The organism is Bacillus sp. GW821-FHT11D08 (genome assembly GCF_058808515.1).
Map to the genome: position 1 here is coordinate 288,357 of NZ_JBXARS010000004.1, position 102,525 is coordinate 390,881.

A 102,525-nucleotide genomic window follows, 5' to 3' on the forward strand; every position below is an offset into this window, starting at 1 on the left:
AGCGCTGACCGGATATAAGTGGAGCTGATCTTTCTGTCCTGCTCGGTCTGTTTCTCGACAGTCGTGCATCCGGCCTTGCCGTTTAAATCGTCCGGCAGCGTCTCCATCGTGCCTTTTCCGTATTTTCCGTACGTAAAATCGAAGCCTCCCACAGCGTGACGCGCGTTTAACCCTAAAATATACTCCTCGGCAAACTGTTTTGGAGAAAGAGACGCAAACGCTTCATCAAACTTTACGACATACAGCACATCAGCGCCTAAACGCCCGATCTGGCTGATTTTATCTTCAAGCGGCGTAATCAGATCCTTTGGCTCTTTGTCCCTGCCCAACACATGGGAAGGGTGGGGATGAAACGTCATAACGGCCAGCGACAGGCCTTTTTCTTCGGCTATTTGTCTGGCTGTTCCGATTACTTTCCGGTGTCCCAAATGAACGCCGTCAAAGTAGCCGAGCGCCATGACAGACGCCGGCTGCTCTTCTTTTTGTAAATGATGCGGATGAGAAATATGTATCGTCTTCACAGAACGGTCACCTTTTTTCTTATTGTTCGCTTTTTTGCATGAGCACTTTAGCCGGTTTCAGCAGTCCTTTTTTTGAAGGATGCGGCATATAAATGGCCACACATTCTCCGTCTTCAGTACAGACCGCTATACGGGCGTCAGCTGTCATTGCAGAAAATTCCGCCGGGATGTCAAACACTGACCCGTTTTCAGCTTTCTTAGCTAATGTATCACTTATGACCCATTTCGGCAAATGATTGAGCGCTCTTTCAATCGGCACGGCATGCTCTGCAACCGTTCCGTCTGAAACCTGCTGTTCAAGTTCCTCAAACGTGAAACACTCATCAAGGCTGAAATCGCCGGAAGCGGTGCGGATGAGATGCGACATATGCGCGGGATAGCCGAGTTTTTCACCGATTGTCACCGCCAATGTTCTCACGTAAGTGCCCTTTGAGCACGTGACTGTAAAGCGGAATGATGCTGTGTCTTCTTTATAAGTGACAGGGGAAGTGAGCGCGATATCTTCAATCGTGATATTCCGCTTCGGCCGCTCCACTTCAATACCGGCTCTGACGTATTCATAGAGCTTTTTCCCGTTAACCTTTACAGCGGAATACATCGGCGGCACTTGCTCCTGCGGTCCCTTCAGTTCGTCTAAAACGGCTTTGATATCCACTTCTTTCAGCGGCTCCTTGAAAGGTTTTACGCTGACCGTTTCTCCCGTCTGGTCTTCGGTCGATGTGGAGAAACCGAGAGTGATCTCAGCATCGTACGTTTTTGACTTGTCGGTGACGTACTCAACAATCTTTGTGGCCCGTCCGACACAGATCGGCAGTACGCCTGACACTTCCGGATCAAGCGTTCCCGTATGTCCGACTTTCTTTGTTTTTAACAGTTTTCTTATTTTCATTACACAGTCGTGAGAAGTCATGCCGACCGGTTTATGTAAAAGGAGAACTCCGTTAACCATATGTCTTTCGCTCCTTTGTTATCAATTGTATCCCGTAAAACGCAGAAAAGAGGACAGACGACACTCGCCCATCCTCTTTCCTTGTTATTCAGACGGTTTATCTGAATGCAGTTCGTGAATCAATGTTTCAATACGGTTGCCGTACTCAATTGATTCATCAAATTCAAATTCAAGCTCAGGCGTTTTGCGGAGTCTGATTCGGCTGCCGATTTCGGAACGGATAAATCCTTTCGCTTTCTCAAGCCCTTTCAGCGCCTCTTCTTTCTTTTTCTCTCCGCCGAGAACGGAGATATACACCTTCGCTATTTGTAAATCACCTGAAACACGTACGTCTGTTACAGTGAGAAATCCGATTCTCGGGTCTTTCAGCTTTCGGCTGATAATATCCCCGAGCTCTTTTTTCATCTGCTCGCCGACACGGTTTGCTCTCATACTCAATTCAATCACCTCTAAGTTAAAACCACTCTGTTCTAGTGATCGTCCGTTCTATTTCGGGAAAGGAGTCAATAAACGCGAGTACGCGCTGGATCTCCTTTTCCGCCTGAACGTGAGAGGAGGAGACGACAGCGATTCCGAAGCTGGTCCGCTGCCAAGTGTCCTGATAGCCGATTTCTGCGGCCGACACGTTGAACTTATTCTGAACCCTCGTTATAATCCGCTTCAGAACGGCTCGTTTCTCCTTTAATGATCCCGCATCATAAATGATGCATTCACATTCCGCAAATCCGATCACTTTCTTTCGATTTCCTGCATGACATACGCTTCAATGATGTCGCCTTCGCGAATGTCATTGTATTTCTTAATTGTAATACCACATTCATATCCTTGTGAAACTTCTTTCACATCATCTTTGAAGCGTTTCAGAACGTCTACTTCCCCTTCGAAGATGACCACGCCGTCACGGATCAGGCGGAGTCCGCTGTCACGTGTAATGTGGCCGTCTGTTACATATCCGCCGGCAATCGTGCCGATTTTCGACACTTTGAATGTTTGGCGCACTTCAACCTGGCCGATGACTTTTTCTTCGTATTCAGGATCAAGCATTCCTTTCATCGCCGCTTCAATTTCTTCGATGACTTTGTAAATGATACGGTGAAGACGGATATCTACATTTTCAGCTTCAGCCGTGCTCTTAGCATTTCCGTCTGGGCGCACATTAAACCCGATAACGATTGCATTTGAAGCAGATGCGAGAATGATGTCTGATTCCGTAATCGCACCGACGCCTGTGTGAATGATTTTCACTTTTACGCCTTCTACTTCAATTTTTTGAAGAGCGGCTGTTAACGCTTCGGCTGAGCCTTGAACGTCAGCTTTTACGATTAAATTGATGTCTTTGACATCGCCTTGTTTAATTTGTTCAAACAGATCATCGAGGCTCAGCTTCGCTTTGTCGCTGCGCTGTTCTTCCAGTTGCTTGGAAGCGCGTGCTTCACCGACAGAACGGGCTGTTTTTTCGTCTTTAAAGACGAGGAATTGATCGCCAGCCTGCGGTACGTCGTTTAAGCCCGTGATTTCTACAGGTGTGGACGGTCCGGCTGTTTTCACGCGGCGGCCGAGATCATTGACCATGGCCCGCACGCGGCCGAATGTATTTCCGACAACGATCGGATCTCCGACATTCAATGTTCCCGTTTGAACGAGAAGTGTCGCGACAGATCCTCTACCTTTATCGAGCTCAGCTTCAATAACCGTTCCTTTTGCCTGACGGTTCGGATTGGCTTTCAGCTCTTCCACTTCACTGACAAGCAGAATCATTTCGACAAGCTCGTCAATTCCCTTGCCTGTAAGAGCGGACAGAGGAACGAAAATTGTTTCTCCTCCCCATGCTTCAGGAACGAGTCCGTATTCAGTCAGCTCCTGCATGACACGGTCAGGGTTCGCGCTTTCTTTATCCACTTTATTCACGGCAACGATAATCGGAACCTCAGCCGCTTTCGCATGGTTGATGGCTTCGACTGTCTGCGGCATAACGCCGTCATCAGCCGCTACGACTAAAATGGTAATATCAGTTACTTCCGCACCGCGCGCACGCATTGTTGTGAACGCCGCGTGTCCCGGAGTATCTAAGAACGTGATTTTTTTGCCGTTTTCTTCGATCTGGTAAGCCCCGATATGCTGGGTGATTCCGCCGGCTTCACCTTCAACAACTTTTGTTTTTCTGATGCTGTCAAGGAGGGTCGTTTTCCCGTGGTCAACGTGGCCCATGATCGTCACGACAGGCGGACGGATTTGAAGATCTTCTTCTTTGTCAGCCTCTTCATATTTTTCAAGCTCAGTTTCTTCAAGCACAATCACTTCTTCTGTTTCTACACCGTATTCAGATGCGATCAGTTCGATTGTGTCTTTGTCAAGCTCCTGATTAATGGTAGCCATTACGCCCAGAAGCATCAGTTTTTTAATGAGTTCAGACGGCTCTTTGCCCAGTTCCTCGGCTAAAGCTCCGACTGTTAAAGAGCCGGAAAACGTAATTTTCTCAGGAAGCTCTTTTTTCGGCTTCAGCGGTTTTTGCTGATACTGATTTTTGTTGTTATGATTGCGTTTGTTTTTGTTTTTGTTGTTGTTATTCTTCTTGTTTTTGTTAAATTGATTATTCTGCACGTCATTCTTCTTTCCGTCTCGAATTTTGTTTGGTTGATTCCCAGCAGGCTGCTGATTAATCCCTTGCGGCTTGTTTTTGTTCGTTTCCGCAGGCTTCTGAGATGTAACGCCGGCGCCGCCTTTTTTAAATTTCGCATCAAGCTGCTTAATGGTCTTTTCTTCAAGCATTGCCATATGGTTATTTACTACTATATCCATGTTTTTCAGCGCAGTCAAAATTTCCTTGCTTGAAACATTGATGGCTTTTGCATATTCGTAAACTCTCATTTTAGCCATTCGTTCACCCCCAAAAATATTAATCGAGCAAGCTGATCAGCTTATTCGCAAAACCTTGGTCAGTGACGGCGACAACGACACGTGATTCCTTGCCGATAGAGCGGCCGAGATCAGCGCGGCTTTCGACTTTTTTATAAGGCACTTTATAATAATTGCATTTATCGGATACTTTTTTTGCAGTATTCGCAGATGCATCTTCTGTCAGCAGAACAAGTTTTGCACGCGCATTTCTAATTTCTTTTATAACCAAGTCCTCGCCCGACACGACCTTACGAGCTCGATTGGCCAGACCCAGCAAGGGAAACCATTCCATTCCAGACATGTTATTTTTTCACCTTTTCCGCCAGTTCCAGCAATTCTTCGAAAATCTGGTCATCGATTTGTGATTGAAATTGATTTTGCAATGTGTTTTTCTTTTTCGCAGCTAAGATGCATTCTTTCTCAAGGGTCATATAGGCGCCCCGCCCGTTCTTCTTTCCGGTCGGATCGACTGAAATCTCTCCTTCTTTAGAACGGACAATTCGGATCAGTTCCTTTTTAGGCTTCATTTCCCCCGTTACCACGCATTTACGCAGAGGAATTTTTTTTCGCTTATTCACCTAAAGTCACCTCTTATTCATCCGATTCGGCTGTTTCAGGCTCCATAAAGAGCGGCTCTAAATCGTCATCTTCTTCATGCTCTCTCGGATAGATGCCAAGGTCTCTTGCATCCGTTTCACTTTTGATATCGATTTTCCAGCCTGTCAGTTTCGCAGCTAAGCGGGCGTTTTGCCCTCTTTTTCCGATTGCCAGAGAAAGCTGGTAATCAGGAACGATGACAGTCGTGGCTTTTTCTTCTTCGCTGACGATGACATCCAGCACTTTAGACGGGCTGAGCGCATTGGCAACAAATTCAACCGGATCGTCAGACCAGTTGACGATATCAATTTTTTCGCCTTTCAGTTCATTGACGATCGCCTGCACGCGCTGGCCTTTAGGACCGACGCATGAACCGACCGGATCAACGTCAGGATCATCAGTGCGGACGGAGATTTTAGAGCGGTCGCCCGCTTCTCTGGCAACGGATTTCAGTTCGACCGTTCCGTCATAAATTTCCGGCACTTCGATTTCAAAAAGACGCTTCAACAGACCAGGATGCGTTCTTGATACATAGATCTGAGGCCCTTTTGTCGTTTTTTCGACTTTTGTGATAAATACTTTAATCCGATCGTGCGGTTTATAGCTCTCATTCGGCATTTGTTCATTGACGGGCAGCAGCGCTTCAATCTTACCGAGAGACACGTAAATAAACTTGCTGTCTAAGCGCTGTACAATTCCCGTCATGATGTCTTCTTCACGATCGATAAATTCTGAGTAAATCACGCCGCGCTCAGCTTCACGGACACGCTGCGTCACCACTTGTTTCGCCGTCTGCGCAGCAATGCGGCCGAAGTCTTTCGGCGTTACTTCTATTTCAACGACATCTCCGACAAGGTAGTTCGGATGGATGTGCTGGGCGTCGTCAAGCGAGATTTCAAGTCTTGAATCGTATACCTCGTCTACGACATCCTTTCTTGCGAACACGCGGATCGTGCCCGTCTCACGGTTCAGATCGACCCGTACGTTTTGCGCCTGGTTAAAATTTCGCTTATACGCGGAAATTAAGGCAGCTTCAATTGCTTCGATGATAATGTCTTTACTGATGCCTTTTTCTTTTTCAAGAATAGTGAGAGCATCTAATAGTTCACTGCTCATGTTAGCGGTCTCCCCCCTTAAACACTAATACTTCATTCATTAAAATGTTACAGCTAATCTTGCGTTAGCTATTTTTTCATACGGAATATTGACCCGTTTCTTTCTTGTTTTGACCGTCATCTCTATTGTAACAGTTTGTCCATCGAATTCAGCCAATTTGCCTTCAAACACTTTTAAACCGTCAATCGGTTCGTACGTTTTCATGTACACATTTTTGCCCAGTGATTTTTCGAAGTCGGCTTTTTTCTTTAATGGACGCTCGGCTCCAGGAGAAGATACTTCAAGAAAGTAGTTCTGGGTGATCGGATCGGCCTCATCCAGCTTTTCGCTTAACGCTTCGCTGACTTTGGCGCACTCCTCAATATCAACACCGTTCTCGGAATCAATAAACACGCGAAGGAACCAGTTTTGACCCTCTTTGACAAATTCAATGTCTACGAGATCAAGCTGAAGGTCATCCAGTATGGGCTGAGCCATTTCTTGAACGGTATCAGTCACTTTTTTGCTCATGTTTTTCCTCCTTGTGCTGTCGATATCATATCAGCCGTTCCTCTGCATAAAAACCCTGCTTCAAAAGAGCAGGGGCATTGAGAAAACGATGGACATGTCGAGGCAAAATTGCCTGTTCAATACAAAAGAGCGGGTTTCCCCACTCTTTGCCTCGGTAATCGTTAGCATTTCCAATAAAACTATACCATAACCATATATTTAATGCAAATCAAACTCCGCTCGGAGGCTGTGCACAAAGCTTAAAACAGAGACAGCTGATTTTGGTCCGGAAGCGACTCAAGACAGCCGTGACGGTCTAAATACTCTAAAATGGTTTTTGACACTTTTCCTCGTTTTTGAAGATCCTCTTTTGAAAGGAACTCCCCTTCTTTCCGCGCTTTCACAATATTGAGAGCGGCGTTGGTTCCGAGTCCCGGAATTGAGTTGAACGGCGGGATGAGACTGTTGCCGTCAATGATAAATTCCGAAGCGCTCGAACGGTATAGATCGACCTTCTGGAAAGAATAGCCGCGCTCACACATTTCAAGCGCAAGCTCTAACACGGTAAGGAGGTTTTTCTCCTTCGGCGAAGCATCAAGCCCTTTAGAGCTGATATCATCCATCACCGCTCTGATGGCGGTCGAGCCTTTAATCATTGTATCAATGTCAAAGTCATCTGCGCGGACGGTAAAATACGCAGCATAATATAAAAGCGCGTGATGCACTTTAAAATAGGCAATCCGCACCGCCATCAGCACGTATGCGGCGGCGTGGGCTTTCGGGAACATGTATTTGATTTTTTTGCATGAATCAATATACCAGTTCGGCACATTGTTCTTTTTCATTTCTTCTTCCCATTCCGGCGTCAGGCCTTTGCCTTTACGGACGAATTCCATGATTTTAAAGGCCAGTGAAGGCTCAAGGCCCTGATAGATCAAGTAAACCATAATGTCATCACGGCAGCCGATCACTTCGCTCAGTTCACACGTATTGTTGTGTATCAGTTCCTGCGCATTGCCGAGCCATACGTCTGTTCCGTGAGAAAGCCCGGAAATCTGGACAAGCTCGGAGAACGTCGTCGGCTTCGTATCCTCAAGCATCTGCCGCACAAATCGCGTCCCGAATTCAGGAATGCCGAGCGTCCCCGTTTTACAGCCGATCTGCTCTTCAGTGACGCCGAGCGATTCTGTGCCTTGGAAAATCTTCATAACTTCCGGATCATCTGTCGGAATCGTCTTCGGATCAATTCCGCTTAAATCCTGAAGCATCCGGATGACGGTCGGATCATCGTGCCCCAATATATCAAGCTTCAGCAGGTTGTCATGAATGGAGTGGAAGTCAAAATGAGTCGTTTTCCATTCAGACCCCGTCGCATCTGCCGGGAATTGTATCGGTGAAAAATCGTAAATATCCATGTAATCCGGGACAACGATAATCCCCCCCGGGTGCTGGCCGGTCGTTCTCTTAACGCCGGTGCAGCCCTGCACCAGACGGTCGATCTCCGCGCCGCGCATGTGCAGGTTGTGATCGCCCGCATAGCCTTTCACATATCCGTAAGCCGTCTTTTCCGCGACGGTGCCGATCGTTCCAGCGCGATACACGTTATCTTCACCGAACAATACTTTCGTGTAGTTATGGGCATGCGGCTGATACTCACCTGAGAAGTTCAAGTCGATATCGGGTACTTTGTCACCTTTAAAGCCTAAGAACGTTTCAAACGGGATATCATGTCCGTCCTTTTTCAAAGGTGTGCCGCAAGACGGGCAGCTTTTATCCGGAAGGTCAAAACCGGAACCGACTGATCCGTCATTAAAGAATTCGGAATATCGGCAGCTCGGGCACACGTAGTGCGGAGCGAGCGGGTTCACTTCAGTGATTTCCGTTAAGGTCGCCACAAGCGATGAACCGACGGACCCCCGGGAGCCGACGAGATAACCGTCATCCAGAGACCGTTTTACAAGCTTATGAGAGATGAGATAAATAACGGCGAACCCATGACCGATGATACTTTTTAATTCTTTTTCTATTCTCGCTTCTACAATTTCGGGAAGCTCTTCACCGTAAATGCTTCTGGCGCGCTGATAGCTCATTTCACGGATTTCTTCATCAGCCCCGTCAATTTTCGGCGTGTACAGATCGTCTTTGATCGGTTTGATCTCATCGATCATCGAAGCGACTTTCTGCGTATTGTCAACCACGATTTCTTTCGCTTTTTCCGCACCGAGGAAGGAGAAAGCCTCCAGCATTTCATCTGTCGTTCTGAAGTGCACTTTAGGCAGTTCGTGTCTGTTTAACGGGTTGGCGCCGCCTTGGGAAGATATTAAGATCTTCCGGTAAATTTTATCCTCATCGTTTAAATAGTGGACATTTCCCGTAGCCACGACCGGCTTATTCAATTTTTCTCCGAGCTTCGTAATGTTGGCGATGATTTCTTTCAGCGCTTTTTCATCCCGGACGAGCTCAAGCTGCAGAAGGTGTCTGTATACTTCCGGCGGCTGCACTTCAAGATAATCATAGAAGGATGCGATATCTTCAACCTCTTCAGGTGATTTTTGCATCATGCCTTCAAAGACCTCTCCCCTGTCACAGGCAGAGCCGATTAACAGACCTTCTCTGTATTTATTAAGCTGCGACCTCGGAATGCGCGGCACTCTGTAGAAATATTGAATATGAGAAATGGACACGAGCTTAAACAGATTTTTAAGGCCGGTCTCATTTACGGCAAGCAATGTAGCGTGATAAGGCCTTGATCTCTGATAAGCATTGGATTGTCCCATATTCTCATTCAGCTGATCATGATAAAAAATGTCACTTTCAGCGGCATCTTTGAGCATTTTCAACAGCAGGTAGCCCGTTGCTTCAGCGTCAAAAACCGCTCGGTGATGCTGGGTTAATTCGATATCAAACTTCTTACATAACGTATTTAAGCGGTGATTTTTAAACTCAGGATACAGGAAACGCGCGAGTTCCAGCGTATCAATGACCGGATTTTTCGCTTTTTCCGTTTTCAAAAGTCGCTTGTACGCCACATTTAAAAATCCCATATCAAAGCTGGCGTTATGAGCCACAAGCACGTCATCGCCGATCCATTCTTTAAAATCCCGGACGACGTCAACGACATCGGGAGCGTCGCGGACCATGTCGTCCGTAATCCCGGTAAGCTCTATCGTCGTTGCTGACAGCGGATGGTGCGGATTGGCGAATGCTTCGAATTTATCGATAATTTCTCCGCCTCTTATTTTGACTGCGGCAAGCTCAATGATGGTGTCATACACTGCGGACAAACCTGTCGTTTCAACGTCAAAGACGACGTATGTGTCTTCTTCCAGGAGACGGTGAGCTGGATTGTATGCGATCGGAACGCCGTCATCTACGATATTGGCTTCCATTCCGTAAATCATTTTAATGCCGTGTTTTTTCGCGGCGGAATAGGCATCCGGGAAAGACTGCACAACGGCATGATCAGTTAACGCAATCGCTTCATGTCCCCATTTTTTCGCCTGTTTGACAAGCTTTCCGATGCCCGTTACAGCATCCATTTGGCTCATCGGAGAATGCAGATGAAGCTCAACCCGTTTTTCGCCTTCAGGAGCGGTGTCTTCACGGGTTTTGGCTTTTATTTCATTTACGTCATTTGCAATCATGACGAGGTCTCTGACGAATGTATCGTTTTGAATGCTTCCCCGCGCCTTCACCCACATGCCTTTTTTCAGCGTTTTCATCAAAGCGGCGTCTTCTTTTTCTCTGGCGAACATTTTTACTAAAATGCTGTTTGTATAGTCCGTGATTTTGAAAATGCAGAGCGTGCGTCCGCTTTTCAGCTCGCGTGTTTCAGCATCAAACACAAACCCCTGCACCGTAATTCTTCTTTCTTCATCCATGATGCTGTCAAGCGTCCGGATTTCTTCGTTCTCTTTAATTTGATAGCCGATGACAAGCGGTCCGGACGGTGCCTGATCCTCATCGCCCTCTTTTTCCTTCTTCTCCATCTCGATAAGCGCCTGCATCGCCCGCTCCTGATCTTCTGCAAGCTTTTGCTCGCGGAATTTCTGGACTTCTTGGTCAGATACGAAAATTTCGGTATCCAGCTGCAGTTCCGGAAAGCCGAATTGGCGGTAGCTGTGCTGAATCAGCGCGCTGTATTTATTTTTGAGCGCAGATGCTTCTGTATCTGTTTTTGTTTTCACGATCAGTTTGTTTCCCTTGAGCTTCGGCTTCTGCTGATTCAAAAGAGCCACCATCGGCGGCGAGGTTCCTTCAAGCTCTTCAATACAGCGTGTCCAATAATCCTGTACAAGCTCCTCTGTCACTGTAGGGTCGATGACCTGAACAGACGATGTGACACGGGCGATGTGAGCAAACGATTGTGTTAACCTCATCATGAATGAATCATATATTTGATACGGCAAAAGAGCCTTAAAGCGAAATTGGAAATGCCAGGCCTTTTCTGCTTTATGGATTGTCAGTTTATCAATCTCTCCGTCTTCAAAGTATGTCATGAAGGTATCATCTGTCATATTAAGCTGCTGCAGAAGAATCTGAAACTGTCTTCTGTTTACTGATAACTGTTCCATTCAGACAGTATCCCTCCCTTAAAACATCATAAGTGAAGGTACCTCCGCAGGTGATGAGGTACCTTCTTTTTTCTCTATTTTAACATGATTTTGTATGATTCGTTATGGTGATTACTTCGTCTTAATAAATTCAGAAAGCTCATCCACTGAAACTTCGGCAGATTCACCGGTTTTGCGGATTTTCACTTCTACGATGCCTTCGTCGGCACGTTTTCCGACAGTGATGCGGATCGGAAGGCCGATCAGATCAGAATCAGCAAACTTCACGCCTGCGCGTTCAGCACGGTCATCGTATAATACCTCATAACCTTCCGCCTGGAATTTGCCGTAAAGCTGTTCAGCAAGCTCTTTTTGCGCTTCGTTTTTCATATTCAGTGCCAAAATATGAAGATCATACGGAGCAACGCTTTTCGGCCAGATCAAGCCTTTTTCGTCGTGATGCTGTTCAGCGATGGCTGAAAGCGTTCTGGACACGCCGATTCCGTAACATCCCATCAGCATCGGCTGCGCACGCCCGTTTTCATCAAGGTATGTCGCATTCATCGCTTCAGAGTAACGCGTGCCGAGTTTAAAGACTTGTCCGACCTCAATCCCTTCAGCGAAACGGATCGTGCCTTTTCCGTCAGGTGACGGATCGCCTTCCTGAATGATTCGAAGATCGGCATATGCTTTTACTGACGCGTCACGTTCGATGTTTACGTTTCGGTAATGACGGTCTTTTTCATTCGCGCCGCTAACGGCGTTTACCATTACTTTCACGGCTTGGTCGGCATAAATCTCAATGTCGCCGGCAGCGCCGATCGGCCCCGCAAATCCCGGCTCCGTGCCAAGTTTCTCTGCTACTTCTTCATGAGACGCAAGCTCAACCACTTCCGTGTTCAGAAGGTTTTTCACTTTCACGTCATTGACCTCATGATCGCCTCTTACTAACACGAGAACAAATCGGTCATCAGCTTTAAACAGCATGGATTTGATGCAGGCGCTCGGCTCGATCTGCAAGAACGAAGCGAGCTCTTCAATGCTTTTGACATTCGGCGTATCAATTTTCTCCAATGCCTCGGGTGTTTCATCTGACGGCTCGCTGTTCATGACAACTTCCGCCATTTCCGTATTGGCTGCGTAAGAGGATCCATCGGAATAAGCGATGGTATCTTCCCCTATTTCAGAAAGAGCCATAAATTCATGCGTGTCTTTTCCGCCCATCGCGCCCGAGTCGGCAATAACGGGACGGACGTTTAATTCACAGCGTGCGAAAATGCTGCTGTATGCGCCGTACATGTTTTGGTATGTTTCCTCAAGACTTGCTTCAGAAGCATGGAAAGAATACGCATCTTTCATGATGAATTCGCGTCCGCGCAATAACCCGAAACGCGGGCGTTTTTCATCTCTGAATTTAGACTGGATCTGGTAAAGAGTGAGTGGCAGACGCTTATAAGATTTCACCTCATCGCGCACGAGAGAAGTAATGACTTCTTCATGTGTCGCGCCTAAAGCAAATTCACGGCCGTGGCGGTCTTTCAGACGCATTAATTCAGGCCCGTACGTATACCACCTGCCTGATTCCTGCCATGTTTCAGCCTGCTGAAGGGCCGGCATCAGCATTTCCACCGCGTTGATTTTTTCCATTTCTTCACGCACGATCTTCTGAATGTTTTGAATGACCCTGTAAGCCAGGGGCATGTAGCTGTAAACCCCGCTCGTATTTTGTCTGATAAATCCCGCTCTCAGCAGAAGCTTATGGCTTTTTGCTTCAGCATCAGCCGGCACTTCTCTCAGGGTCGGAATAAGCGTCAAACTTTGTCTCATGTCTTCGCACCTCTGATTTTTTACTAGTCAATTATAAGAATAAACGCTGGATATCGTTCCATGTGACAACCAGCATAAGAAGCATTAAGAAAGCTACGCCGATAAATACGACAAATGCTTCCTTGTCACGGTTTATCGGCTTGCCGCGGATTGCTTCAATGAATAAAAACAGCAGCCGCCCGCCGTCAAGCGCCGGTATCGGCAGCAGGTTGACAATTCCCAGGTTGATGCTTAAAAACGCCGCAAACTGGAATAGGTTGATAATACCGGTTTTTGCAACTTGATCCGTCATATCATAAATGCCGACAGGACCCGAAAGCATATCAAGCTTAAACTGGCCTGTCACAAGTTTGCTCAGATTGGTCAGGATCGCTTTTGTGACATCAACGGTAGATGTCGCGCCGTAGGCAATCGCTGCAAGCGCGCCTTTTTCAGTCGGCGCATAAGAGCCGAAGCGGCCGATTGTTTTTTTATTTTCATCTTTTACAGCTTCAGGTGTAACCGAGATATGAAACGATTTGCCGTCCCGTTTGACGGCGACATCGATTTTTTTTCCGGGATTTTCTTTTACCGCTGTCACGATGTCGGTCCATGACCTCATTTTTTCACCGTTAATGCTCTGGATATAGTCGCCTTCTTTTAAACCGGCAGCCGCTGCGCGTCCATTGTCTGTCAGCTTCCCGAGCTCAGGCTGATTCGAAGGCACGCCTTGAATGAATCCAAGCATGACGAGAATGACATACGCTAAGATGAAGTTCATTATCGGACCGGCAGCAATCGCCTTAATCCGCTTCCATACGGGTTTAGACCCGAATTGTCGATTGTAAGGCGCAATCTGCACTTCTTCTCCGTCTACGATAAAAAAAGAGGTCTGACTGACAGTAAAGCCCGCCAGTTCATCTTCTTTCCCCTGCTCGTACCCGGTAATCTTCATTTCGTGCTCAAGATCAGCCGTCTCCACCTCGATAATTAAAGCGTCGGGATATTTTTCCTTTTGATTAATGATGACTTTTTCCACTTCGTCATCTTTATTAAAAAGAAGCCCGACGGTATAACCGGGTTTGACTTCAATCATCTCCGGGTCTTCACCGGCCATGCGGACGAACCCGCCGACCGGAAGGAGTCTGATCGTATACACGGTTTCATTCTTTTTAAATGAAAAGATTTTAGGGCCGAAGCCGATCGCAAATTCACGGCAAAGGATTCCCGCTCTTTGGGCGAGCAATAAATGCCCGAGCTCATGGAAAAAAACGAGCGTTCCGAAAATAATAATAAACGCGATAACTGTATTCACGAACATACCACCTTATGTGAGTATTGAATTAACGTATCCCCGGGTGTCTTTGTCCACTTCTTGGATATCCGCAAGACTCGGATCCTGAATTACGCTGTGGCGGTCCAATGCTTGTTCAATCAGGTTCTCAATCGATAAGAATGAAATCCGTCCGGCAAGAAAAGCGGCAACGGCTTCTTCGTTGGCCGCATTTAAAACCGTCGGCATCGTTCCCCCTATTTTACCTGATTCAAAGGCAAATTGTAAGCAGCGGAACCTTTCAAAGTCAGCTTTCGCAAAATGGAGGCTTCCGATCTCCCATAATTCAAGCCTTTTTGTTTCAGGCAGAGGCAGACGGTCCGGATATGTCAGCGCATATTGAATCGGCACCCTCATGTCCGGATTTCCGAGCTGGGCGATGACGCTTCTGTCGTGAAATTCAACCATCGAATGAATGATGCTCTCCTTATGTAATACAACGTCAATCTGTTCATACGGAATGTCAAACAGCCAATGCGCCTCAATGACTTCAAGTCCTTTATTCATCATTGTAGCCGAGTCAATCGTAATTTTTGCGCCCATCGACCAGTTCGGGTGGTTAAGGGCGTCGGCAATCGTTACAGACTCAAGCTCCTGCCGCGTTTTATCTCTGAAACTGCCGCCGGATGCCGTAATGACCAGGCGCTCGATATTTTTGCTCTGTTCGCCCTGCAGCGCCTGAAAAATAGCGGAATGTTCGCTGTCGACCGGAAGAAGAGGAACACCGTATCGTTTTGCGTGTCCTTTCACTATATGCCCGGCAGTGACGAGAGTTTCCTTATTTGCAAGCGCAATTGTTTTTTTCTGTTCAATCGCTTTCAAAGTCGGGATTAAACCGACGCTTCCAAGCAGCGCATTGACCACGATATCGACTTCGTCCATGACTGCCGCTTCAATCAGGCCTTCTTCTCCGATGCCGATTTGACATTCATGAGAAAAAGTCGCTTCTTTCACTTTTTGGTATGTATCCATGTCGCCGACTGCTACATATTTCGGCTGAAACGTTCTGATCAACGGGATCGCTTTCTCGGCGTTTTTACCGAAAGTCATCGAGACGAGACGGAACTGATCTTGATGCATGCGCAATACGTCTAACGTCTGCTCCCCTATTGATCCTGTTGCTCCTAAAAGACAAATATTCTTCAAAATGCCACTCCCATTCTATGCGTCCAGATCGGTCTTATTTTCATATTAGCCTTTCTCATGAAAAAAGCGCAAGCAGAAAGTATAAGAACGGCATGACAAACAAAAAGCTGTCAAATCGATCTAAAATGCCGCCGTGCCCGGGAAGGATTTTTCCCGAATCCTTCACATCATAGTGCCGCTTAAGCGCTGATTCAACCAAATCCCCGATCTGTCCGAATACAGACAGAACAAGCGTGATGACCAAAAGAACCGGGTATGAAATCGGAAGGTGCGCAAACAGCTGAAAAACAGCCGTAAAAATAAGGGCGATGACAATACCGCCGAGAAACCCTTCCACTGTTTTGTTGGGGCTGATTTCGGGCCACAGCTTCCGCTTCCCGAGCGACTTTCCGACGAAATATGCGCCTGAGTCCGTTGACCATATGACAACGCAGGCATAAAAGATATACAAAAGCCCGTTTGTTTCAATGTTTCTGATTTCAATAAAATAATGAAAACACAGTCCGATATATACCGTCGCGAGAACGATAAACCCGACTTCGTCAAACGTAAAGGTGTTTTTCACGAGCACCGTATAGCTGAGCAGAATCAATACAGCGAAAATCGTTACTTCCATTTTCGCATCGAAAAAATGATACTTGTCCGGCATCATATACAGCCATAACAACAAGAGGCTGATCAGACCCGGAAAAGAAAAAAATCTGAGCTTTTTCATCCGCAAAAGCTCAAAAAGCGCTATACTTCCCATCACGTAAACAAATACGGTGAACGGCAATCCTCCGAAAATAACCAAAAATAAAAATAATGCCGCTGCCAGAACACCTGTTAACAATCTTTGTTTCATTTCCACCATCCTCTAAATTCCGCCAAACCTCCGGCCCCGCTGCTGAAATTCTCCCACTGCCTGCAGAAAGTGATCTTCTTTAAAATCGGGCCACAGGACATCTGTAAAAACAAATTCACTGTAAGCCACCTGCCAAAGCATAAAGTTGCTCAATCTGATTTCTCCGCTCGTTCTGATGAGCAGCTCCGGGTCCTGGATTGATTCTGTCATTAAATGCCCGGAAAAGAGCGCTTCATCAATGTCTTCGATATTCAGCGTGCCGCTTTTCACCTGTTCAGCCAGTGCTTTTGCCGCATTGACGATTTCCGTGCGTCCGCCGTAGTTCAAAGCGAAATTGAGAATCAGCCCGTCATTTTGTTCTGTATCTTTTACGGCCTTCTCAATCGCCCTGTACGTATGAGAAGGGAGCGCGGATTCATCTCCGATAATTTTCACCTGTACATTTTCCTCTATTAATTCAGGAAGATACGTATTCAGGAACTCTTCCGGAAGCTTCATCAAAAAGTCGACTTCCATCTTCGGGCGCTTCCAGTTCTCCGTTGAAAACGCATAAAGAGTCAGAACTTTAACGCCGAGCTGACTTGCGAGCTTTGTCACCCTTTTTACCACTTTCATTCCTTCATGATGTCCTGCAATCCGAGGGAGTGAACGCTTCTTCGCCCAGCGTCCGTTTCCGTCCATAATAATGGCAATGTGTGCGGGAATTTCACCCTTCAGTATGTCTTCTTTTGTATACCGTTCTAAGTTGGAAGCCGCATTCTGCTGATTCTTCCAATTTTTGAGTATGTTGAGCATGAGATTCCTCCGTCACCCAAAAAGGTTGCGTTGCTGATGATCAATGTAATCAACAGTATTAACAAAAAAACCCCCTGTAAACATGAGAGGGTCTTTTCACATTATCTATTGTACATAGTTTTTCATTAAACTTCCATGATTTCTTTTTCTTTGTCCTTCGTGACGCTGTCAATTTTTGACACATATTCATCTGTCAGCTTTTGAACGTCTTCACTGGAAGCACGAAGCTCGTCTTCTGTGATGTCTCCGTTTTTCTCAAGTTTTTTGAGGTCATCGTTGCTGTCACGGCGGACATTACGGACTGCTACTTTCGCTTCTTCCGCGTATTTTTTCACGACTTTGACAAGTTCTTTACGTCTTTCTTCCGTCAGAGCCGGGATCGCGATGCGGATAATTGTGCCGTCACTTGTCGGCGTTACGCCAAGATCAGCTTTCAGAATCGCTTTTTCAATATCACCGATTGCCGTTTTGTCATACGGTGTGACAACAAGCATACGCGCTTCAGGCACATTGATGGAAGACAGCTGGTTTAAAGGTGTTTGGGCACCGTAGTATTCTACTGTCACTTTATCCAATAGAGATGGGTTGGCACGTCCTGCGCGGACTGACGCCAATTCACGTGAATAAGCGGCAACCGCTTTTTCCATGCGTTCTTTTGTTTGTGTTAATACTTCGTTTGACAACGTTATTTCCCCCTTACGATCGTTCCGATTGATTCGCCGATTACGGCACGCTTAATATTTCCTTCTTCCATAATAGAAAAGACGATCAGCGGAATATCATTATCCATACATAGTGAAGAAGCCGTAGAATCCATGACTTCCAGCCCGTCTTTTAACACATCGAGATAAGATAATTTTTCGTATTTAACGGCTGACTCATCTTTTCTCGGATCAGCATTATACACACCGTCGACATTATTTTTCGCCATTAAGATCACGTCCGCTTCGATTTCAGCGGCACGCAGCGCTGCGGTTGTGTCCGTAGAGAAATAAGGGTTTCCTGTTCCCGCGGCAAAAATAACAACGCGTTTTTTCTCCAGGTGGCGGATGGCTTTTCTTCTGATGTAAGGCTCAGCGACCTGACGCATTTCAATTGATGTCTGCACTCTGGACTGAATTCCGAGCGTTTCCAGGCTGTCCTGCAGGGCAAGTGAGTTCATGACAGTAGCAAGCATGCCCATATAATCGGCCGTCGCACGGTCCATTCCTAAGTCACTGCCCGTTTTTCCGCGCCATAAGTTGCCGCCGCCTACGACTACGGCCACTTCGACGTCAAGCTCAGCGATTTCTTTTACCTGTTTAGCGATGGATTGGATGACAGTCGGATTAATGCCGTTTCCCTGCTCTCCTGCCAATGCTTCTCCGCTAAGCTTTAAAACGATACGATTGTATTTTGGTTTTTCCATAATAACCTCCAAGTGTAAACATTGCCGTTTCCTATTATGCAAGAGAAAAAAAGGTTTGTAAATATAGTTTTAAAAATAGGGAACACAAGTAGTGTCCCCTATACTGCCTGAAAAGCCGCGAAAGATTCGCCAAGGCTTTCCGCCATTATTTTTTCACTTGGTTCATAACTTCTTCAGCAAAGTTTTCTTGGCGTTTTTCAATACCTTCTCCAACTTCGTAGCGGACGTAAGTTTTAACAGATGCGTTTTTCGCAGCCACAACTTGTTTCACTTTTTCGTCTGGGTTTTTAACGAAAGCTTGGTCTAATAAGCAAATTTCTTCGAAGAATTTGTTCAGACGGCCTTCAACCATTTTAGCTACGATGTTTTCCGGTTTGCCTTCTTGAAGAGCTTGCTGAGTCAGAATCTGACGCTCATGGTTTGCTTCTTCTTCAGACACTTGGTCGCGGGAAATGTAACGAGGATTTACCGCTGCAACATGCATCGCAATGTCTTTTGCAAGATCTTCGTCAGTTGTTCCGCTAAGAACGGATAATACGCCGATGCGGCCTCCCATGTGAAGGTAAGCACCGAACGCTTCGCTGTCTTCTTTTGAAATAACAGCAAAACGGCGAAGAGTGATTTTCTCTCCGATTTTAGCAACGTTGCTTGTGATGTATTCTTCAACAGTAGAACCGTTTTCCATCTTTTGACCCATTGCTTCTTCAAGATCAGCAGGAGCGTTTGCAAGAAGGTGGTCAGCAAGCGTGTTCAGAAGCTCTTTGAAGCCTTCGTTTTTCGCAACGAAATCAGTTTCAGAGTTTACTTCTAAGATAACGCCTTTGTTGCCGTCAGTTTTAATAAGAGTAGAACCTTCAGCAGCGATACGGTCAGCTTTTTTAGCCGCTTTCGCAATTCCTTTTTCTCTCAGAAGGTCGATTGCTTTGTCCATATCTCCGTCAGTTTCAGTCAATGCTTTTTTACAGTCCATCATACCAGCGCCTGTTTTTTGACGCAGTTCTTTTACCTGCTGTGCAGTAATAGCCATTTGAATTCCTCCTTATATGTGTAAACAAGATATGTATAGATACATTTTTCTTGAAAAAAGGTGATAAAAGGCAGTCCCTCTTATCACCTTTTGATTAGGTTACGCAGTTGTCGTTTCTGTTTCAGGTGCAGTCTCTTCAGCAGCTTCCGCTTCTTCTTCGCCTTGCTTCGCTTCAAGAATAGCATCTGCCATTTTAGAAGTAAGAAGTTTGACAGCGCGGATTGCGTCATCGTTTGCAGGGATTACGACATCAATTTCATCAGGATCACAGTTTGTATCTACGATTCCGATGATAGGAATGTTCAATTTGCGAGCTTCCGCAACAGCGATGCGCTCTTTGCGAGGATCGATGATGAATAATGCATCAGGAAGATCCTTCATGTCTTTAATTCCGCCGAGGAATTTTTCAAGACGCTCTAATTCTTTTTTCAATTGAACAACTTCTTTTTTCGGAAGTACTTCAAATGTACCGTTTTCTTGCATTTTCTCGATGTCTTTCAGACGCTTAATGCGTTTTTGGATTGTTTCGAAGTTTGTCAGTGTACCGCCCAACCAGCGTTGGTTGACATAGTACATGCCAGAGCGTACAGCTTCTTCTTTAACAGAATCCTGAGCTTGTTTTTTTGTGCCGACGAAAAGGATTTTTCCGCCTTCAGCAGCAAGGTTTTTCGTGAAGTTGTAAGCTTCCTCTACTTTTTTCACTGTTTTTTGAAGGTCAATGATGTAGATTCCGTTACGCTCCGTGAAAATGTAACGCTTCATTTTTGGGTTCCAGCGGCGTGTTTGGTGGCCGAAGTGAACACCAGCTTCAAGCAATTGTTTCATAGAAATAACTGACATGTGATTTCCTCCTAATAAAATGGTTTTTTTCCTCCGCTTAGGTCATTTTTGTGCAGAACTGCCGTTTGCAGCACCCTCTGCATAAATCGTTAAGCGTGTGTATTTAACACCAAGACATAATATAACACAGCTTTATGCGACAATCAAGAATCCTTTACAGCTTTGCCGCGAAATTTTAAAAACAGCTCGATTTCTGTCTTTCCGCTCTGCATCCGTTTGGCGATTTCCGCGGGGGTGAGCCCTTGTTCATATAATTCTGAAACACGTTTTTCAAACGAATGCGCACCGTTGTTTTCATCACTTTCAGCCCGTTCCGTTGCACTGATGAGCTTTTCCATGTGGTCCGGAATATCAGGCTCTTCTTTCGGTTCCGGCCGGGGTTCGGCATCTTCTGCGTCCGGCGCTTGACGGCTTTTTGCGTCTTCGAGTCTTTCATTTTCTTCTTTCAGCTCAAGCAGAAACGCTGCAAGGGTGTTTTCCGTCTCTTCAAGAATCTTCTTCTGCTGGCGCTCCGTCTCCTTGAGGGCTGAAAACCTCGTGTACAGAATAATGACGGCATAAAGCAGTACGCCGTGAAGCACAAAGCTTAAAAGCCATAATAGTGTTGACATGTTTTTCACTCGCTAACCATGAGTTCATTATTGAATTACTTTTTCAAGCAGATGCTTTAATTTAAACAGCGCCTTTGAATGAATCTGTGAAATCCGCGACGTCGAAAGGTTCAGGACTTGTCCGATCTCGGTCAAAGTCAGTTCTTCTTTATAGAATAAACTGACGACAAGCTGCTCTTTTTCAGAGAGCTCGTGAATTTTGCCCGCAAGCTGAGCGATCAGCTCGTCCTTCATGATTTTTTCTTCCGGCGGCACATTTTTGTCATCTCTGATCATCACTTGAATATTCTCACCGTCATCCTGGTCGTGAAGCTTTTCATCAATTGATAAGAGATTGGCAAAAAAACCTTCATTCATCGTTGATACTACGTCCTGCTCCGTCATCCCCAGCTCTTCTGCGATCTCTGAAGGCGTCACATTCCGAAGGTAGCGCTGTTCAAGTTTTTCGATCGCCGCTTCGACTTTTTTTGTCTTCTCCCGTGAAGTTCTGGGCAGCCAATCTTCTTTACGCAGCCCGTCGATGATTGCACCGCGAATTCTAAACGAGGCATAGGTATCAAATTTTAAATCCCGGCCGGGGTCAAATTTTTCCAGGGCATCATATAAACCAAGCATACCAAGGCTCATTAGATCGTCTTTATGCACCGATTTCGGCAGTCCGACGGAAATTCTGCCGACATGATATGTGACCAGCGGCATGTAACGGCGCATTAAATCATCACCGGCTTTAGGATCTTTCCACTCTTTCCAGCGCGACCAAAGCACCTGATCTTCATAATTCAAGGATTGCATTGTTATCCCCCTACCTCATACCTTTATTAAATCGTTGTTTCACCTTGTTTAACAGTTCGAATGTGCAGCATGCAGGACTTTGGCTCAAATTCAATCGTCCGGCCGCTTGAGCCGCCCGTATCTTCACTGATGACCGGAATGTTATACAATGAAAGCTGCTCTTTGATGGCCGCTACATTCCTCGGACCGATTTTCATCAGGTCGTTCGTCATTTTAAACTTAAACATCTCCGCTCCCCCGGCGAGTTTTGCCTTCAGGGCAAACTTGCGGCAGCCGGCTTTCAAAAGCATATCAATCGTCATCTTAACGGCGGTGTCCGCGTATTTTGCACGGTTGAGCTCCGCCGTTTTTGATAAACCGGAGTCCGGCAGCATGACGTGAACGAGTCCTGCCGTTTGTTTGTCTTTATCGTATAAAACCAGCCCTACGCATGAACCGAGTCCCGAGGTCCGGATTTTATCCGGGTAACGCGCGACTTGAACATCCGCAATCCCCACTTTAACGACTGCGGCTTCCGCACGGCTCATAAAGCCGCACCCAATGAGACGAAGAGCTTTTCAAAAGAATCATAGTCCGGGAGCATAAACATGTGGGCTTTGAGCTCCTGCCGGCTGCCCTGGTCAAAAATAGAAGTATCCACGACAATGGCATGTTCTCCGACTTGGCTGAGCTCCATCAGCCCTTCACTGATAACCGCGCCGAACATATCAAGTGAGATTTCCGGCACGCTCGGGTAAATCTCAAGCTTTGTCAAATCAGCCAATGCCGTTAAATAGGAACCTGCTAAAATATTGCCGAACTCATGTAAAGCAGAAGAACTCAAATGATCTTCGCCCAACTGGTCAATATCAAAATCCGGATTTCCGATCAGCTCTCTGATAAACTGTTCCGCCTGATGAAAAGGCATGATGAGAAAGATAGAGCCGGTCATGTCGCCTTCCATTCTTAAAAAGATACTGGCGACCGGCGTTTCAGCCCCGCCGAAAAAATCAGCGAGCTCATCAAATGTCAATAAAGTCGCAAACGGCACTTCCATGTCTATCTTTCTGTTCAGCAGCTGAGCCATTGCAGAAGCCGAGTGACCCGCCCCGATATTTCCGACTTCCCGCAAAATATCCATCTGCTCTTCTTTGATCGCTTCAAACTTACTCATGTTGTCTTTTCCCCTTTAAGCATTAGGCTCTCCGGACGCAGATGCCGAAGCACCTTTATCCAGCACCGCATGCGCATCGATAATATTGAGGAGCCTGTTATCTTGCTTGACGATCTGTTTAATCCACACATCCGTTTCCTTTGTCTGGCTTTCAGGCGCGGATTCGATTTCATTTTCATGTACGGTGATGACGTCATTGGCCTCATCCACGACCCATCCGACATCGGCGTCACGATAAGAAATGATGATAATCCGAGTCTCTTCTGTGATGTCCTGTTCAGGCTGATTCAGACGTTTTCTTAAATCAAGAACCGGGGTAATCACTCCGCGCAGATTGATAACGCCGCGGATATAAGATTCCACACCCGGGACCCTCGTCGGTTTTTGCCACTTTTCAATTGATTTCACCTGGGAAACTGAGATAGCGTATTCTTTCCCGTTTATCATAAACACAATCATTTTTTCACCTGTCTTGATTTCAGCAGTCATTCGGGCACCTCCTCGTGTCGTTTTAGTAGATCAGCGCATTGCAATCAATAATCAGCGCCACTTCTCCGTTTCCGAGAATCGTAGCGCCGGAAATCGCAAAGACGTTCGTCAAATAGTCGCCGAGTGATTTCAGTACGACTTCCTGCTGTCCGATAAAAGAGTCCACGACAAAAGCAGTGGATTTATCGCCCTTTTTCACGACGATTACATGGAACTGATCGGCATCCTGTTTTGAATCCGTAATGCCGAATTCTTTTTTCAGATAGACGATCGGAACGATTTGGCCTCTGAAATCAATCACTTCTCTGTCATGCGTCTGCAGGATATCTTTCTTATCAATAACAGCCGTCTCTATAATAGAAGAAATCGGTATCGCAAACGTCTCTTCTTCCAGTTTAATGAGAAGAACGGATATAATTGAAAGTGTCAGCGGAAGCTGGATACTGAAAAGAGAACCTTGACCTTCCGCGGATTTGACACTGACAGAGCCGCCGAGTGATTCGAGTTTATTTTTTACGACATCCAGGCCGACGCCCCGCCCTGAAATGTCAGAAATTTGATCGGCAGTCGAGAAGCCCGGAGCAAAAATAAGCTCGTAAATCTCATTATCTTCAAGCGTTTCAGCATCACGTTCGGTGATTACACTCCGCTCGAGCGCTTTTTCAAGAATTTTCTTTCTGTTCAGGCCGGCCCCGTCATCTTCAACCTCAATAAAGACGTGGTTGCCGCTGTGATATGCCTTAAGCACGACATGACCTGATTCCGGTTTTCCTTTATTCACCCGCACTTCAGGCGATTCAATGCCGTGATCGATGCTGTTTCTGATTAAATGGACAAGCGGATCGCCGATTTCATCAATCACCGTGCGGTCCAGCTCCGTTTCAGCTCCGATGATGGACAATTCGATTTTCTTGTTTAATTCCTTTTGAAGCTGGCGGATCATTCTCGGGAAACGGTTAAAGACGGTTTCTACCGGCACCATCCGCATATTAAGAATAATAGACTGAAGGTCGCCCGAGATTCTGGTCAGGCGTTCAACAGTTTCAGTCAGCTCATTGTGGTCAAGCTCTTTGGCGATCTGCTCAAGACGTCCGCGGTCAATGACAAGTTCTTCAAAAAGGTTCATTGAAGAATCCAGTCTTTCAATGTTGACGCGAATCGTTTTCGAGCCGCTGTGATGCTTCGGCTGTTCTTCCGTTTTCGCTTGCGGCTTAGGCTGTTTCTCAGCCTTTTTAACCGGAGCTTCCTTCACCGGTTCAGCCGCTTGCGGTTTTTCGGCCGTTTTTAACGGCGCACCGGCAGAAATTTCGACATTCTCCACTTCTGAAATGCCGCTGATGAGTTCTTTAATTTCTTCAGCAGGCTGCTTTGTCAAGAAACACACCTGAAAATCCGTTCCGAAATCTTCCGTCTCAAGCACTTCCGCGGCGGGTATTGTTTTTGCGACTTCCCCGGCTTCATTCAGCTTTTCAAATATCATGTACACGCGCACGGCTTTGAGCATGCAGCTTTCATTCAGGGAAACCGTTATTTCATAGCGGCTGAATCCTTGCTCTTCCGCCTCTTCAATAACAGTCCGTTCGAACTCATCATAATTCCATTCAGTTGAAGCCGGCGGTTCTGCTGTTTCGGCTGAAGCCGCAGTCTCATGCACCGCATTTACGTCGAGCTTCGCACTCACTTCAGAAATATCACGTTTGCCGTCTCCTCCGTCAATAATGGACTGCACCATCTCTTCAAGATGATCAAGCGCTTCAAACAGCACATCCAGCCAATCTGATGTAACGGGCATTTCTCCGTTGCGGATGGCGTCCAGCACATTTTCCATCAGGTGGGTTAAATGCGCCAGATCTGTATATCCCATCGTTGCGCTCATGCCTTTCAGCGTATGGGCAGCTCTGAAGATGTCATGCACAAGCTGAAGGTCTGCCGGATCTTTTTCCAACAGCAGCAGCTTTTCGTTACATGTCTGTAAGTGCTCTTTACTTTCATCAATAAAGACATCTAAATATTGATTCATATCCAATTGATTCACACCCTCTCTTTTTTCACACATCCGGTGATGGATGCCGCGATATCTTCCACATGTTTAATCTCATGAATGAGGCCCGCCTTTATCGCTGACTTCGGCATTCCGAACACAACACAGGATTCGTCCGATTCCGCAATCGTTTTAACGCCGCCTGTTCTGAGCATTTCTTTTACGCCCTCGGTTCCGTCGCTGCCCATGCCGGTCATAATGACGGCTACCTTTTCGTAATCGGATAAGCGGCTTGCCGACCGAAACAAATAATCGGCCGAGGGTTTATGCCGGCTTTCCGTATCATGAACGTCAAGAATGATGCGGAGCCTTCCGCCTTCCTCTGCAACCGTCATATTTTTTCCGCCGGGCGCGATGTACACCCATCCGTCTTTCGCTTCTTCACCGTTTTCCGCTTCTTTGACCTGAATATCTGACAAATGGTTGAGTCTGTCTGCAAGTGAAGCGGTGAAGCCTTCAGGCATGTGCTGAACGACAAATACAGGCGCCTTTAAATCCTTCGGCAGTTTCGGAATCACCTTTTGCAGAGCCCGCGGTCCGCCTGTAGAGGTCGCGATGAATACGGCCTGCTTGGCGGATTTTGCTTTCGGTCTTTCAAATCCCGCCAAAGCCGGACGTTCCGGGATAGAAGACTCTTTCACTGCCGCCTCAGGTTTTTGTGCGCGGGACAGCCCGGCTGCAATCACCCTCTCAATCAGCTGCTCTTTAATTTTATAAAGATCAAGTGAAATCGCTCCGGAAGGCTTGGTGATAAAATCAAAAGCGCCCATTTCCAGGCAGTTGATCGTTCGGTCCTTCCCTTGCTGTGTCTGGCTCGATACCATGATTACGGGAAGTTTATATATGCTGATGATCTTCCGCAATGTATCCGTTCCGTTCATGACCGGCATTTCAATATCAAGCGTGACAACATCCGGTTTGAGAAGCTCTATTTTCTTCAGCGCCTCTTCCCCGTTTCTGGCTGTCCCGATGACTTCTATCTGCACTTCCGCAGCCAGAAAATCGGTAATCATCTTTCTCATAAAAGCTGAGTCATCAACGACAAGCACACGAATCACTGTAAAGTCCTCCTCAATAAAAAAGAAGATAATCTCTCAATAAATGCCGGTTTCTCTTCTCTTGGTTTGTTTTCTTCCGTTTGAAACAAGACATCCGTCAGAAGACGGACGGACCTGCTGGCTTTTGCTTGAGGACTTTTTATTAAAAAAGGCACCTGATCAATGACGGCTTGGCTTACTAGCGGGTCATCGGGTATGGAGCCGGCGAAACGCACCTCCGCGCCTAAAAACGTGTGAATTGCATGAGAAAGGCGGTTGTACGTGTCCAGCGCCTGTTTTTGGGCGCGGGCGCGATTGACGGCAATGTTTACGGTCAGCCGTTCATCCGCGAGCAAAAGATGTTTGATCGCGCTGTAGGCATCCATAATGGCCGTCGGCTCAGGCGTTGTCACGGCGAGAATGTCTTCCGCCGATAAAATAAACGGCAGCTGTTCTTTTGAAAGTCCCGCTCCCATATCAAACAGAACGTAATCAAAATCGCCTAATACAGCGGAAAGACCATTCATAAAAGCCGACCACTTCTCTCCATCTGCTTGATAGATCGCCTCAAGCCCCGTTCCTCCGGATATGTAGCGAAGGCCTTTCGGACCGGAGGAAAGTGATTGAGCCAACGCGTGCCGATTCTCCATCACATCAATAATGGTGCGGGAAGAAGCAGCGCCGATCAGCACATCAATGTTGCCCATTCCGATGTCAAGATCAATGATGAGTGCTTTTTTTCCTTTTTCCTGCAGGGCAACTGCCATGTTTAATGTTAAATTAGATTTTCCGACGCCGCCTTTACCGCTGATGACGGCTAATGTCTTCGCTTTTTTCTCATAAAGCTCCGGCTTGATCATTTGCCGCTCTCTCATTTTCCTTCTTAATGACTCTGCCTGATCGGGTTTCATGTCAAAAGCATCCTTACAAACTCTTTTGGTGAAGCCGATAGGATGTCTTCAGGCACATCCTGTCCATTTGTCAAATAGGCGGCGCCGATTCTTGATTCCGACAGCACTTGAAACACGGAGCCGAGTGAGGCGGTTTCATCCGTTTTCGTGAAAATGAATTGATTGACCGGCACACCTGAAAACTGTTTCAGCACCTGTTTCATATCGTCATATTTTGCAGATGCCGATAATACGAGAAAGGATTGTAAGCCTGATTCAAACGGAATCATCTCTTGTAATTCCGTAATATACTGCTCTTCTTTAAAGTTTCTACCGGCTGTATCAATGAAAACATGGTCATATTCAGCGAATTTTTCCAGTGCCTTCAGACATTCTTCCTTTGAATAGCATACTTCAAGAGGAGCCTGAAGCAGCTCCGCATATGTCTTCAGCTGCTCGACCGCGGCAATCCGGTAAGTATCCGTCGTCATAAAGGCAATTTTTTTATGCTCTGTCAGCATTGATGAGGCCGCGAGTTTCGCAAGTGTAGTCGTTTTGCCGGCCCCGGTTGAACCGAAAAGCACGACGTATTTTGATTGAATCCCTTCCTGCCACCTGTCTGCCGAAGGGAGTTTTTTCACTAACAAATCCTGCAGTTTGGAGCTGACATTATCTTCAGTTAAATCTCCGGAAACAATTGAAGAACGGAGCAATTCACTGAGTACGGCGTTTTGCGTATGATCAGGAAGCCCGGCTTGCTTCAATAGTCTCTCGGCTTTTTTTAATGGTTCAGGGAACACTTCTTTAAAATGCGCCAGTTCGCCGGAAATACTTTGATCCGGAAGGCGCGGCGGCTGAACAGGCTCAGCTTTCTCCGCCGTTTTCGTCTTTTTCATTTCTTCAGCGGCAGCCGGCGGCGTTTTTCTCGCTTCCCTGACGTCACGATCTAAAACCGCTATCACTTCGACGGCCTGCTGCGACCGCAGCCCCAGCCATTTTCGTTTCTTTACTTGTTTGGAATGTAAAATAACGGCATCATTGCCGAGTTCCTTTTTGATTTGCTTCGCGGCATCCTGCATTGAAGCGGCTGTAAATTTTTTTATTTTCATTAAATATCCACCACTCCAATGCTCTGTACTTCAACATTTGCTTCCAGCTCATTATAAGAAAGAACCGGAAGATCAGGGAAATACCGTTCTAACAGCTGTTTTACATACATTCTGACAGCAGGCGAGCAAAGAAGAATCGCCGACTCCTGGCGGATGGAAAGCTGCTCGGCCTCTTTAGCGACAGAACGGATGATGCTGTCTGAAACCTCAGGGTCGAGTGACAGGTAATTGCCCTGTTCAGTCTGCTGTACCCCGTCTGCAATCGCTTTTTCCACCCGGCCTGAGCATGTGATGACCTTCAGCGTTTCATGCTCTCTCGCATATTGTGCCGTGATTTGTTTGGCAAGCGACTGTCTCGCGTATTCTGTCAAAAGGTCTGAATCTGTCGTTAATCTTCCGTAATCGGCAAGAGTTTCAAAAATGGTCACCAAGTTTCTGATTGAAACTTTTTCTCTCAGCAATTTGGCAAGCACCTTTTGAATATCGCCGACAGAAAGAGGGTTTGGCGTGACTTCCTCAACAAGCACAGGATAATTTTCCTTCAGATGATCGATCAGCTGCTTTGTTTCCTGTCTGCCGACCAGTTCATGGGCATGCTGCTTAATTTTTTCTGTAATATGCGTAGATACGACTGACGCCGGATCAACAACTGTATATCCCAGCATGTCCGCTTCATCTTTTGCAGCTTCACTGATCCATTTTGCGGGAAGTCCGAACGACGGCTCTATCGTTTCAATTCCTTCAATGACGTCATCTTCAGGCGTCGGTGACATCGCTAAGTAATGATCCAGCAGGAGCTCTCCTTTAGCGACTTCATTGCCTTTAATTTTCAATCTGTATTCATTCGGCTGGAGCGCGATGTTATCCCTGATGCGCACAACCGGAATAACAAGTCCCAATTCAAGCGCAAGCTGACGTCTGATCATGACGATGCGGTCAAGAAGATCACCGCCCTGCCCCGCGTCTGCAAGCGGCACGAGTCCGTATCCGAACTCAAATTCAATCGGATCAATATGTAAAAGCTGCACAACGCTTTCCGGGCTTTTCAGTTCATCCGCCTGAGCCTCTTCTTCAAGAATTTCTTCCTCTTCTTCGCTCGGCTTATCCGCTTTGGACAGCATGTAAGCGCCGAATGCAAGCAGACCGGCGATCGGCCCCGTCAGCAGAATGCCGATCGGTGTAAGAAGACCGAGCAAAAGTACAGTTCCCGCGGCTACATACAAGAGCTTCGGATAAGCAAACAGCTGGCCTGTAATATCATGACCGAGGTTTCCTTCAGATGCCGCTCTCGTCACGACAATCCCTGTAGCCGTTGAAATGAGCAAGGCCGGCATTTGAGAAACGATACCGTCACCGACCGTCAGCATTGTAAAGTGAGACGCAGCTTCTTGTATGCTCATCCCCTGCTGCAGCATGCCGATTACGATTCCGAAAATAATATTGATCATCACGATGATGATACCCGCGATGGCATCCCCTTTGACGAATTTGCTCGCACCGTCCATGGCGCCGTAAAAATCCGCTTCCCGGGCGACTTTTTCACGTCTGTGCTTTGCATCCTGCTCCGTAATCATGCCGGCATTTAAATCCGCGTCAATACTCATTTGCTTTCCGGGCATCGCATCGAGCGTAAATCTCGCCGCCACTTCCGATACCCGCTCGGCGCCTTTTGTAATGACGATAAACTGAATAATAATCAAGATAATGAAGACAACAAGCCCTACCAGCACATTTCCGCCGACAACGAAATTCCCGAATGTCTCAACAACCTTTCCCCCTTCTCCGTGAGAAAGAATCGAACGTGTCGTCGACACATTGAGCGAAAGCCGAAACAGCGTCAATAACAGCAGCAATGACGGGAATATCGAGAATTGCAGCGGTTCTTGCATATTCATTGTGGTGAGAAGCACGATCAACGCAAGAGAGATATTAATGATGATCAAAATACTTAACAACCATGGAGGGAATGGAATCACCAGCATTGCCACAATGAGGACAACACTTATTAAAACCGATAAATCTCTTGTTGACATGCTGTTTTTCTCTCCTTTTGAATCTGAAATTCACTATACTTTTTGTTTCGTTTTATATACATAAGCCAAAATTTCCGCAATGACTTTGAAAAACTCTTCCGGCACGGCCTGGTCAATGTCAACCTGATCATATAACGCACGCGCGAGCGGCCTGTTTTCAATCGTCATGACATCGTGTTCTTTGGCGATCTGCCTGATTTTTAATGCGAGATGGTCCACCCCTTTGGCAACAATGTAAGGGGCGTCCATTTTCTTTTCATCATATTTTAAAGCTATCGCATAATGGGTCGGGTTGGTGATGATGACATCCGCTTTCGGCACTTCCTGCATCATCCGCCTCATCGCCATTTCCCGCTGCTTCTGCTTAATTTTGGACTTGATTATCGGATCACCCTCCGATTTTTTGTATTCATCTTTTATATCCTGCTTTGACATTCTGATATTTTTCTCATAATCAAAACGCTGATATAAGTAATCAAGCCCGGCCAGCAGCATTAAAGCCCCTGATCCCGCAAGCCCCATCCAAAGAGTGAGCTTGGAAACGAAAGTGAGCACTTCCGCAGGAGTCAAAAGCGGAAGGCGGAGAATATCGCCATAATGCAGCCAGAGCACCATAAAGGCGGCAAAACCGACCACAGTAATCTTCAAAATGGATTTGACCAGTTCAACAATCGCCCTCATACTGTAAATCCGCTTAAATCCTTTCAGCGGGCTGAGCTTATTCAAGTCAGGCTTGAGGACTTCCGCAGAAAACAGAAAACCCACCTGCATGTAATTGCTCACGACACCTGCCACAAGCGCGACCAGCATAATCGGCGCGAGGATGAGGCTGATATCTTTCACCGTATCCACGAACAGTTCATGCACGGCAGATGCAGACAGATGTAATGATATCGATTTCGTATAAAACGTTTTAATAAAGGACAGCAGCCTGTCCCGCATATAAGGACCGAGCGCGATCAGCGAAAGAAAGATAATCAGTAAAGAAACGGCTGTATTCACATCCGTACTTTTCGCGACCTGTCCTTTCTTTCTTGTATCCTTCCGTTTTTTCGGCGTGGCTTTCTCCGTTTTTTCACCGGCAAAGAATTGCAGATTCAGTCTGAGCCTCATCATGTCACACCGACCAATGCCAATAGATTCCGCATGGTTTCAACGGTAAGGCTGAAGATGTTGCGGACAACGACAAACATCACCGCCATACAAACGATCAGCATAATAAAGCTCACGGCTATTTTCAGAGGAAGCCCGACAACGAAAACATTCAGCTGCGGCACCGTTCTCGCCACGATACCGAGCGCCAAATCAACTAAAAACAGACTGGCCACAACCGGCGCAGACATTTGAAAAGCGATAATAAACATGGCATTGAAGCTTTTTGCGATAAAAAGTCCAAAGTGATCATTTCCAAACGACGGAAATGCCTGATCAAGCGGGATATACTGAAAGCTGTAATAAATCCCGTCCAATAAAAGATAATGGGCGTTTACGCTGAGCATAAATAACAGCGCCAGCGTATAAACGAATTGTCCGATCAGCGGGCTTTGCGTTCCTGATTGCGGATCAATGACATTGGCGATGGAAAAGCCCATCTGAAAATCAATAAAGGAACCTGCTATCTGAATGGCTGTCATCATCATGAAAGCGATCAGCCCGAGGCTCAAGCCCACAACGGCCTCTTTTATGACAAGCAGCATATACTGTTCCCCTATTTCTATTTCCGGCGCATGTTTCAGCGTGCTGAAGCAGATCACCGAAAGAAAAAAAGCAAAGCCGATTCGGTGAACCGCCGGCAGATTCCGATGTCCGAACACCGGCACCGTTACAAAAAAAGCAGAGATTCTGATAAAGACCAATAAAAAAGCGGGAAATAAATCAATGATGGAATTCATTTGATTCTACCCTGCAAATCGGTTCAGATGAGAAAACAGATCAGTTGTGAACGAAAGAATCGTCGACAGCATCCAAGGACCGAAAAAGATCAGTCCAAGCATCACCGCCACGATTTTCGGAATGAACGCAAGCGTCTGTTCCTGGATTTGAGTTGTCGCTTGAAAGATACTGACGAGCAAACCGACGATCAGCGCGATCGCAAGCAGCGGCCCGCTGATCATTAGTGTTACATATACGGCTTTTTCCGCCATGGAAATTACAAATTCTGAACTCACAATTAGCACCTACCCTAAAAGCTGTCAAGCAAAGATTTCACGATTAAATACCATCCATCGACCAAAACGAAAAGCAATATTTTAAAGGGCAGAGAGATCATAACCGGCGGTAGCATCATCATTCCCATTGACATTAAGACGCTCGCCACGACCATATCGATAATTAAAAACGGAATAAAAATCATAAAGCCCATTTGAAAAGCGGTTTTGAGTTCTGATATCGCATAAGCGGGCACCATCGTCGTCAAAGGAATATCCTGAATCGATTCAGGTTTTTTCATTTTGGCATAGTTCATAAACAGCGCCAGATCCTTCTGCCTTGTATGCTTGCTCATATACTCTTTAATCGGCTTCTCGGCTTTTGTATATGCTTCATCGAGACTGATTTTATTGTCCATCAGCGGCGTTAAGGCTTCCTTATTAATCTCTGAAAAAGTCGGCGCCATAATAAAAAACGTCAAAAACAGCGCAAGGCCGATTAAAACCTGGTTGGGAGGCATGTTTTGCGTCGCCAGTGAGGTTCTTACAAAAGACAGGACGATGACGATTCTCGTAAAGCAGGTCATCAAAATCAGAATCCCCGGCGCCACTGAAAAGACAGTCAAAAGCAACAGTAATTTAACAGTGGAGCTGACTTCGGTCGGACTGCTTGAATTAAAAAGATTAATAAATTCATTCATGATGATAAGGGCCTTTCTTCTTTCCTTCAGAACGGCTTTGTTTCAGCTCGTTCAGCTGTTCTTTCAGCGCTTTTGAAAACGACGGAAGCATCGTTTGCGGCTTTTTTTCTCCATCCTTACGCCGATTTACGAGCTTGGTCCATTCCACTTTTGAAGACATCGACTCTTCGTATTGGCTCAGAATCGCCTCGCGCTCTTTTTCATCTTCAATTTCTTTTAAAAGCTGTATCGTTTCGCCCACACCGACTACGAGAACACTGTTTCCCACTTTAATCAGCTGCACGGAACGGTTTTGGCCGACTGACGTTCCGCCGATATTTTCTACATATTGAAACGGCTTCAGCAGACGGTTTCTTCTATTCATCAGTTTGACAAATCCATAGATCAGCAGAATGACGAATAATAACGCCCCAATCATCTTTACAAAATCAAAAGCGGAGACAGAAGATGCAGAAGCATCCCCTATCTCTTGATCAGCCGTTTGTTTCGATGTATCGCTTTTTTTCTCTGTTTTGTTTGTTGATTGTTTTTCAAACCATTCGTTGACGGTGGAATTGTCAGACTCCGCCGCAAAAGCAGGGAACGGATGTACATTGAGTAAAACGAAACAACAAATCAAAGCTAGTAAACCATGACTCTTTTTCAACAGTCGTACACCCTTTAGCTTAATGTTTTATTAATAGCTTCAAGCACGCGGTCCGCTTGGAACGGTTTCACGATAAAGTCTTTTGCGCCGGCTTGAATCGCGTCAATAACCATTGACTGCTGGCCCATAGCCGAACACATGATGATTTTCGCCTGCGGATCGATTTGTTTAATTTCCTTTAAAGCTGTAATCCCGTCCATTTCAGGCATTGTAATATCCATTGTCACAAGGTCGGGGGAATGCTCTTTGAATTTTTCGACTGCCTGCGCTCCGTCTGAAGCTTCAGCTACAACGTCAAAACCGTTCTTCACTAAAATATCTTTGATCATCATTCTCATAAATGCTGCATCGTCTACAATTAAAATTCTGTGTGCCATAATCTGTTTCTCTCCTCTATGTTCGCTTATTTTAAATTGTTAAGGCGGTCTGCCTGACTTAAAATATCAGTGACTCTCACGCCGAAGTTTTCTTCTATGACAACGACCTCGCCCTTTGCCACGATCCGCTGGTTGACCAGAATGTCAACAGGTTCACCAGCCAGCTTGTCAAGCTCAATAATGCTTCCCGCAGAAAGTTCAAGGATTTCTTTGACGCTTCTCTTCGTTCTGCCGAGCTCAACCGTAACGGAAAGCGGAATATCCATCAGCATATCAAGGTTATTCCTTGATCCTTGCGCCGCTTCGTTATGATCAAACGCCTGGAATTCTACCGGAGCGACTTGAACAGGAGCAGCTTTTTTTGCGGTTCCCTGTCTCTTCGGAAGCTCGGGTTTTGCCTGCGGCTCCGGCTGCATGGCAGGTTCCGGCTGCGGCGTTTCGTATGTTTGCTGAGGTTCTGATACAGTTTCTGCGGCCTCTGACTCATGCTGGTCTGCAGTCATCAGGTCTGCGATCAGATCTTTCGCAAACGTAATCGGATAAAGCTGCATGATGCTCGAATCGATTAATTCGCCGACTTTCAGACGGAATGACACTTTTACGAGCAGGTCATCCTCAGGTATTCTGTCGGTCCCTTTTTCTTCCGTCACATCCAGAAGTTCAACCCTTGGCGGAGAAATGTCAATCTTTTTACTGAACACGGTCGACATTGACGTAGCAGCCGAGCCCATCATTTGATTCATTGCTTCCTGCACGGCGCTCAGGTGGATTTCACCGAGTGACGGATCGGCGCCCCGGCCGTCCCCGCCGATCATCAAATCCGCGATGATGGCCGCGTCGCTTTGTTCGACGACGAGCAAATTGCTGCCGTCAAAGCCTTCTGTGTAGTTCACTTCAATGGCAACATACGGATGAGGAAATTCATCACTGATTTTGCTTTTTGAAATGACGGTCACACTCGGGGTCGTAATGTCCACTTTTTGATTTAAAAGAGTGGACAGCGCCGTAGCCGAGCTGCCGAACGAAATATTCCCGATTTCTCCGATCGCATCGCGCTCAAGTTCAGACAAGTTCGCCCCTTGAGGCTGTTCTGTATCCTCTGACTGACTGCTTGTGCCGTTAAGAAGAGCATCGATTTCATCTTGAGATAATCTATTGTTCATCTTGTTCACCTCTTATGTCGTGATCTAAAATTTGCACTGCCTGTCTTCGATTCACCCGGCCGGCCTGCCCTAAAAACTTCGGTTTGTTTCCGACCAATACAGTAAGAGGATCAGTCACTGATTTGTCCAGAGTTATACAGTCCCCGACTTCCAAACTTAAAAATTCTTCTATTGTCAGTTCAGAAGCGCCCAAGAGAGCCACAACGGGAATTTGAGCCGTCATGATGCGCTTTTCAAGCAACTTCGTTTCTTCGGGCTTCGCTTCATTCCGGTCTGATTGCATCCAATAATGTACGGAAAGCTTAGGGATAATCGGCTCAAGTACGACATGGGGAATACAAAGATTAATGACACCGCTGATTTCACCTATCTGCGTATTGAGAGAAATGACAACGACTGTTTCATTTGGGGAAACCATCTGTACAAACTGAGGATTCACTTCAAATTCAGTCATTTCAGGGTCAATATCAGCAATCGATTGCCACGCTTCTTTGTAGTTGCCCAGTGCATTTTCAAATAAGTTAGAAATAATATTCGTTTCAATTTCCGTAAGGCTGTCAGCTTTGTTATGAGTGATGCCGATGCCTCCCATGACGCGGTCAAGCATTGCGTATGCGATGGTGGGATTAACCTCCATCATAATTCTGCCTTCCATCGGATGAACATCGAATAAATTTAAAATCGTCATGTTCGGTATGGAACGGATAAATTCTTCATACGGCACCTGGTCAACTGAGCTGACGGATATATGAATATACGTTCTGAGCTTGGCGGAAAAGTGTGTTGTGAGAAGCCTCGCAAAGTTATCATGTATCCGGGTTAAACTGCGTATCTGATCTTTCGAGAATCTGAGAGCCCGTTTAAAATCATATACCTTTACTTTTTTCTCTTTAACTTCCTTTTTCAGCTCTTCCGCATCCGCCTCACCCGTGGAAATGGCGGAAAGCAGTGCGTCTATTTCATTTTGGGAGAGAACTTCTCCTGACATTTTCTTCACCTCCGTATTCTGTCAAATTTGTTTTTATTGCAGATTAAAGGAGGTAATGTACACTTTCTGAACTTTTCCTTCTTGGAGATAGCTGTTTACTTTCTCTTTTAATGATTGTTTAAACGCTTCTCTTCCTTTATCTCCCTCAATCTCTCCGGCGCTTGTGTCAGCTAAAATGGAAATGATATTGTCTTTCACCTGAAAATCGCGTTTTTCAAGTTCTTCCTTCGCTTTAGCCGAGTCGGTTTCAAGCTTGATGCCGATACGGATGATGCTGTCAGACTTTAAGTTTGTCGTGATATCGTCGACAGACACAGTGGCTGCAACGACTTCGTCAATTGTCGGCTTTTTATCTTTGCCGGAATTTCCGCTGACGACAAAATATGCTGCCGTTCCGAGGCCGGCGATGACAATTAAAATAATCAGCAAAATGATGACTAATTTTTTCTTCATTCTTCTTCCTCTATTCCCTGATCCAGTGAAAATATTTGTATGCTATGGTAAAACGATATGACTTTTTTGAGAACTGCTTCTTCCGGTTCTTTCACTACGAACTTTTTGCCGTTGGACAGTGTAATCGTCGTGTCGGGGAAGCACTCAATCTGTTCGATAAACAGCGCGTTCAGCGTAAAAGGCTGGCCGTTTAAACGGGTGACTTGAATCATGCAATCCGGAGAAGCGGCCTAACCGCCTCTCCTCCCTCCTTACCGTTTCAGATTAACCAGCTCCTGAAGGATTTCATCTGAAGTCGTAATGATTTTTGAGTTTGATTGGAAACCGCGCTGAGCAACGATCATTTCGGTAAATTCATCTGTCAGATCTACGTTTGACATTTCAAGATAGCCTGCCAAAAGCTTACCCGTTCCGTTTTCGCCCGGAGTGGTGACTGCGCTTGCAGCTCCTGAACTTAATGATTCTCTGTAAAGGTTTCCTCCGATTTTTTCCAGACCGGCGCTGTTAGGGAACGTGACCAGACCGATTTGTCCGGCATCATGAACCTCATCCCCTGCATCAGTGTATGTAACGGTTCCGTCTGCACCGATGCTGTAATCTTTCGCATCAGTCGGAATATTGATTTTGCCGCCGCCGATTTTTTCAAGATAGTACCCGTCAGTCGTAACAAGGTTCCCTTGATTGTCCTTTCCGAAATTCCCCGCACGTGTGTAAACAATTCCCGCACCTGTATTAATCTGAAAGTAGCCGTCTCCGTCAATGGCTAGGTCGGTTTTATTCTGTGTAGCCTGCGGGGCGCCGGTTGAATGAACAACATCAATGGAAGAAGTCGCGGCACCCAAGCCGATTTGTTTTGAATTGGTCACGTTTGAACCGCCGGCGACTGTCTGGCTGATCATATCTTTAAATGTAACGCGGCTTTTCTTAAATCCCACTGTGTTGACGTTGGCGATGTTATTGCCGATTACATCTAGTTTTGTCTGAAAGTTTTTCATGCCGCTGATACCGGAATATAATGAACGTAACATGTTAAATTCCCCCTGAGTTTCTTATTATTTAGATGTTTCGCTGACGGCCGTGACATTCCACGGACTGACCTCTTTGCCGTTTTCAAGCACGAGCACGTAATTGCCGTTTGAATGCTTGACTGAATTGACCGGGCTTGTCTGATCCTTCCCGTCGCTGTCGCTGAATGTGACATTTTTGCCGATCCAGTTCACATACATCGTAAACGGATCTTGATTTTCTACAAATTTAGTCATCGTCGTATTCATATTCATCATTTGCTCCAATGAAGAAAATGTCGCCATCTGGCTGATGAATTCTTTGTCATCAACCGGATTGAGCGGGTCCTGGTTTTGAACCTGTGTCATTAAGATCTTCAGAAATTCGTCTTTCCCTAAATTCGTGCTGCTGTTTACTGCGGAGGTGCTCTTCGCGCTTGAAGTGGTTGAAGCGCCCGCCGCGGCATAATCCGAGTTTACTGATGTCAACTATTCTTCCTCCATTTCATTGATAGAAAGCTCCTCCAGCATATCTCCGAAATCGCCTGACTGCTGCTGGTTCTTCTGCTCTCTCTGTCCCTGATGCTGCTGTTTATTGTGATCGGCCGTCTGCCCGTAAACAGGCTGCTGATCCCCGCTTTGAAGCGGGACTGTAAAACGGTCGACCTGGACCGCCATATTCGGAAGCGACTGTTTCAGCTGAGGAAGATGCTGTTCCAGCAGCTCTTTCGCGGACTGGCTGGATGCGATTATTTTGCTTTGAAACATCCCGTTTTCGTTTGTCACCTTAATTGTGACAAATCCGAGGTTCTCGGGATTAAGACGAATCGTAAAGCTTCCGGTTGTTTTCCCGAAAGGCGTGTATTTCATCTGTTTCCAGCCGCTGATGACCTGATCCGTTAACGGTTTATTTTCTGCCGGCTGCTGTTCAGCTCCTGCGGACGTTTGCTGAATGCCGGCAAGGCTTCTCGTTCCCGAAAACAGTATATGTGCAGACAATTTGCTGTCAGGCGCCTTTGCGTGAGTAACCGTGCCGCCGTTTTGCTGTTCTGTTTTCCCGGCTGACTCTTGGGATGATTCAGATGATTGAGATAACACAAAAGCTTTCAGCTCAGTTTCAGCCATATCCCATTCCTTTGTTCCCTTTTGAGAAAGGCCCGCAAGCTGCTCCGCGACGCTTTGAAAGCTCTTCAGCTCAGCGGCTGTCATGGAGTAAAGTTTAGATGCAGATTCGTTTTTCGGAAAAAATGTCTGCCGCAGGTCTTGAATCACGCGGTCTGGGACACCTTGTTTTTTCAATGCCTCTAATAAACGGGCGCCTTCCTGGTAAATCGCCTTTGCCTGCGCGCTGTCCGGCAGTTCCTGCTGAGATGTGAAGAGCTGGGATACGGCTTCTTGAATGAAAAGCAGACCCTTCTCAAGCGCATCCTTGACGGAATCCCCGTCTTTTGCGGAAGAATCCGGCTCATCCGTTTCAGGCTTCGCCCCATGCTGTTTGCCCGCTAACATGTCTTCTACAGATTCGGCAAGCTGTTTCAATAAAGGAAGAGCTGTTTCAGCCGTCTGCTTTCCTTCAAGAGCTTTTACCGCCTCAAGCAGCTTTTTTAGCTGCAATTCTTTATCTTCCGGGCCGGCTTTCAGCCAATCACCGATTTTCGATAGGGCATCATTCAGCTCTGCGTCACTTGTTTTGGTTTCATCTCCGGGCTGCCGGGGAGAAGTGATTTCCGACAGGAGCCAGTTCTGAAATAGACCTAAGCTGTTTACATTCATCTTCGCATTGCTGTTTTGCACAGTCTGCGTACGATTACCCGTTAATTCAGGCAGCTTCAACTTACATCACTCCTTATTTCCGTCAGCGGATAGTTTTTCTGTATATTTAGCCGCTTGTTCAGGAGTCATTTTCGTCAAGATTTCAGCAAGCTGCTTTTTACTTAATCCGTTTAAAATATCGAGGGCTTCTTTTTCTTTCAGCTTTACGATAATGCTTGCCGCTTTACCGCTGTCCATACTTTTATAGATGTTGATCATTTTATCTTTTCCGGCTGAATCCGCAGCGTCTTTTTTCGTTTCATCCGTCTTCGTTTTCTGCTGCTGTTCAGCTTCCTGTTTCAGTGAACGGATTTTCTGATTCAGATTATCGATTTCGGACTTGCTTGTGTCTAAATCTTTATTCAAAATGTTAATTTCACTTTTTTGTTCCTTTATGGTCTTTTCAAGAGAAGCCGTTCTGTCTTCCTTCTGCTTTTCCGCCGCGCTTTTCATTTCTTTCGTTTCGGGAACCAATTCTTTTAAAACAGGCGTTTTAGCGGCTGTTTCCTGAATCGGCTTCATCACATCAACGCCGGCAGCCCAAAGGATGATGCTTGCGACGATGATCAGAAAAATCAGCGGGATCATGATAAAAAGCAGGATTGAACCGAACTTTCCAGATCTCTTTTCTTTATCGGCCATTTCATTCGCTCCTAATGCCCCTGAATCATAAACTGCTTGATTGAAATGTCGTCCATTTCCCTCATCTCTGCAGCTTTGTCTTCAAGTGCGAACATATTAAATTGTTTTTCCCGCATTTTTTCAAATTTCTTTACTTCAATGTTTTTTTCGGTGAGCTGTTCCTGCTTCTCATTCATTTCATTTCGTTTCATGATGACAAGCTTTTGATAATGATAGATGGTGTTCTCAAGATTGGAAACGAATTGCTGATAATGTCTCATTTCCTGAACGCTCATTCCGCATTTCAGCTTTGATTCTTTGTCTTTTTCGAGCAATTCTTTTTTGCTCATATTTTCATATAGTTTTTCAGCCACTGTCTCAAATTCAGAAACCGATTGTCTGTATTCAGTCAATGTTTGGTCTTTTTCATTTTCTTTTAATTCCAGCAGCTTTTGAAATCTGAATTGGTATGCCACGATGTTTATTCCTCTTTTCCAGTCAGACTCGTCAATGCCGCAATGCTGTCTTCCAATTGAGCAGGTTCTTCCGTTCCTTGTTTTAAAAATTGAATAAGCTGCGGATAAAACTGAATCGCTTCATCAATTTCTCTTGATGATCCTCTTTTGTAAGCTCCGATATTAATGAGATCTTCAGAGTTTTGATAAGTTGACAGAAGATCGCGGAATTTGTTGGCCGCCTCTTTGTGCGCTGTGTCTGAAATATTAGACATGACCCTGCTGATGCTTTTCAGGATGTTCACGGCCGGGAACTGCCCTTTGTTGGCAAGCGCCCGATCGAGAACGATATGCCCGTCTAATATTCCGCGCACCGTATCGGCAATCGGTTCGTTCATGTCATCTCCGTCTACGAGAACCGTATAAAAAGCGGTTATCGTTCCTTGTTCATTCGCGCCCGTTCTTTCCAGCAAACGGGGCAAAATAGCGAACACAGAAGGTGTATATCCTTTTGTTGTCGGCGGTTCTCCCGCTGCCAGGCCGATTTCCCGCTGAGCCATCGCGACCCTCGTGACGGAGTCCATCATGAACATCACATTCCGGCCTTTATCGCGGAAGTACTCTGCAATGGCGGTGGCCGTATACGCCGCTTTCAAACGCATTAAGGCAGGCTGATCAGAGGTCGCGACTACGACTATCGAGCGTTTCAGGCCTTCTTCGCCTAAATCCTTCTCGATGAATTCACGCACCTCGCGCCCCCGTTCCCCGACGAGTGCGATAATGTTTAAATCAGCTTCAGTCTGCTTCGCGATCATTCCCATCAGGGTGCTTTTTCCGACTCCGCTTCCGGCAAAAATCCCGATTCTCTGCCCTTTTCCTACCGTCAGCAGACTGTCAATCGATCTTACGCCGACACCCATCTTTTCCCGTATCGGCGGGCGTTTCATCGGGTTTGGCGGCGGCTGTTCCGTCGAAACGGGGGACAAACCTTTCGGGAGCGCCCGGCCGTCAAGAGGTTCGCCGAACGCGTCGACAACTTGTCCGATTAAACCCGCGCCTACTTTGATGCGGAGCGACTCCCCAGTGGCCTCCACAATGCTGCCCGGCGCGATGCTGGCCGCTTCCAGATAAGGCATTAACAGAATGTTTTCATCTTGGAAGCCTACAACCTCAGCTTTAATCGCTTTTTTCGCATGGCCTTTCGGATAAATGAGACAAACATCTCCGATTGAGCTTTCGGGCCCTTTTGATTCAATCATCAGCCCGATGACCCGTTTAACCTTGCCGTAGCGCTTGTACGGATCCGCTGTTTCAATTGAGTCTATTAAATACTGTGTCTTCATTGCTCCGCTCCCGCCTCAAGCACCGTTAAAAGTTTTTGCTTTAATTGCATCAGCTGGGTGTCTATGCCTGCATCAACACGTCCGAACGGAGTTTCTATCGAGCACGTTCCCTTCGCGGCTTTTTCATCGGCATATAAGCTTAATCTGCATTCTTTGTATAACAGCTGCTGAATTTCGTCCATATGCTGATGAACCGTCTCATAATATTCAGGGTCCACATAGATGGAGATGTCATCATAATCTTTTACTTCGGCTACTACCTGTTTGACCAGCAGAAGAAAAGCCTCTTTATCATCACTTTTTTGCCGCCATACTTTTTTAGCGAGCGCAACGGAAAGCTCAATGATTTCTTCCTCAGCGCTTTCCAGTTTTTCCTCGACTGACTGTCTCGCCATTTCCATAACGGCATTGGCCCGGCTGATGAGATTGGCGTATTCAGCTTGAGCCACGGCTTTTCCCAACGCCATGCCTTCTTCATATCCTTCTGCCTTTGCTTCTTCTATCAATCTTTGTTTTTCTTCCGCCCAGCGGTTTTTCTCTTCTTCAATCTGCAGAAGAGTGTGCTCTAATTGATTTTTCGCTTCTTCAGACACCCTGTCGGCTTCGGCCTTGGCAAAGGCCATGAGAGCCTCCGGATTTTCGGGTTCCTCCCGGTCTGGCTGGGAATGTGTTTTCCTGACTTCCTGCAAGGAAAGCTTGCGCCGTTTTTGTTCAGGAGAAAATGATGATTGCTGTTTAATGATATTAGACAATAATATCGTCTCCTCCGCCTCGCGCGATTACAATTTCTCCGGCTTCTTCCAGCTTGCGGACGACGCCCACGATTCTTGATTGCGCCTCTTCCACATCACGCAAACGCACAGGCCCCATAATTTCCATTTCCTCTTTAAACGTTTCAACCATACGCTGTGACATATTGCTGAAGACGATCTCTTTGACTTCTTCGCTCGCAACCTTCAATGAAAGCAGGAGGTCGTCGTTTTCAACATCTCTGATCACGCGCTGAATCGCACGGTTATCAAGGGTGACAATATCTTCAAAGACAAACATCCGTTTTTTGATTTCATCCGCCAATTCAGGATCTTGGATTTCTAATGAATCAAGGATCGTTTTTTCCGTTCCTCTGTCTACGCCGTTTAACACTTCAACAACGGCTTCTATGCCGCCGGTCTGCGTATAATCCTGCGTAAAGGAGGAGGACAGCTTTTGTTCAAGGACCCGCTCCACTTCATTTATGATTTCAGGAGACGTTCTGTCCATAACCGCAATCCTTCTTGCCACCTCAGCCTGAACGTCCGGGTTCAGCTCAGACAAAATCTGTCCGGCCTGCACCGGGTCAAGGTAGGATAAAATCAGCGCCATCGTTTGCGGATGTTCCTGCTGAATGAAATTTAAAATCTGTTCGGGCTCCGCTTTTCTCGCGAAATCAAACGGCTTTACCTGCAAAGAAGAGGTGAGCCTGTTTAAAATGCTTACCGCTTTGTCTTCTCCGAGCGCTTTTTCAAGCACTTGGCGGGCGTAATTTAAACCGCCTTGTGAAATATAGTCCTGAGCGATTGCGATATTATGAAATTCTTCAATGATTTCATCTTTTCTTTGATGATCGACGCTTCTGACTCCCGAAATCTCGAGTGTCAATCTTTCAATTTCTTCTTCAGACAAATGCTTGTACACAGAAGCTGATACATCAAGGCCTAAGGAAATCATGAGGATGGCTGCTTTTTGTTTTCCTGTAAGCTTGTTCTGATCACGTTTCGCCATTTTCCATTCCCCCTAATCCTCGTCCAGCCAGCTTCGAAGCAATTTAGCAAAGTCTTCCGGTTTTTCTTTAGCCATTTTTTCAAGCTGTTTTCGTCTGACTGTTTCTTCCGTTTCAATTTTCTCTTCGTTGATATCAGGCAATCGAACCGGCTCGGGCGGTGTTTCATATTCATATTCTTCGTATTCATCCTCTTGTGAGCGTTTCTTTCTGATGAGGAGAATAATAAGCAGAATAATGGCCGCAAGCAGTACGCCGCCTGTAATGTATACCCAGATCGGAAGACCTGAAGATTGTGCCGAATCTGTGTTCAGGCTTGTTTTTCCGTCAAACGGCTGAACGGATACAACGATTTTATTGTTGATATCATTGTCTGTCAGGTTTTGATTTTGCGTTTCGTTTTTATCAAGAGACGTTCTGACGACCGTTCCTAAAATCTTCTGTATATCAGCCTGTCTCTGTGCTGATAAGGAAGCGGCATTTTTCGGATTAGGCGGCTCCACCATGACCTGAATGCCTAAATCACGCACTTTATACGGGCTTTCAGCGATTTCTTTATGAATGCGGTTGACTTCATAGTTGATTTTATTGCTGCTTTTTTCGTAGTCCCCGCTGTTTGAACCGCCGTTTGTCTCGGCATAGTTCGCGGTGTCATTGCTTCCCGTTCCGGCCGTGCCGCCGTTGGCCGCGCCGTCGCCTTTATACGTTTCCGCAACTTTTTCGGCGCTTACCGCTATGCCTTCCATGTTATCTTTATCGACAGGTTCGACAGTGTCTTCAGTGCGTTTTTCCTTCGTGAAGTCAACATCCGCCGTCACGGAAACAACGACCTTATCCTGCCCCATCATTGTGCCGAGCAGTGACTGAACATGTTTTTGAATGTCCTTTTCGACCTGCGACTTAATACCTTGCTGAGAAGCATAACTGTCAGAAACGGACCCTGCACCGCTGTCACTTTTGTCATAATATGTAGAATTTTGATCCATTATGACGATATTATCTTCTTTTAAGTTCGGAACACTTTTAGAAACGAGATGGTACAGCCCGTTGATCTGGTTTTGATCAAGCGAGTAGCCCGGTTTCATCTGCAAAACGATTGAAGCGGACGCTGCCGGCTGATCTTCACCGACGAACACGGCTTCTTTCGGCATGTTGATCATGACCTTCGAGCTTTTAATACCGTCCATTTCATTTATCAGGTTTGACAATTCGGTCTGAGTCGCCTCAACCTTTAAAACGTCAAACTCATTATCCGTCAGGCCGAAGCCCGCATTTTGTCCGAAAAACGAATAATCAATTGATCCCGTTTTCGGCAGGCCTTCCGCGGCAAGCTGGACTTTAAGCGAATCCACTTGGCTCTCAGGAACCTTAATGACCGTGCCGCCGTCAGCAAGTTCAGAAGACACCTTTTTCGTATCGAGCTCTTCTTTAATCTTCCCCGCTTCTTCCGCGGACAAATCTTTATAAAGAGGCACCATCTTTTCAGACGAAGTAAAAATAATAACGACGATGAGTAAAATAATGAATGCGGCCAAGCCGCTTACCATGAGTATCTTCTGTGTTTTTGATCTGTTGTTCCAAAACGCTGCCGTTTTGGTTTTCATTTGCATTAGAGTACGATTCATGTTAACCCCCGGTCATTCCAGTCATTCTCTTCAATCTGACCACTACATCTGCATTCTCATGATTTCCTGATAGGCTTCCACGGCTTTATTGCGGAATTCGGTAGCGGCCGTCAGAGAAATATTTGCTTTTTGGGCAGCGATCATGACCTCGTCAAGGTTTACATCCTTTCCTGCAGCCAGTTCGTTCGTTATTTGGTCAGATTTCACTTGTGACTCATTTAACGAATCAATAGAGTTTTTTAAAAGCTCCGAAAAGCTTGTTTGGTTTGAAGAATCAGTTTTTTGAGTTTGGTTTAATTGATTCGTTACGTTTTGAGTATTTTGGGTTTGTTGAAGCTGAAAAGGAGTAATAGCGTTAACCACTTACATCACCTTACTTTCCGATTTCTAACGCCTTCAAAAGCATGCCTTTGGAGGCGTTTAATGCAGTTACGTTTGCTTCATATGATCTCGAGCTGCTGACAAGATCCACCATTTCCTTTAATGGATCTACATTTGGTTTTTGTACATATCCGTCTTTATTCGCATCAGGATTCTCCGGATCATAAACGAGATTAAAAGCGGACGGGTCTTCCGTAACACCAGATACCTTTACGCCACTTCCCGCGCTTCCTGTTCCGTTCATCTTGGAATGTAAAAGGGACGAAAATGATTCGCCTCCGGATTGGAGAGATACCAGCTTTCTTCTGTAAGGCACCCATTCGCCATTTACCTGCTTCGCTCTCGTTGTATCCATATTGGCCAGGTTGGACGATACGACGTCCATCCGGACACGCTGTGCAGTTAAAGCGGAACCCGAAATATTTAAGCTTTGAAAGCCACTCATTATTTTCCTCCTGTCAAGACGGTTTTCAGAGAATTGAATTTGCCGCTCATTCTTTCAACCAAAGCCTGATAATTAATTTGGTTTTCGGCTAAATCTGTCATTTCTTTGTCGATATCGACATTGTTTCCGTTTTGCTGGTACGATGTATCACTGCTGGACACGATAGAATAATCGTCCCCCGAACCCGTAAAGTCAACGTGCCGATAGTCGGTTTTTACAGCCTCAAGATTGGATGTTTCCTGATCTAACAAATTTCGGAAAGAGACTTTTTTTGCCTTATAGTTCGGTGTATCTATATTGGCGATATTATTAGTTAAGACTTTTTGCTTAATGTCCGCTCTCCCCAAGGCATTCTCAAGATTTTGTATAGTTCCAGAAAATAAGTCCAAATCCACTTACCTCCATTTCAGATATTTTTCTCCTAAAAATCCTTGTCGAGAATTGTAAAACCATATGCTTATTGTAAGAAATAACAGGCTTAAAGTCTATGAAGTTAGGCTAAAAAAAAGTGCTCAATTATATCTATTTTGCATGTAGGTATTAAGTCCTAGAATATTTGTACTACAAGGATTTGTTTAATATAAGACTGAAAATAGCAGAATTTCTGTTTCTTCCTCCTTTTTTCACACAGCAAGATGGATTATCTCAGATCAGATTCCAATAAGCAACTTTAAACTGCAACTTTTCACCTATTGTCCATAAAAAAAGCAGAACCCCCATTTTCAGGGATTCTGCTTTTGTCTTAATGAGATTTAAGGTTTTCCAATTCAATAAGGAATTTGTTGTTCAGAACTTTAATGTACGTCCCCTTCATTCCCAGTGATCTGGATTCAATGACGCCTGCGCTTTCCAGCTTTCTCAGCGCGTTAACGATTACTGAACGCGTAATGCCGACACGGTCCGCAATCTTACTTGCCACAAGCAAGCCTTCGTTTCCGTCAAGCTCTTCAAAGATATGCTCAATCGCTTCAAGTTCACTGTAAGACAGAGAACTGATCGCCATTTGAACAACCGCTTTGCTTCGCGCCTCTTCTTCGATTTCTTCCGCTTTTTCTCTTAAAATCTCCATTCCTACAACGGTTGCTCCGTATTCAGCAAGAATGAGATCATCATCTTCAAATTGATCCTGCAGACGGGACAGAATCAGCGTGCCCAGTCTCTCTCCTCCGCCGATGATCGGCACGATCGTTGTTAAGCCCGCTTGGAACAGGTCTCTGTTTTCCACAGGAAACGCCGTGTATTCGCTGTTGATATCAAGGTTTGAAGACGTCTCCGGAACATTGAACAGATTTCTCGTGTACTCTTCCGGGAACTGGCGGTCTTCAAGCATTTTTTTCATTCGGTCATTTTCAATCTGCTGATTAATAGAGTAGCCCAAAAGCTTTCCTCTGCGGCTGACGACGAAAATATTAGAATCAATGACGTCACGAAGCGTTTCAGCCATTTCTTTAAAGTTTACGGGTTTGCCTGCCGCAGCCTGCAGCATGCTGTTAATAATTCGTGTTTTTTGTAGTAAAGCCATGATAAATAATCCTCCTAGAATTCCTCTTATTAAATTTTCACAATATAAATTGACTTAGATCTTTGTTGTTTGCAATCGTTCCGAGCTTTTCTTCAACGTATTGCGGCGTGATAGCGACTTTTTCCATCGTCACGTCCGGCGCTTCAAACGACAGGTCTTCCAAGAGACGTTCCAATATCGTGTGAAGCCTTCTCGCTCCGATGTTGTCCGTATCCTGATTCACATGATAAGCTACTTCGGCGATCTTACGAATAGCTTCGTCAGAAAATTCAAGAGATATACCTTCTGTCTGCAATAAAGCCTGATATTGTTTTAACAGCGCGTTATCGGGTTCGACGAGAATCTTCACAAAATCATCTACCGTCAGCTTGCTCAATTCTACACGAATCGGAAAGCGGCCCTGCAGCTCCGGAATCAAATCAGACGGTTTGGCCATATGGAATGCCCCGGCTGCGATAAACAGCACGTGATCTGTTTTGACGGAGCCGTATTTCGTGACGACGGTAGATCCTTCGACAATCGGAAGGATATCTCTTTGAACGCCTTCTCTCGATACATCTGCTGAGGAAGAAGCCCCTCCGTTTTTTGCGATTTTATCTATTTCGTCAATAAAGATAATGCCGCCCTCTTCAGCTCTTAACACGGCCTCCTGGCCGACTTCATCCATATCGATTAATTTGCCTGCCTCTTCATTGGTCAGAACCTTCCTTGCTTCTCTGACCGTCATTTTGCGGCGTTTTTTCTTTTTTGGCACCAGATTGCTCAGCGCATCCTGCATATTCATGCCCATTTGCTCCATCCCGGAGCCTTGCAGCATGTCAAACATCGACGGCTGCTGCTCTTCCACCTCTACGGAGACGTAATGGTCTTCGAGCTCTCCCAATGCGAGCTGATGCGCCATGCGCTTTCTTTTCTCTTCAAGGCTTGCTTCTTCCTGCTGGTCGGCTTCATCATCATTTGCCGCCTGGTTTCCTCCGAAGAGCATTTCAAACGGATTTTTCACACCCGCTTGTTTTTTCTTTCCCGGAACGAGAAGCCGCACTATACGTTTGTTTGCATTTTCTTCAGCCTGTTCTTTCACTTCGCTGATTTTTTCTTCTTTAATGAGCCGCACGGATGTCTCAACGAGGTCTCTGACCATTGATTCGACATCTCTGCCTACATAGCCGACTTCTGTAAATTTTGTCGCTTCAATTTTTATAAATGGCGCACCGGTAAGCTTGGCGATCCGTCTGGCGATCTCTGTTTTCCCCACCCCGGTCGGGCCCATCATCAGGATGTTTTTGGGGACGATCTCGTCTCTCAGTTTTTCATCAAGAAGACTTCTGCGATAGCGGTTTCTTAATGCCACGGCGACAGCTTTTTTCGCATCCTGCTGTCCTACAATGTATTGATCCAACCGATCTACGATTTGTCTCGGTGTTAACGGTTTGTTTTCCATGCGCCTCAAGTCCTTTCTATTCAAGTTCTTCCAAAATGATCTGATCGTTTGTGTACACACAAATCTCGCCCGCGATTTTCAAAGCGGCTTTTGCAATATCTTTGGCGGACAGATTCTCTCCGGCATAGGTTTTCAGCGCTCTTCCTGCTGACAGGGCGTAGTTTCCGCCGGAGCCGATTGCCAAAATGCCGTCATCCGGCTCAATCACTTCACCTGTTCCCGATACGAGAAGCAAGGTATCCTGGTTCATGACAATCAGCATGGCTTCCAGCTTGCGCAGCACTTTATCGCTGCGCCATTCTTTCGCAAGCTCAACCGACGCACGTTTTAAATTGCCGTTGTATTCTTCAAGCTTCGCCTCAAACATTTCAAAAAGTGTGAAAGCGTCTGCAACAGATCCCGCAAATCCGGCCAGAACCTTTCCGTTAAACAGCTTTCTCACTTTTCTCGCGGTATGTTTCATGACTACAGCCTGACCGAATGTGACCTGGCCGTCTCCTGACATAGCGCTTTTCCCGTTATGCTGGACGGCAAAAATCGTTGTCGCATGAAAAGATGACATGAGAAGGGCCTCCTTTTAATTTTCTTTAAAAGCTCTCGGGTGGTGGGACATATATGTGTTTCTCAGCATTTCCTTCGATACATGTGTGTATATCTGCGTAGAAGACAGATTGGAATGGCCCAAAAGCTCCTGGACGCTTCTTAAATCAGCCCCTTCATTCAGCAGATGAGTCGCAAACGTGTGCCGAAGCATATGCGGGTGTATATGTAAAGTGCCGGATGCTTTTTTTACAAGCCCGCTTAAAATATACCGGATTCCTCTGGCGGTCAGCGGGCCGCCTCTTTGATTGACAAACAGCACATCATGAGGCTCTTTTGCTTTTTCAAGCAGGCACTGCCTTCCGCTGTTGATATACAGCTCCAGCGCATCACGGGCATATGAGCCGAACGGGATATAGCGCTGCTTCTTGCCTTTCCCGTGAACGAGCACCGTATCCATGAACAGGTCAAGATCTCCGACAGTGAGCGTACAGCACTCACTGACCCTCATTCCGGTCGCATAAAGAAGCTCAAGCAGGGCCTGATCGCGCATCCCTGACGGCTGACTTCTGTCTGAAACAGCGAATAGTTCCTCAAGTTCTTTTTCATAAAGAAACTTCGGAATCCGTTTCTCTTGTTTCGGCAGATGAACAAGCTGAAACGGATTCTCTTCAACAAGCTTTTCCCTCATTAAAAATTTATAGAAGCTTCTCAAAGCTGAAATTTTCTTGCTGATTGTTTTTCTTGACAGGCCTTTTTCATAAGCCTCCGTCAAAAATATTCTCACATCATGATATGCAGCTTCTTTCATTCCATTTATATTTTGAGCATGCAGAAACATCCCAAATTCTTCAATCGAATTAACATAATTCACAATAGTATATTGTGAATAATTTTTTTCAATTTGTAAATATTCAACGAATAACTTTAAAAAAAAGTTAACATTCTCAGTCATTATGAAGACCTCCCTCTCCGAAGGGCTTTTAAATGGTATCATATAATGCATCGAAGTTGCAATGAAAAGCTATATCGTTTTCGAAATAGTTTGAATAGTCTCAATTGCGCGTTTAGCGTATTCTTCATTTCGTTCTTTTTTGTTTTTAATTTTTACAGGCAATTCTTTTAAGAGGCCGAAGTTTGCATTCATCGGCTGGAAGTTCTTCTGATTTGTCGTCGTAATGTAGTGAGCCATGCTTCCGATCGCCGTCTCCTGCGGGAATGTCACAAGATCCTGACCGAGCACAAGTTTGGCGGCATTGATTCCCGCTACAAGACCTGAAGCGGCAGATTCAACATAACCCTCTACGCCGGTCATTTGGCCCGCGAAAAACAGATCATTCCGCTGTTTAAATTGATATGTCGGATTCAAAAGGCTCGGCGAGTTGATAAATGTGTTTCTGTGCATGACGCCGTATCTGACGATATCAACATTTTCAAGACCGGGGATCAGTTTAAGCACTTCTTTTTGGTCTCCCCATTTTAAATGTGTCTGAAAACCTACAATATTATAAAGCGTTCCCGCCGCATCATCCTGTCTGAGCTGAACGACTGCATAAGGGCGCTTGCCTGTTTTCGGATCTTCCAGTCCGACCGGTTTCATCGGTCCGAACAGCATCGTTTTCTTGCCTCTTTTCGCCATGACTTCAATCGGCATGCAGCCTTCAAAGAAGATTTCTTTCTCGAATTCTTTTAAAGGTACCGTCTCAGCCGTCGTCAATGCTTCATAGAAACGGTCGAACTCTTCCTCTGTCATCGGGCAGTTTAAGTACGCCGCTTCTCCCTTGTCATAACGGGATTTTAAGTACACTTTCTCCATATCGAGGCTGTCTTTTTCGACAATCGGCGCCGCCGCGTCATAAAAATACAGGTACTCTTCTCCGGTGAGTTCTTTCAGTTGCTGTGAAAGCGATTCTGACGTAAGCGGTCCGGTCGCGATAACAGTCGGACCTTCCGGAATCTCTGTTACTTCCTCAGTAAGAACCGTTACGTTCGGATGGTTTTTCACGAGATCCGTCACGCTTTGCGCAAATTCATGACGGTCAACGGCAAGCGCTCCCCCGGCCGGAACCGAGCATTTATCAGCAGATTGAATGATTGCCGAGTCAAGGGCCCGCATTTCTTCTTTTAATACGCCTACCGCATTGGCGAGTGTATTTGAACGGAGGGAGTTGCTGCATACCAGTTCGGCGAATTTATCAGTATGATGGGCTGCCGTCTGCCTGACGGGCCGCATTTCGTATAGTTTTACTTGAATTCCTCGTTTTGCAAGCTGCCATGCCGCTTCACTTCCGGCAAGGCCTGCTCCGATTACATTAACTGTTTGCTGGTTCATTTCTTTTCATCTCCTGTTGTTTGTCCCTTCCACACAAAGAAGGTGAGCAAGGCACTGCTCACCGCTACTTCTGTGGTTCTTCCTTATAATCGCATTCGACGCATTGGACTTGTATGCCTTTTTTAAGCTTTTTCTCTACGAGCATATTTTCACATTTCGGGCATTTTCGTTCAATCGGTTTGTCCCAAGATACGAAGTCGCATTCAGGATAACGGTCACAGCCGTAAAAGATGCGTTTCTTTTTTGATTTTCGTTCGACAATGTTTCCTTCATGGCACTTAGGGCATTTTACGCCGATTTGTTTGACAATCGGTTTTGTATTCCGGCAGTCAGGAAAATTGGAGCACGCCATAAATTTGCCGTATCGGCCCATTTTATAAACCATCCGGGAGCCGCATAACTCACAATCTTCATCGGCGTATTCAGGTTCAATTTCCACTTCTTTCATTTCGGCTTCCGCTTTTTTCACGCGTTTTTCGAAATCAGTATAGAAGCTGTCAATGATTTGAACCCATTCTGTCTGGCCATCTTCAACATGATCAAGGTCTCTTTCCATTTTAGCCGTGAATTCAACGTTAATGATTTCCGGGAAAAACTCCATGATAAGATCCAGCACGATCTGCCCAAGCTCAGTCGGCACAAACCGTTTATTGTCTAATCCCACGTAACCGCGGCGCTGGATGGTGTCAAGAGTCGGCGCATATGTCGAAGGACGGCCGATCCCCAGTTCTTCAAGCGTTTTAACCAGGCGCGCCTCTGTATAACGCGGAGGCGGCTGAGTAAAGTGCTGCTCAGGCTCAATATCTTTCGATAAAACCGTGTCTCCCTCTTTAAGGTCCGGAAGCATGCGGTCTTTTTCTTCCAGCTGATCGTCTTTACCCTCTACATAGACTTTCATGAAGCCGGCGAATTTGACTTTACTTCCGTTTGCCCGGAATGTCAATCCGTTATTGCTGAGATCGACGCTCATCGTATCAAGGACGGCAGGGGCCATCTGGCTTGCAACAAAGCGCTCCCAAATCAGCTTGTATAATCTGAGCTGGTCTCTTCCAAGCACCGCTTTTAAGTCGGCAGGTTTTCTGAGCACCGAAGTCGGGCGGATCGCTTCGTGAGCATCTTGTGCGTTTTCATTTTTCTTTGCCGGTTTCCGTTTTCCCGCTAAGTACTCTTTGCCGTACGCCTGATCAATAAAAGCTGACGCTTCTTCAACGGCTGTATTGGAAATCCGCGTTGAGTCCGTTCTCATATACGTGATGAGCCCGACTGTCCCTTCTTTGCCGAGATCAATTCCTTCATATAATTGCTGCGCGATCATCATCGTTTTCTTCGCTCTGAAATTCAGCTTTCTTGCAGCCTCCTGCTGCAGAGTGGACGTTGTAAACGGCAGAGCGGGATTTCGTTTGCGCTCTTTTTTCGTAACCTTGTCAACTGTATACTTATTGCCTTTCAGCTGAGCAAGGATGGCTTTTACGTCTTCTTCGCTTTTTAAAGGAAGCTTTTTGCCGTTTTTTCCGAAAAATCCGGCTTCAAACGTCTCTTTTCCTTTTAAAAATGAGCCGGTAATCGTCCAGTACTCTTCAGGTTTAAAGTCGTTGATTTCCTTTTCCCGGTCGATGATCAGCCGGAGCGCAACGGATTGCACACGGCCCGCACTGAGGCCTTTTTTTACTTTTTTCCAAAGAATCGGGCTGATTTTGTATCCGACGAGTCTGTCTAGTATGCGGCGCGCCTGCTGCGCATCGACAAGATCCATATTAATCATGCGCGGATGTTTAAATGATTCTTTAATGGCGTCTTTCGTTATTTCATTAAAGACGACCCGGCAGTCCGAGCTGAGATCCAGATCAAGACTGTGTGCGAGATGCCATGCAATCGCTTCCCCTTCTCTGTCGGGGTCGGCCGCGAGATAGACTTTTTTTGCTTTCTTTGCCGCTGTTTTTAATTCTTTTAAAACAGGGCCTTTTCCGCGGATCGTAATATATTTCGGTTCAAAGTTCTGTTCGATGTCAACTCCCATTTGACTTTTCGGAAGATCCCGGACATGTCCCATTGAAGCTTTGACTTTATATTTCTTCCCTAAATAACGTTCAATCGTTTTCGCCTTTGCCGGCGATTCCACGATGACTAGATAATCAGACATTTTCATCCCCCTCAAGAGGTGTTCTCTCTCTTTTCAAGTATCAATTCATTTTAGAGCTGCCTTTTTATGGCTTTCAACATTTCATTCTTTATGATGAACGTCATTTTATACATGAAAATAATGTGCAACTTTAAATCCTCACTATTATTAAATATTACAATACCGTTTGTCAAACGATATTTCAAAAGGGTTCCGTATACTGAACGCATCGGGCGGTCAGCTCTCCGTCAATATCCTCTGCGCATAATACAGCTTTCGCCCCTTCTTGAATGAGTTTTATAGGTCCTCCGGAATATGGATTAAATATGGAACCCGGAACGGCAAATACCTCTCTGCCTTGATCGAGAGCCTGGTAAGCTGTGATTAATGAACCGCTTTTTTCTTTTCCCTGCACGACCACAATTCCTTCACTTAGTCCGCTGATTATGCGGTTTCTCATCGGAAAGTGCCATTTTTTCGGCTTTGTTTCAGGAGGATGTTCTGAGAGTAGGAGATGGTGTTCAGCCATGTATTCTGCTAACAGGAGATTTTCCCGGGGATAGATGTGATGGAATCCGCCGGCTATCACGCCGATCGTAAGCCCTTTTGCCCTGATGCTCGCCTTATGAGACAATCCGTCTATACCGGATGCAAGCCCGCTTACAATGACCCAGCCTTTTTCTGAGAGTTCGGCGGAAAGATGCCCAGCCGCTTTTATTCCGTCTTCCGTCGGTTTCCGCGTTCCTACAATCCCGATTTTTCTGCCTTTTTCAAGAAGCAGCGTGTTCCCTTTTGCATACAAGACAGCCGGCGGATCATAAATCGCTTTAAGCCATGTTGGATAGCGGCTTGATGAAATCGGAATGACAGTAATGCCTTCTCGGCGGTAATCGGACAGAACTTCATCAAGTTCCGGATCCTTGCGCTCTATTTCCCGAAAAATTGCTTCCGGGGCTGTTTTCCCTTCTGATAAAACAGTTAATGGATGCGGATTCGGTAAAAAAGACAGAGAATGATCAGCTTTCCACCATTTTAATAGAAGAGACGGGGAAATGATTTGATTAATACTGCAGACCATTAAACAGCGCGATGCTTGATCCAAATCTGGAAACCTCCTCTTTTTTTTCAGCAAAAACAGGAACAGCCGTTACGGCTGCCCCTGCTTCGATCAGTGCGTTTTGCACGTTTCAAATAAGCCTTTTTCTTTTAACACCTTAATCAGCGTTTCACCCATTACAGAAGGGGTTTCCGCGACTTCAATTCCGCAGGCGTTCATCGTCTTGACTTTTTCTTCTGCCGTGCCTTTTCCTCCGGAGATGATGGCGCCCGCATGGCCCATGCGTTTTCCCGGAGGCGCGGTTTTACCGCCGATAAAGCCGACAACAGGCTTCGTCATGTTCGCTTTCACCCACTCAGCCGCTTCTTCTTCAGCTGTGCCGCCGATTTCTCCGATCATGATGACAGCATGTGTTTCAGGATCTTCATTGAACGCTTTTAACACGTCAATAAAGTTCGTGCCGTTGACCGGATCGCCGCCGATCCCTACAGCGGTAGATTGGCCTACGCCGGCTTCTGAAAGCTGATGGACGGCCTCGTATGTCAATGTTCCTGAACGGGACACAACGCCTACATGACCCTTTTTATGAATGTATCCCGGCATAATGCCGATCTTGCATTCTTCAGGTGTAATAACACCAGGGCAGTTCGGCCCTATTAATCTCGTTTTCTTGCCTTCCATAAAACGCTTCACTTTCACCATGTCCAAAACCGGAATGTGCTCAGTGATACAAATGACAAGATCAATTTCCGCGTCAACCGCTTCCATAATTGCGTCCGCCGCAAACGGAGCCGGCACGTAAATAACTGACGCATCTGCGCCCGTTGTATGAACCGCTTCTGCGACCGTATTGAATACCGGTACGCCTTCCGCTTCCGTTCCGCCTTTTCCAGGTGTTACACCGCCAACGATATTCGTGCCGTATTCCAGCATCTGCTTTGTATGAAATAAAGCGGTAGAACCTGTAATCCCCTGTACAATAACTCTTGTATCTTTATTGATAAAAACACTCATTATCTGGTCCCCTGCCTTTCATTCTTTCCTAAACTAAGGATACGATTTTCTGTGCGCCGTCTGCCATTGATTCCGCAGATGTGATGTTTAAGCCTGATTCATTCAGGATTTTCTTTCCTAAATCTACGTTTGTCCCTTCAAGGCGCACGACCAGCGGCAATGTCAAGCCGACTTGTCTCGTGGCTTCAACAACGCCCTCGGCGATGACATCGCACTTCATGATGCCTCCGAAAATATTGACGAAAATTCCTTTTACGTTTTGATCGGAAAGAATGATTTTAAAAGCTTCCGTAACTTTTTCTGCGGTTGCGCCGCCCCCGACATCAAGGAAGTTTGCAGGTTCTCCGCCGTAGTGTTTAATGATATCCATTGTAGACATTGCAAGACCCGCGCCGTTTACCATACAGCCGATATTTCCATCAAGGGAAATGTAGCTTAAATCGTATTTTGACGCTTCGATTTCTTTCGGATCTTCTTCATCTAAATCTCTGTATTCCATAATGTCTTTTTGTCTGTATAACGCATTGCTGTCGAAGTTCAGCTTAGCATCCAGCGCCATGACGTTTCCGTCCCCCGTAACGACGAGAGGGTTGATCTCGGCGATGGAGCAGTCCTTTTCAACAAATGCTTTGTATAAACCGAGCATAAATTTAGCGGCTTTGCCGACAAGCTCTTTCGGGATGTTAATTGCGAATGCAATTTCCCTTGCCTGATAGCCCTGAAGGCCGACAGCCGGATCAATTACCGCTTTTTTAATTTTTTCAGGAGTTTTTTCCGCTACTTCTTCAATCTCCGTTCCGCCTTCTTCAGACGCCATTAAAACGATTCTTGAAGTAGCGCGGTCAAGTACAAGCCCGACATAGTATTCCTTTTTAATATCGCAGCCTTCTTCAATAAGTAAGCGTTTTATTACTTGTCCGTCCGGACCCGTTTGATGTGTGACGAGCGTCTTACCTAACAGTTCTTCGGCATACTCTTTCACTTCATCTTTTGTTTTTGCAATCTTTACCCCACCAGCTTTGCCGCGGCCGCCAGCATGGATTTGCGCCTTTACGACATAAACCGAGCTTGACAGGCTCTCTGCTTTTTCAACTGCTTCCTCTGCTGTAAAAGCCACTTTACCTTCAGGAACAGACACCCCGTATTTTCTGAGGACTTCTTTTCCCTGGTACTCATGGATATTCATTTCCCATCCTCCTAACTTATGTAGCAAAACTAAAAATAGACTGCGCTTTCATTCTATATAATACTGGAAGAATTGTCTAGGGTTCAAAACAAAATCTTTATATCCTTCCAAACATTCTAACTTTTATTTTATTGAAAATATAAATTTAAACGGAGTCCGGGAAATGAATGATCCTTATTTTTCGTTTTTCAGGGTTTCGTCCAGTCTGTAAACAAATGAAAAAATTTCGGCAACGGTTTCATAGAGCGCCTCCGGTATCTGATCGTCAACCGTCAAATGGCGCATTAATTCGACAAGGGTTCTGTCTTCCTGAATGGGGACCCCAGCTTTCTCAGCTTCTTTTATAATATTTTCCGCCACGTGCCCCCTGCCTGTTGCGACAACCTTCGGGGCTTGGTCTTTCTGCCGGTCGTAATGCAGGGCGACAGCTCTTCTTAACGGCGTTTGCTCTTTCATATTTTCACATCCACTTTTCTTCCGCCGTCTTTTTCTATAAACTCTTCCACAAGAGTGCTCTGGTCTTTCGGGCGCCGTTTTTTAGCCGTGACGCCTGACAGGCTGAAGCCCGTTTCTTTTACAGCTTCTTTTAAAGCCGGTACGAGAGGGTCGATGGCCGCCTGAAGCTCAAAATCAGTCTCAACCGTAATGGTCATTACATTTTGCTGAATCATGCAGTCCACAACGGTTTCTTGCAGTGTTTCAAGATGCAGCAAAAACAGGAGCCTGCAATGTGACGGGTCGAGTTTTCCGTCCGGCTTCTTCCGTCCTTTAAAGAGAACTGTGATATCATTCTCATACGCGGACGCTCCCAGCGGAAATGACAGCACCATCTGCGTAAAAGAAGGGTTATGCTGCTCAATAAACAACTGGCCGTTTAATTTATGAAGAAGCGGTTCCGCCTCTTGTTTAACGGATTGGGGCGCTTCTTGAAGCGTCCGGACGGCTTGAAGGGCCGTTTTCAGCGCTTGTTTCTCCGGCTGCGGAGACACGCCTTTTTCAAGCGCTGTAATGAATGATAATTCATCACGCGTGCCCAGTCCTTTTTTGATTTTCTGCAAAAGGCTTAATACATCATGTTTTTCCGCATATTTCAATTCGGTGAGCTGAGCGGCTTTTTCGAAAACAGCCGCCTCCTGTTCTGTCAGATGTGCGTTTTGAAGAACAGGTGCTGTTTTAAATGTTTTTTCTTGAGAAATGAAAGCCTTAATGATCTCCGCCGTTACTTTTACGGGACGGTTTTCAGTTTTTTCTGCCGATGTCATTAATTTCTCTATAATCTGTTTTGCCGTTTTTTCAGGAAGTTCCGGATTTGCCCGTGCACTCGGAGGAGAAGGCTGGCTTGAGACTGCCTTTCCGTTTTCACGAGTCTCTCGGACAAATGGTGATTGTTTTGATTCCGTCCGTTCTCCTTCATCCATCAGCCCGGTTTCTGAGAGCGGCATGCGTGCAGCCTCGGCAAGCTTCTTCAAGAGACGTTCTGCATGAAGATCCGTTTCCGCGTTTAACACGTCAGAAACCGCCTCTTTGAGCACAGACAGCTCTTTTGCCGATTGCGGAGCCTGATTGATTGCCTGAAGCAGTCCTGAGAGGAGGCGCCGGGTCGGAACCGGATATTTAACGGCATGAATGGCTGACAAGACTTCCGGATGTGCGGGCAGTTCCCGTTTCAGCGCAAATACGATTGTTTCCGCCGCTTTTTTCAATTCGGCGGCCGGAAGCGATTCAGCCCAGCGGATGCAAGCTTTGAGGCTGTTTTCCGTCATCGGCAGCTTCTGCTGCATAAACGTTTCGGCAATCTGCAGAGACACAGGGCCCGGTTTGACAGAAAGAGCGTTTAACAGTCTTCCCGCCGCTTCCTGAACGGTTTTCGGGCTTCCTTCGAATTGGTCAATGACATGAAGCCGGCCCGTTTTTTCCGCCGGCTGTTTGTCATAAGAAAACCAGTAATACGCCTGCGGACGAAGGGCGGTTTCAAGTTTTCCCTGCATCGTCCGGCCGCCGATTTGGATAAGAGCGCTTTGATCGTCCAGCAAACGGAGAACCTTCCCTAACAGCAGCCTTTGAGAGCCGCTGTCTTTACCGCCGTCTTGCCGGTCCGGAGAGATTTCCGCCGTCAGCTGTCTGAAAGCCGCTTGGATTTCGCCGCTTATGTTCATGTCTTAAGCCTCTTTTCTAACAATAAGATTGAACGGGAGCGAACGTTTTTCGGTGAATAGTTGTCGGTCCGTATGCCTGAAGAGCTTCAAGATGTTCTTTCGTTCCGTAGCCTTTATTTTTTTCAAAGCCGTACATGGGGTAGGTTTTGGCGTACTCAGCCATGAGACGGTCCCGCGTTACTTTTGCTATGCAGGCTCCGGCGGCAATTGACACGCTTTTGGCATCCCCTTTTATAACTGATGACTGCGGAATGTCAAGCGGAAGGGTCATGGCATCAACAAGCAGATAATCAGGTGTTTCCGTTAAAGCATTGACGGCTTTTACCATCGCCAGTCTCGCGGCCTCATAAATGTTGATCCGGTCAATGACGTCCGCATGGACAATGCCGACTCCTACAGCCGCCGCTTCTTCCGTGATCCGGCTGTAATACTCCTCGAGCTTCTTTTCCGACAATTTCTTCGAGTCCGTGAGACCGAGAATCTCGCATTCTGCCGGCAAAATGACGGCGCCGGCGACAACCGGTCCGGCAAGCGGCCCTCTTCCGGCTTCGTCAACACCCGCAATCAGGCGGAAGCCCTTTTTGGATGACAGTCTTTCGTATGCCGTCATGTTCAGCCATTGCTCTTTAAGAGCTTTTTCCTTCGCGTGCTTTTTCAGCCATTGCTCTAAAAGCGTCTGTACGCTTTTTCTCGGGTCTTTCTCACATTGGGCAAGGAAGGGGTCGCTTTCGTCCCTGACCTCTTGCAGGCGTTCTTTTACGCTTTTTACGGTTAATGTATTCACGTTCTCTTCTCCCTTACATTATGTATATCGGTATTCTGCGGAAAAAATAAAGACCCGCATCGCTGCGCGTCTTTATTCTGATGGTGTTTCAAATGAAAGCCTGCCGAATTTTTCCGTCCGGATGTCCCGAATGATGACTTCCGTTGTTTTATCATAGTCAACCATTCCTCCGCCCATCAAACAGCCGCGTTTTTCACCGATCGCGTCGAAAAGAGCGGCGATATCCTCAGGGATTTCCTGAAGTCCGTAGCGCTCCTTCAAGCGGTCGGGATAATGCTCTTCCAGAAAGCGCAGCCCGAAGACGGCCACATCCTGCAGGTTGATAATCGTATCTTTAATCGCCCCGGTGATCGCCAGGCGCAAGCCGACAAGCTCATCTTCAAATTTAGGCCATAAAATTCCCGGTGTATCGAGCAGCTCTAATTCCTTGCCTACCTTTACCCACTGCTGTGAAGTGGTAATGCCGGGCCTATCTCCCGTCTTGGCAATGTTTTTTTTGGCCAGCCGGTTAATGAGCGTAGACTTGCCGACATTCGGAATGCCGATGATTAATGCGCGGATTGCTCTTGGCCTAACACCTTTTGCTTTCATTTTATCGAACTTATCTTTCAGCAGCTCTTTCGAGGACGGCACGATTTGATGCAGTCCCTGCCCGTTAACGGAGTTTATTGAAAGAGAGGGAATGCCCTGTTCCTGAAAGTGGTCCTTCCACTGGGCAGTCACAGCCGCATCCGCCTTATCGGCTTTATTTAAAAGCATAATGCGCGGCTTATTTTTTAAAATCTCCTCAATCATCGGATTTCTCGATGACATCGGGATTCTCGCATCCACCAATTCGTATACGATATCAATTAATTTCAGTTTTTCTGTTACTTCCCGTCTCGCTTTAGCCATATGGCCTGGGAACCATTGAATGGTCATGTGACTTCGACACCTGCCTTATTTACCGGAACCGGATGTTCCGATGATCTCTTATGTATTTTACGTTGCTTGTTCTGCTTTTACAAATTTCATATAAAAAAAGAGCCTGTTACGGGTAACAAGCTCTTTTCGTTCGTTATCATTATCGTCTGATTTCTTTAATACGAGCCGCTTTTCCGCGAAGTTCACGCAGGTAGTAAAGCTTAGCGCGACGTACTTTACCGTAACGTACAACTTCGATTTTCGCGATTTTTGGTGTGTGTACAGGGAATGTACGTTCAACGCCAACACCGTAAGAAATCTTACGAACTGTGAACGTTTCGCTGATTCCACCACCACGACGCTTGATCACAACACCTTCGAAGATCTGGATACGCTCACGGTTACCCTCAACAACTTTTACGTGTACACGTAAAGTGTCACCAGGACGGAACGCAGGAAGATCAGTGCGAAGCTGTTCTTTTGTGATATCTTGAATTAGTTTTTGCATCGTTTTCAACTCCTTCCAACAGATGCTCTTGGCCACAACTGCAAGGCACAGCGGAACATCGTTTTCAAGCTTCTGAAGGATAAGCCTCCTTAAGCCACAAGTAGTATCTTATCATATCTTCATCGCCTGCGCAATAGAATCTATTCGTTTTCCCACTCGGAAATCCATTTTCTTTGCTCATCAGTGAGAGGATAGTTTTCAAGAAGATCCGGACGTCTTAAAAAGGTTCTTCTGATTGATTCTTTATTGCGCCATTTTTGTATTTTTGCATGGTTGCCCGACAGAAGGGTCTCAGGCACTTTTAAGCCTCTATAATCTGCAGGCCTCGTATAGTGCGGATGCTCTAAAAGCCCCGTGCTGAAGGAATCCTCCACGTGGGATGCTTCTTTTCCGAGGACGCCCGGCAAAAGCCTGACAACGCTGTCGGCGATCATCATGGCAGGGAGCTCTCCCCCGGTCAGCACAAAATCCCCGATGGAGATTTCATCAGTGACAAGATGTTCCCGGATCCGTTCATCATACCCTTCATAATGTCCGCAAATAAACATGAGATGTTCCTCTTGTGCCAGCTCCTCGGCTTTCTTCTGCGTATAACGCTCACCTTGCGGGCAGACGAGAATAATGCGCGGCTTGGCGTCCGTACCGGCTGTCAGCTTTTCAACCGCATCAAATACAGGCTGCGGCTTTAACACCATCCCGGCTCCCCCGCCGTACGGGTAATCATCAACCGTTTGGTGTTTATTATCCGAAAAAGCCCGGAAATTGATGACGTCAAAACGGACAGCCTCTTTTTCCTGTGCTTTTTGCAGAATGGAGGAGCCGAGCACCCCTTGAAACATTTCGGGAAACAGTGTTAAAAAGTCGATTTTCATTCGTCTATTAACCCTTCCATTACATGAATCTTAATTTTCTTCTCATTTATATTAATATCCTTTACCACAGAAGCAATATACGGAATGAGCGCATCTTTTTTGCCTTTTCTTGCAACCACCCATACGTCATTAGCCCCTGGCGTCAAGATTTCCTTCACTGTGCCGATCAGTTCCCCGTCTTCTGACACAACCTCGCAGCCGATGATTTCATGAAAATAAAATTCATCTTCTTCAAGCTCTCCCAAGTCTTCTTCAGGGACTTTGATCACCATGTTTCTTAGGTGTTCGACTTCATTGAGACTCGGCATTTCTTTGAATTGCAGCAGGTGAAACTGCTTGTGAAGCCTGTGGGCGCTGACCGTTACTTTGATTGGCTCCGCAGCCCCTTCCGCAAACAAATAGAGCGTATTGCCGGGCTTGTACCGTTCTTCGGCAAAGTCCGTTTTAGAAATGACCCGCACTTCGCCTTTAATGCCGTGGGTATTTACAATTTTGCCTACATTAAACCATCTGTTTGTCATATTATCACCTCGGGCGGATTTCAATTACTACCCCGTCTTTTATGACGATGGTATTTGCCGCTGTTTTTTCATGCCAGTTATCACCGACGTTGATTGAAAGCAGCGCATCGATCTCCTTTTCCTTCACTTCGCTTCCAAGCGGGAGCGACTCTGTCTGGCTTATTTGGAAATCGATCATTTTGATTTTGTCTTGTCTTTTCTCAATGGCTTTTTTAAAAGATTCCGCTACATCGGGATTCTGCTGATCTTTTTCATGTTTTCTAAGCTGAAAATAGAGCTGGCTGCATTCTCGTTCAAGCGTTTGCTTTTTTTCTGCAAAAGAGGCCAAAAGCTTTTCCTTGCTTTGCTCGGTCAGAACCTGCATAACGGTTACTCTGTGAATAATCTGCATAGGACCAGACTCCCCACTCTTCCAACATATTTCTGTTCATTTGCCTTTTTTACGTGTAAAAAAAGGGGAGGTGCCGGCCCTCTCCCTTTTTCAGTCAAATATTTCAAATTGAACTTTCTTAGAAGACTGTGCGCCAGCTGCAAAAACGACGGTTCGAATCGCTCTTGCAGTCCGGCCTTGCTTTCCGATAATCTTACCGGTATCTGACTTATTGACAGATAAGCGCAGCGCAATCTTTTGATCAGTCTCTTCCTTTGTGACCGTTATGTCTTCCGGATGGTCGACAAGCGGAGCCACAATGCTGACAATCAAATCTTCCAAGTTCTGATCAGTCATTACTTGCCTTGTTTAGCGTTGTGGAATTTTTCCATAATTCCTTGGCTTGAGAACAAGTTGCGGACTGTATCAGAAGGTTTAGCTCCTGTTTGAAGCCATTTAAGAGCAAGCTCTTCGTTGATTTTCACTTCAGCCGGCTTTGCAACCGGGTTGTATGTGCCGACTGTTTCGATGAAACGGCCGTCACGCGGTGAACGAGAATCTGCTACAACAATACGATAGAAAGGAGATTTTTTTGCTCCCATACGTTTTAAACGAATTTTTACTGCCATTTTACTAGCACCTCCGAAAATATTTCAACAAGATAGTATATTAACAATGATAAAAGTGTTTGTAAAGTGTTTTTTCTTAACAACGGTTTTATCATGTATAACCGATTACATAAAAGGTAATTTAAAGCCTTTTTTCTTCCCTTTTGTCATGTTGGTCATCTGCTTCATCATTTTTTTCATTTCCTCAAACTGCTTTAAAAGACGGTTGACTTCCTGAACGGATGTTCCGCTTCCTTTGGCAATCCGCTTCCGCCGGCTGGCGTTAATGATATCCGGCTGTTCTTTTTCAAGAACAGTCATTGATTTAATGATCGCTTCCACATGATTCAGCTGTTTTTCATCGACTTGGATGTTTTTTAAGCCTTTCATTTTGCCTGCGCCGGGCATCATTTGCAGCAGTTCGTCAAGAGGCCCCATGTTTCGGACCTGGCCGAGCTGCTCCAGAAAATCATCCAATGTGAAGCTCATCGTTCTCATTTTCTGCTCAAGCTCTTTGGCTTTGTCTTCATCAACGGTCGCCTGAGCCTTTTCAATCAAGGTCAGCACGTCACCCATTCCGAGAATTCGGGATGCCATCCGTTCAGGATGGAACGCTTCAAGAGCATCGAGCTTTTCTCCCATTCCGGCGAATTTAATGGGCGTTTCGGTGACCGCGCGGATAGAAAGCGCCGCACCTCCGCGGGTATCCCCGTCAAGCTTTGTTAAAATGACGCCCGTTAAACCGAGCTGGTCATTAAAGCTTTTGGCGACGTTTACCGCATCCTGACCGGTCATTGAGTCGACGACAAGGAAAATTTCCTCAGGATTTGCGACTTCCTTTACGCCGGAGAGCTCATCCATCAGTTCATGATCGATGTGCAGCCGTCCGGCGGTATCTAAAATCACATAATCATGATGCTCTTCCTTCGCTTTTTCAATCGCCTGTCTGGCAATTTCCACCGGGCTGACCTGATCGCCAAGCGAAAAGACCGGCATATCAAGCTGTTTCCCCAGGGTTTCCAGCTGTTTAATCGCGGCGGGGCGGTAAATATCCGCAGCCACGAGCAGCGGTTTGCGGTTATGTTTTTTGCGCAGCAGGTTGGCAAGCTTCCCCGTGGTTGTCGTTTTACCGGCACCTTGGAGCCCGACCATCATAATAACGGTCGGCGGGCGTTTGGCGACGGCAATTTTGCTTTCTTCGCCGCCCATCAGCTCGGTAAGCTCTTCTTTTACGACTTTAATAACCTGCTGACCGGGTGTCAGACTCTGCATAACGTCCTGTCCGACAGCCCGTTCACTTACTTTTTTCACAAAATCCTTTACGACTTTAAAGTTAACGTCAGCCTCAAGAAGCGCAAGACGAACTTCACGCATCATCTCTTTTACGTCTTGTTCGCTGACTTTTCCTTTTCCGCGGATTTTTGAAATCGTCTTTTGCAGTCGGTCGGCTAATCCTTCAAATGCCATTGTTTGCCGCCTCCTAATCTAATTTCTCAAGCGCTTCAATCAGAGCCGTCATTTTTTCCTCTTCCTGCAACCCGGAAGCAAGCTCTTTCAGCTTTGTAAACATTTCTTTACGCTCCTGAAACTTTTTAAAAAGGAGCAGTTTTTCTTCATATTGTTCAAGCATCGCTTCAGTCCGTTTGATGTTATCGTAAACGGCTTGCCTTGAAACGTCATACTCTTCGGCTATTTCACCAAGGGAGAAATCGTCCAGATAATAAAGCGACATATAGCTCTTTTGTTTTGACGTCAGCAACGACTGATAGAAGTCAAATAAATAGTTCATTCTCGTCGTTTTTTCGAGCGACATTTGAGCTCTCCCCTTTGTTAAGTCAAATCCCTTTACATAAACTTAGTTTACATGGTTTCAGAGCGTGTGTCAAGTTTTTATCTTGTCAAAGCAGGATGCTCTTTTTACATAATAAGTTTTTTCAAAAAAATTCATATAGACCGTCGTTAAAATACTCGAATTCTTGTTTTGATACACGATAGCGGCAATAGCCTTCGTAAAAAGCATTGAGGCATGCTTCATTTGTGACAAAATGACTGATCGCTAATGATTCATCATATCGCGGATCTCCCGCCGATATTCCCGCAGCATCGATAAACAGATAGACCTCTCCGTCTTTCACCAGCACATTATCAGTCGTGCAGTCACCGTGAATCATTGTCTGCTGAACAGGAACAGGCCTGCACCTGTCCAATTCCTTCAAAAGCTCTGCACTTCCTTCAGCCTGTCCTTTTTTGACATATTCCCCGGCTCGTTTGATTTGCAGATCGAGCCAGTCTGTTTCCGGCTGTAAACCAGAGACCATTTCGGTTTCATGCAGACGTTGCAGAAACTGGCCGAAACTTTTGATCAGCTTTTTCTTTTCAGTATCCCCTTTTGCTTTTCTTAAAGCCGAAGTCAGTGTGATTCCATCCTCAAATGACATTACGATATGGCTGGCATGCTGTTCCTGTATCATCCCATAATAAATAGGAACAGGCAGACGACGAGTTTCCGTCAGTTTTTGTAAAACGAAGGCTTCTCTCATTAACCATTCCCGATACTTCTGTTGAAAAGAACTTTTCAGCAGAAATGCGTCTTGGCCGGTCACTATTTTCCGAACGGTTGAAGTGCCTCCCTGTTCATCCAGCAGCGACATATGGTTTATCGCTCCGACCTTACTTTCCAATTCAGCTTTCAGCCATTTGTCCAACAACTGCCCCCTCCATTCCGATCTATCAATGCGTATAAAAAAACGAGTATAAAACCGTCCATTTTATACTCGTTTTTTATTCATTAATCCTCGGCTTTTTCAACTAAATCCGAAAAGAGACCGTATACGTAAGATTCTGCATCAAACCGCTGAAGATCGTCAACCTTTTCTCCGAGGCCGACCAGTTTCACGGGGATGTGAAGCTCATTGCGGATCGCCAGGACGATACCGCCTTTTGCGGTGCCGTCAAGCTTCGTTAACGCGATACCCGTCACATTCGTCGCTTTGGAGAATTCTTTCGCCTGCGCCATCGCATTCTGACCTGTCGTCGCGTCCAGCGCAAGGAGAACCTCATGCGGAGCCTCAGGCACTTCGCGTTCGATGACGCGTTTGACTTTTTCAAGCTCTTTCATTAAGTTTACTTTATTCTGAAGGCGGCCGGCCGTATCACAAATCAGCACATCCGCTCCTCTTGCTTTAGCCGCGTGTACGGCATCATAAATAACCGCAGCAGGGTCGCTTCCGGCAGCCTGTTTAATGACAGGCACGCCTGTACGCTCTCCCCACACTTCAAGCTGTTCAATCGCCCCGGCTCTGAAGGTGTCTCCGGCAGCGAGCACAACGGATTTGCCTTCATTCTTCAGCTTATGGGCAAGTTTTCCGATCGTTGTCGTTTTTCCAACGCCGTTTACCCCGACAAGCAGAATAACGTTCAGGCGCCCGTCCTGAATATTTAATTCAGAAATCTGTTCGTCGCCGCTGTTATAAATGTCGACAAGCTTTTCAGAAATGACGGACTGCACTTCCTGAGGATCCTGGATGTTTTTCAGCTTCACTTCTTTTTTGAGCTCATCAATCAGCTCCATGACCGTTGTAAAACCTACGTCAGCGCCAATCAGCACTTCCTCAAGCTCTTCGAAGAAATCCTCGTCGACTTTCCGGTAGCGGGAGACGAGTTCGTTCACTTTATTTGAGAAGGAATTTCTTGTTTTTTCAAGACCATCTTTAAATTTTTCAGAGACGGAGTCTGTCTGTTTCGTGATTTTCTCTTTTAATTTTTTAAAAAAGCTCATCTTTCAACCTCTTTCCTCGTTACTGAACGAATTCTTTTGTTTCTTCCAGTTTGACCGAAACCATTCGGGAAACGCCGGATTCCTGCATCGTAACACCGTAGAGGACATCCGCTTCTTCCATGGTGCCTTTTCTGTGGGTGATGACGATAAACTGGCTGTCGCCGCTGTATTTTTTTAAATATTGCGCAAACCTGAATACATTGGCTTCATCAAGCGCAGCTTCCACTTCATCAAGGACGCAGAAGGGCACGGGCCTTACTTTCAGAATGGAGAATAAAAGGGCAATGGCAGTCAGCGCCCGTTCTCCCCCTGACAAAAGATTTAAGTTTTGCAGTTTTTTACCCGGAGGCTGCGCGATAATGTCCACCCCGGAATTAAGAAGATCATTCGGATCAGTCAGCTTCAGTTCAGCCCGTCCTCCTCCGAATAAAGAACGGAACACGTCGTTGAATTGAGAACGGATCTGGATAAACGTTTCATGGAATCGCTTCGTCATTTCAGAATCCATTTCTTCAATGACTTGAAACAGTGTATTTTTCGCTTCCGTCAGGTCATTTTTCTGCTCTGTTAAAAACTGATACCGTTCGTTTACTCTTTCAAATTCATCGATGCTGCCGAGATTGACCGTTCCGAGCTCTTCAATTGAAAGCTTGATCAGTTTGACCCGTTTTCTCGCCTCTTCAGGCTCGAGTTCGAGCTGATATTGTTCTTTTGCTCCTTCAAAGGATAAGCTGTACTCCTCGCGTAAATACTGCAAGAGATTATCAAGCTCAACTTCCATCCGGCCGAGTTTTACCTCTTCATCTTTCAGAATGTCTGTTTTTTGCTTGTAGAGACGCTTCATTTCTTTCAGTTCAAGCTCGTTCGTATCAAGAGCCCGCTGGAGCTTCACACGCTGGTCGCGCCGGCTGGCGATCAATTCGATCGTTCTCGTTTTATCGTGAAGCTTGTGATGGGCTGCTTCTTCAAGCTGCTCCTCACCGCTTGTGCTGGACGTCATCTCTGAGGTCAGAAGGCTTAAATCTTCCCGTGTTTCTTTCAGAGCGAGCTGTGTTTCTTCAAGCTCTTTTTTCAGCCTTTTGAGGTTGTCTTCCTCACTCGAGCACGCCTGTTCTTTTTTCGCAGCGGCCACTTTACATTCCGTCAGTTCATGAGAGAGCGTTTCTTTTGTTGAGGATAGGGTCTGCTTTTGTTTTGTCAGCCTTTCCATCTCTTCCTCAAGCTCTTTCAGCTGGCCGGATGCCTCACTCAGCTGTTCTTCCAGAGCTGATTTGCGCGTCTCTTTTTCCCGGCTGCTTTCGGTCAGTGATGCTTTCTCCTGATCGTAAAGCTCCAGATGGGTATTGATGTTCTTTTCAGCAACTTCGAGTTCATACAGCCTGCCTTTTACATCCTGCTGCTTTGTTCTGAAAGCTTCACCGTCTTCACGGAGACCGCTCAGCGTATGTTCAAGCTCTTGAATGGCCTGCTTCAGCGTTTTGACCTCTTTTTCGAGCAGTGCTGTTTTTTCTTCCATTTCGGCAAGCCGCGCAGTCACCGTCTCAAGCTCACGGCTTCTGCCGAGCAGAGAATTGTTTTTCTTTTTGACCGCGCCGCCTGTCATTGATCCGCCTGGATTGACGACATCGCCCTCAAGCGTCACGATGCGGTAGCGGTGCCCGAGAAGCTTGGCCAGTTCATTCGCGCCTTTTAAATCTTCAGTGATCAGCACGGTGCCGAGAAGGTTTTGAATGACATTCCGATACGCCGCATCATATGTGACAAGCCCGCTTGCTGTGCCAAGGAAAGACGGATGCTTCTGAGCCGTCTGTTCATCACGGGTTTGAAGCTGGCGCGGTTTCATAACCGTAAGCGGCAGGAACGTCGCGCGGCCGAAGGAATTCTGTTTTAAATATTGAATCGCTTTCCGCGCCGCCTGCTCATCGTCTGTGACAACGTGCTGCGCCGCTGCGCCGAGTGCAATCTCGATCGCCGTTTCATATTTTTGTTCGGTGGCAATCAGTTCGAGAACGGCGCCGCGGATGCCGCCGAGCTGCTCTTTCTGCTTCAGCACTTCTTTTACGCCTTGGTAAAATCCTGAAAAATCGCCTTGCATCGTTTCAAGCATATCTTTTTTGGATCTGGCCTGCTGGACGAATTGATATGCCTGATACAGCGCAGATTCTTTCTTTTCATATTGGCGTTTTTTCTGTTCATATGCTGTCTGGACTTCGCGAAAGCGGACGACCTGATTGTGAATATCCTCTTCAACGGCGGCCAATTCTTCTTCGCACGCCGCTTTGCGGACTGCAATATCGTTACGTTCTTCAAGATATTTTTCATTGTTTGCTGTCAGTCTCGCCTGCTGGACCGCAGATTGGGACATCTGGTCATCTAAAAGCTGCAGCTCGTTGCGAATCGACGCCTGGCTGTTTAACAATTCAAAGTAATCGCTTTTTAATTGTTCGATTTTGTCTTCTACATTTTCATTATGCAGACTGAGAGCCTGCTGCTTTTCTTTCACCTGGGCGTTTAACCGCTTCACTTCCGCACGAAGTTTATCATAGACGGCAGACTGTTTTTCAATGTCCGCTTTCAGTTCGGCTTCTTTGTTCGTGTAATGTGTAACGGATTCCTCAAGCTGTTCCCGGTTTTGCGCGGCGTTTTTTTTGCGCTCTTTCAGCACTTCTTTCCGGCCTTCCAGCTTTTCCAGCTCTTCACTTGTCACGAGCAGAACCTGCTGCAGTTCGTTGACGGATTCATCAAGCGCATGGATTTTATCTCTCGTCTCTTCTATCATCGCTTCTTTTGCGGACAGAGCCGATGATTCCGCCAATTCTTCTTCTTTAGCAGCCTGCACCTTGTCTTTTAAACCCGACCATCTGCCATGCAGTTCTTCGATGTCAAAGGCGGTAAGGGCGATTTCGACATGCTCAAGCTCTTTCTTTTTTTCTAAGTAGTCTTTGGCGATTGATGCCTGGATTTTCAGCGGTTCGACCTGATCTTCAAGCTCGTGGAGAATATCTTCCACCCTGTTTAAGTTATCCTGCGTCTCAAACAGTTTGTTTTCCGCTTTTTTCTTTCGTGTTTTATATTTCAGCACACCGGCCGCTTCTTCAAAAATACTGCGGCGGTCTTCCGCTTTGCTGCTGAGAATCTCTTCGACTTTCCCCTGGCTGATAATAGAGAATGCTTCTTTTCCGAGCCCGGAGTCCATAAATAAGTCAATGATGTCTTTCAGGCGGCACTGCTGATTGTTGATGAGAAATTCACTTTCTCCGGAACGGTACACCCGTCTCGTCACGCTGACTTCGTGGTAATCGATCGGGAGAAAATGATCTTCATTATCAAGCGTTAACGTGACTTCGGCAAGGTTCAGCCGCTTGCGCGAATCACTTCCCGCAAAAATGATATCTTCCATTTTTCCGCCCCGAAGCGAGCGGGCTGATTGTTCGCCGAGCACCCAGCGGATGGCTTCGGTAATGTTGCTCTTTCCGCTGCCGTTCGGACCGACAACGGCCGTGACGCCTTTTACAAAGTCAACGGATATCCGTTCTGCAAATGATTTAAATCCTATAACGTCTAAACGTTTGAGGAACATCCCAGATCCTCCTTATCGTATAAGTATCTCAATATTATCATAATCACCCGCTTATATCAGGCGCAGACATACTGAAATCCCCCTAGGGAAACAGGGGGATTTTATTGTTTCGTATGATGTTTTTGCATTTTTGCAAGAGCTTCCTGTGCCGCATGCTGCTCGGCTTCTTTTTTGGAACGTCCGTTCCCGATACCGAGCGCCTCACCTTTAAGAGAGACAAGCGCCTCGAATTCCCGGTTGTGGGCAGGCCCTTTTTCATTGAGAATTTTGTACTCAAGCGATCCTTTTCCGTCCCGCTGTACAAATTCTTGAAGCTGGCTTTTGAAATCCATCACATGAGAAAAAGCACCATCGTTTATTTTAGGGAACACGTACACTTTCAGGAATTGCTGAACCGGCTCAAGGCCCTGATCCAGATACAGTGCGCCGATAAACGCTTCAAACACATCCGCTAAAAGCGCAGGACGCTTTCTGCCGCCCGTCATTTCTTCTCCTTTTCCCAAGAGAACAAGATCGCCGAATGACAATTCATGGGCAAGTGAGACGAGTGACGGCTCGCATACGATAGCGGCTCTCAGCTTCGTCAAATCTCCTTCACTCATGGCCGGATATTTGGCAAATAAGAATTGGGAGATCGTCAGTTCCAAAACAGCGTCACCTAAAAATTCAAGCCTTTCATTGTCTTCATACGGCTTTTTCCGATGCTCATTCACATAAGATGAATGTGTAAATGCTTGATACAAAAGTTTCTCGTTTTGAAAATGAACCGAAATCCGTTCTTGGAACTCTTTAAATTGCTCTATTTTTTTATAGAACTTTTTTTTATCTTTAAAATGTGAGTGTTTTGACATAGTAACCTCCATAGGCACATCAGGTTCACCGCGCTCCCCGCCCGTAAACGGAATCGGCAGCGCGTACAGCGTCAGACGCCGGTAACCGAACGATTAAAGGGCTAAAGCCCCGCTGTCAGGCGGGACTTTTAGCATCAGCTTATTGCTGGTTTTGTATGTAGTTCACAGCGTCGCCGACTGTTGCAATCTTTTCAGCATCTTCGTCAGAAATCTCCATATCAAACTCGTCTTCAAGTTCCATAACAAGCTCAACTACATCTAGGGAATCAGCACCTAAGTCTTCCTTGAAAGAAGCTTCAAGTTTGACGTCAGCTTCATCAACGCCAAGGCGGTCTACGATGATTTTCGTTACACGCTCTAATGTATCTGCCATAGCAATTCACCTCCCCTCAAGTATTATAGAGGATTCGTTTTTAAAAAACTAGAGAAACTAGGATGAAATTTTAAAAACAAATCTTCACATCACCATTCCGCCGTCAATATGAAGGGTTTGGCCCGTCATATAACGCGATCCTTCAGAAGCAAGGAACGTAACAACGCTGCTGATATCGGAAGGATCACCGAAACGCGCGAGCGGAATCTGCTTCAGCATTTCATCTTGGACTTCTTTAGAAAGCTTGTCCGTCATATCTGTGGAAATAAAGCCCGGAGCAATGGCATTGACCGTAATATTTCGGCTCGCAAGCTCTTTGGCTGATGACTTCGTTAAGCCGATTACACCGGCTTTTGCCGCCACATAGTTCGCCTGGCCGGGGTTTCCGCTGACGCCGACGATTGATGATACGTTGATAATCCGGCCGGAGCGCTGTTTCATCATCTGTCTTGTCACGGCTTTCGTGCAGTTGAATACACCTTTTAAGTTAATGTTAATGACGTCATCCCATTCATTTTCTTTCATTCTCATCAGAAGATTGTCTTTTGTGATCCCCGCATTGTTCACGAGAATGTCGATTGAAGAAAATGCAGCGACAGCCTCTTTCATCATGTTTTGTACTTCTTCGGAATTTGATACATCGGCTTTTACCGCGATCGCGTTTCGGCCCAAAGATTTGATTTCATCTACGACTTCGTTCGCTTTCGCTTCATTCCCGGAGTAGTTGACTACTACGTTACAGCCGTTTTTCGCAAGATCAAGCGCGATCGCCCGCCCGATTCCGCGGGACGCTCCCGTTACTACTGCTGTTTTTTCATTAAGCATCCTGATTCTCCTCCTTCAGCGCTTGAATCGCCAGTTCGATGGTTTCATGGTCAGAAACCGCGATTGTTTTAAGGCGGCGGTTCACTTTTTTCACAAGGCCTGAAAGCACTTTTCCGGGCCCGATTTCAACAAACGTCGTGACGCCTTCGTCAATCAGTTTGTTAATGGTTTCTTCAAAGCGAACAGGTGAATACAGCTGTTCGATCAGTTTTTTCTTGATATCGTCTTTTTCTGTCATAACGTCAGCCGAAACGTTTGAAATCACGGGAACAGCCGCATTTTTTAACTCACAGGCGCTGAGCACCTCCTCGAGTTTTTGCGCTGCCGGCTTCATTAATTCAGAATGGAACGGTCCGCTTACTTCTAATGGGATTGCCCGTTTTGCTCCGTTGTTTTTCGCTTCTTCTGAAGCCAGCTCCACGCCTTTTGCCGTTCCGGAAATGACGATCTGGCCGGGGCAGTTCAGGTTTGCAAGCTGTACGAGATGTCCGTTTTCCGTCACTTGATCCGTTACCTTTTTCAAGGACTCCGCATCCATTCCGAGAATAGCGGCCATGGCGCCTTCTCCGGCCGGCACGGCTTCATTCATGAATTCTCCCCGTTTTCTTACCGTGTAAACGGCATCTTTAAATGTCATCGCTCCCGCCGCAACAAGCGCCGAATATTCTCCGAGGCTGTGGCCGACGGTGAAATCAGGCGTAATGCCGGATTCTTTAAACTTTTCCAATACGGCGATGCTTGTTGTCAACAGCGCGGGCTGCGCATTGTATGTAAGGGTCAATTCTTCGGCGTCACCTTCAAAAATGAGCGAGCTCAGCTTTGTTTCAAGCGTTTCATCCGCTTCATCAAAAATACGTTTTGACGCTTCTTCGCGTTCGTACAGGTCTTTTCCCATACCGATATATTGTGATCCCTGTCCGGGAAATAAAAATGCAATCTTACTCATGATGCGGTAACCTCCAGACTACTCATCTGTTTTTTCTTCTTTTACTTCTTCTTCTATAAATGCGGCCACGTTTTGGCTGACCATTTCTCTCGCCTGGCGCAGCGCATGGTAAACAGCGCGTGCGTCAGAAGAGCCGTGCGCTTTAACGACGGGCGCTTTCAAACCGAAAAGACTCGCCCCGCCGTACTCAGAATAGTCCATTTTCAGTTTCATTTCCATCAGCTTCGGCTTCAGCACTCCCGCTGCGAGCTTAGAAACAAAACTTGAAGTCAGTGTATCTTTCAGCATTTTGAAAATCGATAACGCTGAACCTTCCAATGTTTTCAACGTGACGTTGCCCGTAAAGCCGTCTGTGACGATGACGTCAGCAGCGCCTTCGAGCAAGTCTCTCGCCTCAACGTTTCCGACAAAATTCACGTTTGTTTCTTTTAATAGTTCAAACGTCTTTTTTGTCAGGTCGTTTCCTTTCTTTTCTTCCGTGCCGACATTTAACAATCCGACGCGGGGCGAGCTGATTCCGAGAACCTGCCGGGCATATACAGATCCCATAATTCCGTACTGGACGAGATGCTCCGGTTTGGCATCGACATTGGCTCCCACGTCCAAAAGAAGGAAACCGTCGCCTGAAACGGTCGGAAGCGTCGGCGCAAGCGCAGGCCGGTCGATTCCTTTAATTCTGCCGACGATAAACAGTCCCGCTGTCATGAGTGCGCCCGTATTCCCCGCTGAGATGCAGGCGTCCGCTCTGTTTTCAGCCACTTCCTGCGCCATCAGCACCATAGACGAGTTTTTCTTTCTGCGTACGGCGCGGACCGGTTCATCCGTCGGTTCAATCACTTCATCGGCGTGCAACACAGTGATGCGGTCTGATGTTGTTGGCAAGTGTGATTCTATCGTTGTCTTGTCACCGACCAGCGTAATATGAAGATCGTCAAATGCCTCAATACTCTTCATTACTCCGTCAATAACAGCTTTGGGTGCGTTGTCGCCCCCCATTGCATCTACAGCTATTCTCATGCATGCTCCACCTTTATGATTGTTTTGAACGGTACATGTCAAAGCTGCCGGAGAACACGACTTCTTCTCCCACATAGCTGTTGACTTCAACTACCGTTCTGCCTTTTTCTTTTTCGACTGCCGTCACTTTGGCTTTCGCAACGACGCGCTCGCCTTCTTTCACCTGTCTTGTAAAGCGGATATTTGCGCTTGCGGTCAGCGCCAGCTCATCATCAATGACGGCTACGGCGAGTGAGTTCGCCTGCGCAAACAAATGATGCCCCCGCGCAATTTGATTGCGGCTGAAGACATGTTCGCGTCTTACTTCTAATATGGAAATGGCCTGGCCGTCAAGCTCCAGATCAATAATTTCACCGATCACTTCGTCTAACGACAGTGATTTCACTTCATCATCAAGCGTTTGTTCTGCCACGTTTTTAATTCTTTCCCTCAGCTCCGGTATTGAGAGCTCTAAGCGGTCTAAACGGATCGTCTGAATGCTGACGCCGAATTTCCCCGCTAATTCTTCATCTGTGATGAAGGGTGTCGATTTGATCGTCTGCTGCAATAATTTTTGGCGTTCTTTCTTGCTTCTTCTCATCTGTAAACACCATCCGGACAATTAAGACTAGGTACTAATAGTAGTATATAATCTCATAGATTGGAATGCAATGATTGTTTTTTGAAAGCCGCCGAATTTTGCAGAATCAGCTTAATTTCTCCCCTTCCAGGACGCCGCTTGAAAGTAATTGACCGCGCAGCATGCGGTATTCGTCATCTTTCCAAAACGCCTCTGAAGACACCAGATTGGCCGCATCCTGGCGGGCCGTTTCCAAAGCTCTGTAGTCATGAACCATATCCGCCACCTTGAACTCGGGCATACCGCTCTGTTTTTTTCCGAAGAAATCACCGGGGCCGCGCAGTTCAAGGTCCTTTTCAGACAGCTCGAAGCCGTCGTTTGTCTCCGACATGATTCTCATCCGTTCCTTCCCGGTTTCGGATTTCGGATCTGCCATCAAGATGCAGAAAGATTGGTGGTCTCCCCGCCCGACCCGGCCGCGGAGCTGATGGAGCTGAGATAACCCGAAACGGTCGGCGTCATAGATGACCATAATCGTCGCATTCGGCACGTTCACGCCGACTTCTACGACGGTTGTTGATACAAGTACCTGACATTGATTGGCGCTGAATTCTCTCATCACCTGATCTTTTTCATCAGAATGGAGCTTCCCGTGCATCAGGCCGACATTCCATTTACCGCGGTAAACGTCAGACAGCATGTTATATACGTCAATCGCATTCTGTACATCCAGTTTATCCGACTCTTCAATGAGCGGGCAGATAATATAGGCTTGCCTTCCCTGCTTCAGCTCTTTTTCTATAAAAGCCAAAATCCGCTCCAGCATGTCGTGTTTAACCCAATACGTTTCGATTTGTTTTCGCCCCGCGGGCATTTCATCTATTACGGAAACATCCATTTCTCCGAAGACGGTAATGGCCAGCGTTCTCGGAATCGGGGTGGCTGTCATAAACAGCACATCCGGATCCTGACCTTTATTCTTGAGTTTTTTGCGCTGTTCGACCCCGAACCGGTGCTGCTCGTCCGTAATAACAAAGCTCAGCGCTTTAAATTCCACTTCATCCTGGATTAAAGCATGGGTCCCTACTAAAATATCAATCTCTCCGAGAGCAAGCCGCTCCAAAAGCTCCCTGCGCCGCTTTCCTTTGACAGAACTTGTCAAAAGCGCGATATTTACATCTTCATTTGCAAACAACGATACGAGAGAATCTGCATGCTGTTCGGCCAAAATTTCAGTCGGCACCATTAATGCCCCCTGATACCCCGACAAAATCGCAGCGTACAAAGCGATGGCGGCGACGGCCGTTTTCCCTGATCCGACATCACCTTGCAGCAGACGGTTCATTCGGTAAGGGGATGTCATATCAGCGGTAATTTCCCGAAGCACACGCGTCTGTGCGGTCGTGAGCGAAAACGGCAGGCTGTCTGTGAAAGCGGCGAGCTTTTCAGCAGGAAACACATGGCTGATGCCTTTTGACTGTTCCCTTTCCGCTTTACGGAACGCCTGCATTTTCAGCTGAAATAATAAGAATTCTTCGTAAACAAACCGGCGTCTTGCCTGCTGTAACGATTCCCTCGTTTCAGGCTGATGCATCGTCTGCAGGGCATGTTTATAATCAGGCAGCTTGTAGCGGATTCTCAATTTTTCAGGAAGCGGATCGGCCGCACTGTCCAAATGATGCTGCAGCGCTTCCTTAATAAACCGTCTCATCATTTTTACGGTGACGTTTTCTTTAACGGAATAAACAGGCTCAATGCTTTTATCTTCTTGATGAGGACCGTTATTTAATTCCTGCACGGAAACGGTCTGTCTGTGTTTGTCCCATTTCCCGGATATCGTGACGACAGAACCTAACGTCAGTTTCTTTTTTAAATAGGGACGGTTAAAGCAGACCGCGGTAATTAAATAATTGCCGACAAGCACCCTGAATGTCAGCCTGTTTCGTTTTTTGCCGTAATAGGTAAGAGAAGGTTCTGAATGAACCTTCCCTTCTACCGTCACTCTTTCTTCATGTTTTACTTCCTCTAAATCCCTCAGCTCATAGTCGTCATAACGGTAAGGGAAATAATTCAGAAGATCAGAAATGTCATAGATACCAAGTTCGTGCAATGTTTTTTCTGTTTCCGGCCCAATGCCCTTAATTTCCGCTATACTAGTTTGCTGATGGTGTGTCACTTGATTTCAGCGCTCCTCCGAAAATTTTTTTCTCTAATTCTCTTCCCGTCGGTGTCGCGGCTAAACCGCCTTGTCCCGTTTCTCGCAGTGCTGTCGGCATTGTCTGGCCGATTTTGTACATCGCGTCAATCACCTCATCGCAAGGAATGCGGCTTGTAATCCCGGCCAGCGCCATATCCGCCGCGATCATTGCGTTGGATGCTCCCATTGCGTTTCGTTTGACACACGGCACTTCTACCAATCCGGCGACCGGGTCACATACGAGACCGAGCATATTTTTCAGTGTAATCGCCATTGCTTCCGCTGATTGCTGAGGCGTTCCGCCCGCCATTTCCACAATCGCAGCCGCTGCCATGCCTGATGCTGACCCGACTTCCGCCTGACAGCCTCCTGCCGCTCCTGAAATACTCGCATTATTTGCTACGACAAAACCGAACGCGCCGGCTGTAAACAGAAAACGGATCATTTGTTCTGTCGTAGGGTGCAGCTTATGCTTTACGGCGAATAACGTTCCCGGCACGACCCCGGCAGAGCCGGCGGTCGGTGTAGCGCAGATCGTTCCCATCGCCGCATTGACTTCATTTGTCGCCACAGCTTTAGAAACGGCGTCTAAAATCAGATTGCCCGACAGGCTTCTTCCCGATTGGATATATGCCTGAAGTTTCACGGCATCTCCGCCTGTTAAACCGGTCTGACTCGTGACGCCCTTCAGCCCTTTTTCAACAGCTGCTTCCATGACGGAGAGATTGCGCTCCATTCCTTGAAAGATTTCTTCCCGCGTTTTTTGCGTCACTTCCATCTCTTGGGTGATCATCACTTCCGAAATCGGAATTTGTTTTTCTTGAGTGATTTCTATTAATTCTTTTACATTACGAAACATGTCATTTTCCTCCTGACTTTTTAGTCAGCTATCTTAGTAACCTGTATAATATTAGGAAGTGTTGAAAGCTCGTCAAGCACTTCTTCTTCAATATTCTGATCGACCTCAATCGTCATCAGCGCAAGCTGGCCGACGTCCTTACGCGCCACTTCCATATGTCCGACGTTGATGGAGAATTTCGCAAGCACATTGGCAACGCCTGCAATCGTGCCGAATTTATCATTGTGAACGACTAAAATAGCCGGATGGTTTCCGGAAAGACGCAGCTCAAAGCCGTTGAGCTCCGTGATTTCTATTTTTCCGCCGCCGATGGAAATACCGGTAAGGGCAAGCTCTCCCTCATCATCAGAAATGACGATACGCGCTGTATTCGGATGAACGGGCACGGCATCCTCTGTACGGAACTCTACATATATGCCCTTCTCTTCCGCAATTTGAATCGCTGTTTTAATCCGTTCATCAAATGTATCAAAATCAAGCAGGCCGCCGATAATCGCGACATCAGTGCCGTGACCCTTATACGTCTCCGCAAATGATCCGTAAAAAGACACAACGATCCGGCGGGGCTCCCGCCTGAATAAGCTTCTGGCCACTCTGCCGATCCGGGCGGCGCCTGCGGTATGTGAACTGGACGGACCGATCATTACCGGGCCGATAATATCAAAAACGCTTCTATACTTCATGCTGGTTTGTTCCTCCTTAACATCACTTCATTCAGCGCTTTTCTTTAGACTAATTGAACATTTCTCAATTGGCAAGCAGGCACACTGCCGCACTGCCGCAGGTAAATAAAGGCATAAGAATAGAAGGGCCTGATAAGCCCTTCTATTCTGCCGCAAATATATATGGATACAGAGGCTGTCTGCCGTTATGGATTTCAACCTCGATATCTTCACAGACGCTAGCAATATACTCAGCGAGTTTCTCAGCTTCTTCTTCCGGCGCGTCCTCTCCGTACAAGATGGTGACGATTTCATCTTCTTTCCCGATCATTTCATCCAGCAGCAATTTCGCCGCGCTTATCCGATCTTCGGCGCTGCCGATAATTGAACTGTTTAAAATGCCGATAAAATCACCTTTTTTAATATCCTTGCCGTCGATATGGGTGTCTCTGACTGAATATGTCACCTGTCCGCTTTTCACATTCCGGATGGCCTCAAGCATATTGGCTTCATTTACGTCAGCCGGCTGGTCAGGGTTAAACGCAAGCAGGGCGGTCATGCCTTGAGGGACCGTTTTTGCCGGAATGACAATGACATTTTCTTCAGCCACGCTCGCCGCCTGATTGGCAGCCATCACAATATTGGAATTGTTCGGAAGAATGAAAACCGTCTCCGCATTGACAGACTGAACGGCTTCAACAATATCTTCCGTGCTCGGATTCATTGTCTGGCCGCCTTCGATTACGTGTGAAGCGCCGATGCTCGTAAACAATTCAGAAATGCCCTCTCCCATTGCCACAGTCACGATGCCAAAAGGCTTGCGGGCTTCTTTCATAACGCCGGCCGGCTTTTTTTCATCATGTTCTTGGCTGATGATTGAAGTATGCTGTTCCCTCATGTTTTCAATTTTAATTTTAATCAAATCGCCGTAACGCTGTGCGAGATTGAGTACGTTCCCTGGTTCTTCGGCATGAATATGAACTTTCGCCAGCGTATCATCAGCCACGACCAGCAATGAATCGCCGAAACGGCTCAGTTCGTTTCTGAACGTCTCTTCCTTGAACGTCCGTTTATCTTGATCCAGCCTCACCATCACTTCCGTACAAAATCCGAATTCAATGTCTTCTGTACTCAGCATGCTCTGCGCGCTTTTATGATGCTCGGCATTCACCATATCATCGAGTGCCGGAAGAACCGCTTTTTTCGGTACGGCCTCTCCTTTTAAAGCAGCCAAAAAGCCTTCATATACACAAAGCAGACCTTTTCCGCCGCTGTCAACGACACCGACGTCCTTTAAAACAGGAAGCAGATCCGGCGTGCGGTTCAGCGACGCTTCCGCTTCTTCAATAACGGCCTCCATGAGAGCAATGATATCGGTTTCTTCTTTGGCCGAGGCGACCGCTTTTTTAGCCGCATCCTTGGCCACGGTTAAAATCGTTCCTTCAACCGGTTTCATGACCGCCTTATATGCCATATCCACTCCCGCTTGGAGTGCTGCGGCAAATTCTTGGGCGTCTATTTGGTTTTTGTTTTCAATGCTCTTTGTGAAACCTCTGAACAATTGGGACAAGATCACCCCTGAGTTTCCTCTCGCTCCCATAAGCAGGCCTTTTGACAAGGCGATGCCGACTTTGCCGATGTCGGGTGAGTCAATGTGCTCTACCTCTCTTGCACCGGATGACATCGATAAATTCATATTTGTTCCGGTGTCGCCGTCAGGCACGGGAAACACGTTCAGCGCATCCACCGCGGATGCGTTTTGAGACAATGTCTCAGCCCCCGCCAGAATCATTGCCGCAAAAGCTCTCCCATCTAAGTTTCGTCTAGACAATACTCATCCTCCTCACTACGGGTTCGTTACTCGTACGCCTTGGACATAAATATTTACAGAATCAACTGCAAGTCCGATTGTTTGATTTACTGTGTATTTTACCTTCGTCTGAACATTGTGGGCTACTTCGGATATTTTAGTGCCGTAGCTGACAATAATGTACATGTCGATATGTATTTGTTCGGCTTCCTGACGGACATGTACGCCTTTTGCGAAGTTCTCTCTCCGGAGGATTTCAGACAAACCGTCTTTAATCTGGTTTTTTGAGGCCATCCCCACTATTCCGTAACAGTCAATGGCAGCGCCTCCGGCAACCATTGCGATGACTTCGTTGGATATATCAATCTGTCCGTATTTTGTCTTCATTTCAATGGACACACAGGTTCCTCCTTCAGATGCATAGAGTTATCATTATTCTACTATATGTATCCCATTATGAAAAGAAAAGATACAGACAGCGGCCTTCAGCGCGGAAATGTGATTGGTTTTACATGTCAAGTGATTTTTCTTGAAAGTAAGGGAAACAATAGTTGCAAACGGTTTTTAGCTGTGGTAAATTATTTAAAGTATTGTATAACGAAAGCATCTGAGACACTATGTTTGAAAAGATGTTTCGCGCAGTTAGGAGGGAAACAAATGGCACGTAAATGTTTTATTACAGGTAAAAAAACAAAAGCCGGAAACAACCGTTCTCACGCAATGAACGCTTCTAAGCGTACTTGGGGCGCCAACCTTCAAAAGGTCCGCATCCTCGTTGACGGCAAACCTAAAAAAGTATATGTATCTGCCCGGGCTTTAAAATCCGGTAAAGTTGAGCGTGTATAAGCAAAAATGAACGCCTGCCCTTTTATGCGGCAGGCGTTTTTTATGCGTTCAAAGAGGGCAATTTCAGCTTCTTGGGCTTACTCTTTTCTAAATGAGCCCAGCATCGCCCGGACAATTCCTCCTAAAAACTTCGGCAATTTAATGGTATAAAATTTCATTTTGTCCCCTCCTATAAGTCCCGTATCCGCTGCGTTCATCACTTTAGGATTCATGGTTTTTTCCGCATATGGCAGAAGCCGCTTTTCTAATCCGCGCTCCTTACCATTATTAATATGCCTTTTGCAAACGAAAAAGTACCTCGTGAATGAATGAGTTCGTTACTAATACATAGTGTGGAACCCACAGGAATATGACAATTATCAAGGGGATATTTAAAACCGTCGAGTGTCAGGCCGTCTGCCGCTTCCGTAAACGGAATGAAAGAAATATAGCGTCTGCGCGCTTTTTCTTCAATTGTATAACGGCCGGGCCCGAACATCTGAATGTCATTCTGCCGGTCGATCAGCACGACATCGGTATTCTTATGTAAGGCTTTATACAGCAGCTGGATGTTCCCTAAAAAGTGATCGGCTCTTCCGCCCGTCACACCGAATATCCGAATGGTTTCCGGTTCTTTTTGTAAAGCCCAGTCAAGGGCGAGTTCAAGATCGGTATAATCTTTTTCCGCCTGATACACATGGAGGGCCGGCGCTGCTTTTTGAATCTGCATGAGCTCCTCTTCCGTAGTGCTGTCAAAATCACCGAAAGCTTCCTGCGGAATGATTCCGGCCTCCAAAAGAGCAACCGTCCCTTTATCGACTCCGACCCACATCGTATCTCCGTCTGTGTATTCGGATAGATCGGGAATAAGCTCCCGCGGGCCGCCCGCAACGATATTGATTGTCTTCATATGTTATCCTCTCTCTTAGACGCGAAAAGAGCCGGCGGCTTTCACCGGGCTCTTTTTCAGCATGTTTATGATGCGTTTCGGATGTCAGCGATGGCTTTTTTCCGATCCGGCTGATTATATACGGCAGACCCGGCAACAAGCAGATTGGCGCCCGCTTCAGCGCATAAAGGGGCTGTTTCTTTATTAACGCCTCCGTCCACCTCGATTAAAAGCTCAGACAGGCCTTTCTCCTCAGCCAGCTGTTTGACCTGACGGATTTTCGGCAGAACCGAATGAATGAAGCGCTGTCCGCCAAAACCGGGGTTAACCGTCATTAACAGCACAAGGTCAAGCTCCTCGATCACATGTTCAATCGTTTGGACGGGCGTATGCGGATTGAGCACAACTCCCGCTTTTACTCCCTGCTCTTTTATCAATTGAATGGTCCGGTGAAGATGCGGACACGCTTCAGCATGAACGGAAAGGATGTCCGCACCGGCTTTTGCGAATGCCGGGATGTAGCGGTCCGGGTTTTCAATCATAAGATGGACATCCAGCGGCAGATCAGTCACCGGACGGACGGCTTCAACGATAAGCGGCCCGATTGTAATGTTAGGGACGAAATGGCCATCCATGACATCAATATGGATATAGTCCGCCCCTCCTTTTTCCACGTCTTTAATTTCCTCGCCCAGTGAAGCAAAATCGGCGGAAAGAATTGATGGCGCAACCTTAATCATATTAATACCTCGGCTTTCTCTCTTTTATTTCCTGCATAAATTCTTTGTAATGCTCATAGCGGTACGGCTGAATCTCTCCTTCTTCCACCGCTTGCTTTACCGCGCATTTCGGCTCTTTAAGATGCAGACAGCCTCTGAATTTGCAAGAGGCGCTTATTTCTCTGATCTCAGGGAAAGTGCTGCCCAGCTCTTCTTCCTCAATGCCGGTAAATTCAAGCGAACTGAACCCCGGAGTATCCGCAACCAGACCGCCTGATGTATGAATGAGCTCCACATGGCGCGTCGTATGTTTTCCGCGTCCCAAATGCGCGGAAATCTCGTTTGTTTTCAGCTCAAGCTCCGGGCTGATCGCATTTAAAAGCGAAGATTTTCCGACTCCGGACTGACCGGCAAACACCGTCGTTTTGTTCTCGAAGTGTTTCACAATGCCTGTTAAGCCGCTGTTTTCTTTTGATGACGTCACATATACGTCATAACCGATCGCCTGATAGTCTTTCACGTAAGAAAGTATCGCCTCTTTCGATTCCCCGTCTGCAGCTAAGTCCATTTTGGTTATGCAGATGATCGGGTGAATGCCGTTGGCTTCCACAAGGACGAGAAAACGGTCCAATAAAGACGTGCTGAACGCCGGCTGAACGGCAGAAAAGACAAGAACGGCCTGATCGACATTTGAAATCGGCGGCCTGATCAGCTCGTTTGTTCGTTCTTTGATTTCCAGCAGGTAGCCTTCTTTATCATTTTCAGCCTGATAAACGGCATAATCGCCGACCAGGGGCGTTATTTTATTTTTTCTGAAAATGCCCCGGCCCCTGCATTGAATGATCTTGTCCTGTGATTCATCCAAGACATAATAGAATCCGCTTAACGCTTTTATAATTTTGCCCTCAGGCATAGGGTCCCTCCTTGTCAGTCATTATCTTTCGGGTATTCAATCGTTTTGTAGCTGACGACTTTATGATCGACCATCACTTGATAATACCCCTTCTGTCCCTGATCAATCTTCAGTTCAATTGTTTTTTCAGTCGGCTCTTTTATTTTAAATGAGTCATACGTATCAGAGATGCTGTGGTCCTTATCATCGATGGCGATTTGCACTTCAAGCTCGTCCCCTTCATGTTCGGGTTCGTAAGGAATGCTGATTTTTTCTTTTACCGTTTTCGCCGGTTTTTCTTCAGGTCCGAGCGAGAACGTCACTTCAACATTACTTCCCGGCTTAACCGCAGTGCCGGCTGCCGGCTCTTGCTTCATGACTTGTCCTTCCGGCACGTCATCTGAATGGGCTTGTTTTTCAACAAGCTGCAGGCCGTTATCTTCAAGATACCCTGAAGCCGCTTCTTTGCTGTAAGTCTTTAAGTCCCTCAGCGTAACGTCCGCCGGGCCGAGGCTGACCGTTAGATTGACTTCATCGTCGCTTGCAACCATGTCGGTGCCGGCTGACGGGTTCTGATCAATTACGGTGCCGGCCTCGCTGTCATCGTTCTCTTCTTTGACATTGACATGTTTGAAGCCTTTTTCCTTCAGCGCTTTTTTTGCGTCGCCGATCTGCCGCCCTTTCACGTCGATCAGCTGGGTTTTCGGTTTTCCGATGCTTTTGTACAGTTTTACAGAAGAGCTTTCTTTAACGGTAGACCCCGCTTTTGGGTCCGTTTTGACCATTAATTCCTCTTCTATTTTTTCATCTTCAATATCCGTTATATCAGGATCCGCCCGGAGCCCGTTCTTTTCAAGCAGGGCTTCCGCTTTTTCGTACTTCATGCCCCGTACATCGGGGACGCTTACATCTTTAGGCATAAATAAAGACGGAAACACGGTGACCGCAAGAACAGCTGCCATAATGAAAATGAAACAGACGGCCAGCAAAACCCACGGCCATTTCCGTTTTTTCTTTTTGGCGGGCTGCTGTTCCTTATCATCCGTCTCCCCCGGCGTCTCCGCCTGAGGCGCGGCTTTTGTGCCGTCAGTAATAACGGGAATGGCTTTTGTCATTTCCTCATCATCCTGCACGGAAAATTTTTGTTCATTCAGCCTGCCGGCGTCAAAAGCCGTTCTGATGTCCGCTTCCATGTCCTCGGCGCTTTCATAGCGGTGAAACGGGTCTTTAGCGGTTGCCTTTAAAATAATGTTTTCGACGCTCTGCGGAATGGAAGGGTTCCACTTTCTGGCGGAAGGCGTTTCTGTTTGCAGATGCTTTAGCGCTATACTGACGGCTGATTCTCCGTCAAAAGGAATTTTACCTGTTAAAAGCTCAAACAGCACGATGCCGAGCGCGTAAATATCTGATTTTTTCGTTGCCAGACCGCCTCTCGCCTGCTCCGGAGACAAATAATGAACCGAGCCCAGCACAGAATTCGTATGTGTGATTGTCGTAGACGTAAGCGCTGTGGCGATGCCGAAATCCGTCACCTTGATATGCCCTAAATGATCTATCAATATATTGTGCGGTTTAATATCCCGGTGCACGATATGGTTTTGATGGGCATGGGCGATGGCCGAGACGATCTGCTCCATAACGGACAGCGCTTCTTTCGGATGAAGCGGTCCGTGTGCTTTTATGTATTCCTTTAATGTCATGCCTTCCACATATTCCATGACAATGTAATAAATATCGCCTTCCTCCCCGATATCGTAAATACTGACGATATTCGGATGATCGAGGCTTGATGCCGACTGTGCTTCTCTTCTGAAACGCCTGATAAAATCAATGTCATTCACAAAGTCAAACCGCAGAATTTTAATTGCGACTTCACGTTCGAGAATGATGTCCTCAGCTAAAAAAACGTTTGCCATTCCGCCGCCGCCAATGGGCCGAAGGATATGATAACGCCCGCTGATCCGCTTGCCGGTTAGCACTTGTCTTCACCCTCTTTTGCATCTGCGGAAAACTCAATCAACACAGCCGTGATGTTATCTTCGCCGCCGTTTTGATTCGCTTTGCTGATGAGAAGGTCTACTTTTTCCTGAGGATCAGATTCGGCTTGAAGCATTTGTTTGATCTCGTGATCTTCTATTTTATTTGACAGTCCGTCAGAGCATAAAAGCAGCTGATCGCCGTCAGACAGTTCAAAAGAACGGGCGTCGGGACTGATGGTTTCATCTGTCCCCAGCGCTCTCGTCAATACATTTTTCCGCGGATGGTGCTCGGCGTCCTCTTTCGAAATTTCCCCCGTCTTGACCAGCTCATTCACAAGCGAATGGTCTTCAGTCAGCTGAGTGAATTCCCCCTCTTGAAGCAGGTAGCACCGGCTGTCACCGATATGAGCCACAGTGACAAACTTCCCGGTGAATAAGGCGCAAACAACAGTGGTGCCCATTCCCCGGCATTCTTCATTCGCTTTAGCGTGGTCATGTACTTTGACATTCGCCTCATGAATCCGGTCTTTCAGCCAATCCTCGCAAGCAGACGGCAGAGAAGGAACCGTTTCGGTCCGGTTCCACTGCTCTTCCATCGCCGCAACCGCCATCCTGCTCGCTACATCTCCGGCAAGATGACCGCCCATGCCGTCGGCGACAACCGCAAGCACCGCGTCTTCTTTTGTGAAAATGCCCGCCGCATCTTCATTATGCCGGCGGACTTTACCTGTATCTGTTTTCAAGGCTGTAATCAACCTCTTCACCTCGTCTCGTCTTGACGCTCCTTCGCGCGAAGCTGACCGCAGGCCGCGTCAATGTCATGGCCTTGCTCTCTTCTGATCGTGACATTTACACCGCGGGATTTTAACGTTTTTTCGAATGCGAAAATCTGATCTCTCGGTGTGCGGACGTAATCCCGTTCAGGCACATAGTTTACCGGAATTAAATTGACATGGCATTTCACGTCTTTTAACAGTTCTGCAAGCTCTTCTGCATGTTCGACCTGATCATTTACGCCACCGAACAGCCCGTATTCAAAGCTGATCCGTCTGCCTGTTTTCTCGATGTAATATTTGACGGCCTCCATAAGGTCAGGAAGCTTATAGGCTTTGTTAATCGGCATCAGACGGCTTCTGATTTCCGTATTCGGAGCATGCAGAGAAATCGCGAAATTGATCTGCATTTTTTGATCGGCGAAATCGTAAATCTTCGGAATGATTCCGCTGGTGGAAACTGTGATATGACGCGCTCCGATGTTCAGCCCTTTATCGTGGTTAATGATTTTTAAGAAAGCGAGCATTTCATTGAAATTATCAAACGGCTCTCCGATTCCCATGATGACGACTGAGCTGACGCGTTCATCCGTTTCATCAAGCGCCTTTTGCACTTTCACGACTTGAGCGACGATTTCTCCCGCTTCAAGATTCCGTTTCAGTCCGCCGAGCGTTGACGCGCAAAATGTGCAGCCGATCCGGCAGCCGACCTGTGTCGTTACACATACAGAATTACCATACTCGTGTCTCATTAAAACCGTTTCGATCGTATAACCGTCATGAAGCTCAAATAAAAATTTCATCGTGCCGTCTTGAGATGTCTGTTTTACAGCCGTTTTCAGCGTTGTCAGCACAAAATTGCTCTCGAGTTTTTCACGCAGGCTTTTTGAGAGGTTTGTCATTTCATCAAATGAAGAAACCCGCTTCTCATAAAGCCATTCAAAAATCTGTGCTGCGCGGAACGGCTTTTCGCCATTCTCGGTCAGCCATTGTTTGATTTCATCTAATTCAAAAGAGTAAATGGACGGCTGCTCAGTCCGCAGCTCTTTCCGTACGCTTGTCTTTTTTAATTGTGTCATTTTTTATCCCTTCTTTCTCATGCTGCTAATAAAGAAACCGTCTGTTCCGAAATAATGCGGAAGAATTTGAAGGCTTCCATCCTGAACAAAGGGTCTCGCCTTTTCAGGCAGCCGCTTTTCAAGAGACAAATCGGGTTCAAACTCAGGGTGTTCTTGTATAAACGCATGCATAACTTCTTCATTTTCTGTCCGGTCCATTGTACACGTACTGTATACGAGTGTGCCACCTTTTTTTACTAATGGGGCGATTTCCCTTAAAATGCCGAGCTGGATTTCTGACAGCCGTCTGCTGTCCTCCGGCGTCTTCGTATATTTCATATCGGGTTTTCTTCTGATGACGCCGAAACCTGAGCAAGGGGCATCAACGAGAACACGGTCAAACCGTTCTGCGCCAAAGGCCTCTCCCGCTTTTCGCGCATCCATCGTTTGCGCGTCGATGATCGTAAGCCCGAGCCGTTCTGCGCCCTCTTTAATCAGCTTCACTTTATGGCGGTGAAGATCAAGCGATGTGAGGCTCCCCTCGTTCTCCATCAGTTCCGCAATGTGAGCCGACTTTCCGCCCGGTGCGGCGCATGCGTCTAAAACGGTTTCGCCCGGCTTCGGGTCCAGCGCCCGCGCGACAAGCATTGAGCTTTCATCCTGTATGGATACCCGGCCGTTTTGGAAAAATGCCGTGTTCGCGATGCTTCCTTTTAAAAGCTTAATCGCATCAGGAGAAAGGTCTCCGGCTTCAGCTTCAAGACCGGCATTCTCCATCTCATTCAGCACCGTTTCCCTGTCGCTCTTTATGTGATTGACACGGAGCGTCTGCTTCGGCGGAATGAGATGAATCCGGCAGATCTGTTCAGCTGCCTCAAAGCCGTACGCCTCGACCCACTCTTTTACGAGCCACTCGGGATGGCTTGTCTCTGTGGAAAGACGGAGAACCGGGTCTTTAATTTCAGCGAATGACGGCGCCCCTTCACGCTGCAGGGAGCGGAGGATGCCGTTGACAAAGGACGCAATGCCCTTATGCCCGCGTTTTTTGGCGATCTCAACCGCTTCATGAATGGCGGCGCGATCCGGTATTTTTTCTAAATACTCCATTTGATACGCGGACAGACGAAGCAGCTGAATCACCCATGGCTTCACTTTATTCGGCTTGCGGATAAAAGGCTTCAGCATGTAGTCTAAGGCGATTTTATTTTGCAGCGTTCCGTAGACAAGCTCTGTCAGCAGTCCTCTGTCCTGATCGCTGAGCGTGTTCGTTTTGATAACCGATGTAAGAAGCAGGTTGCTGTATGCCTGATTTTGCTCAAGCTTCTCAAGCGCTTCAAGGGCGAGCTCCCGGACATTAATTTTCTTCATTTGCTTCTCCTAACACGTCACCGGGCTGCACATTTTTGCCTCTTACAAAATCTTCGCCCTTCATCCGTTTTTTTCCCGCCGGCTGCAGCTCTGTGATTAAAAGGGCGGTGCTGTTTCCTGATGCGACGACAATGCCGTTTTGCTCCGTGCGGATAACTGTTCCGGGCGCAGCTTCAGTTTTTGCCGCAACTTTTTCAGAAGCCCATACTTTCATATTTTGACCGTTCAAAGTTGTATAGGCGACAGGCCAAGGGTTTAAACCTCTGATCTGGTTGTAAATCTGTTCTCCGGGCTTTGCCCAATCAATCCGCTCCTGCTCACGCTTAATGTTAGGCGCGTAAGTCGCTTTTGATTCGTCCTGTTTGATCGGTTTAATATTTCCGGAAATGACGTTCGGGACGGTCTCTGACAAAAGCTTTGCCCCCGCTATGCTTAATTTGTCGTGAAGCGTGCCGACGTTATCCGTTTCATCAATTTCCACTTCGATTTTCGAAATCATATCGCCCGCATCAAGCTTTTCAACCATATACATGATTGTCACGCCCGTTTTCTTCTTGCCTTGGAGAATCGAATAATGTATCGGCGCTCCGCCTCTTAATTCAGGCAATAGTGACGCGTGTACGTTGATACAGCCGTATTTCGGGCCATCCAGCAGCTGCTTGGGCAGGATCTGTCCGAATGCCGCCGTAACAATCAGGTCCGGCTTCAGGCTGAGCACTTTTTCTATTTCTTCTTCGAGCCTTACTTTTTCGGGCTGAAGCACGGGAATTCCGTGACGTTCAGCTTCAGCCTTTACAGGAGGGGGCGTCATGATTTTTTTTCTGCCTTTCGGGCGGTCAGGCTGCGTAACGACACCAACCACTTCATACCCGTCTTCAATAAGCGTGCGCAGGACGGGAACTGAAAAATCGGGCGTTCCCATAAAAACGATCCTTGTCATCCAATCATCCTTCCATTTCTGCCAGTTCTTCTTCAGTGTAGTAAGCCGTAATTTTTGATGTGAATAAAATGCCGTCTAAATGATCCATTTCATGCTGAACGGCTCTGGCCAAAAAACCCTCCGCTTCTAAAATAAACGGTTTTCCTTTACGGTTATAGGCTTTTACCTTTACGTAATCCGGGCGGGTGACATCGCCGTAAACCCCGGGAAAGCTTAAGCAGCCCTCGACTCCGGTCTGTTCACCGCTCTTTTCAAGAATAACCGGATTTACAAGGTCGATCCGGCCGCTTTCTTCACCGATGTCCACGACGGCCGCTCTTTTTAAAATGCCGATTTGCGGCGCGGCGAGACCGACGCCATCCATTTCGAGCATCGTATCGTACATATCGTCAAGCAGTTTTTTTAATTTTTTATCAAACACTGTCACTTCATCGGCAGGTGTTTCCAGAACCTCCGCCGGGTGTGTGACGATTTTTTTTACAGCCAAAATTTTGCCCTCCAAAAACTAATGTTACATCAGCATGTACGGATTCATATCGATTGAAATCATGACATGCTTTTGCGCAATGTCGCGTTTATAGTGCTCCAGTATCTTTTTCAACTGAATCTGCAACTCGTTTTCCTGTCTGTATTTTATCACGCATTGATAGCGATATCTATCTTTGATCCTGGCGATCGGGGAAGCCGCCGGCCCGAGAATTTTCGTATCAGGCCCGCATCCCGCTCTTAAATAGTTTGTAATCTTTTCTGCGGTGACCGCGGCTTTTGCCGCTTCTTCATGAGAAACGGTCACCAGCGCCACGTAATAATAAGGCGGGTATGACTGGGCCCTTCTGTGCGCCATTTCCTGCTGAAAAAAAGTTTCATAGTCGTGCGTTTTCGTCAGCTGAATGCTGTAATGAGACGGTGTATACGTTTGAATGACCACCGTTCCCGGCTTTTCATGCCGCCCGGCCCGGCCGCTTACCTGCGTCAGCAGCTGGAATGTCTTCTCCGCAGCCCTGAAATCAGGGATGTGAAGCGTCGTATCTGCGCTTAATACTCCGACGAGCGTCACGTTCGGAAAATCAAGCCCTTTTGCGATCATTTGCGTACCGAGCAGGATATCCGCCTTCCCTTCACCGAACGCTGACAACAGTTTTTCATGGGCGCCTTTTCTTGAAGTGGTGTCCACATCCATCCTGATCACGCGCGCCTGAGGCAGCACTTTGGTAAGCTCCTCCTCCACACGCTGCGTGCCCGTGCCGAAAAAGCGGATATGTTCGCTGCCGCATTCCGGGCATGTTCCCGGGACAGGTTCCTCATGGCCGCAGTAATGGCATTTCAGCCTTTGTCCGTAGCGGTGATAAGTCATCGAAATGTCGCAATGCGGACATTGCGGCACATAACCGCAGTCCCGGCACATCACAAACGAGGAATACCCCCGTTTATTCAGAAAAAGGACGGCCTGCTCTTTTTTTGCAAGCTTCTCTTCCAGCTGTTCCATCAGTTCTCTTGAAAACATTGATCTGTTGCCGTTTCTCAGTTCTTCTCTCATATCAACGAGAGAAACGTCAGGCATGAGCTGGCGATTTACGCGATGTTTTAATGGAAGCAGCTCATAAACGCCTTTTTTCGCCCGTGCAAATGACTCCAATGTCGGCGTGGCGCTCCCGAGGACGACCGGACAGCTGTGATGCTCGGCCCGGCGGATGGCTACGTCCTTTGCATGATACCGCGGCATTTCCTCCTGCTTATAGGAAGATTCGTGCTCTTCATCAATAATGATCATGCCGAGATTTTCAAACGGGGCAAAGATGGCCGATCTGGCTCCGACGACAAGCCGGACTTCCTTGCGCTGAATCTTCCGCCATTCATCGTATTTTTCACCTGTGGATAATCCGCTGTGCATGACCGCAACCTGTGAGCCGAAGCGGCCTTTAAAACGGTTGACCATTTGCGGTGTCAACGAGATTTCCGGAACGAGCACGATGGCTTCTTGTCCTTTTGCCAGCACTTTTTCAATGGATTGCAGGTAAATTTCCGTTTTGCCGCTTCCCGTGACGCCGTGAAGCAGAAAGACGTGATGGACATGATCGGCTACAGCTTGTTTAATCGGCTCAAAAGCGGCCTGCTGCTCTTCTGTAAGAGAGAGCGGCTCTGTTTTTTTGAACATTCTGTCCTGATAAGGATCGCGGTAAACCTCCTCAAAGCTTTCCGTAAGAAGACCCTTTTTAAGAAGTGTTTTCAGCGTCGCGGAACTGGAATCGGTCTTTTTGCAAAGCTCGGCCGCGGAAATCTTTGCTCCCCCGCCGATAAAATAAGTAAGCACGGCGAGCTGTTTAGAAGCCTGCTTTGTCAATGAATCTGCGTGCCGGGCGAGTTCTTCTTTGTCCGCCCCCGCTTCGATCATGCGGATCATTTTTTTATTCGTTTTTTGGGCGACTTTATATGTGACATCAATGCTTCCTTTGCGCACGAATTTTTGAAGTGACGAAAGAATGCTTTCATCGGTAATATCCGAGTACAGAAGACTTTTTTGATTCCTGAAAAGCTGTTTGATGTCCGGTGTCAGCGCTTCTTCGTCAACGACTTTCAGCTCTTTCTCGTACTTCGCCTTCAGTGCGGCGGGCAGCATTGCCTGAAGCGCCGTGATTTTAAACGACAGCGTTTTGTCAGAAAGCCATGAAGACAGCTGCATCAGTTCCTCAGTCAGAACGGGCGTCAAATCAAGAAGCTTCTCGACTTCCTTCATTGAGCCGCCGTTTAATTCAGACGAATCTTTCAAACCGGTCACAAATCCTTGAAGCTTGCGCGGGCCAAACGGGACAATCACCCGCATGCCGACTTCGATCATCCCTTTTAAATGATCGGGAATTTTGTAATCAAAGGGTCTGTCAATGTTTTTGGAGCTGACATCGACAATGACTTCTGCTACATTCATACGGGTTTTCGGTCCTCGGCTTTCAAAGCGGTCATTTCCTTCAGCATTTCAAAGGAAACGTCAAGTTTAGACATAAGCGCAAGCTCCCGTTTTCTTCCGTCCCGGAAATAGAAGGTGACGACATTCGTATCCGTGCCAAATCCGGCCCCTTCTGCTTTCACATCATTCGCAACGATCATATCAAGGTTTTTCTGTTCGAGTTTTCTGCGCGCATAGCGTTCGACGTCTTGCGTTTCAGCCGCAAATCCGACCAGCAGCTGGTGTGTTTTCCGTTCGCCGAGTTCTTTCAGTATGTCTGCCGTACGGTTGAATTCGATCACGAGCGAACCGTCTTTCTTCTTCATTTTGTGATCAGAAACAGCCGCCGGCGTAAAATCGGCCACGGCCGCCGTCTTAATCACCATGTCGCATGAATCAAACACAGAAAGCACGGCTTCTCTCATATCAGCTGCCGATTGCACAGGAAGAAACTGATACAGCCCGACTGGCGGCTCTATTGACACCGGGCCTGAAATCAGCGTCACCCGCGCCCCGAGACGGACGGCGGCTTCAGCAGCGGCGTAGCCCATTTTGCCGGTGGATTTATTTGTGAAGAAGCGGACAGGGTCCACGGCTTCGCGCGTCGGACCGGCCGTAATGACAATATGTTTTCCTTTCAGCGGCGCATCGTCTTCAGGCTCCTTAAAATGCTCTCTGACACGCTCAACAATAAGCTCCGGCTCCTCCAGCCTTCCTTTGCCGACATATCCGCATGCCAAATAGCCTTCACTCGGCTCGATAAAGCGGACCCCGTCCTGATAAAGCACAGAGATGTTCCGTTTCACCGCCGGATGATCATACATATGGACATTCATCGCAGGCGCCACCCAGACCGGGGCCTCAGCCGCCAGCACCGTCGTTGTGAGCATATCGTCAGCAATTCCGTTGGCAAGCTTGCCGATGATATTTGCCGTAGCGGGCGCGACAATAATTAAATCCGCCCAGTCAGCGACATCAATATGAGAAATCACCTTCGGATTTTGTTCATTAAATGTATCTGTATATACTTCATTCCGGCTCAGCGCCTGAAATGTCAGCGGAGAAACAAACTCACGCGCGGACTCAGTCATAATCACTTTGACGTTTGCGCCGGCCTGAACCAGCTTGCTCGTGAGTGCGGAAGCTTTATAAACGGCAATTCCTCCGCTTACGCATAGCAAAATGTTTCGGTTTTTCATGAAGTCTTCTCCCCTTTATGAAAGCATTGGACAAATCCCAAACGGAAAAAAATAACAACCTATGTAGAGATAGGTTGCTACGTGTGCTTGTTATTCGCTGTCTTCTCTTTCAAACGAAAGCAGGCCCGCGTCTATTTCTTCTAAAGCTTTGCCTACATATTTGTGAGAAATGGTATGTTCAATCTGCTGGTCTTTTTTAATCTGCATTTCACGCGCGCGTCTTGCAGACACGGTCACCAGCGTATATTTAGAATCTAATTTATTCATTAAAGAGTCAATTGACGGATCTAACATAAGTTATTCTACCTCCAGCATTTTCTTATATCTCGGAGCGACGCGTTCACGTTTTAAGTGCTCGGCGAGAACGATTGCGTTAATCTTATCACAAGCCGTTTGGATATCGTCGTTTTCAACGACATAATCATACGCGTCCATCATTTCGATTTCAGCTTTTGCGGCATTCATTCTGTTTTCGATTAAATCGTCGGTTTCAGTCCCTCTTGTCACGATTCTGTTTTTCAGCTCAGAAAGACTCGGCGGCGCTAAGAAGATAAACAGGCCTTCCGGAAATGCATTCCGCACTTGGAGCGCGCCCTGCACTTCAATCTCTAAGAAGACGTCTTTTCCTTCTTGAAGCGTCTGTTCGACATAATCAACGGGCGTTCCGTAATAGTTGCCGACATATTCTGCCCACTCAAGCAGTTTGTTGTTTTCAATCATGCGTTCGAATTCATCTCTAGATTTAAAGAAATAATCGACGCCATCGACTTCGCCCTCTCTCGGGTTTCTCGTCGTGACTGAAATTGAGTATTCAAATTTCGTGTCCTGTTGTGAAAATATTGCTTGCCGAACCGTTCCTTTTCCAACTCCGGAGGGACCTGAGAGAACGATTAATAACCCTCTTTCTTTCATGCGGCAATTACCCCTGCCCTTCATCCATAATTTCTTCTTTCACAGAAAGTCTGTGTGCAACTGTCTCAGGCTGGACGGCAGATAAGATAATGTGATCACTATCCATGACGACAACTGCACGGGTTCTTCGTCCGTATGTAGCGTCTATTAGCATTCCGCGGTCTCTTGCATCCTGGATCATTCGCTTTATTGGCGCAGACTCCGGGCTGACAATCGAAATCATCCGATTGGCGGAGATGATATTGCCAAATCCGATATTAATCAGTTTAATCGTCATCTTCTACGTTCCCCCTGTAAAATAGACGTCTCTAGTGTAACCTGAAGAGGCCGTCTGTAAACAATACGCACAGTCGCTATTCTATATTTTGCACTTGTTCCTTCAATTTTTCAATAGAACTTTTCATTTCAACGACAAGCTTTGTGATTTGATGATCATTGGCTTTTGAGCCGATCGTGTTCGCTTCTCGGTTAAGCTCCTGAACAAGGAAATCAAGTTTGCGGCCGACTGCCCCGCCTTCTTTTAATATATCACGGAACTGAACAAAATGGCTCTTCAATCTGGTAATTTCTTCCGTTATATCAGAACGATCGGCGAAAATGGCGCATTCCGTGATCAGCCTGCTTTCGTCGAGCGCATCCTCCGTCCATTCCTTCATTCGGGCGTAAAGACGCTCGCGGTATTGAATAACAACGGCCGAAGCGCGCTCTTTCACCTGTTCGGACAGCGTCTCAAGCCGCTCAATGTGCAGAAAGCAGTCTTCCGCCAAAAGCCGTCCTTCTTTTTCCCTCATGTCACAAAGTTCCTTTACAGCCAGCTCAGCGGCTTCCCTGATGACTTCTTCAAGCTTGTCATCACGCATCTGTTCTTCGTGTATCTGCGCAATATGTTCAAATTTAAAGAACTCCATTGCATCGGGTTCTGCGGCCAGGCTGTAGCGCTCTTTCATGACGCGTGCGGCGCTCACATATTCATCAAGGAGCTCCCAATCGATGTTCAGGCTTCTTTTTATGAGCGCGTCACTGTTTACAGTGAGAAACAGCTCTACTCTTCCGCGCTGTATATGCTGCAATATCGTTTGTTTCAGCTTATCCTCTACATATAGCAAAGGCCGTGGCAGGCGGGCGTTCACTTCTTTGAACCGGTAATTGACGGATTTCAATTCAACGGTTGCCGAGAGATCGCCTTTTGTGCTGCTTGCGCTGCCGAAGCCTGTCATACTCCGTATCATATGAAACACCCAATTCTTTCCCGTTATCAAAATAAAAGGGCAATAGACATGCTATTACCCCTAAGATTATATCATATGGAATTATTTTTTTCTTGTCAAAAGTGAACCCGCCAGCAAAAAAGTAGGTATGCCCGACATACCGATAATCAGCATCCAATCGCCCGGCGTAATCGGCACTGTTTTGAAAATCGGCTGCAGCGGCGGATAATAGATGACGATGACCATCAGGAAGATAGAAGAAATGATGGCCCCGAGCAGATAGATATTTTCAAACGGATTCCGGGAGAAAACAGACGTTTCGCTCCGGCAGTCAAACACGTGTATAAGCTGAGCCAGGACAAGAGTCGCGAATGCAACGGTCTGTGCGTAGGGCAGATTTTCAGGATTGCGGTGATAGACGATGATAAACGCTAAAATGGTTGCAGCTCCGATTAAAAACCCTCTTGATACGACTTTCCAGCCCAGTTTTCTCGCAAACACTCCTTCTTTCGGATGCCGCGGCTTCCGCCTCATCAGGTCTCCTTCCGGCTGATCCATACCGAGGGCCATCGCCGGCAGCCCGTCAGTGACTAAGTTCACCCACAATATCTGAATCGGAACGAGCGGCAGCGGCAGAGCGAGAAGCATCGCAAACAGCATCACTAAAATTTCACCGACGTTGGAGGCGAGCAAATACCGGACGAATTTTCTTATATTTTCATAGATGTTCCGTCCCTCTTTTATGGCTGATTTAATCGTAGCAAAGTTATCATCTACCAGAATGAGAGAAGAGGCTTCCTTTGCCACATCCGTTCCCGTCATGGCGACGACGTGTCCGTTTTCCTGGAACGCTTTGACGATTTTCAATTTATGTTCAGGCGACACGCGTGCGAAGACGTAGACATCATCGACCGTTTCGATAAGTTCTTTCTCCGTAAGCTCATTCAGCGTCTTCCCGTCCATCACACGCCCCTTTTTCGGAAGAAGACGCAAATCTTTCGCAATGGCCTTTGCCGTTTCGACGTGATCCCCTGTGATCATAACCGTTTTAATGCCGGCTTCACGGCATTCTTTAATCGCCTGTCTGACCTCCGGACGGGGCGGATCAATTATGCCTGACAAGCCGAGCATCGTCAGATTTTTTTCCGCCTGCTTCATTGTCGGCTTTTCTCCGGGCTTAAGCGGTTTATAAGCAATCGCGATCGTACGCAAAGCTTGCGACGCCAGCTCTTTCAGAACCGCTTCCGTTTCTGCTTTCTTTTCTCCAGAAAATGGCGCGCTTCTTGCGTCGTACATCAGATGTGACGAGCGGTCAATCAGCACATCGGGCGCTCCTTTAGTGATGACGAACTGCTTTTTTTCCTGATCCTCTACAATGACGGTCATCATTTTGCGGACGGAGTCAAACGGAAACTCGGCAACCACGCGGTAGTGCCCGCTGAGCCAATCGTTTGAATAGCCGCCCTTTCTTGCAGCCGTCAGCAGCGCTCCTTCTGTCGGATCGCCGTCGAGTACATAATGGCCGTCTTTCAGTGCGATTTCGGATGTGTTGCACAACGCGCCGAAAACCAGCATCTGTTCAAGAATCTTCTCATCTTTCGGCTTGATTTCCCGCTCATCTCGGGTGAAAACGCCCTCCGGCTCATAGCCGATGCCTGACACTTTAAATGTTTTTCCCCCTGACCACATATGGGTGACGGTCATTTTGTTTTGTGTCAGCGTGCCGGTTTTATCAGAACAAATGACAGAGGCGCAGCCCAATGTTTCAACCGCCGGGAGCTTTCTGACAATTGATTTTTGTTTGATCATGCGCTGGACGCCGATTGATAATGCCACCGTAACAATGGCGGGAAGCCCTTCCGGAATCGCGGCGACGGCCAATGACACCCCGGCCAAAAACATGCTGTAAAGCTCATGTCCCTGTAAGACGCCGACTGCAACGACCAATACCGTTAAAAGGAGCGCGACGATAATTAAAATTTTGCCGAGCTCTTCAAGTCTTCGCTGCAGCGGTGTTGAAAGGCTGCCGGCGGATTCCAGCATATCGGCGATTTTCCCCATTGCCGTATTCATTCCTGTACCGACGACGACGCCGACACCGCTGCCGCGCGTTACGATCGTACCCATAAACGCCATATTGCTGATGTCGCCTAACGAAACATCCGGCTTTCTCAGTTTATCAGCTTGTTTAACCACCGGAATTGATTCCCCGGTCAGCGCCGATTCCTCAATTTCAAGGCTTTTCGCTTCAACGATCCGCACATCCGCGCCAATCCGGTCGCCGCTTGAAAATTTCATGATATCGCCGGGAACAAGCTCCTTGGACTGAATTTTCTTCCAGCTCCCGTCCCGCAACGCTGACACATACGGCGTTGACAGCTCTTTTAATGCATGTAAAGACTTTTCCGCCCGCCGCTCTTGAAAAAAACCGAGAACCCCATTGACAAATACAATCGCCATAATCGCTACGGCATCTACATATTCGCCTAAAAACCCGGATATTAAGGTTGCCGCCAGCAGCACGAGCACCATAAAATCTTTAAATTGGGCGAAAAACACGGCGATCGCCGGTGTCCTCTTGCCCTCCTGAAGCTCGTTCGGTCCGTGCTTTTCAAGGCGTTTTTTCACCTCTTTTTCGGTCAACCCCTGTTTAATGGACGTATTTGTTGCTTTCAGCAAATCGGTTTGTCCCATTTCATGAAACTTCATTCTTCTCGTCCACTCCCCTGCCTCGCTTTAGAGATGTCACTCTGTAAACAAGCTTATTCTGACTCGTCCCTTTTCATGCTATAATTATCGAATGCAGGAAGAAGGAAAGGGTGTTTTATATGTCTTTTGATGGCATGTTTACATACGGAATGACACATGAATTAAACAGCCGGATCGCCGGAGGCCGGATTACGAGAGTCCATCAGCCTTTTAAGCACGATGTGATATTTCATATCCGCGCTAACGGAAAAAACCATAAATTATTATTATCGGCGCATCCGAGCTATTCACGGGTGCACATGACAAACCAGGCCTATGAAAATCCGAGCGAGCCGCCGATGTTTTGTATGCTGCTCAGAAAGCATATAGAAGGCGGATTTATTGAGAAAATAGAACAGGCCGGATTAGACCGGATTATGATATTCCGCATAAAAAGCAGAAATGAAATCGGCGACGAAACCGTCAGAACGCTGTATGTTGAAATTATGGGACGGCACAGCAATATTATTCTGACTGACGGAGAAGGAGCCATCATCGACGGGCTGAAACATCTATCTCCGTCGATGAACAGCTACCGGACCGTTCTGCCGGGCTATGATTACAAGCTTCCTCCCGCTCAGGAAAAAATTTCGCCGCTTGCCGCGGATGAAGAGGACGTTTTGCGTTATCTCAGTTTTCAGGAAGGACGGCTTGACCAGCAGATCGTCAGACATTTCTCCGGTGTTTCTCCGCTGTTTGCAAAAGAAGCCGTGCACAGAGCGGGCCTCGCTAACAAAATAACGCTGCCGAAGACGCTGATTGAAATGTTCCATGCCGTGAAAGATTGCAGGTTTACACCGAACATTACGACAGCCGGCGGAAAGGAATACTTTTATCTCCTGTCTCTCACACATGTAAACGGAGAGGAGCGCACCTTTCACTCACTGAGTGAGCTGTTGGACCGGTTTTATTTCGGCAAGGCGGAACGCGACCGCGTCAAACAGCAGGCTCAGGATCTCGAGCGGTTTGTCGCAAATGAACGGAAAAAGAACGCCAATAAGATAAAAAAGCTGGAAAAGACGCTCGACTACTCAGAGAATGCGAAGGAATTCCAGCTATACGGCGAACTGCTGACGGCAAATTTGTATATGCTGAAAAAAGGTGACAAGGAAGCGGAAGTCATCAATTATTATGATGAAGAAAGTAAGACGGTGACCATCCCTTTAAATCCGAACAAAACACCGTCAGAAAACGCGCAGATGTATTTTACAAAGTACCAAAAGGCGAAGAATTCCGTCGAGGTGGTAAAAGAACAGATCCGTCTGGCCGAGGAGGAAATCGCTTATTTCGATCAGCTGATCCAGCAGCTCTCCTCCGCCTCCACAAAGGATATTCACGAAATAAGGGAAGAGCTTGTGGAAGGCAAATATCTGCGACCGAAACAGCAGCGAGGACAGAAAAAACAGAAGCAGCACGTTCCTGTTTTGGAGCAATATGAATCTTCACGGGGATTGACGATTCTTGTCGGCAAAAACAATAAACAAAATGAATACTTAACGACAAAAGCTGCCGCAAGGGATGATTTATGGTTCCACACGAAAGACATTCCGGGTTCCCACGTTGTGATTAAAAGCAGCGATCCGGATGAACAATCCATACTGGAGGCGGCTGCGATCGCCGCTTATTTTTCCAAAGCGAAAGATTCCGGCTCCGTTCCCGTTGATTATACAAAAATCAGACACGTGAAAAAGCCAAACGGCGCAAAGCCCGGATTTGTCACCTATGACAGCCAGCACACCGTATTTGTCACACCTGATGCCGACCTTGTCATACGGCTGAAAAAATAAACGCACCTCCAAGCTGAAACCCGCACTCAGCTTGGAGGTGTTTTTTATTACTTATAAACGGAGACGACACTCTCCCAGCCGTCAGAACCATCTATACAGTATCTGATCAGTTTCCCGTCATGTCTGCCTGATCCGCCAGGGGCCGTCTCTGATTAAAGCGGTCACACCTGATTTGGCGGCGGATACTGTCACCTTCCCTCGCCAAACCTGAACACATCCGGGCAGTCAATATAATCATGCCGGGTCTCTGACCTTTCCTTTGTATGCGGGCGGAATCCAGGCGGCATTGGGATCAGATAGATATTCCGCATCACTTCGCAATCCTGACCGCTTGTCGGCATATACCGTTCAAACTGCCCGCTTTCGTTTTGAATTGTTCACATTCGGGGACTGTGAGGACAGTATAAAAAACACCCTGCCTGAGGGACTGCCCCCCGTTTTTGAGACAGGGGTCAAAACACCTTTTAAACAGCCAATTGCCGATAGTTTATCGGTGATTG

Annotated in this window: 105 protein-coding genes (1 of these 105 cut by a window edge); 2 read left to right on the plus strand and 103 right to left on the minus strand. The window is 46.7% G+C overall.

Features of this window, described 5'->3' with window-relative positions; translation table 11 throughout:
* From ribF to AC1RRX_RS11070, 86 genes are all read right to left on the minus strand, one after another.
* Positions 1–521: the 5' portion of a bifunctional riboflavin kinase/FAD synthetase gene (gene ribF / locus AC1RRX_RS10645; RefSeq protein WP_007611467.1), read on the minus strand. The gene continues 421 nt to the left of window position 1, outside the view; 521 of the gene's 942 nt are visible here — the first part of the coding sequence; the start codon lies at positions 519–521; its stop codon lies beyond the left edge, outside the window.
* 19 nt (positions 522–540) lie between these two features.
* Positions 541–1,470 carry a tRNA pseudouridine(55) synthase TruB gene (gene truB / locus AC1RRX_RS10650; protein WP_144464348.1) on the minus strand — a complete coding sequence of 310 codons (930 nt, stop codon included), beginning with the start codon at positions 1,468–1,470 and terminating at the stop codon, positions 541–543.
* A gap of 84 nt (positions 1,471–1,554) precedes the next feature.
* Positions 1,555–1,908, minus strand: a complete 354-nt coding sequence (gene rbfA / locus AC1RRX_RS10655; protein WP_003154185.1) for a 30S ribosome-binding factor RbfA — start codon at positions 1,906–1,908, stop codon at positions 1,555–1,557.
* A 16-nt stretch (positions 1,909–1,924) separates the two neighbouring features.
* On the minus strand, positions 1,925–2,203 hold the full coding sequence (locus tag AC1RRX_RS10660) for a DUF503 domain-containing protein (RefSeq protein ID WP_003154188.1): 279 nt from the start codon (positions 2,201–2,203) through the stop codon (positions 1,925–1,927).
* Entirely contained in the window at positions 2,200–4,347 is a 2,148-nt protein-coding gene (gene infB / locus AC1RRX_RS10665; protein WP_053573443.1) for a translation initiation factor IF-2, read from the minus strand. The genes AC1RRX_RS10660 and infB overlap by 4 nt, the downstream gene beginning before the upstream one ends.
* A gap of 19 nt (positions 4,348–4,366) precedes the next feature.
* Positions 4,367–4,669, minus strand: a complete 303-nt coding sequence (locus tag AC1RRX_RS10670) for a YlxQ family RNA-binding protein (RefSeq protein ID WP_003154192.1) — start codon at positions 4,667–4,669, stop codon at positions 4,367–4,369.
* A gap of 1 nt (position 4,670) precedes the next feature.
* Positions 4,671–4,946: an RNase P modulator RnpM gene (gene rnpM, locus AC1RRX_RS10675; protein WP_040238132.1), complete on the minus strand. Its 276-nt coding sequence runs from the start codon at positions 4,944–4,946 to the stop codon at positions 4,671–4,673.
* A 13-nt stretch (positions 4,947–4,959) separates the two neighbouring features.
* A complete protein-coding gene (gene nusA, locus AC1RRX_RS10680) occupies positions 4,960–6,081 on the minus strand; it encodes a transcription termination factor NusA (protein WP_003154195.1) in 1,122 nt (373 codons plus the stop codon).
* A 39-nt stretch (positions 6,082–6,120) separates the two neighbouring features.
* Entirely contained in the window at positions 6,121–6,591 is a 471-nt protein-coding gene (rimP, locus tag AC1RRX_RS10685) for a ribosome maturation factor RimP (protein ID WP_144464350.1), read from the minus strand.
* A 239-nt stretch (positions 6,592–6,830) separates the two neighbouring features.
* Positions 6,831–11,144 carry a PolC-type DNA polymerase III gene (locus tag AC1RRX_RS10690; RefSeq protein ID WP_144464351.1) on the minus strand — a complete coding sequence of 1,438 codons (4,314 nt, stop codon included), beginning with the start codon at positions 11,142–11,144 and terminating at the stop codon, positions 6,831–6,833.
* 111 nt (positions 11,145–11,255) lie between these two features.
* On the minus strand, positions 11,256–12,950 hold the full coding sequence (locus AC1RRX_RS10695; RefSeq protein ID WP_144464353.1) for a proline--tRNA ligase: 1,695 nt from the start codon (positions 12,948–12,950) through the stop codon (positions 11,256–11,258).
* 31 nt (positions 12,951–12,981) lie between these two features.
* Positions 12,982–14,250 (minus strand): RIP metalloprotease RseP, encoded by a 1,269-nt coding sequence (gene rseP, locus AC1RRX_RS10700; RefSeq protein ID WP_007611459.1) that lies wholly within the window; start codon positions 14,248–14,250, stop codon positions 12,982–12,984.
* A 6-nt stretch (positions 14,251–14,256) separates the two neighbouring features.
* Positions 14,257–15,408, minus strand: a complete 1,152-nt coding sequence (gene dxr / locus AC1RRX_RS10705; RefSeq protein ID WP_144464355.1) for a 1-deoxy-D-xylulose-5-phosphate reductoisomerase — start codon at positions 15,406–15,408, stop codon at positions 14,257–14,259.
* Positions 15,409–15,463: 55 nt separating this feature from the next.
* Positions 15,464–16,261, minus strand: coding sequence for a phosphatidate cytidylyltransferase (locus AC1RRX_RS10710; protein WP_007409796.1), 798 nt, complete (start codon positions 16,259–16,261; stop codon positions 15,464–15,466).
* 3 nt (positions 16,262–16,264) lie between these two features.
* Positions 16,265–17,047, minus strand: a complete 783-nt coding sequence (gene uppS / locus AC1RRX_RS10715) for an undecaprenyl pyrophosphate synthase (protein WP_007611457.1) — start codon at positions 17,045–17,047, stop codon at positions 16,265–16,267.
* 125 nt (positions 17,048–17,172) lie between these two features.
* Complete coding sequence (gene frr, locus AC1RRX_RS10720; protein ID WP_003154212.1) at positions 17,173–17,730, minus strand: ribosome recycling factor; 558 nt, start codon at positions 17,728–17,730, stop codon at positions 17,173–17,175.
* A 2-nt stretch (positions 17,731–17,732) separates the two neighbouring features.
* Positions 17,733–18,455: a UMP kinase gene (gene pyrH, locus AC1RRX_RS10725; protein ID WP_003154213.1), complete on the minus strand. Its 723-nt coding sequence runs from the start codon at positions 18,453–18,455 to the stop codon at positions 17,733–17,735.
* Between the two features lie 145 nt (positions 18,456–18,600).
* The gene (gene tsf, locus AC1RRX_RS10730) at positions 18,601–19,482 is read right to left on the minus strand and encodes a translation elongation factor Ts (protein ID WP_007611455.1); all 882 of its coding nucleotides are present in this window, start codon (positions 19,480–19,482) and stop codon (positions 18,601–18,603) included.
* A 99-nt stretch (positions 19,483–19,581) separates the two neighbouring features.
* Entirely contained in the window at positions 19,582–20,322 is a 741-nt protein-coding gene (gene rpsB / locus AC1RRX_RS10735) for a 30S ribosomal protein S2 (protein WP_003154215.1), read from the minus strand.
* A 143-nt stretch (positions 20,323–20,465) separates the two neighbouring features.
* Positions 20,466–20,933 carry a DUF6115 domain-containing protein gene (locus tag AC1RRX_RS10740; RefSeq protein WP_040238143.1) on the minus strand — a complete coding sequence of 156 codons (468 nt, stop codon included), beginning with the start codon at positions 20,931–20,933 and terminating at the stop codon, positions 20,466–20,468.
* Between the two features lie 27 nt (positions 20,934–20,960).
* On the minus strand, positions 20,961–21,725 hold the full coding sequence (gene sigD / locus AC1RRX_RS10745) for an RNA polymerase sigma-28 factor SigD (protein ID WP_003154217.1): 765 nt from the start codon (positions 21,723–21,725) through the stop codon (positions 20,961–20,963).
* A gap of 26 nt (positions 21,726–21,751) precedes the next feature.
* Positions 21,752–22,252, minus strand: coding sequence for a chemoreceptor glutamine deamidase CheD (gene cheD / locus AC1RRX_RS10750; protein WP_003154219.1), 501 nt, complete (start codon positions 22,250–22,252; stop codon positions 21,752–21,754).
* Entirely contained in the window at positions 22,249–22,878 is a 630-nt protein-coding gene (cheC, locus tag AC1RRX_RS10755) for a CheY-P phosphatase CheC (RefSeq protein ID WP_003154222.1), read from the minus strand. The genes cheD and cheC overlap by 4 nt, the downstream gene beginning before the upstream one ends.
* A gap of 15 nt (positions 22,879–22,893) precedes the next feature.
* Positions 22,894–23,367 carry a chemotaxis protein CheW gene (gene cheW, locus AC1RRX_RS10760; protein WP_003154225.1) on the minus strand — a complete coding sequence of 158 codons (474 nt, stop codon included), beginning with the start codon at positions 23,365–23,367 and terminating at the stop codon, positions 22,894–22,896.
* 22 nt (positions 23,368–23,389) lie between these two features.
* Positions 23,390–25,393, minus strand: a complete 2,004-nt coding sequence (cheA, locus tag AC1RRX_RS10765; protein ID WP_144464357.1) for a chemotaxis protein CheA — start codon at positions 25,391–25,393, stop codon at positions 23,390–23,392.
* A gap of 5 nt (positions 25,394–25,398) precedes the next feature.
* On the minus strand, positions 25,399–26,466 hold the full coding sequence (locus AC1RRX_RS10770) for a protein-glutamate methylesterase/protein-glutamine glutaminase (protein ID WP_007409791.1): 1,068 nt from the start codon (positions 26,464–26,466) through the stop codon (positions 25,399–25,401).
* Positions 26,463–27,356 (minus strand): MinD/ParA family protein, encoded by an 894-nt coding sequence (locus tag AC1RRX_RS10775; RefSeq protein WP_007409790.1) that lies wholly within the window; start codon positions 27,354–27,356, stop codon positions 26,463–26,465. Before AC1RRX_RS10775 ends, AC1RRX_RS10770 begins: the two co-directional genes overlap by 4 nt.
* Positions 27,353–28,444 (minus strand): flagellar biosynthesis GTPase FlhF, encoded by a 1,092-nt coding sequence (gene flhF / locus AC1RRX_RS10780; protein ID WP_007409789.1) that lies wholly within the window; start codon positions 28,442–28,444, stop codon positions 27,353–27,355. The genes AC1RRX_RS10775 and flhF overlap by 4 nt, the downstream gene beginning before the upstream one ends.
* Complete coding sequence (gene flhA / locus AC1RRX_RS10785; RefSeq protein WP_007409788.1) at positions 28,444–30,477, minus strand: flagellar biosynthesis protein FlhA; 2,034 nt, start codon at positions 30,475–30,477, stop codon at positions 28,444–28,446. The genes flhF and flhA overlap by 1 nt, the downstream gene beginning before the upstream one ends.
* 33 nt (positions 30,478–30,510) lie before the next feature.
* Positions 30,511–31,590: a flagellar biosynthesis protein FlhB gene (flhB, locus tag AC1RRX_RS10790; RefSeq protein WP_007409787.1), complete on the minus strand. Its 1,080-nt coding sequence runs from the start codon at positions 31,588–31,590 to the stop codon at positions 30,511–30,513.
* Positions 31,590–32,369, minus strand: a complete 780-nt coding sequence (gene fliR / locus AC1RRX_RS10795) for a flagellar biosynthetic protein FliR (protein WP_003154233.1) — start codon at positions 32,367–32,369, stop codon at positions 31,590–31,592. Before fliR ends, flhB begins: the two co-directional genes overlap by 1 nt.
* A gap of 6 nt (positions 32,370–32,375) precedes the next feature.
* A complete protein-coding gene (gene fliQ, locus AC1RRX_RS10800; RefSeq protein ID WP_003154234.1) occupies positions 32,376–32,645 on the minus strand; it encodes a flagellar biosynthesis protein FliQ in 270 nt (89 codons plus the stop codon).
* 14 nt (positions 32,646–32,659) lie between these two features.
* Positions 32,660–33,325, minus strand: a complete 666-nt coding sequence (fliP, locus tag AC1RRX_RS10805; protein ID WP_007409786.1) for a flagellar type III secretion system pore protein FliP — start codon at positions 33,323–33,325, stop codon at positions 32,660–32,662.
* The gene (gene fliZ, locus AC1RRX_RS10810) at positions 33,318–33,971 is read right to left on the minus strand and encodes a flagella biosynthesis regulatory protein FliZ (RefSeq protein WP_144464359.1); all 654 of its coding nucleotides are present in this window, start codon (positions 33,969–33,971) and stop codon (positions 33,318–33,320) included. The genes fliP and fliZ overlap by 8 nt, the downstream gene beginning before the upstream one ends.
* 14 nt (positions 33,972–33,985) lie before the next feature.
* Positions 33,986–34,348, minus strand: a complete 363-nt coding sequence (gene cheY, locus AC1RRX_RS10815; protein ID WP_003154238.1) for a chemotaxis protein CheY — start codon at positions 34,346–34,348, stop codon at positions 33,986–33,988.
* A gap of 26 nt (positions 34,349–34,374) precedes the next feature.
* A complete protein-coding gene (fliY, locus tag AC1RRX_RS10820) occupies positions 34,375–35,511 on the minus strand; it encodes a flagellar motor switch phosphatase FliY (protein WP_015417472.1) in 1,137 nt (378 codons plus the stop codon).
* Complete coding sequence (gene fliM, locus AC1RRX_RS10825; RefSeq protein WP_003154240.1) at positions 35,501–36,499, minus strand: flagellar motor switch protein FliM; 999 nt, start codon at positions 36,497–36,499, stop codon at positions 35,501–35,503. The genes fliY and fliM overlap by 11 nt, the downstream gene beginning before the upstream one ends.
* Before the next feature lie 33 nt (positions 36,500–36,532).
* On the minus strand, positions 36,533–36,952 hold the full coding sequence (gene fliL, locus AC1RRX_RS10830; protein ID WP_014417773.1) for a flagellar basal body-associated protein FliL: 420 nt from the start codon (positions 36,950–36,952) through the stop codon (positions 36,533–36,535).
* Positions 36,949–37,164 carry a swarming motility protein SwrD gene (swrD, locus tag AC1RRX_RS10835; protein ID WP_003154243.1) on the minus strand — a complete coding sequence of 72 codons (216 nt, stop codon included), beginning with the start codon at positions 37,162–37,164 and terminating at the stop codon, positions 36,949–36,951. Before swrD ends, fliL begins: the two co-directional genes overlap by 4 nt.
* Positions 37,165–37,203: 39 nt before the next feature.
* On the minus strand, positions 37,204–37,980 hold the full coding sequence (flgG, locus tag AC1RRX_RS10840; RefSeq protein WP_007409783.1) for a flagellar basal body rod protein FlgG: 777 nt from the start codon (positions 37,978–37,980) through the stop codon (positions 37,204–37,206).
* 24 nt (positions 37,981–38,004) lie between these two features.
* Positions 38,005–38,445: a flagellar hook assembly protein FlgD gene (flgD, locus tag AC1RRX_RS10845; RefSeq protein WP_007409782.1), complete on the minus strand. Its 441-nt coding sequence runs from the start codon at positions 38,443–38,445 to the stop codon at positions 38,005–38,007.
* Positions 38,446–39,789 (minus strand): flagellar hook-length control protein FliK, encoded by a 1,344-nt coding sequence (locus tag AC1RRX_RS10850; RefSeq protein WP_144464361.1) that lies wholly within the window; start codon positions 39,787–39,789, stop codon positions 38,446–38,448. It abuts the gene before it with no gap.
* A 6-nt stretch (positions 39,790–39,795) separates the two neighbouring features.
* Complete coding sequence (locus tag AC1RRX_RS10855; RefSeq protein ID WP_007409780.1) at positions 39,796–40,410, minus strand: MotE family protein; 615 nt, start codon at positions 40,408–40,410, stop codon at positions 39,796–39,798.
* Positions 40,411–40,421: 11 nt separating this feature from the next.
* Positions 40,422–40,865, minus strand: coding sequence for a flagellar export protein FliJ (gene fliJ, locus AC1RRX_RS10860; protein ID WP_003154253.1), 444 nt, complete (start codon positions 40,863–40,865; stop codon positions 40,422–40,424).
* A gap of 5 nt (positions 40,866–40,870) precedes the next feature.
* Positions 40,871–42,187, minus strand: coding sequence for a flagellar protein export ATPase FliI (gene fliI / locus AC1RRX_RS10865; RefSeq protein WP_015417467.1), 1,317 nt, complete (start codon positions 42,185–42,187; stop codon positions 40,871–40,873).
* Positions 42,184–42,939 carry a flagellar assembly protein FliH gene (gene fliH, locus AC1RRX_RS10870; protein ID WP_144464363.1) on the minus strand — a complete coding sequence of 252 codons (756 nt, stop codon included), beginning with the start codon at positions 42,937–42,939 and terminating at the stop codon, positions 42,184–42,186. Before fliH ends, fliI begins: the two co-directional genes overlap by 4 nt.
* Entirely contained in the window at positions 42,932–43,948 is a 1,017-nt protein-coding gene (gene fliG / locus AC1RRX_RS10875) for a flagellar motor switch protein FliG (protein WP_003154256.1), read from the minus strand. The genes fliH and fliG overlap by 8 nt, the downstream gene beginning before the upstream one ends.
* Positions 43,949–43,960: 12 nt before the next feature.
* Complete coding sequence (gene fliF, locus AC1RRX_RS10880) at positions 43,961–45,571, minus strand: flagellar basal-body MS-ring/collar protein FliF (RefSeq protein ID WP_012117551.1); 1,611 nt, start codon at positions 45,569–45,571, stop codon at positions 43,961–43,963.
* Between the two features lie 42 nt (positions 45,572–45,613).
* Positions 45,614–45,934 (minus strand): flagellar hook-basal body complex protein FliE, encoded by a 321-nt coding sequence (gene fliE / locus AC1RRX_RS10885; protein WP_007409777.1) that lies wholly within the window; start codon positions 45,932–45,934, stop codon positions 45,614–45,616.
* 10 nt (positions 45,935–45,944) lie between these two features.
* Complete coding sequence (gene flgC / locus AC1RRX_RS10890; protein ID WP_007409776.1) at positions 45,945–46,397, minus strand: flagellar basal body rod protein FlgC; 453 nt, start codon at positions 46,395–46,397, stop codon at positions 45,945–45,947.
* Positions 46,397–46,786 (minus strand): flagellar basal body rod protein FlgB, encoded by a 390-nt coding sequence (flgB, locus tag AC1RRX_RS10895; RefSeq protein ID WP_003154260.1) that lies wholly within the window; start codon positions 46,784–46,786, stop codon positions 46,397–46,399. Before flgB ends, flgC begins: the two co-directional genes overlap by 1 nt.
* Positions 46,787–47,139: 353 nt before the next feature.
* Entirely contained in the window at positions 47,140–47,919 is a 780-nt protein-coding gene (codY, locus tag AC1RRX_RS10900; protein ID WP_003154263.1) for a GTP-sensing pleiotropic transcriptional regulator CodY, read from the minus strand.
* Between the two features lie 37 nt (positions 47,920–47,956).
* Positions 47,957–49,360, minus strand: coding sequence for an ATP-dependent protease ATPase subunit HslU (gene hslU / locus AC1RRX_RS10905; RefSeq protein ID WP_007409775.1), 1,404 nt, complete (start codon positions 49,358–49,360; stop codon positions 47,957–47,959).
* Positions 49,361–49,376: 16 nt separating this feature from the next.
* A complete protein-coding gene (gene hslV / locus AC1RRX_RS10910; protein ID WP_003154267.1) occupies positions 49,377–49,922 on the minus strand; it encodes an ATP-dependent protease subunit HslV in 546 nt (181 codons plus the stop codon).
* Positions 49,923–49,937: 15 nt separating this feature from the next.
* A complete protein-coding gene (gene xerC, locus AC1RRX_RS10915; protein WP_007409774.1) occupies positions 49,938–50,855 on the minus strand; it encodes a tyrosine recombinase XerC in 918 nt (305 codons plus the stop codon).
* Between the two features lie 69 nt (positions 50,856–50,924).
* Positions 50,925–52,232 carry an FADH(2)-oxidizing methylenetetrahydrofolate--tRNA-(uracil(54)-C(5))-methyltransferase TrmFO gene (trmFO, locus tag AC1RRX_RS10920; protein ID WP_012117550.1) on the minus strand — a complete coding sequence of 436 codons (1,308 nt, stop codon included), beginning with the start codon at positions 52,230–52,232 and terminating at the stop codon, positions 50,925–50,927.
* A 64-nt stretch (positions 52,233–52,296) separates the two neighbouring features.
* The gene (gene topA, locus AC1RRX_RS10925; RefSeq protein ID WP_007409771.1) at positions 52,297–54,372 is read right to left on the minus strand and encodes a type I DNA topoisomerase; all 2,076 of its coding nucleotides are present in this window, start codon (positions 54,370–54,372) and stop codon (positions 52,297–52,299) included.
* Between the two features lie 181 nt (positions 54,373–54,553).
* Positions 54,554–55,453 carry a DNA-processing protein DprA gene (gene dprA / locus AC1RRX_RS10930; protein WP_144464365.1) on the minus strand — a complete coding sequence of 300 codons (900 nt, stop codon included), beginning with the start codon at positions 55,451–55,453 and terminating at the stop codon, positions 54,554–54,556.
* A gap of 66 nt (positions 55,454–55,519) precedes the next feature.
* Entirely contained in the window at positions 55,520–56,422 is a 903-nt protein-coding gene (gene sucD, locus AC1RRX_RS10935) for a succinate--CoA ligase subunit alpha (RefSeq protein WP_003154281.1), read from the minus strand.
* A gap of 28 nt (positions 56,423–56,450) precedes the next feature.
* Positions 56,451–57,608 carry an ADP-forming succinate--CoA ligase subunit beta gene (gene sucC / locus AC1RRX_RS10940; protein ID WP_003154283.1) on the minus strand — a complete coding sequence of 386 codons (1,158 nt, stop codon included), beginning with the start codon at positions 57,606–57,608 and terminating at the stop codon, positions 56,451–56,453.
* A 174-nt stretch (positions 57,609–57,782) separates the two neighbouring features.
* On the minus strand, positions 57,783–58,064 hold the full coding sequence (locus AC1RRX_RS10945) for a FlhB-like flagellar biosynthesis protein (protein WP_007409769.1): 282 nt from the start codon (positions 58,062–58,064) through the stop codon (positions 57,783–57,785).
* Positions 58,061–59,764, minus strand: a complete 1,704-nt coding sequence (locus AC1RRX_RS10950) for a glycosyl transferase (RefSeq protein WP_144464367.1) — start codon at positions 59,762–59,764, stop codon at positions 58,061–58,063. The genes AC1RRX_RS10945 and AC1RRX_RS10950 overlap by 4 nt, the downstream gene beginning before the upstream one ends.
* A 16-nt stretch (positions 59,765–59,780) precedes the next feature.
* Positions 59,781–60,548 (minus strand): ribonuclease HII, encoded by a 768-nt coding sequence (gene rnhB / locus AC1RRX_RS10955; protein ID WP_007611398.1) that lies wholly within the window; start codon positions 60,546–60,548, stop codon positions 59,781–59,783.
* A gap of 72 nt (positions 60,549–60,620) precedes the next feature.
* Positions 60,621–61,469: a ribosome biogenesis GTPase YlqF gene (ylqF, locus tag AC1RRX_RS10960; RefSeq protein ID WP_007409766.1), complete on the minus strand. Its 849-nt coding sequence runs from the start codon at positions 61,467–61,469 to the stop codon at positions 60,621–60,623.
* A gap of 142 nt (positions 61,470–61,611) precedes the next feature.
* On the minus strand, positions 61,612–61,959 hold the full coding sequence (gene rplS / locus AC1RRX_RS10965) for a 50S ribosomal protein L19 (protein WP_003154288.1): 348 nt from the start codon (positions 61,957–61,959) through the stop codon (positions 61,612–61,614).
* A 140-nt stretch (positions 61,960–62,099) separates the two neighbouring features.
* Positions 62,100–62,831 (minus strand): tRNA (guanosine(37)-N1)-methyltransferase TrmD, encoded by a 732-nt coding sequence (gene trmD, locus AC1RRX_RS10970; protein ID WP_007409764.1) that lies wholly within the window; start codon positions 62,829–62,831, stop codon positions 62,100–62,102.
* Positions 62,828–63,352, minus strand: a complete 525-nt coding sequence (rimM, locus tag AC1RRX_RS10975) for a ribosome maturation factor RimM (protein WP_003154290.1) — start codon at positions 63,350–63,352, stop codon at positions 62,828–62,830. Before rimM ends, trmD begins: the two co-directional genes overlap by 4 nt.
* 4 nt (positions 63,353–63,356) lie before the next feature.
* A complete protein-coding gene (locus AC1RRX_RS10980; RefSeq protein ID WP_003154291.1) occupies positions 63,357–63,743 on the minus strand; it encodes a YlqD family protein in 387 nt (128 codons plus the stop codon).
* Between the two features lie 90 nt (positions 63,744–63,833).
* On the minus strand, positions 63,834–64,079 hold the full coding sequence (locus tag AC1RRX_RS10985; RefSeq protein ID WP_007611392.1) for a KH domain-containing protein: 246 nt from the start codon (positions 64,077–64,079) through the stop codon (positions 63,834–63,836).
* Complete coding sequence (gene rpsP, locus AC1RRX_RS10990) at positions 64,079–64,351, minus strand: 30S ribosomal protein S16 (protein ID WP_003154296.1); 273 nt, start codon at positions 64,349–64,351, stop codon at positions 64,079–64,081. The genes AC1RRX_RS10985 and rpsP overlap by 1 nt, the downstream gene beginning before the upstream one ends.
* A gap of 105 nt (positions 64,352–64,456) precedes the next feature.
* Positions 64,457–65,797 (minus strand): signal recognition particle protein, encoded by a 1,341-nt coding sequence (gene ffh, locus AC1RRX_RS10995; RefSeq protein WP_007409763.1) that lies wholly within the window; start codon positions 65,795–65,797, stop codon positions 64,457–64,459.
* Positions 65,798–65,810: 13 nt separating this feature from the next.
* Positions 65,811–66,143 carry a putative DNA-binding protein gene (locus AC1RRX_RS11000; protein WP_003154299.1) on the minus strand — a complete coding sequence of 111 codons (333 nt, stop codon included), beginning with the start codon at positions 66,141–66,143 and terminating at the stop codon, positions 65,811–65,813.
* 121 nt (positions 66,144–66,264) lie between these two features.
* A complete protein-coding gene (locus AC1RRX_RS11005; RefSeq protein WP_144464369.1) occupies positions 66,265–67,035 on the minus strand; it encodes a phosphotransferase family protein in 771 nt (256 codons plus the stop codon).
* 83 nt (positions 67,036–67,118) lie between these two features.
* A complete protein-coding gene (ftsY, locus tag AC1RRX_RS11010) occupies positions 67,119–68,108 on the minus strand; it encodes a signal recognition particle-docking protein FtsY (RefSeq protein ID WP_003154301.1) in 990 nt (329 codons plus the stop codon).
* Between the two features lie 19 nt (positions 68,109–68,127).
* Positions 68,128–71,688 (minus strand): chromosome segregation protein SMC, encoded by a 3,561-nt coding sequence (gene smc / locus AC1RRX_RS11015; protein ID WP_144464371.1) that lies wholly within the window; start codon positions 71,686–71,688, stop codon positions 68,128–68,130.
* Between the two features lie 101 nt (positions 71,689–71,789).
* Positions 71,790–72,539 carry a ribonuclease III gene (gene rncS, locus AC1RRX_RS11020; protein ID WP_014417754.1) on the minus strand — a complete coding sequence of 250 codons (750 nt, stop codon included), beginning with the start codon at positions 72,537–72,539 and terminating at the stop codon, positions 71,790–71,792.
* A 139-nt stretch (positions 72,540–72,678) separates the two neighbouring features.
* A complete protein-coding gene (acpP, locus tag AC1RRX_RS11025) occupies positions 72,679–72,912 on the minus strand; it encodes an acyl carrier protein (protein ID WP_003154310.1) in 234 nt (77 codons plus the stop codon).
* Between the two features lie 84 nt (positions 72,913–72,996).
* Positions 72,997–73,737, minus strand: a complete 741-nt coding sequence (gene fabG, locus AC1RRX_RS11030) for a 3-oxoacyl-[acyl-carrier-protein] reductase (RefSeq protein WP_003154312.1) — start codon at positions 73,735–73,737, stop codon at positions 72,997–72,999.
* Positions 73,730–74,683, minus strand: coding sequence for an ACP S-malonyltransferase (gene fabD / locus AC1RRX_RS11035; RefSeq protein ID WP_144464373.1), 954 nt, complete (start codon positions 74,681–74,683; stop codon positions 73,730–73,732). Before fabD ends, fabG begins: the two co-directional genes overlap by 8 nt.
* 18 nt (positions 74,684–74,701) lie before the next feature.
* On the minus strand, positions 74,702–75,700 hold the full coding sequence (gene plsX / locus AC1RRX_RS11040) for a phosphate acyltransferase PlsX (RefSeq protein ID WP_007409758.1): 999 nt from the start codon (positions 75,698–75,700) through the stop codon (positions 74,702–74,704).
* 13 nt (positions 75,701–75,713) lie between these two features.
* The gene (gene fapR, locus AC1RRX_RS11045) at positions 75,714–76,280 is read right to left on the minus strand and encodes a transcription factor FapR (RefSeq protein ID WP_003154320.1); all 567 of its coding nucleotides are present in this window, start codon (positions 76,278–76,280) and stop codon (positions 75,714–75,716) included.
* Positions 76,281–76,386: 106 nt separating this feature from the next.
* A complete protein-coding gene (recG, locus tag AC1RRX_RS11050; protein ID WP_144464375.1) occupies positions 76,387–78,435 on the minus strand; it encodes an ATP-dependent DNA helicase RecG in 2,049 nt (682 codons plus the stop codon).
* A complete protein-coding gene (gene sdaAA, locus AC1RRX_RS11055) occupies positions 78,413–79,315 on the minus strand; it encodes an L-serine ammonia-lyase, iron-sulfur-dependent, subunit alpha (protein WP_012117539.1) in 903 nt (300 codons plus the stop codon). Before sdaAA ends, recG begins: the two co-directional genes overlap by 23 nt.
* Positions 79,316–79,335: 20 nt before the next feature.
* Positions 79,336–79,998 (minus strand): L-serine ammonia-lyase, iron-sulfur-dependent subunit beta, encoded by a 663-nt coding sequence (gene sdaAB, locus AC1RRX_RS11060; RefSeq protein WP_003154325.1) that lies wholly within the window; start codon positions 79,996–79,998, stop codon positions 79,336–79,338.
* A gap of 142 nt (positions 79,999–80,140) precedes the next feature.
* Positions 80,141–81,808: a DAK2 domain-containing protein gene (locus tag AC1RRX_RS11065; RefSeq protein WP_095352164.1), complete on the minus strand. Its 1,668-nt coding sequence runs from the start codon at positions 81,806–81,808 to the stop codon at positions 80,141–80,143.
* Between the two features lie 15 nt (positions 81,809–81,823).
* Positions 81,824–82,186, minus strand: a complete 363-nt coding sequence (locus tag AC1RRX_RS11070) for an Asp23/Gls24 family envelope stress response protein (RefSeq protein ID WP_003154327.1) — start codon at positions 82,184–82,186, stop codon at positions 81,824–81,826.
* A gap of 258 nt (positions 82,187–82,444) precedes the next feature.
* Here AC1RRX_RS11070 and rpmB point away from each other — a divergent pair, with 258 nt between their 5' ends.
* Complete coding sequence (gene rpmB, locus AC1RRX_RS11075; RefSeq protein ID WP_003154328.1) at positions 82,445–82,633, plus strand: 50S ribosomal protein L28; 189 nt, start codon at positions 82,445–82,447, stop codon at positions 82,631–82,633.
* A gap of 77 nt (positions 82,634–82,710) precedes the next feature.
* Here the strand turns inward: rpmB and spoVM are convergent, their stop codons facing one another.
* The 17 genes from spoVM to AC1RRX_RS11160 form a co-directional block, all read right to left on the minus strand.
* The gene (spoVM, locus tag AC1RRX_RS11080) at positions 82,711–82,791 is read right to left on the minus strand and encodes a stage V sporulation protein SpoVM (protein ID WP_003154329.1); all 81 of its coding nucleotides are present in this window, start codon (positions 82,789–82,791) and stop codon (positions 82,711–82,713) included.
* 86 nt (positions 82,792–82,877) lie between these two features.
* Positions 82,878–83,522 (minus strand): thiamine diphosphokinase, encoded by a 645-nt coding sequence (locus tag AC1RRX_RS11085; protein ID WP_144464377.1) that lies wholly within the window; start codon positions 83,520–83,522, stop codon positions 82,878–82,880.
* Between the two features lie 65 nt (positions 83,523–83,587).
* Positions 83,588–84,241: a ribulose-phosphate 3-epimerase gene (gene rpe, locus AC1RRX_RS11090; protein WP_032871447.1), complete on the minus strand. Its 654-nt coding sequence runs from the start codon at positions 84,239–84,241 to the stop codon at positions 83,588–83,590.
* A gap of 1 nt (position 84,242) precedes the next feature.
* Positions 84,243–85,133: a ribosome small subunit-dependent GTPase A gene (gene rsgA / locus AC1RRX_RS11095; RefSeq protein WP_007409752.1), complete on the minus strand. Its 891-nt coding sequence runs from the start codon at positions 85,131–85,133 to the stop codon at positions 84,243–84,245.
* 14 nt (positions 85,134–85,147) lie between these two features.
* Positions 85,148–87,091: a Stk1 family PASTA domain-containing Ser/Thr kinase gene (pknB, locus tag AC1RRX_RS11100; RefSeq protein WP_042635187.1), complete on the minus strand. Its 1,944-nt coding sequence runs from the start codon at positions 87,089–87,091 to the stop codon at positions 85,148–85,150.
* The gene (locus tag AC1RRX_RS11105) at positions 87,085–87,846 is read right to left on the minus strand and encodes a Stp1/IreP family PP2C-type Ser/Thr phosphatase (RefSeq protein ID WP_007409750.1); all 762 of its coding nucleotides are present in this window, start codon (positions 87,844–87,846) and stop codon (positions 87,085–87,087) included. The genes pknB and AC1RRX_RS11105 overlap by 7 nt, the downstream gene beginning before the upstream one ends.
* A gap of 5 nt (positions 87,847–87,851) precedes the next feature.
* Complete coding sequence (gene rlmN / locus AC1RRX_RS11110; protein ID WP_003154339.1) at positions 87,852–88,943, minus strand: dual-specificity RNA methyltransferase RlmN; 1,092 nt, start codon at positions 88,941–88,943, stop codon at positions 87,852–87,854.
* A gap of 3 nt (positions 88,944–88,946) precedes the next feature.
* Positions 88,947–90,290, minus strand: a complete 1,344-nt coding sequence (rsmB, locus tag AC1RRX_RS11115; RefSeq protein WP_020955807.1) for a 16S rRNA (cytosine(967)-C(5))-methyltransferase RsmB — start codon at positions 90,288–90,290, stop codon at positions 88,947–88,949.
* Entirely contained in the window at positions 90,277–91,230 is a 954-nt protein-coding gene (gene fmt, locus AC1RRX_RS11120) for a methionyl-tRNA formyltransferase (protein ID WP_144464379.1), read from the minus strand. Before fmt ends, rsmB begins: the two co-directional genes overlap by 14 nt.
* Positions 91,231–91,234: 4 nt before the next feature.
* A complete protein-coding gene (gene def / locus AC1RRX_RS11125; RefSeq protein WP_007409747.1) occupies positions 91,235–91,717 on the minus strand; it encodes a peptide deformylase in 483 nt (160 codons plus the stop codon).
* A gap of 24 nt (positions 91,718–91,741) precedes the next feature.
* On the minus strand, positions 91,742–94,153 hold the full coding sequence (priA, locus tag AC1RRX_RS11130; RefSeq protein WP_039063083.1) for a primosomal protein N': 2,412 nt from the start codon (positions 94,151–94,153) through the stop codon (positions 91,742–91,744).
* A complete protein-coding gene (gene coaBC / locus AC1RRX_RS11135) occupies positions 94,150–95,370 on the minus strand; it encodes a bifunctional phosphopantothenoylcysteine decarboxylase/phosphopantothenate--cysteine ligase CoaBC (protein WP_025851318.1) in 1,221 nt (406 codons plus the stop codon). Before coaBC ends, priA begins: the two co-directional genes overlap by 4 nt.
* 90 nt (positions 95,371–95,460) lie before the next feature.
* A complete protein-coding gene (gene rpoZ, locus AC1RRX_RS11140; RefSeq protein ID WP_003154346.1) occupies positions 95,461–95,664 on the minus strand; it encodes a DNA-directed RNA polymerase subunit omega in 204 nt (67 codons plus the stop codon).
* 3 nt (positions 95,665–95,667) lie between these two features.
* Positions 95,668–96,282, minus strand: a complete 615-nt coding sequence (gene gmk, locus AC1RRX_RS11145; RefSeq protein ID WP_003154347.1) for a guanylate kinase — start codon at positions 96,280–96,282, stop codon at positions 95,668–95,670.
* A gap of 7 nt (positions 96,283–96,289) precedes the next feature.
* On the minus strand, positions 96,290–96,559 hold the full coding sequence (remA, locus tag AC1RRX_RS11150; protein ID WP_003154355.1) for an extracellular matrix/biofilm regulator RemA: 270 nt from the start codon (positions 96,557–96,559) through the stop codon (positions 96,290–96,292).
* Between the two features lie 76 nt (positions 96,560–96,635).
* The gene (locus AC1RRX_RS11155) at positions 96,636–97,511 is read right to left on the minus strand and encodes a YicC/YloC family endoribonuclease (protein WP_007409745.1); all 876 of its coding nucleotides are present in this window, start codon (positions 97,509–97,511) and stop codon (positions 96,636–96,638) included.
* 81 nt (positions 97,512–97,592) lie between these two features.
* A complete protein-coding gene (locus tag AC1RRX_RS11160; protein WP_144489471.1) occupies positions 97,593–100,199 on the minus strand; it encodes a cation-translocating P-type ATPase in 2,607 nt (868 codons plus the stop codon).
* Positions 100,200–100,318: 119 nt separating this feature from the next.
* Between AC1RRX_RS11160 and AC1RRX_RS11165 the strand changes: the two genes are divergently transcribed.
* On the plus strand, positions 100,319–102,025 hold the full coding sequence (locus AC1RRX_RS11165; RefSeq protein WP_031378752.1) for an Rqc2 family fibronectin-binding protein: 1,707 nt from the start codon (positions 100,319–100,321) through the stop codon (positions 102,023–102,025).
* The last annotated feature ends 500 nt before the right edge of the window (positions 102,026–102,525 follow it).

What these genes read in the sequence shown, in the direction of transcription:
- rlmN (WP_003154339.1), bottom strand. Translation starts at nt 88,943, where the DNA reads ATGACACAATTAAAAAAGACAAGCGTACGGAAAGAGCTGCGGACTGAG.
- sdaAB (WP_003154325.1), bottom strand. Translation starts at nt 79,998, where the DNA reads ATGAAGTATAGAAGCGTTTTTGATATTATCGGCCCGGTAATGATCGGT.
- flgC (WP_007409776.1), bottom strand. Translation starts at nt 46,397, where the DNA reads ATGAGTGGCTTTCAAAGCTTAAATATTTCGGGTTCCGCTTTAACTGCA.
- fabD (WP_144464373.1), bottom strand. Translation starts at nt 74,683, where the DNA reads ATGAGTAAGATTGCATTTTTATTTCCCGGACAGGGATCACAATATATC.
- gmk (WP_003154347.1), bottom strand. Translation starts at nt 96,282, where the DNA reads ATGAAAGAAAGAGGGTTATTAATCGTTCTCTCAGGTCCCTCCGGAGTT.
- nusA (WP_003154195.1), bottom strand. Translation starts at nt 6,081, where the DNA reads ATGAGCAGTGAACTATTAGATGCTCTCACTATTCTTGAAAAAGAAAAA.
- sucC (WP_003154283.1), bottom strand. Translation starts at nt 57,608, where the DNA reads ATGAATATCCATGAGTACCAGGGAAAAGAAGTCCTCAGAAAATACGGG.
- coaBC (WP_025851318.1), bottom strand. Translation starts at nt 95,370, where the DNA reads ATGAAAAACCGAAACATTTTGCTATGCGTAAGCGGAGGAATTGCCGTT.
- AC1RRX_RS10950 (WP_144464367.1), bottom strand. Translation starts at nt 59,764, where the DNA reads ATGAACATAAGCGGCGAAATCCAAGCGGCTTTCAGACAGCTGACGGCG.
- AC1RRX_RS10740 (WP_040238143.1), bottom strand. Translation starts at nt 20,933, where the DNA reads ATGTCAACACTATTATGGCTTTTAAGCTTTGTGCTTCACGGCGTACTG.
- cheD (WP_003154219.1), bottom strand. Translation starts at nt 22,252, where the DNA reads ATGAGCCGTGCGGAAGCCGCAGTCGTTAAAGTGGGGATTGCGGATGTT.
- cheW (WP_003154225.1), bottom strand. Translation starts at nt 23,367, where the DNA reads ATGACTGCTGAAATCAAGACAGGTGAAAAAATGATTGTGTTTATGATA.
- AC1RRX_RS10690 (WP_144464351.1), bottom strand. Translation starts at nt 11,144, where the DNA reads ATGGAACAGTTATCAGTAAACAGAAGACAGTTTCAGATTCTTCTGCAG.
- fliM (WP_003154240.1), bottom strand. Translation starts at nt 36,499, where the DNA reads ATGTCAGGAGAAGTTCTCTCCCAAAATGAAATAGACGCACTGCTTTCC.
- sucD (WP_003154281.1), bottom strand. Translation starts at nt 56,422, where the DNA reads ATGAGTGTTTTTATCAATAAAGATACAAGAGTTATTGTACAGGGGATT.
- AC1RRX_RS10980 (WP_003154291.1), bottom strand. Translation starts at nt 63,743, where the DNA reads ATGCAGATTATTCACAGAGTAACCGTTATGCAGGTTCTGACCGAGCAA.
- flgG (WP_007409783.1), bottom strand. Translation starts at nt 37,980, where the DNA reads ATGTTACGTTCATTATATTCCGGTATCAGCGGCATGAAAAACTTTCAG.
- cheY (WP_003154238.1), bottom strand. Translation starts at nt 34,348, where the DNA reads ATGGCACACAGAATTTTAATTGTAGACGATGCAGCATTTATGAGAATG.
- AC1RRX_RS10985 (WP_007611392.1), bottom strand. Translation starts at nt 64,079, where the DNA reads ATGACTGATCAGAACTTGGAAGATTTGATTGTCAGCATTGTGGCTCCG.
- rimP (WP_144464350.1), bottom strand. Translation starts at nt 6,591, where the DNA reads ATGAGCAAAAAAGTGACTGATACCGTTCAAGAAATGGCTCAGCCCATA.
- fliG (WP_003154256.1), bottom strand. Translation starts at nt 43,948, where the DNA reads ATGGCGAAACGTGATCAGAACAAGCTTACAGGAAAACAAAAAGCAGCC.
- flhB (WP_007409787.1), bottom strand. Translation starts at nt 31,590, where the DNA reads ATGAGGCTCAGACTGAATCTGCAATTCTTTGCCGGTGAAAAAACGGAG.
- xerC (WP_007409774.1), bottom strand. Translation starts at nt 50,855, where the DNA reads ATGACTGAGAATGTTAACTTTTTTTTAAAGTTATTCGTTGAATATTTA.
- AC1RRX_RS10695 (WP_144464353.1), bottom strand. Translation starts at nt 12,950, where the DNA reads ATGAGACAAAGTTTGACGCTTATTCCGACCCTGAGAGAAGTGCCGGCT.
- fabG (WP_003154312.1), bottom strand. Translation starts at nt 73,737, where the DNA reads ATGCTTAATGAAAAAACAGCAGTAGTAACGGGAGCGTCCCGCGGAATC.
- ftsY (WP_003154301.1), bottom strand. Translation starts at nt 68,108, where the DNA reads ATGAGCTTTTTTAAAAAATTAAAAGAGAAAATCACGAAACAGACAGAC.
- truB (WP_144464348.1), bottom strand. Translation starts at nt 1,470, where the DNA reads ATGGTTAACGGAGTTCTCCTTTTACATAAACCGGTCGGCATGACTTCT.
- flhF (WP_007409789.1), bottom strand. Translation starts at nt 28,444, where the DNA reads ATGAAAATAAAAAAATTTACAGCCGCTTCAATGCAGGATGCCGCGAAG.
- codY (WP_003154263.1), bottom strand. Translation starts at nt 47,919, where the DNA reads ATGGCTTTACTACAAAAAACACGAATTATTAACAGCATGCTGCAGGCT.
- pyrH (WP_003154213.1), bottom strand. Translation starts at nt 18,455, where the DNA reads ATGGAAAAACCAAAATACAATCGTATCGTTTTAAAGCTTAGCGGAGAA.
- AC1RRX_RS11000 (WP_003154299.1), bottom strand. Translation starts at nt 66,143, where the DNA reads ATGTCGCTCGAAAAAACGACGAGAATGAACTATTTATTTGACTTCTAT.
- fliP (WP_007409786.1), bottom strand. Translation starts at nt 33,325, where the DNA reads ATGAATGAATTTATTAATCTTTTTAATTCAAGCAGTCCGACCGAAGTC.
- AC1RRX_RS11155 (WP_007409745.1), bottom strand. Translation starts at nt 97,511, where the DNA reads ATGATACGGAGTATGACAGGCTTCGGCAGCGCAAGCAGCACAAAAGGC.
- sigD (WP_003154217.1), bottom strand. Translation starts at nt 21,725, where the DNA reads ATGCAATCCTTGAATTATGAAGATCAGGTGCTTTGGTCGCGCTGGAAA.
- rimM (WP_003154290.1), bottom strand. Translation starts at nt 63,352, where the DNA reads ATGACAAACAGATGGTTTAATGTAGGCAAAATTGTAAATACCCACGGC.
- rncS (WP_014417754.1), bottom strand. Translation starts at nt 72,539, where the DNA reads ATGTCAAAACACTCACATTTTAAAGATAAAAAAAAGTTCTATAAAAAA.
- fliY (WP_015417472.1), bottom strand. Translation starts at nt 35,511, where the DNA reads ATGAACAATAGATTATCTCAAGATGAAATCGATGCTCTTCTTAACGGC.
- AC1RRX_RS11165 (WP_031378752.1), top strand. Translation starts at nt 100,319, where the DNA reads ATGTCTTTTGATGGCATGTTTACATACGGAATGACACATGAATTAAAC.
- fmt (WP_144464379.1), bottom strand. Translation starts at nt 91,230, where the DNA reads ATGACAAGGATCGTTTTTATGGGAACGCCCGATTTTTCAGTTCCCGTC.
- AC1RRX_RS10670 (WP_003154192.1), bottom strand. Translation starts at nt 4,669, where the DNA reads ATGTCTGGAATGGAATGGTTTCCCTTGCTGGGTCTGGCCAATCGAGCT.
- AC1RRX_RS10775 (WP_007409790.1), bottom strand. Translation starts at nt 27,356, where the DNA reads ATGAAACCCGATCAGGCAGAGTCATTAAGAAGGAAAATGAGAGAGCGG.
- sdaAA (WP_012117539.1), bottom strand. Translation starts at nt 79,315, where the DNA reads ATGTTTCGTAATGTAAAAGAATTAATAGAAATCACTCAAGAAAAACAA.
- plsX (WP_007409758.1), bottom strand. Translation starts at nt 75,700, where the DNA reads ATGAGAATAGCTGTAGATGCAATGGGGGGCGACAACGCACCCAAAGCT.
- AC1RRX_RS11160 (WP_144489471.1), bottom strand. Translation starts at nt 100,199, where the DNA reads ATGAAGTTTCATGAAATGGGACAAACCGATTTGCTGAAAGCAACAAAT.
- spoVM (WP_003154329.1), bottom strand. Translation starts at nt 82,791, where the DNA reads ATGAAATTTTATACCATTAAATTGCCGAAGTTTTTAGGAGGAATTGTC.
- rsgA (WP_007409752.1), bottom strand. Translation starts at nt 85,133, where the DNA reads ATGCCTGAGGGCAAAATTATAAAAGCGTTAAGCGGATTCTATTATGTC.
- hslU (WP_007409775.1), bottom strand. Translation starts at nt 49,360, where the DNA reads ATGGAAAACAAACCGTTAACACCGAGACAAATCGTAGATCGGTTGGAT.
- rpsP (WP_003154296.1), bottom strand. Translation starts at nt 64,351, where the DNA reads ATGGCAGTAAAAATTCGTTTAAAACGTATGGGAGCAAAAAAATCTCCT.
- swrD (WP_003154243.1), bottom strand. Translation starts at nt 37,164, where the DNA reads ATGATTCAAGTCACCCGTTTAAACGGCCAGCCTTTTACGCTGAACGCG.
- rpoZ (WP_003154346.1), bottom strand. Translation starts at nt 95,664, where the DNA reads ATGTTAGATCCGTCAATTGACTCTTTAATGAATAAATTAGATTCTAAA.
- ylqF (WP_007409766.1), bottom strand. Translation starts at nt 61,469, where the DNA reads ATGACCATTCAATGGTTCCCAGGCCATATGGCTAAAGCGAGACGGGAA.
- fapR (WP_003154320.1), bottom strand. Translation starts at nt 76,280, where the DNA reads ATGAGAAGAAGCAAGAAAGAACGCCAAAAATTATTGCAGCAGACGATC.
- trmFO (WP_012117550.1), bottom strand. Translation starts at nt 52,232, where the DNA reads ATGAACCAGCAAACAGTTAATGTAATCGGAGCAGGCCTTGCCGGAAGT.
- rsmB (WP_020955807.1), bottom strand. Translation starts at nt 90,290, where the DNA reads ATGAAGAAAATTAATGTCCGGGAGCTCGCCCTTGAAGCGCTTGAGAAG.
- smc (WP_144464371.1), bottom strand. Translation starts at nt 71,688, where the DNA reads ATGTTCCTCAAACGTTTAGACGTTATAGGATTTAAATCATTTGCAGAA.
- fliR (WP_003154233.1), bottom strand. Translation starts at nt 32,369, where the DNA reads ATGAATTCCATCATTGATTTATTTCCCGCTTTTTTATTGGTCTTTATC.
- priA (WP_039063083.1), bottom strand. Translation starts at nt 94,153, where the DNA reads ATGAATGTAGCAGAAGTCATTGTCGATGTCAGCTCCAAAAACATTGAC.
- remA (WP_003154355.1), bottom strand. Translation starts at nt 96,559, where the DNA reads ATGACGATTAAACTGATTAATATCGGATTTGGCAATATCATCTCCGCC.
- tsf (WP_007611455.1), bottom strand. Translation starts at nt 19,482, where the DNA reads ATGGCTATTACTGCACAGCAGGTAAAAGAACTGCGTCAAAAAACAGGC.
- ffh (WP_007409763.1), bottom strand. Translation starts at nt 65,797, where the DNA reads ATGGCATTTGAAGGATTAGCCGACCGACTGCAAAAGACGATTTCAAAA.
- rseP (WP_007611459.1), bottom strand. Translation starts at nt 14,250, where the DNA reads ATGTTCGTGAATACAGTTATCGCGTTTATTATTATTTTCGGAACGCTC.
- AC1RRX_RS10945 (WP_007409769.1), bottom strand. Translation starts at nt 58,064, where the DNA reads ATGAAAGAGCAAACGCCGTTAAGAAGAGCTGTCGCCCTGCATTACGAC.
- trmD (WP_007409764.1), bottom strand. Translation starts at nt 62,831, where the DNA reads ATGAAAATCGACTTTTTAACACTGTTTCCCGAAATGTTTCAAGGGGTG.
- cheC (WP_003154222.1), bottom strand. Translation starts at nt 22,878, where the DNA reads ATGAGTAAGTTTGAAGCGATCAAAGAAGAGCAGATGGATATTTTGCGG.
- acpP (WP_003154310.1), bottom strand. Translation starts at nt 72,912, where the DNA reads ATGGCAGATACATTAGAGCGTGTAACGAAAATCATCGTAGACCGCCTT.
- rpe (WP_032871447.1), bottom strand. Translation starts at nt 84,241, where the DNA reads ATGATTAAGGTTGCGCCATCAATTCTTTCCGCCGATTTTGCTTCACTG.
- uppS (WP_007611457.1), bottom strand. Translation starts at nt 17,047, where the DNA reads ATGCTCAACATACTCAAAAATTGGAAGAATCAGCAGAATGCGGCTTCC.
- AC1RRX_RS11085 (WP_144464377.1), bottom strand. Translation starts at nt 83,522, where the DNA reads ATGAAGACAATCAATATCGTTGCGGGCGGCCCGCGGGAGCTTATTCCC.
- fliF (WP_012117551.1), bottom strand. Translation starts at nt 45,571, where the DNA reads ATGAATCGTACTCTAATGCAAATGAAAACCAAAACGGCAGCGTTTTGG.
- AC1RRX_RS10710 (WP_007409796.1), bottom strand. Translation starts at nt 16,261, where the DNA reads ATGGTGGAAATGAAACAAAGATTGTTAACAGGTGTTCTGGCAGCGGCA.
- fliL (WP_014417773.1), bottom strand. Translation starts at nt 36,952, where the DNA reads ATGAAGAAAAAATTAGTCATCATTTTGCTGATTATTTTAATTGTCATC.
- AC1RRX_RS10855 (WP_007409780.1), bottom strand. Translation starts at nt 40,410, where the DNA reads ATGGCCGATAAAGAAAAGAGATCTGGAAAGTTCGGTTCAATCCTGCTT.
- hslV (WP_003154267.1), bottom strand. Translation starts at nt 49,922, where the DNA reads ATGTCATCTTTTCATGCGACAACGATTTTTGCCGTCCAGCATAACGGG.
- rpsB (WP_003154215.1), bottom strand. Translation starts at nt 20,322, where the DNA reads ATGTCAGTTATTTCTATGAAACAATTGCTTGAAGCTGGTGTTCACTTC.
- rplS (WP_003154288.1), bottom strand. Translation starts at nt 61,959, where the DNA reads ATGCAAAAACTAATTCAAGATATCACAAAAGAACAGCTTCGCACTGAT.
- fliI (WP_015417467.1), bottom strand. Translation starts at nt 42,187, where the DNA reads ATGAAGACACAGTATTTAATAGACTCAATTGAAACAGCGGATCCGTAC.
- topA (WP_007409771.1), bottom strand. Translation starts at nt 54,372, where the DNA reads ATGTCTGATTATCTAGTCATCGTGGAATCGCCGGCAAAGGCGAAAACG.
- flhA (WP_007409788.1), bottom strand. Translation starts at nt 30,477, where the DNA reads ATGTCAACAAGAGATTTATCGGTTTTAATAAGTGTTGTCCTCATTGTG.
- rpmB (WP_003154328.1), top strand. Translation starts at nt 82,445, where the DNA reads ATGGCACGTAAATGTTTTATTACAGGTAAAAAAACAAAAGCCGGAAAC.
- infB (WP_053573443.1), bottom strand. Translation starts at nt 4,347, where the DNA reads ATGGCTAAAATGAGAGTTTACGAATATGCAAAAGCCATCAATGTTTCA.